Genomic DNA, 115343 nt, shown 5'->3' with positions numbered 1-115343 from the left:
CTTTTGAAAAGCGTACTGAACATCCTTCACTAATCTCGGGAAATTCAACAAAACTACTGGCACATGATATTTGGAGCAAGTTAAAAGAAGTTGGTAAATATTATCACTTAGGTGCGCTTCCAAATTTCCCTTTTTACCAGAAACTCCCGCCCATATAGCCCCAGGGAAAGTAAAAGGCTTCAGCTTATAATGGATTCGTTGCCTCAAAGACATTTTGGAGAGATTTGCGGATTGAACCAAACGCCTACTATCAGCAGCGGCTTCAAGATTTCTCAGAGAAACAAAAACATAGTCCAGAACAAGTTTTTCTGATTGCAAAACCTTTTCAGCATACTCGAAAAAACTTGGATCTTTTATGATGTAAGGACTATTGGCGTCAATAAAAATGTGTTCCAATCCAGCACGGGCAATCTGATCTTTCTCTGTTCTAAGGCTTTCTAAAGAATAGCCTGTATCCAAACCGCAGTGCGTTAAAAGTTCCACCAAAAAAGTGGTCCCCGATCTTCCTGTCCCTGTGATTACCGAATGATTCTTCAATGTTCCTTTTTATACTTTTGAATAACCTGAATTAAGGAAGGGTACAATCTATCAAAAATCAATTTATTGCCTTCAATATTGGGATGCCCTCCATAGTCTAAAAGGTAAGGATTCATATCTAAATCATAAGGCTTGGCAATGTCAATAATTTCGATTCCCTCGGCTTCGGCCCAATAAACACTCTTGTCTATTTCGGAATCAAAGTCTGCCAAAAACCTTGGCATATTCACTAAAACAAGCTTTATATCTTCTGTCTGGCACAAATCCAATACATACTTGTAGAGCTGTTTCATTACGGCTTCTTCATGTGGGTTCAGCCATTCATTCCTTTCATTGGGAGTTGCATTTAATAGATCATATTTCTGGTAAAGCTGACCAATGGTTCCATCAAAATTCTCGGAGAAGTTGTATTGGCTCAGGCGGTTCTTGATGTGCATCCATTCCAAATCTGGATGATGAAACATGATCAAAATATCGGGTTGAGATGGAAAAACCTCTTGCTCTATTGCCGAAGCAGTATTGAGAAATACACGTCCTGGTACCGAAAAATTCAATACTTCAATGTTGTATTCGTTTACTGCAACATCAGTCATGAATTTTTCTTCTAACAGAGATTCGAATGTAAGTTCTTTATGTATCAGCCAACCCGTTTCAATTGAAGCTCCCGCCATAGCGATGCGTAAACGGTTATGTTCTGCTCTATCGCTCACCTCTTCATCCCTCATTCCTAAGGAATTCACTTTAAATTGAACCTCTTCTATCATTGCTTCAGTTGATGGTTTCAATTTCTTATATCGCGCATCATTGGTTTCGATCAAAATCCCCTTGCTATGGATCTGCTGCCTGAACAATTCAGACTTCACTCTATCATCTGCCCCATGAGCCACTGAGCTGAGAAGATCATTGTTATCGAGCATGTTATCATAATAACCAGCTAGTTCATGCTCTCTTTCGTCAGTATTTATATTGAAATAAAAAATGGACTTAAGGCTATTGCCCGACAATCTTCCTTCCCAAAACTTCTGGATCGTAAATCCATTGAAAGAAAAAGCAAGGAGTACCAAAACAACAAGAGGGCTGAATTTGACCAGTTCAATTTTATTTTCCCGAACGTTGGCTTTCATCCATTTTATTCCCCAGCCCAAACCACTGACCAACACAATAGAGAGCAGGATCAATGCACCAACTGAAACAAAATCTTGAAAAGAAGCAGCTTCGAAAGCTTTGAAAAGGGCAAACCAATCTTCTACACTACTACTCGACCAAATTGACCATAAAAAGGACATGGTCAAAAAAGTAGTAACTACCAGAGCTCCATACTTTAAGGCATTGAAAATGTTTTCGTTAGCAGCTGGTTTATGCTTTTGTGATTTTAAGGTTTCCAGCGAAACAACAATACCGAAGAACCCCCAGAAAATCACATCCATGATACTGATTTCAAATACACCTGTCAGCCAAAAAAACTGATACTCATGCAGAATAAGTGTAACCAAAAATGCCAACATGGTAGACCAAAAAAGTGCTCGTTTTCTTCCAAACCTTTTCAGTTTAAAATAGAAATGATTGAAATACACTTTAATGACAAAGTCCTTCCAATAAATATTGATACGTCTCCAAAGATCTCCAAAGCCAGTAGCCGCAAAGTGATTTCTGAACACATCAGGCAAGTCGTAACCAAACAGGCATAACACCCCGACTGAAAAATGAAAAATACCCGCCAAACGAATGCTTAACAAATAGGTGAAAACTATGTATTCGAAAAAGTCTTGAACTGAATTGAGATCGAACTGAGAGGGTAACAGAAAAGAATAAATGATTCTATAAGCAAAAAGATAAAGAGTCGCCTTCGCAATTAAGAATACCCCTCTTTGGTAAATTCTCTGGGCGTCAATATTATAGTAATTGCTTTGAAATAGTTTGTAATCCACTACGGGGAACAAGGGGAAGATAATGTTTGGTAGCAGCAAAAAATAGCTGAGTTGGTCGAGAAATGAAGCTCGTTGATCCTCATACTTCATTTCATACAGGAACAATATCATTCTGAACATGAACATACTCGCCAGAATAGTAAGTACCGGGGTGGTTATCCAAGAAACAGGAATGTAGTGGGTTTTAATCAGGGCAAAGATTGTTACCACCAATACCAGAATGCACTTTTTAATCAGAACAGATGTGGGCAAATTGCAAATCCCAACCAAAGCCATCGCGATAAAAAGTAAAACGACCGCTTCAAAAATGGGCATAATCAGAGTTAACCCAACAATAGTCGCCAGAACCCCAATCAATTTTCTAAATCGAATAGGCACTAAAGCACTTACAAAGGCAGCAATCACTACAAAAGGAAAAACCTGAGGTAGATTAAAGCTCTCTTCAATATTAAAATGAAAGATAAATCCAGCAATAGTAATCAGCTGTAGAATCCAGATGAAAAAGAAGCTTTTTGCGCCAACTGACTTTTTAATTTTAGCTATCATTTCTTCCCTTTTGAACTAGTAAGAAAACCAACTACGGTAGCGATTTGAGAAATGACTAAAAGCCTTGAAATAAACAGTTTGTTGAATATTCCACCTTTCCCATTTCTGAAGGAAAAAAAAATCAAGTCGAAGTAAAAACTAAGCTTAAATGGCGGAGAAGACAATCCTAAAGAAGCGATTGCATCACGATATTGGGGTGAAGCCTTACCGTATTTTAAATGTTGCTTCCAATAAGTTTTTATGGTTAGATCATGAGCATGATTAACAATGGCCGAAGGCTCATATTTCATTCTGAAACCTTTAGCTAACCACTTGGCACAGAACTCCCGATCCTCTCCTGCCGATGTTGGAAAATCCTGATTAAAGCCACTTATTGACTCAAAACTTTCCTTATCGACCAAGAAATTATTCGATGTAAAAAACCACCATGGTGAACCTTGAAAGTACTCATAAAGAAAAGATACAAGTTGTTGACTGGCTTCAGAATAAAGGTTTTTGGAAAGCTTGTTTTCGGTTCTCCCTCCTATCATTTCTCCCATTGTAACTCCTTCAGAAAGATGCTTTAACCAGTCTCGATCAGGTTCACAATCGTCATCCAAAAAAGCGATATATCGGCCTGAAGCATGAGCCACTCCGTTGTTTCTGGCAGCAGCAGGGCCGGCATTATTTTGTCTAATCAGTTGAACAGAAATTCTATTACTCACTAAAACCACAACTTTGGATAAGTCCTGAATTCCTCCATCATCAACTACAATTACTTCCCATTGCTTATCAGTGGTTTGATTTACCAAGGAAAGCAAGCAACATTGAAGACATTCAGGTCGGTTGTAAGTGGGTATGACTACGGAAATATCCATTTCTATTACTCCAGAATCAATTCGTATACATAAAGGCCGTTAACAAACAGAGAATCAGTCATTTTTAACGACAAATCTTCATTAGGCATGCTAGACACCAACACTAGCCGATCTTGTTGAAAATCCGTGATATTTTTACTCTCAAAACGGTTTTTTGCTTCCACAAAAGCTTCCTTCATAGTTTTATGCTCTCTTAAGAAATCTGTATTGAAAACATAAGTATCTGTTTGCTCTTTAATGGAAAAAACCACTGGATAATCCCAGCCAATCAATTTTCTAAAATTGAAGAACAGAATGGTTTTCTTCTTATCCTGGCTTGTATTATCCAAGAAAGTAACTACATCATCTGTAGCTTTTAAATACTCACTTCCTCCTCTGGAAAAAACAGGAATAGCTGAATGCAGCACTAAAGCGAATACTATAGAAAACACACCATATTCAATAGCAGTCCGCTTTTCTCTTTTATATAAGGCAGAAAGGAGCCAAACTAATCCTAAAGCCGTAATAGATGAGACCATACCTACCCCGTGAATATGAGAATAAAACCAAATTGGCATAATGCACACAAAAAGCAAATAACCAGTGGCCAGCATCAGAAGGGTTTGGAGTATATGATCATTCTTGAATTCTACCTTTAAAAGAGACTTCCTATTCCTACTCCCAAACAGGATTCCTGCTAAAATTATTAAGGGTGCATTTTCATAACCTATGGAAAGCCAACGTTTCAACAATGGCAAAATAGAATTAACATTTAAGTTAAAAACTGACCATTGCTTTAAATTCTTGATTATAAATTCATCTCCATACAGTGCAAAAAGAATGAATTGAACCAAATAGGCAGCCAGCAATATAAAAAGACCCAATAAAGCGAATTGTTTCCACGATACATTCCAGCGTTTAATTAAGAACAAGAGGATGGGTACAGGCAACAAAAAGAATATATACCACCAGAAGCCAAACGCTCCAACTAAAATGATAAGAGCAAAGAGCCAATAATTCTTGAATGATTTTAAATCCAGAACCAGACAAGCCAGGAGCCAGAAGGTAGAAAACCAGATATCGGAAAAAATCAACCTCCCATATTCCAGGTGGAAGGGCAATAGAATGAATAATAAAGCCCCAATAAATGAGATTATATAAGAGACCTTAAACTTTCTTACCAAGGCAAAAAACAACAGAGCATTTAATCCATAAACGAAGGCCGAAAACAATCTCGCAGAAAAAATACTATCGGATTTCAAAAACTTAAACCAATAAGCTTGTACCCAAAAAGCAGGCGTTGGCCAATTGGTATATTCAGCGTAATCTCCATTTAGGATATATCCGGGCTTGATTTTAAAACCTCCATTTTCGAGAATACCAAAATGATATAAACTACGCGACATAGCCAACCCCACCGAGCTAATTCCGGCATCTGGATTACCTTCAAAAGTGCTTTCGGGCAAAGTAGCCATTATCACTACTACACCAATGAAGAATATAAATAGGCCTAAAAAGGCGCCTTTTATTTTAGAGTTGATCGACATTGGATTATCAATTCTGAAAGACATGCGTACTTTAATCTAATATCAATCAACAGTGGTTTCAAATGGATTGGGGAGGCTTCTCACAGCATGCTTTTCATCAACATGCATTTCTGCCATCAATTCAGGGAAATCTTTGCCTCTATTCATCAGTTTTAAATGTGTCCAGATGAGTTGAGTTTCTTCAACACTCTGATTTCTGATGATTTGCTTGCAACTTTCAATTAGCTGAGGAGCTACTTTTTCTTTGGGGTATGACAAAAGTTGAAACACTTTAAATCGATTTTGAAGATTGTTCTTATAAATGTTTTTGTAGAACCCTGATCTATTATTGCTTTTCAATATACTTTCAATTGACCAAGCCGCTAAATAACCGCTGTACATTCCCATACTAATCCCTTCTGAGTTGATTGGATCGGCAAAACCAGCTGCATCACCTATAATAAAACAGTTTTCAACTACCAGTGCGGTTTGTAAATAAGCGTAATCTTTAATACTTCGTACTTCAGAAATCAAGTTGGACTCCGTCAACATATCACCAATCAGAGGCGTATCGGAAACCCATTTTAAAAAACTGCCTTCCAGATTTGCTGCACTAGACTTGAAATTCTTAAGCTGACTTTTCGAAACCATAGTCCCAATGCTAAGCTTGTCTTTCATCATCAGGTGCCAAGTCCATCCCCAATCCTTAGTTCCTGAAATCAATGAATAAGGATTATCCTGAAACCGATTCTCATAATTGGTCACCTTACCTTCTTTATTTAGGTAAGATCCCTTATCGAAATATGCCCAAAAAGCTTGAAAACGAAATTCAGGATCGAATTCCCTTAAGCCTAACTGCTTAGATACCAAGGCACTTTGACCACTTGCATCAATAAGAAAACGGCTTTTTATACACTCTTTACCACCTTCTCTGGTATAATGAACCTCATTTATATCTTCGCAAATTGAAATTGAGGAAACGAAAGAATTCTCCCTTACATCTCCTCCCAATTTCTTCACTCTATTCAGCAAAATTTGATCGAAGACATCCCTTTCAACATGAAGTCCGGGTCTTGTGTAACCGTAAGAAGAGAAACTCATGGCATTTAGTTTGCCATCCCAAAGAGCGCTGCCGCCCGCTTTTCTGATAAAACCAGCCTTTTCAATATCTTCGGAAGCACCTATGAGATCAGCAAACTTCCAAAAATGAGGAATTAAACTTTCCCCTACTTGATAACGAGGAAACACTTCTTTTTCTAGAAGAACAATATCGAATCCTGATTTTGCTAAAAGTGCTGCAGCCATAGCGCCAGCAGGGCCTCCACCTATAATGCAACAATCAAATACTTTCTCCATCGTTCAACCTCATCTAAGAATTCACCACAAGCGAAAAATTTCACTTATTTATTACTCCTTCTTTTCAATATAAAACCCTCAATAATCTCTATGGTATCAAGGTTTTCTCTTGTCACTTCGTGAGGCAGGAATTCAACACCATATTCGGTTTCAATGAAATTCACCAACTCCCATATTGAAATTGAATTGATCAATCCGCTAGAAATAAGTTCAGTAGAGTATGTTACTTCCGAAGCCTCGTTTTCATTCAAAAGGCTTTCTGATAGGTAATTCTTTAGGTTCTCTTTAATCTCCATTCCATTCCACTTTTTTCATCCAATTTATGTCTGGGATGAAACCCCAATACTTTCCATTTCAATGATAAGATTTATTATCAAACAATAAACATTCAATGTTCTAAAGCTTCGCCTAAATGTTACAAACAGTAATTACTCCAGCCGAATCTTTCTCAGCAGATCATCCCTATAATTCTTACCAATAGGAATTTGATCATTGTTCATCAACACATAGGCTGAATTGATGGCATCCATATGATCTACATTGATGGTGAAGCTGCGGTGGGTACGATAGAAGTTTTTAGGAAGTCTTTCGGAAAGATCTGTTAGACTACCACGGATCAAATGCTTTTGGTTTTTCACAGTATGAACCTCTACATAAACATGATCGCTTTTGAGATAGCGGATATCTTCCAACTTAATTTTATGGAATAGATTTCTCTCTTTGATAAAAATAGCGTCTTTGATCAGAAGTTCTTCATCTACTTTCGCTTCTGTTTTTTGTTCAGCATAAGCGTGAAGGGCAAGCTCGATTGAGGTATAAAGATCGTCTTTTTTGAAAGGCTTAACGAGGTAAGCAGGAGGAGCAACCTTTTTTACTCGTTCAATCGTTCCTGCATCAGCATTTGAAGTGAGAAAAATGAAAGGAAAATCGAACTGCTCTCTGATTGTCCAAGCTAAATCTACACCATCCCTTTTTCCGGCTAATTGAATATCGAGAATGGCGATGTCGGGTTTCTCTGCTTCGATAGTCTCAATCGCTTCTTCATAGTTAATTGCAGGCTCTAAAACTTCGTAGCCCAAATCTTCTAGAATCAGGCATATGTTATCTGCAATTACAATTTCATCTTCGACCACCAAAATCTTCACCTGACTCATCTAAACTGCCTTTCGCTCTAAAGTATCCGTGAAAGTAACGATAAATTTACTGCCCTGCTCGTAATAATATTCGGCCGAACCATAGAGTTGTTTAGACAGTCTTCGTACCAGTCGAAGGCCTAAACTTTTGGCTTTGTTGAAATCAAAATCCTGAGGTAATCCAACACCAGAATCACTAACCGTTAGCTGATGTTTCCCATTGCCCAAAGCTTCTATTGAAATGCTCAAAGCTCCTTCTCCTTCTTTAAAAGCATACTTATAGGCATTAGAAATCAGTTCGTTTAGAATTAAACCTAAAGGAATGGCTGTATCGATGTCAAAGTTAGTTTTCCCCTGGGCGTGAACTTCTGTTTTTACTTCGCTGGAAGAAGTATAAATAGAGGCCAGTTCTGTCATCAATTGCTTGGCATATTCTGCAAAATCTATGGTAGCCAAATCTTCATTTTGATAAAGCTTCTGGTGAATCAGCGCCATAGCTTTCACTCTATTCTGCCCTTCCATAAAAGTAGACAGTGCCTTTTCATCTTCAATTCCTCTTGACTGTAAATCGAGCAAACTGGAAACTACTTGCAGATTATTCTTTACTCGGTGATGGATTTCTTTCAAAAGAAGCTCTTTCTCCTCAAGTGACTTTTCGATCTTAGAATTAGCCTTTTTAAGCTTCAATCTACTTCGCTGAACAATGAATGCTATGACAATAATCAGCACAAGAACAGCACTCGAAGCTGCAATCAGATAACCTTGCTGTTTTATTTGAGCTGTTTGGCGTTTCTGCTTTTCCAGAAGTAAAGCATTCTCTCCTTCAACACGATCTGTCTCATATTCAAAGGTAACCTGCGCAATTGCCTGAGATTGTTCTCTATCATTAATCTCATTGGTCAGTTTTATAGCTATTTGAGCATATTTAAATGCATTCTCTAACTGATTGGTATTATTGTAGGCATCAGCAAGTAAAAGTGCAGAAGAAAGCTTATTTGATAAAAGTTGAGATCTGTCCGCCCTTTTGAACGCCTCTTCCCCAAGAAGAATTGCTTCATTTATAAGCTTCATTTTTTCCTTTGGTCTATCTAAATAATCATGTTGAGCTAGTGTCAACTTAGCATTTCCAAGTCGAGTCATTATGCTAGAACCGTATCGATCATTCACATTTCCGTATAATACTTCTATTGCCTTTTCATAATAGTCATGGGCTTCTATGAATTGCTCATTTTTATCAGCAATCATACCCATGGCTCTATAGAAGTTAGATACTCCAAATTGATTTCCCTTTTTTTCATATACAGGTAATAGCTCTTCCATAATTCTTTTGGCAGCTATTAAACTGTCTTGCTCAATAAGAAGAAATGCGATGTTCTGTTTCCCAGTCATCGCTCTTGATGTATCGTTGACCTCTTCGTGACCCGAAACCGACAAGCTGTAGTATCTTTTGGCTCTTTCATATAGTTTCATGGCCTCAAATGTGGTTCCTAAGTTCATATAGGTATGCAGTATCTCGCTGGTTTCACCAGTCTCTTCCTTAAGCCTTATTGCCTTAGTCAGGTATTCTGCAGATCTTCCAAATTGTCCTAGGTAGAAGTAAAGTAAACCCGCATTATTATAACTCTCGTGTAGTCTATCGTTTGATGTTGTACTGTCATTTCTAGCAATGACTCGATTGTAGTGATAAACAGCGCTGTTATAGTCAGAATCGCCTGAATAAAAAAAGCCGATATTAAACTCTGTTTTGTTAGCCTCAGAAAGCAAGCCTTTTTCCAAATGGCTTTCAAGAGCCTTTTTTAAATATGAAATACCCTCGTTTGTTTCTCCCTTACCATAGATGTACGCAAAGCCAATGTTCTCTAAAACCAAACCTTTGAATTTTGGAAAGGCTTCCATCGTAGGTGATTCCGCCAAATTCATAGCTTGCCGATAATAGGCCATAGCAGAATCAAGGTCACTGTTTTCGTAAGCTCTTCCTAAAAGGATATTCGCGCGAACTTTTACAGAATCGTGAACAGAAGATGAATGAGTGATTTGTAAAAGAGAATCTAGATTATTCTGGACCTGAACTGCAAAAGTATTCAGGCAAATGAAACCGAAAAAAATACCGCAAATCAAAATGCGCCTGCAGCCAAGCATAATTCTTAAAAATAGGTTGAATCAAAACGAAAAATAAGATTCCTTTTTCTTAATCCATCGGACTTACCAAAGTTAAATGATTTAATAGATCAACATCTTGATATACAACAACAAATACTTGCTTTCATCAAATAAAAAAGCCCAACCAAAGGCAGGGCTTAAATCTAATTTTATGCTAAAGAACTTAATGTACGTTCTGCATCCATTTCTTCATAATAGGCGAAAGAATGAAAACAATAGCCGCTGCTCCAAGGGCATATTTTGCAATCAGTTCAAATCCACCAGTGTAAATACCCAGTGAATCGAAACCGCCAACATTAGCATCGCTGCTTTCTACTGCCAATTGTTTACCAATAAAACCTACAATCTGGAAAGCGTAAGCCGAAGAAAGGAACCAAACTCCCATCATAAAAGCTACTATACGCTGTGGAGATAAGTCTGTAATTTTTGAAAGCCCTACTGGCGACATGAACAGCTCTCCTACAGAAATCAAGAAGTACATGAAAATCAAATAGAAAAACGGCACCATTCCTTCAGAATCCGCAGCGCCTCCACTTAATGAAAGCACATAGAAACTAATACCCGCAAACGCCAAACCCATACCGAATTTGTAAGGTGTTCTTGGGTTTTTCTTCTTCTTAGTTAAATAAGCCCATAAAAGTGAAACTGGAATAGATAGAATGATGATCCACATAGAATTCAATGCATTGGTCTGAGCCGCATCGATAAAAGTCAGATTCACATTTCTTTCAGCAAAAAGTGTGATTACACTCCCTGAAAGCTCATGGAATCCCCAGAAAATCATCATGAAAAAAGTAATCAGCAAAGCCACAGCGAGTTTTTTTCTTTCAGAAGCCGTTGCCTGAAACATAATCACCCCCATATAAACGAGTAGCGCTATTCCAATGATTTTAAAGAATACATTCACAAAGTTTTGGTCGCCCAAAAAGGTTTCTCCTCCACCAATGGCTTCGTAAGAAGAAAGCATAAGTGCAATTACCGGAACCGACAGAATCGCTAATGCAGGCACCAAGAATTTTCTCTTTATACCCATAACCGAACTGTTCAGCTTTTCTACACTTGGTGGCAAACCTTTGTCTAAAAAGACACCATTTTTAATTCCACTCCAGAAAACAATCAGTCCAGTCAACATCCCAATTCCGGCCAAGCCGAAACCATAATGCCAGCCATATTCTCTACCTAACCAGCCACAAAGCAAAGGCGCCACAAAACCACCAATGTTGATTCCCATATAGAAAATGGTGAATCCTGAATCTTTACGGGTGTCGCCTTCTTTATAAAGCGAACCCACGAAAGTGGAGATGTTAGGTTTGAAAAAACCGTTTCCTACTACAATCAAGGCCAAGGCTAAATAAAAAGTAATGTCGTGTTCAATGGCCAAAACGAAGTGACCTAAGGACATTAAGATTCCACCTAAAATAATCGACCTTCTAAAACCTAAAAGTGTATCTGAAATTCTTCCTCCAACTACGGTAGACGCATAAACCAGGGTTCCATAAGATGCATAAACTGCGGCAGCAGCCACATCTCTGGTTGAAAGTGCCTCAAAAATTTTGTTAACCATGTATAAGGTCAACAAGGCACGCATTCCATAAAAACTGAACCTTTCCCACAATTCAGCGAAGAAAAGGTAGAACAAACCCTTGGGGTGGCCCAGTAGTTCAGGCTCTTTAATAGTACTTACATCTGACATAGAATGGTTTTTTTATGAATTCAATAGCGCTAAAACTAACACCACTGCCCATCATTTACAAATGCAATATGACCAACGACAGGCATTTGTATAAAAACAAAGACTTAACACACTTTTATTCAACTGATTTATGTCATAACTTAAGTACTTTTTATTTTCGATTTTTGTCACGGATAGCGTAATTGCAATCGTTTTCATAAAATGAGAAAATAACCCAAATAACATGTTAGAAATTGGAATAAAATCCACGAAGACCGGCCTTTCTGCGGCTGGCATTACGAAGGTAAAAGAAGCTCACTGGAACCTTAATCCAACCGAACTTATTGAAGAGGCTATTCAGAACCGCGAAGGACACTTAACCGACACGGGAGCCTTAATGTGTGACACTGGCACCTTTACGGGACGTTCTCCAAAAGACAGATTTCTGGTAAAAGATAGCCTAACCGAAGATAAAGTATGGTGGGGAGACATCAATATTCCATTTTCTCCTGAAAAATTCGATCAGCTACATGCTAAAATGGTGGCTTTTCTTGAAGACAAGAAAGTATATGTTCGCGATGCTTACGCTGGCGCAGACAAAACGCACAGACTTAAGTTAAGAGTTGTGAACACCTTAGCATGGCATAATCTGTTTTGCTACAACATGTTCATCAAACCAGAAGAATATAAGCTTCCAGATTTCGATCCGAACTTCACTATTATTTGTTGCCCAGAATTCGAAGCTGACCCTGAAGTAGACGGAACTCGTCAATCGAATTTCGCCATTGTTAATTTCACCAAAAGAATGATTTTGATTGGAGGAACCCAATATTCGGGCGAAATGAAAAAGGGGATTTTCTCTGTTCTTAACTTCTTGTTACCTACAGAAGATGGCGTTTTACCAATGCACTGTTCAGCCAATATGGGTATCGAAGAAAGAGATACCGCTATTTTCTTCGGCCTTTCAGGAACTGGAAAAACCACCCTTTCTGCCGATCCCGATCGCCTTTTGATTGGTGATGACGAACATGGTTGGACTTCCAAAAATGTATTCAACTTTGAAGGCGGTTGCTACGCCAAGGCTATTGACCTTACAGAAGAAAAAGAGCCAGACATTTTCAGAGCAGTGAAATATGGCGCTATTGTAGAAAACACCAGATTTATTCCTGGTACCAGAACAGTAGACTACACCAATACTGAGGTTACAGAAAACACAAGGGTTTCTTATCCAATCAACCACATTAACAACATTGCTGAGCCATCGATTGGTGGAATTCCAAAAAACATCTTCTTCCTTACTTGCGATGCATTCGGGGTAATGCCTCCAATCTTGAGGTTGAACAAAGGCCAAGCGATGTATCATTTCATTTCTGGCTACACTTCAAAAGTTGCTGGAACTGAAGCTGGCGTAACAGAGCCAACTCCGGTTTTCTCGGCATGCTTTGGAGCGCCATTTATGCCTCTTCACCCAACTGCCTATGCCGAAATGTTGGGTAAGAAAATGGAAGAGTATGACGTGAAAGTTTGGTTGATCAATACAGGTTGGACTGGTGGTCCTTACGGTGTTGGTTCTCGAATCAAGTTGAAATACACCAGAGCCATGATTTCTGCAGCACTTTCTGGTGTTTTGGATAACGTGGGCTACAGAAAACACTCAATCTTTGGTGCTGAAATCCCAATGACCTGCCCTAACGTTCCTAGTGAACTTTTGAGTGCTAGAGAAACATGGAAAGACGACCAGAAATTTTACGCTAAAGCGAATGATTTGGCGAGAAGATTCCAAAAGAACTTCGAGAAATTTCAAGAGTATGCCAACGAAGAAATCATGGCAGGAGCTCCAAAAGAAAGAGAAGATTACAAGTAATTGATAAGCTTCATACAAAAAAATGCGGTCCTAAATGAGGCCGCATTTTTTTTTGAGAGCTTTCTTAATTTAAAATTTCTTTCCGATGGTTCTTTTAAGACTTAATCAGTCAATTGTTTCAAGTCTATTAAGTGCGGTTTGAAGTTCCCGTTTCAGCTTTATTTGGTTTTCTTTTGCTTGGTAACGGTAAGCTTTAAATTCATCGGTTACTTTAGAATAACCAGCCTTTACTCTCTTTACTACGCTACAAACTCTTTTTACTCGGGTGTACATCACAAACACCACAACGGCCAAAAGGGCAATCAGCGACCATAAAATAATGCTATAAGTACCCTTCTTCATGGCAATTCCCAAAAATGAAATGGAAGCAATCTTAGTCTGACTCTCTTCCAATTCTGCATTCACACGACTTAAATCAGCTTTTAAATAATCAAGTTCGCTCTGGATTTTCTCCTTTTCAAACTCAAGCGAAGCTATGCTATTGGTATAGCTGCTCAAACTATCGCCCATAGCCGAACGAAAATCCTGTAGTTTGTTGATCTTAATAATCTTGTAGTCATTGTAAGTTTCAGCAGACTTAATCATTTCGGCCCAATCGTTCCTTAAGGTAATCGCAGATTCCTCTTCTTGGCCAAAACTCTGAAAATTGATGGTTATCATCAGTGCAACCACCAGCACTAACGGGGTTAAAATTCTGTTACTCATTCCTATGGGTTTTAGGTGAAAACTCTCAGGAAATTAACGCAACAATTTCGATAATCGCATGTTATGGGGCACATTCCATTTTCATTGATTTTAAGAGCAAATTAAGAAGGGAAAACGGAGCCCATTTTCTTAGTATTCTACAACTGATCTTAGAATACCACAGCAAAACGAGTTTTTGTTTCTTAAAAAAAACAGGTTGAAAAATCAGCCAATAACCTTCGCTCAAATTTAATTTTCAGAACACCCCTTCTAGCCGTTTTTCTTTATTCTATTCAAAATCTGCTGAGATTGATTGGCAACAGCACTGGTATCTGTTCCACATACAATTAAGGTATACCCTTTTTCAATCATAGGCTGAACGGCTTCAGTAGAAAGGCCAAAGTAACCTAATTTAATTCCTTGTTGATTCGCGGCTAATTCTACTTTTTGCATAGCACTCAAAACCTCCGGATGTGCCACCTGCCCCATAAGTCCCATACTTGCAGAAAGATCATAAGGCCCTATAAAAATCGCGTCTATCCCTTCCACGCGAGAGATTGCCTCTATATTATTCACGCCTTTAATATCTTCGATCTGAATAATCACAGAAGTTTTCTCATTTGCATTTTGTACATAATCTGAGAACGAAAGGCCATAACCATGAGCACGAGAATAACCCACTCCCCTTTCACCCTGCGGTGCATATTTAGCAAACTTAACCACACTGGATGCTTCTTCTGCCGTATTCACCCGAGGCACAATAATGCCATTGGCCCCGATATCTAACGCTTGTTTGATTTCTCTTTCGCTGTTTTCTGCCAACCGTAGAACACTTGCACTTCGGCCTGCCATAGCTTGAATCAGCGCTTGACAGCTTCTTACGTCCAAAAGGCCATGCTCCAAATCGAGGAAAAGCCAATCAAAACCAACCATAGACATCAATTCCGCTATTTCTGGCGAAGGCAAAGTCAGCATGCTGCCAATCAAAAGTTCGCCTTTCAATAATCGTTTCCTAAAATCAAGTGAATCACTCATAAGATGAATATGGCAACAAGAGCCACTTTTTGCAAACCGCCCATCCTCTAAATCGTGATTGACAGCCTAGTTTACTGAATTGGAACACTTTATGTATTTTGAATGCATACAACCATGAAAAAACCATCTCAATTTTGGCTCACAGTTTTTAAAAGAATAGGCCTTGTACTAGTCTCAATCGTTATTTTGCTCACAATTTTCGTCACCTTCTTCTTAAAAGGCATTGTAAATAATCGTTTGAAGAAGGAAGTAGAACAGACATTTGGGGATTTTTATACCCTTTCATTCGACAAAAGCTCCACATCTTTATCACATTCCGGCTTCAACATTGCCTTTCATGAAGTAGCCTTTGAGTTGGATACTTCTAACCGATACATGTTGAGCAAATATCCCGCACTATTCTTCAAAACGAGTTCACTCAAAATAATCGACATCAATATTTTCGATCTATTTCTGAATTCTGCCATTAACGTGAACAATGTTTCCATTGAAGAACCAGAATTGCTTTTTTTCATTCCGAAGAATCAGAAAGAAGAAAATAAAGACAGCACACAAAGCTCAAAAAAAGACAGTCAACAAAATATGATTCAGAATATTCTGATCAAGAAATTCGAATTGACAGAGGGAAAAGCTTCTTTCGTTTTCCATAAAAACATCACTGATACGCTCTATGCTGGCACTCACGTAAATGTAACAATGGAAAATCTAGGGATGGATTTAACAACTTCGCAAAGCATTTATAAAACGGCTAGTTTAGATCAGCTTCAATTCTCCCTTCAAGAATTATTACTGAATCCTAAAGGTTCGGATTACCGATACAAAATAGGCGGAATCAATTTCGATTTTCAGGGCGAAAAACTGCTCTGCTATGGACTGGAAGTAATTCCGAAAGGCGATCCATATAAAATGGCTACGAACGTAAAGTATCGAACCACAATCTTCGATGTAAAAATGGATACTTTGGAATACTGGTCCGATCAATTTGAGTCGCTTAAAAACCTAAATAAAATTGAAGGCAAAAAGCTGAAGTTGGTCAACTTAAACATGAAGTTAGACCGAAATAAAGAAATTCCATTAGACGAAAGTCGCTATAAAAAACTGTTCCATCAGTCTTTAATGGAGGATGTTCCGTTACCCGTTGCCCTTGACGAGATAGAAATCAAAAACGCTACTATTGATTATAAAATCCACCAATCCAACGAACCCAAACCAGGCAATTTATTACTGACTTAATTGGACGGAACTCTAAAAAACGTTTATTCCGAACCTGAAAAGGGAGACACACTTTTGGTTCGTTTCAATGGGCAATTTATGAAAGCAGCGCCTTTTAGTTTCAACGCTAACCTGCCTTTAAAAGACCCAACGAATCACAGCTACTATGGCCATATAGAAAGCATGAAATTCACGGATTTAAATCCTCTGATTGAGAATTTATCACGCGTAAAACTCGACCAAGGCACAATTCAACGAATCGAATTTTCTGGTCATGCCAATAAACTTACCAATTGGGGGAAAATGAAAGTAGAATATAACGGCCTTAAACTGAAAGTAACCGACAAACAAAACAAAAGCCGCTGGCTGCAATCTGGCGTTGGCAATTTATTGGTAAGAAATAACAACAAAACTTCCGAAGCCAACGAAGTAAAAACCATAGATTACACCTTTGAAAGGCCACCTTATAAAGATCATCTGACGCTTTATGCTGGTGGTTTGATTGAAGGTTTCGGCAAAGGGCTTCTACCCAAAGTGATCTACAATTTGATTATGCCCAATTAATTCATTCGTCATTCAGAAAAGGACTTTAGAGCATTTCCATTAATTTTACTATCATCGGTAAACCTTAACCTTCGCAATGGACGTTTTTAGCATCATTACAACACTGATCGTTCTATCGGCAGCATTTGCCTTCATCAATACAAAATTTCTAAAACTCCCATTTACCATTGGTTTAATGATCATTGCGATTTGCTTTACCCTGGTAGTAATCGGAATCGGTTATTTCGATCAAGAAATTTTAAAAGAAGCCAAATTGCTCATTACCTCTATCGATTTTGAGACAGCCCTGTTGGATATCATGCTAAGCTTTCTACTTTTTGCCGGAGCTTTACACACAAAAATAGATGCCTTAAAACAGCAACGGGTTCCTATTGCATTATTCGCCACCATGGGGGTTATCATTTCCACTTTTGTGGTGGGCACTTTGATGTATTTCATCTTTATGGGGCTCGGTCACGAAATTGAATATGTTTATTGTTTGTTATTTGGAGCTTTGATTTCGCCTACCGATCCCATTGCTGTATTGGGGATTTTGAAAGAAGCCAATGCCCCTAAAAAGCTCGAAATCAAAATTGTTGGCGAATCCTTATTCAATGACGGAGTTGGTGTGGTGGTTTTTCTGGTGGTTTTCAAAATTGCTCAGCAGGGTTTTGGAGCTATAGAACCTAGCGAAGTCGGCCTTTTATTTATTGAAGAAGTTGTAGGCGGTATTGCTATGGGGTTAATCATGGGTTACCTCATGTTCTTAATCATGAAAGTAATCGACCATTACGAAACTGAAGTGATGCTTACCTTAGCTTTGGTTATGGGTATTTCCGCTTTGGCGCATAAACTCCACGTTTCTGGTCCTTTGGCGGTAGTAGTCGCGGGTATTTTCATAGGGAATAAATCTCCTAAAATTGCTTGGAGCAACACAACTCATAATTATGTAGACAAATTTTGGGAGCTGATTGATGTTCTTCTAAATGCCATTTTGTTTGTGCTTATTGGTTTCGAATTGCTGGTAATTACCGTTACAGGAGAATATATCATTTTCGGTTTATTGGCTATTCCTGTAGGTTTAGTCGCAAGATATTTAGCTTTGGCAGGCCCAATTGCCATTTTCAACAAGAAGCTTGATTTTATCCCTAAAACAAATATGATAATGACTTGGGGAGGAATTCGCGGAGGCATATCCATTGCTTTGGCACTTTCGCTGGAACCCGAAATGGAACGTGAACTTTTCCTAACAGTCACCTATGTTATTGTGGTTTTCTCCATCATTGGGCAAGGCTTAACCATCGGCCCATTGGTTCGAAGAGTATTGAAAAAAGAATCTATTTCTTAAATCCGCATTTGGAAAAACTTAGCTCATGAACGACTTCTTCGTAAACCTCATCACCATATTCATGGCGTTTTTCGCCATCATGAATCCCTTCGCGAATCTGCCTGTATTCATTAGCGTTACGGAAAGCGCTTCAAAATTAGAACGAAACAAAATTGCTTATAAAGCCTGTTTCAATGCCTTTGTGATTGTAGCCGCTTTTATGCTGGGTGGCAATTACATTTTCAATCTTTTTGGGCTAACCATTGAAGCTCTCAGAATTACTGGCGGAATTATCATTTTCTATGTGGGTTTTGAAATGCTGTTGTCACAAAGCTCAAAAATGCATTCTAATAAAACAGATGAAGTGGACGAAGGTGTAGCTATTTCTCCTCTCGCTATCCCCATTTTAGCTGGCCCGGGCACTATTGTTACCGCCATAAACCTAACTGCCGACAAACCAATGAAAGAAGTTGGCAGTGTAATTTTAGTATTTGCCATCATCTGTTTGCTCACGTACTTGGTGTTTCGATCAGGTTCCTACATTTATCAAAAATTGGGAAAGAATATCGTTCAGGTGATTTCAAAATTAATGGGACTTATTCTCGCCATCATTGGCACGGCCATGCTTATTGAAGGAATTAAACAGGCTTTTGGTATTCAATAGCATTTTGCTTTAGCAATAGCAAAAGCGTCAAGGTTGCTTCACCCCCATCTTTTCGATATATTCCGAAGGATTTAACAAATCCAGATTCAACCTTAAACTAAAACATGCATTTTTTCAGACGCATTCGGGCGGTTGGCTTGTGTTTTCTTCTGTTTTGGACACATTTGAGTTTTTCTCAATCCACAGCACTCAAGACCTACAGCCACTCCGAATTCTTTCAAATGCTCAAATCTTCTCCGGAAAACACCTTTCGGCTGGAAAATGCCATTATCAAATTCAATCCCGAAACCGACCATCGCTTTGCCTATTCAGTAGAAATGGGTTCGTTTACCCGAAAGTTTGAGCAAACCGATACGCTTGTTATTGATAAGGCTATTGCCCTGACAAATGTGCATTTTGATCATTCCGACAGAAGGCAACCGCGGGCTCTGCATCATATTAAATTCACGCAAGATGTAGTGCTAAGAAATAGTTCTTCCGTGGTTTTTCTCCAGTGCAGTTTTCAAGGAAGACTAAGTATAATGTCGGGAGAAAGCATGAGCAATGCGATTTCTCAGTTGGATAGAAATAGTCGAGTGGTTAGTCTTTCTGCAAGTGTTATTGAAAGTAAACTTCGGCAAGGCATCAGCTTAGACATGGGCACTACAGAAGAACAAACACGTTCTCAAATTCGGCTTGAACGTAGTGAGATTTGGCCAGGATCAAACTCGCGCGGCTCTAGAATTGGTGGAATCGCTATTGCCTCTCTACAAGTACTCAATAACGCTTTTCATGGCGAAGGCAGAATCAGTATTACCACGGAAAAAATCAATTCGGTAAATATCTCTGGTAATAATTTCGGGAATAAGCTGGCCGAAATTCGGATTTTAGGGACTGATGATTTGAGCACTTCGGTATTAGAAGACAATATTTTCAAAAGCCATGTGCAGCTAGATTTTGACCAATTGACGACCAGCAGCACTTACCAATGGAGCCAATGGAATGACAAATTGGTTTCGGCCCAAGGCTTTAGCGAATACTTAAATCGCCTTCCTGATTCCACGCGAAGCTTCATTTTCTTCGATGCCGAAGCCACAACAAAAGCTCTTAACGATTATAAAAATGGCGCTTTGGTAGAAAATGAAAAAACTTACAAACAGGAAGTGAAATTGCGCGGAAAGCTACTCGACCTGTACAAAGGTCAACACGATTTAGAAGATGTAAACACCGTTTACATTGGCATTAAAAACCTAGAAACTAACCGATTAGCTTATCAATATTCTCAAAAGCCTTCTTTCACCACTTTTTTCAAATGGAAAGTCAATCAATTCCTAAAAGTATTTTCTGATTACGGAACCGAGCCATCCAAAGCAATTGTGTTCTCAGTGAACGTAGTACTTCTTTTTGCCTTTGTATATCTGTTTTTCCCCAATAGTTGGGATGATCAAGGCCGGCACCGCATTTTACAAAGGTTTGATTTTTACCAAAAGTACTTGCGAAGCCCAGCAGGTGCTCACGAATTTTATTTAGAAGAAAGAAAAAGGGAGCTAGCAGATTACGAAACTTTCAAAAAGCGGATTGAAGATGGGCGTTTAGAATTGCCGAAGTTTTTTGTAACATGGTCCAAGCCCGTTTATAATTTGGCCTTATTCGGGACTTTAGTTTCTACCCGAGTTTTAAAAACCACGGATATTCTAAGCGGAAAATGGAAAGACCTCAGCCCTAAACAGAAAAGATGGAAGAATTTTCAAATCGGCTCTTTTCTTATCGTGGGCATCTTATACGATATTTCCATTCGAATTCTCAATGCCCTTATGTTGAGCATTAATGCTTTTACCACCTTGGGTTTTGGCGAAATCCCGATGAAAGGATTGCCTCGCTATTTAGCCGTAATAGAAGGTTTTATTGGCTGGTTTATGCTTACGATTTTCTCAGTAGCGCTGATCTCCCAATTGTTGAATTAAGGATATGGAAAATATCCTCTGGAAGGATCACATTTCCATCTCAAATATTTAGCTGAAGATGAATTTACTATTTCATCCATAAGTTGAAATCTCCGTCATAGAGAATGTACTTTTTGAGCGCAAGATTTCCAAACTAGTTCGAACTTGTAGTGCGGACTGACCCTATTCCTCACTCTAATTAGTGCAAAATGTCCTAAAGAATAGGTACTCGCCAAAGGCAAGCACCAGTTGCGCGCCAGTAGAAAAACCAACTCCATTACTGAAGTTGGCTTTATACTATTGTTTGGTCTCAGCGAGACGCTAAGATCAGTGGGGGCTTTTCTACCTGGTTGTCGTTGTAGAGGTCTAGGTTGTGGCGGATGGCCTTCGGCATCAAGGACTTCGATCTTGAGGGTGGTTCTCAGCCTGATGCCTCCCAATACCGAAAAGGCCAGAGGGGGGGCTGGTGTAGGTCAGGTTTGGTGGAGCTTAACCTATACATACTAAATACAATTACCTATATACAGAATAAAGGTACAATCGTACCTATTATTGGTAGTATATTCAAGTAACTACACAGAATTTTCCTACAGAATTGTATAATTCATACATTAGTATCCTGAATTCAGGTATTTCATGACTAAGCTGGGAGATTACTTCAAAACTAAATCGGTGAATAAGGCAGAGATTTCACGCAAAACTGGTATCAGCAAGAATAGGCTTAGTGAACTTTCCACTAAAGAATCTGCAGAAATCAGGGGAGAAGAAATCTATTTAATTGGAATCGCAATTGATGTTTCCCCTTCGGAAATTCTTGAGGTAACTTGTGGAGATTTAAAGTTAAAGTTAAAGTAATAAAAAAACCCTCCGAAGAGGGCTTTTGTTTTTATAAGTGATAGTTGGTAATAATGCTGGCTTTAGATAATACCATGATTATTCTCCTAAAGCTATTGGGTGATTATAAAACTCAGTACCATCATCCAAATAATAAACCTCTTCTTCATCTCCAAAAGTAGACTTTGCTTTTTTCAAAGAGATGCTCTTTGAAAACTCACCTTTTGATTTATTAAATACTCGAATACGTCCCTCATTCAATAGTTGATAGAAAGTCAAATAAACAAGCGCATGTGAGCTATCGATAAGGTCATTGCTATCCTCTCTAGAGAGTATCATTTTAAAACGAAGCTCTCGAAAACTGGCCTCTCTTACTCTATTACGTGCATCAATGAGAGCATCCTTTGCATCTTCTCTTGGCTCTTTCTTGATTTCAATATTGATTAACTCCAAAACATCATCTTTTTGTAAGTATAAATCTGCTTTATCCATTTCAAGGATAAAATAAGGTTCATGCAAATCTGATTGTAATCGTATCACTTTTGGAGTACATCCGTTGTTACAAAAACAAAGCAACAATAGTATCATACATTGCCAATACTTCATAACTATCTTCCAGAATTAGGTCCTAAATAATTAATTATTGCGGGGAAACTCACCAAGTAGTTCACCCCTGTTTTAATGTTAATTGAAGTAGAAGGCCTAAGAAACCTCATAAAACCTTGCCCTGCAGCATCTCTAGTATAAAACTCTCTGAGTGGTAAGTTATATTGACTTCTTATTTGATTTTCAAAGTTTACCGCATTAAAATCGTCATTCGTGACCAGACTTAAATTTGGATCTGTATGGTTAGGTGCATACTGAGAAAAATCTTGTAGCCCTTGTTCTGCCATATTAGCATGACCTAACTCGTGGGCAAGACCAACAAAACTAGGCCTTACGGTATTTCCTCGTTGATTAGGCCCTGATTCAATAGCATTTGGGTTAAAGCGAATTTCACCACCAGAACCTGCAATATTCGCCATATTTGGATTCAGTAAGGCTAGACTAGCACGACCAATACCGTCCGCTTTAAATGTGTTTTTACTCCCTCTTCTAATTGAAAAAACTGATTGTGAACGTTCTAAGTTGCGAAGCACCCCTTGACCAGATGATACTGCATTAATTTTATCTAATGCCCCTTTTGTCTTATTTAAAAAGCCCTTGACTTTGCCACTATAAGCAGAGCCATCACTATTAAATAATTGCCCATTTTCATATTTCACAGTTTTTCTTCCTATTCCTAGAAAACCTCCATATTTGATCTTAACAGTATCACCTAAATAATCATTGTACAGTATCGGATTATTACCCATTCCAACATAAGGAGATTCCCTTTCTGAAACCTTTGGGTCAACTTGCATCCATCTACCAATGGTCGGGTCATATCCTCTATAGAATGCATCATAGATATTAATATCAAAATCATCATTAAACTCTATCCCATTGAACTTGTACTTATTGGGTTTAGAGAGCGGAGCGGTAGAAGAGAGTGCCGCAATTGACATCCCAAAGGGATAATAGTGATCTTCCTGAAGCACCTTACTTTTGGTATGGGTTATGGTAAAGTCATCGAAGTACACATTCAGGTTGTAGGCCGTTTCGTTGGAGACGTACACGTACAGGTAACCGTTCACCGGTATATCAACCGAGGCGGCCAGTTGCTGCCATGCCGTGCGTGCACTTACGTCCACGCTCCGGTAGCCCGTAGCTTCTTCAACCAGGTCAAAGTTCTCATCGAACAGCGCATAGGTCATGTAAGCATGGGGAACCGTGCTGCTAGCGGTGTTGCCGTCCTGTTGGGAGGCTATCATGCTTGTCTTGGCCCCGTTGAACATATCATGCAAGGCGCCCTCGCCAGTTGGCCCGCCCACAGCATTGCTGAAGGCCGTGGTCAGGGCGTTCACTAGGTTATTTGCTCCATTGGGGGCACTGCTCTCGGTCATATCCTCCAAATAACGAGCGAACACCTCCAGGTCAAAATGGTCACCTGCACTTACCTCGAGCATTTTACCAGGCCCAATCCGCCTGATCGGGGCACTGCCGTTCAGCTTTAATGCCTCATCACTGTTTGCTATTCCCGCAATCTCATAATGGTTCACGCCTGTAGAGTCCCGTGAATCCTCAAAGTTCAGGAAAATGCCCTCCTCGTAAGCCTTTAGATCAACACCGCTTGTAGTGGTGTCCGTTTCCATAGTGGCGCGGTAAATTACCACCTCATTATCGGTGGTAAGGGTAACCCTGGTATTGCCCAGATGATCCTTGATGAAATAATCGTACACCAATGTGCCGCTGTTGTCCTTCCTGACACGTCCCTCTTCATGGGCAAAGTACTGAAGCTCATCATTCTCATAGATAAAGCCTCCCACGTAATCAGTGGTGGTTACATTGCCCTGGTTGTTCACCGTTTTCGCCAATTTTATACCCGCGGCATCGTAGGTGTAGGCAATGGTCTTGGTACTGCTGCCACCAAAGGTGACCCTTGAGGGAAGGTTCAGATGGTTGTACTCTATATCGCCACCCTGTATGTCCTTGTTGAGATCCTGGTTCATGTTGCCGTTGGCGTCATAGGCGTAGTCGTTACTGCCGTTGGTGCCGTCACCGAAGTCTCCGACACCCCATTTGCCCCCGGTGTCCACAACCTTGGCCAGCTGGTTACTTTTGCCCGAATTCAGATAGCTGTAGGTCAGGTTGTCCAGGGTCTCGATACTGCCCAGCACCATGCCCTGCCGCTGTAGTGTAAGCATGTTACCGTTGGCATCGTAGCTATAGGCCGAGCTGAAGTCCGTGTTTGCCCTCGTCCAAGAGCTCCCTTCATATTGGGTAAAGTCGGCCTTGAGCAGCCTGTTGGAGGCATCATAGTCAAAGCCGTAGGCCCTCTGGAGGCCGTCAGAGGCACTCCTCCATTTTACACCCGCAATATTGCCGTTGAGCCGGTTCTGTGTAAACCCAAAATCGTAGCTCAAGTCCATACCAAAGTAGTTGCCTCCCGTACCGCTAGTGGCATAGTCCTTATTGATCCCCTTGAGCCAGCCCCTAATGTTGTATTCATATCCCAAGGTCTCCAGGCCGTTGCCCAGTTCCTTTTCTATAAGCTGCCCCAGAGCATCGTAGCTGTTGGTCGCCAGGGGGGTAAAAGCCGAACCGTTGACCTTCTGCTCTACGGTCAACAGCCTGCCGGCATGGTCATATCCATAGTGCTTGGCAATAAGGGTCTGGGCATCGCTGCCACCGGCCCGCGGGTTGGCATGCCTGGTATGGGTAGCCAGCACCTTGCCACTGAAATCGTACTGGGTGGTGAGCACGTCCTTGCCCCCCAGGTGGTTGTCCGACCAGGACTGTACCACCCGCCCACGGCCGTCATAGAACATCACCGTGGTGAGCCATTGGCCCTCGGTGCCCAGCACCTTCACCTTGCTGCCCGTGGCAAGGCCCGTGGCATTGGTATATTGAGCGGGTACGACAGCGTTCAGCGTGCCCCCCCCGGGGTAAAAATCCCCGGTGTAGGCACTGCCACCATCGAACTGTTCATCGGTAAAACCGTAATGGTCGTAGTAGTTGATCGTCAGCAGTTCGTAGCCCCCCTCGTAGTCCACCAGGCGGGGAAAGCTGGCATCATGGTAGCCCTGGATGGCCGTGTACTCGTAGCTCAGTGCCAGGGTCCTCTCGGTCTCGAACTCGGCCCCTGTCTCGCTCTCGAAGCCCGGCAGGAACTCTATGGCCCCTGTGCTCTTGGTACGGTAAACGTCAACTGCAGTGTTCCGGTGGCTCACAGAGAGAAGGGAACCGTTGAGCACCTCTTTTGTATTCTCGCTCACCAGTGCCTCGTCCTCCACGTACATTGGCCCAGACCAGGAATCTAGTTCGCCCTGAAGTTCGGCCCAACTCTTTTCGGTACCCAACAGGCCTGTCATCACGATCCTGTTATGGACATCGTACTTGGTAAAGAACCACTGTCCGTTATCCTGCTGTTCACTATCTTGGGTAAGCACCGGCCGGTCAAGCTTGTCATACACGATCTGGGTCCTGCCACCGCCCGGAACCAGCTTTGAGGTCATACGGTTGCGCCCGTCATACTTGTACTGGAAGGCAAGGTTATTGACGTTGGTACTGTTCCATGACCAACTGCCCTCCATGGACTCCACCAGAAGGGGCGGGAGAACATAGGCCAGGTTACCGTAGTCATCGTAAAGGTAATAGGTGTTCAGCCAGTCGCTATGGCCTCCTCCTGTCCCAGTGCCCTTCTGCACCTGCTTGAGGACAACCCTGCCCAATTTGTCGGTGAACTGCTTTACCTTGTTCCCTTCCTCATCAGTGGAAATGGTCACCATCAGCTCGCCCTCGCCATATACATCGCTGGTACTGGCAGCAGCACCCCCCAACGTCCAGATGCGAACCGCATCACTGCTGTTGTTGGTGCGCCAACGATTGGATACGCCAACCCCATTTCCCGCCCAACTATTACCAGGGGCCATCTGTTTGGTGACCCGGTTGAGAGGAGAGGCCTCATACTCCGTCTTGCCGTAGAAAATGGACTCCCCGGTGTACTGGCCGCCCATGAAGGTGCTCAGCTCAGTGCTGGGCGCCAACCTCATCCCCCCTGTGGCAGAACCAGACCTGTAGGCCATCGGCTGGTACACCTGCCTGCCGTACTCATCATAGAGCATGAACTGCACCATATCGGAGTAACCAGCCCCGTTGGGCATGGACATGCGGCTAACCGTTTGTATGGGCCTGCCCAGCCCGTCAAAGTAGTTTGTGGTCTGCATGATAGTACCGTTGTTTATGGCATCGGTGAACGGGGTGGCACCCCCAGGTACATCAACGGGCATGGCGGACATGGGCGCATAAAAATCAAAGGTACGCACATAGTTCACCAGATCGGTGGAGCCGTACGCCACAGTGGGTGGCGCAACGTACGAACCGCCCACGGGGGGCGGGCCACTGCTGCCACCGGGCTTTACGACCGTTGTCTGGGAAAGGGACAGGTGGGCAAGCGATAGGAGGAGTGCCAAGACCGGGAAAAAGGTGTTTCTTGTCTTTCTCATGGCCTAGTTGCCTGTGGCATTAGTCTCTACCCCATACTTGTACTCGTTCCTCTTCAGGATGTTCCCCTCATTGTCCCTGACATACTCCAGCCTACCGAAACCATCGTATTCATAATAGACCGTTGTACCATTGGGGGCCGTCTGGCTCGTCATACCAACACCAGGTTTATAGGTCATGGCAGTAATCTGCGCCTTACCGCTGATGTTGGGATGCGTGTACAGTTTGGCCAGAAAGTTGGCCCAGGCAGTCTTGTGAGTGCCTGTGTTCATGTCATCCACGTATTGCAAAAGCTCGTCAAGGTTATCGGCATCCATTGGCTTGCCCGTCATGTTCGTCACCGCCCAGCCTGCTGCTGTGGACAGGGCCAGATGGGTGATGTTGTGACCCTGTAGTATTGGAAGGGTGCCCCCGTAGCCCCAGAGGTAGGAAGTGTGCGTGCCGCCCTCCTTCGATAATTCCAACGGGTTGCCTTGGGCATCGTAGTCATGAAATTCTGTACTCGTAAATGCTGGATTATTTCCATATTTAATAAGAAAAGAGGATGGCTCATAGACTTCATCTTGAGTCCCCAAATTAAAAAACGAAAAATTTGTGGTCTCTGTAGTTAATAGACTGGTATTCCTAAAAGTCCTTTTTTGTAATGGAGAACCAATTCTATTCATTTCAATTAGATTGGTTTCATTAAGATCAAAGGGATAGTAATACTCGATTCTTTGTTCATCCTGCTCTGATTCAGATAAGCTTATTTTTTGTGATGCTAGTAAATTCTTCGAATTATAAGCCATTTTCTGCCTCTTCAAAAGCTCAGAGTCCGAAGTATTGTCATAATGATATTCCCTAATTTCTTTAGGCAGAAAATAATCTCCCTTTAGAGTGTAGTAGTCCCAATGAATTATTCCATGATTTGAAGGCGTATAATACTTTTGATAAAGAATATTTAAAATCTGCGAAGAAGCTTGATCTAATTCATAATAATCATATTCAACCAGTTTCACTATATCTCCATTTTCATCAAAAGTCACCTCTTCTAAAGGATGTCCATTCTTATAATTAAATGATTTTGGAGGAACATTCAATACATATGTATTTCCATAAGCCTTATCTAAATAATAATAAAAGTTTCCGGATTTTGCAAGACTATTTGAAATTAACGCTCCTTCTCCCACCCAATTTGTAGAATAAATATTTGAAGCATTGTTATATTTTGTTCTGACATATCCCAAATATTCATTTTCTGAAGCAGCAGAGTAAACCTCATCCACAAAATCATAACCAACATGTGCGCCTTGAGCTGAAAGGCTTGTTGAAAGCGTTTGCCCCGAACCTATATCTATCTTTTCAGAATAAACGACCGGAGTATAGTCAAAGAGTCCTCCACGAGAATGAAACACAAGTTGATCCATCAATTTACCTGATGAGCTACCTGCCCCCATTTGTTGGTTTGTATAAAAATATTTCTTTTTAGAAACAGGATTATCCTGAGCATCAAAACTACTAATACTGGAAACTCTAAGCCCCCCCACTTCAAACTCTTCAAATTGAGGGTCTGGATAATCCACTGTATAACTAAATTCAAGATAAGCAGTAGTTGCTCCATTTCCGGAAGGGAGTAACCTTAATTCATAGTTTCCAGGAGGCACATTTTCCATGCTAGTCTCTACCGTATAGCTGCTCTTGGTATAGGGAGGCTCAGAATATGGTACAGTAGGTATCATATTATAATTAAAATACTTTTTATAAACCTCGTCTGTTTCTGTATTAATTAGTTCAAACACCTCTGAATTTATGGATGCATAACAATCATAATCACATTTCAGAACTGCCTTTATTTTCAAATTATGATCCGAAAAAGTGGGATTAACTTCATATTCCACTGAAAAAGGTTCATCTAGCTGTATTTGAACAGATTCGAACGTAGGCTTTATGTATTCTTCGTTTATGTATTCTTCTGACTCTTGAACAGAAGGTAAATCTGCCAAATATGAATAATTATATTTCAGACTATTAAAGTGTATAGGCAATTCCACCATTGCCCTATTCCCCTCAAAGGAAAATAATGTATAGCCTCCTGTGGGATAAATCAATTTCTCAAGTGTCCCCATCTTTCCAAAGTTATAATCACTGTGTCTATCTGCACCAACATACCTAATTATATTATCAGATGAATTCACATAATCATAAACGACTCTACTATATGAAGGAATCCTTGTAGTATTACCCTTCCCATTATAAAAGCCCCAAAAATCCACATCTTTTGTGTTCTTTCTTGGGAGAATATTAGGATATATGTATTCAAATTTAAATACCTCATCACCTATCATAACACTATCCAGCTTTAAACGTAAGTAGCTCTGCTTAAACGTATCGGTAAGTTTATTATCATTAAAATACGAGTAGGCAAAATCAACTGCTTTAATAATGTCCCCATTAATATTCTTGAAGTTAATTTTTAGAAGTTTTTGAGCAGGGCTGTTAGGAGCGATAAAACCAAGAGGGAAGCCAGGGTTAACGTTGTCCGGTGGGCAACCAAAACCCGAAAGAGCAGATACTATATCCTCTCTTTGAGAATCCAATACAAAATCCACATCTATCCCGTTCCCAGAAATATTGGTTAAATAGCTAACCTCATAACCCGCCATGGAAGCGGAATAGCCATCCTCTGCTTTATTCACAGTTGTAACATTATTAGTCCAAGGGCCTAAAACACCTATAGAAACAGAAGAAGCATAATCAGGTTGACTAAAGAAGAAACCGTTGGTATATGAAAAAATTAAACTCTTATTTCTTGGGGATTGAATGCTTGTCAATTTCCATGCTGATATCTTTTGAAGAGTTCGCCCATTATCGACAGTTTGAAGAGCTAAATTCCTACATGCACTGCCTTCGTTACTTCCCGATCCTCTATATGTTGTGGTTCTTTCTGAAGTGGAAAAATTATAAATATACCCATTACCATCTATAAGTGTAAAGGAATTGGAACCCAGATCATACGTCCCTTTTAGAGTTTTTGAATTTAATGGAATAATATCAACAATTTGATTTGTGCTTTTTTTGGCCATTTTAAATTTGATGCTTTCACCAAAAAGGCTAACATTAAATAGATCAGGTTCTACATCAATGGGCAAGCCAAAACCATGGTTAAAAGCTAGTCCAAGTTCTTCTTTATAAGGTTCATATGATAAAGAGTTGTACGGAAAGCTATATACATAACCATCTGCTCCATCTCCTCCATTAACAATACTAAAATCATCATATCCTCTAATCTCTCTACTTATTACCGCATTCACATTCAATGACCACCCAAGGCCTACCCAACCAGATTCTTCATTAACACGAATTCCCCCAGCATAGTAGGACAGAGATAGGGGAATTTCTAGGCCTTCAAAATTAATAGTGTGAAGTGGAACACTTATTTGAGGGATACCGGTATACTTGCTCACCGGTACCAATCCATACTTTGCAATTGCAGCTACATCCGGACTGGCAGGCATTAACTGAGGTGCTGAAGAGGTAGTCGTTTGAGAATGAGCCACTATGGTTATCAACAGACCTATTAACACTAGAAAATATTTATTTCTCATCCTTCCTGTCTTTTTCTATGGCCTCAATTCTCGCTAGTAAATCAGCAAGCATCTCCTTCAATACCTTATTTTCCTCTTTGAGGATTTTCATTCCCGCCAGTTCCTTCTCCTGCTCGATCGTATAGAGTGTCAACTCCTCGATTTTCTCTAAAAGTTTGAGCTGTATCAAGCCAAGGTCTTGATTGTTTTCACTTATTTCTTGGGCGGAAGGAATATTCGGTAGATGTTGGTTTTCTTTTATAAAGGCCTCTAAGTCAGAAATGGCCATTAACTTGTGTTCTTTGGCGAAAACATAATCTGGCCAACTTTCTTCCTGTTGAACCTTTACCTTTTCCATTATGGCATCACCACCTACCGATAATTTATACCCAGAAGGAAGGTTGTCAGTTCCTACTCTCAAATCTTCAAGGCCATTTGGTATGATTCCTAAAAGCTCAGCAATTGTAGGTTCATTGCCGTTAATTTCATCAATTCGTGGTGCATAAAAATACTGGCGGTCAGCAGTTTCGGTATCATAGAACAAGTAAGCCCTATAGTTGAGGCTTGTTGTTGTTGTCTGAAATTTAAAATCATTTAAAGTACGGACCTTTTGTCCTGTATTCCCATCATAGATCCCTCCATAATTTACCGTAGAGTTGTCCCCGCTTCCATGTATATGTGCTACCAAGAGATACCATGTATCCAAGCTAGTTAGATCTGAGGAAAAAAAATAAGGATTTGGATGAGGTGTTCCATTAAGTGTCAAAACAGGGTCTGGGCTTCCGTGTGTGCCAAAATAGGTCGTTCCGTTGTTTGAGTTTGTTTTCTTAATCCAAATAGAAAGCCTGTACATTTTTGAATGGTCTATGGGCAGATAATCCGTATTGAACCCACCATCACCATCATTGTTGGCATCGGGTATGGCCTTCCAAAGTATAACTGGATTGCCATGAGGTCCTATCCCCCACTCCCGTACATTTTCCGAAGTTGATCCGTTTTGAGAAAACCCTGTGATAGAGCCACTCCCTACTTTCCAGTCAGAAAGATCCAGTAGATTTTGCCCATGAGATAATTTAAAAAAAGCAAGGGTTAATAATATCAAAAAAAACCTTTTCATAAATAATCAAAAATAAAATTAAATCAATAAAAATTTAATTCAAGTTATACATATATCTAAATAAAATAAATATTTAATTACATTTATTTTTCAAGAACCCCATCTGATTCACCGCACCTAAAAGCTGAAATGACTTTTTTATAACACCAGAGCTCTTAAAAAGCCATCAACCACATATTCATTCGAATTCTCAATGCCCTCATGTTGAGCATTAATGCTTTTACCACCTTGGGTTTTGGCGAAATTCCAATGAAAGGATTACCTCGTTATTTGGCCGTAATAGAAGGTTTTATTGGCTGGTTTATGTTTACGATTTTCTCAGTAGCGCTGATCTCCCAATTGTTGAATTAAGCGTATGGAAAATATCCTCTGGAAGCACTACATTTCCAGTTCAAATATTTTGCAGAAACTGAATTTATCATTCAGTAATAGATTGAAATCCTCTTTATAGAGAATGTATTTTTCGGCATAAGATTTCCAAACTAGTTAGCACTTGCAGTGCGGACTGATCTTATTCCTCACTCCAATTAGCTTAAAATGTACTGAAGAATATAGGTACTCGTCACAGCAAGCACCAGTTGCCACAGTGGACAAGTGAGCGCCAGTGCGCGTATTCAGGTATTAGTCTTTCCTGCTTTTTCTTAATCATTCAGTGTGCTTCATCAAAAACATACTACTTATAGCATTTCATATCCTTTGTAATTACATAAAAACATTTTATAACATATTTCTCTTCATTGAGTTCATACTGAATTCTCCTGACTTTTACTTTTAGTTTCTCAAGCATAAGTCGTCTCAAATCAGACAGTGGCTTCGTGTCTTGATCGAACACCTCCATAAATTCAATGTGTACAATTGATTGTTGTCTAGTATTGATCAGTGCACATATTGAAATACCCCTTTGCGATTTAATTTCTCTACATCCGCTATAATCAAAATAATGCTTTGTTTCCTTTTTCACCGTTTTTTCCAGATCCGGATAGAAATGGACAAGATAGATTGAACTAGAATCTTGATTCATTCTAGACACCTTTTCGTACAACAGACTGTTTTGTGAAACAGCAATTAGGTTAATGTAAATGTTGAAAAACAGTAATAGAAATATTTTGACCATTATTGTTTTATTAATGATTTTAAAAATCTAGCATCCTTATTTGATACAGCTCCTGGAGTATATAAAAATTTTTCTACGTAACTCTTTCTTGAATCAATAAAATTTAACCATGACTTAAATTTATCAGAATAATTCATTAACCCCTTTCTATCAAAAATATTACCACCATTATAGACATAGACATAAGGTATAACATTCTCTGGGCTACGTTTAAACATACCCAAATTAGTTCGCATTGCAGTACGGACTGACCTTATTCCTAACTCTAATTAGCTTAAAATGTACCGAAGAATCTAGGTACTCGCCACAGGCAAGCACCAGTTGCTACAGTGGACAAGTGAGCGCCAGTTGGGCTAGTTATAGTTTTACTCTACTTAATATTGAAATGGAAGTCTTTCCTTTTTACCATTGGAAGAGTAAATAATTATATCTCCAGAAAAGGAATGCTTCTGATTGGAGGTTATCTTTTTAACAGTAAAGTGTCCAAACCCATCATCATCCACATAAACCGGAATTGTGTCAGTTTTAGAAAAAACTTCTATTTGTGGATTGAATAAATCATCATAAGCTGAAAGTCCTATATAATATTCTACTTCTTCGTCAGTCTCATTTTGAATAAAAACAGAAGCCTTTAAAGAACCAAACGTACTCGAAACCTGAGATTGAAAAATCAATTCATCCAAAACCAATAATTCATTTAAAAGCAAAATCAATTCAAGATCATCATCTTTTATTATTTTGATTGGTTCTATTTTTAGAGAAGACGAAATTTCAGAAATTTCATAATTAACCTGATCCAAACTTAAATTTTGATCAGTATTAAGTAATGTAAATACACTATCAACTTTATTATATGAAATTGTTCCTTTTGTGTAGACTTCAAGCTTATGTCTAAAGTTAGAACTCAAAAGATTTAAGCGGATTTTTATTTTATCCCTTAGGTCATCTCTGATTCCCCTATTATTTAATGAAGAATCACAACCTAAAATCAATAGTGCATATGCCATGATGAGAATGGCATAATGATGTTTCCTAGTTTTCATTTTCAAGTCTTTTATTTCATTTTTATAAATTTTTCTGCCTTTGTTACTGAAATTATGGACTTTCTTTATAAGTGAATCAGTCATTCTCATTTTACCAAACTAGTTCGCACTTGTAGTGCGGACTGATATTATTCCTAATTCTAATTATTAGCACAACATGTCCTGAAGAATATAGGTACTCTCCACAGGCAAGCACAAGTTGCCACAGTGGACAAGTGAGCGCCAGTAGGGATTGGCTTTAATATCATCCTTGTTTGGTCTCAACGTGACGCTAAGACCAGAGGGGGATAATTGATTGAAGCAACTTATTTCTTTTTACCATCAGGTCTAGCATAATATTCTTCTCTTGTTGCTAAAGAATCAATTAATAGATGGTAACCAAAAAAACTCAGGTCTGGATTTTTTGTATGAACAATCCCCCTGACAGGCTTATACAGACTAAGGTATATCGTATCCCCAAGCAATTGCACATTCGAGATTACATCTTTTGCCTCGAATAAAACTTTAACTACATCACCTTTCTTTACTTCCACAAAGTCAGGACTAACATCAGAAATATAGCTATGATAATACCAACTAATCTCTATGACACCATCATCAAGCGTCTTTCTTATAAACCTGTCATTCCCTTGAGAAAAATCACACGAGAAAAAAACTAATAAAACTAAGACTATTAATCTTTTCATTTTTTTGGACTTTTACCGAAATAACCTTTGAAAATCCCAGTTCCTGAATATGTATGCTCTCCAAAGAAGGGTGCTCCTGAATTATAGCCATTCCCACCATTTTGTTTTTGGTTATATGCACCAACAACAGGCATAGTTCTAAGATAAAAAGTCTCTTTAGATACCATTGTTTGATCCAGAGAATATCTGTTGATTGACCTCAAATTTTTCCCAAATATAATGTTACCTAAAGTTATAGCCGTTGTTATTTTACCGTTATAAGATACTGCCGTACTAGTGCCTCCAGTCTCCCAAACCAGTTCGCACTTGCAGTTCGGACTGATCTTATCCTCTGTCAGGTAGGTATTTGATCAATTTTCTATAAAGCTCTTCGGGGTCGAAGGGTTTCATGATAAAGTCGTTCATGCCTGCTTCCATAATGTTCTTGCGAACTTCCAGTAATGCAGAGGCTGTAAAAGCCAGAATAGGTTTGCTTACACCCATTTTTCGCATTTGCTTACTGGTAGAATAGCCGTCTTTACCAGGCATTTGCAAATCCATTAACACAATATCGTGATCAAAAAATTTGTCGATTGCTTCTTCGCCACTCATAGCCACATCGACTTCTATTTTCCATTTCTCAAGAAATTTGCGCGCCACCAATACGTTCACCGGGTTGTCTTCAACCAAAAGTAATTTTACACCTTCTAAAATATTCCAATCCGACATATCTACATGTGGCTCCATTGAGTTCTTGGAGCTGGTTTCGTTTTTCGCAACAGTAAATTCTTGCTCAAAATAGAATGTAGAACCCACATTCTCTTTACTCCTTAACTTAAGCTCTACTTTTTGTAATGCCAAGAGTTTTTTGGTAATTGATAGTCCCAAGCCGGTTCCTCCATAATTTCGGGTGGTAGAACTTGCCGCCTGAGTGAAGGTTTCATAAATCATTTTCTGCTTGTCTGCCGGAATACCAATCCCAGTATCTTCCACCTCAAAACGAATTCTTGATTTAGCATCTGTAGCCTCCACCAAAGTAACCCTAATGATAACATGACCATGGTGAGTAAACTTTAAACTATTGCTCATCAGGTTCGACAACACCTGATTTAGTCGAGTAGGATCGCAAACAATATGTTTAGGCACTTTATCGCCAATCTGAAGTTTTAGATCCAGCTTTTTATCAATCGCCTTGGCATTATAAATCAGCCGGAGTTTCTCTAGAAGTTCGTGAAGGTTGGTTTCAACTTCTTCAAAATCAACTTTGCCCGACTCGATTTTAGAGTAATCCAAAATATCGTTTACCAACAAGAGTAAATTTTGAGCGGCATATTTTAATGTGTTCACGTTTTCGGCTTGTTCACCCTTGGCTTCCAATAAATGTGACATACCAACCACAGCATTCAAGGGTGTCCTGATTTCATGCAACATTACTGAAAGGAACTCAGATTTTGCATCGCTGGCCTTTTCTGCCTGATCGATTGCCCTTCTGTAGGTCATGGCAAAACGATAAGAAAGGATCAAAGATTGAAAAAAGAAGAAGGCACAATAACCCACAAAAATCACCAGATTTTGGCGTTCTACTACTTCGAAATAACCTAGAATATCGAAGGTAAACGACAAACAAAGCGCCACCAGACTGATAAGCGCGAAGGTTGCCCCATAGTTTTTATTTCGAATGGCCTTAATGTAAATCCATAAACTATATGGAATAAAGGCCATGATAAAGAAGAAATAATAAGCGGGGAAAAGCGTGAAAATATCAATAGGCAAAATCAAAGTTACCCCGATCAGCGCCAGTGAAATCCATGCGTAAATATTGACAAAAGGCCTATTTACAATATTTGGATAAAGATGGAAGGTATACCTTAAAAACAGAAAGCCAGAAAGGTACATAGTAATGTATTCGGCATATAATGTTAGCCCCCACGGAATACCTGAAAACAGATGGTGCAAACCATAATCATTACTGCCAATAATGCGGTAACTGTAAGCAATACAGAAAAGGGAGAAAAAGAGCATAGATTGCTCGTTTCGGCCGAAAATATAGAGGCCAAAGAAAAACAAGCCTCCCATTAATAAACAACCTGTGAGAATGTAGTCATAAGCCAAATCGCGAGAAAAAGCCTGCGAGACTACTTCTACATCACCCAAATAAATTTCTTCTTTGGTTCCTCCCTTGCTATGATCAAAATTAGCGATCTGCAGTACCATATGAACGGTATCAGATTCAACTTCGAACATGGCAACCTGAGGTTTCCAAAAGGGTTGGTAAGTATCTTTACTGGTTCCGACTTTTCCGTTCGAAGCGATTTCCCGTCCATCAATCAAAAGCCGATACGATGTGTACATATCTTGAATTGCCATGCCCATGTGGTTTCCTACGTACTTTTTAGGAACCAGAATTTCCAACATATAGGTTGCATAGCCTTTGGCCGAAAGCCTTTCACCTCCAACAACTTGTTTATTCCAGAGGCTAGGAAAATCAATATAAATATGTTCTCCCGGATGTTTTTGAGATTGTTCGGGAGATTGAATTAGCTCTTGCCAGTAAAAATCATATTCACCATAAAGAGGAACTGAATATTCTGAAAAATCAGTATTTCTTAAATCGAGAATTCCCTTTTGAGCGATAACTTCCTCTTGGCCAAAAGCATAAAGGCTAGGGCAAAAAAATAGAAGAATATAGAAAATCGACCTTATGTGCATCTTGCAATTCAGCCTATAAAAATGGCTATTCTTAAAATATAACAACTTTCGGTGATGAACCGAAATGCTTTAGTGTTCTGAATGCAAAAATAATCTTTTCTCGCAGGTTCGCCTTCAATTAAATTTTAAAGGCAAATAGTTTTTACGCATTAAACAAAAAACAGTGTGCCCATTGCTGAACACACCGCTTAAAACGAAAGCTAAAAAGCCTTAATCTCTTTTAATATCTAAAGACATTCCGTTTTTCAAAACCAAATGCTGGATGAAAAACTCCATCATTCTATCTCTGTCCATTGCGGTATGACCTCTATCTGGTCCTACTTGAACCTCGAAGCTTTTGCCTGCTTTTTGCAAAGCCTGAATAAACTGAAGTGAGTTAGAAGGGTGAACGTTGTTATCGCTTGTTCCGAAATACACCATCAATTCACCTTGAAGATTCTTCGCCATGTTCATTAAACTTGAAGCCTCATAACCCTTTTTGTTATTCTCCAAAAGGTTCATGTAACGCTCAGTATAGATATTATCGTAGTTTCTCCAATCAGTTACGGCAGAGTTTGCAGTAGCAGCATGGAATACATCTGGGTATCTCAAAAGCAAAGTAGCAGAAGTAGTTCCTCCGTAAGAAGTCCCATAAACCCCTACTCTATCTTTATCAAAATAAGGTCTGTTCCAAAGCGACTTCACGCCAGCTGCAAAATCGTCCATTTCTACGATTCCTAAGTTGCCGTAAAGCTGATCGAGCAATTTCTTGCCTCTTCCACCTACGTTTCTACCATCAATATTCAGCACTAAAAATCCATATTCAGTAAGTGCATCAGGCGTAGTGAAACTCTCTCTGAAAGCGTTGGTAGCTGGCCCACCGTAATTGCTCAAAATAGCTGGGTATTTCTTTTTAGGGTCGAAGTTAGAAGGGAAATGAATCATTCCGTGTAACTCAGTAACACCATCGGCCGAAGTAAATGTAAATACCTCTACTTTCTTTAAGCCCAGCTCTTCAAATTTGCTCATATCACTTTTAGCCAATTCAGAAACCACTTTTCCTTTGGCATCAACCAAATTGGTAAAAGGAGCCACATCATGAGTTTGCGCGATATCAATGAAGAATTTTCCGTCAGGAGAAATATCAACAGAGTGGTTGTAAGCAGGGTCGGTTAAGCGAGTATCTTTTGTTCCATCTAACTTTACTCTGTGCAATTGAAGCAACATGTGGTTGGCGCCACTACGAGCCATATAGTAAACGTACCCTTGTTTCTCATCAATTTTAACGATTCTAGAAACCTCAAAATCGTGAGAAGTAATTGGGTTAATCAGCTTTCCGCTGAAATCATACAAATAATAATTGTTGAAGCCAGATCTCTCAGATGCCCAGATAAAACGTTTACCATCTTCCAAAACATGGATTTCAGGGGTGTTTTTCACAAAACTTGGTAACCACTCTTCGTGAACTACAGTTCTGCTTTTTCCAGTTTGTGGATCAGCCGCTCTGTATTCCATGATATTTTGCTGTCTGTTGGTGCTGTGGAAAAGCAATTCTTTTCCATCAGGAGTCCAATCCATGCCATAAATGTAAGTACCTAATGCACCATCACTATAAGGCTTTCCATCTCTGATATCGAACTCAGTCAGTTTCTTGGTTTCCAAATCGTAAACCATCAAATCTACAGGTAGATTATCGGCTCCTACTTTTGGATAAGACATGATTTCCAAAGAATCATAAAGATTCAACTGATCTAAAAGCACATAATACTTCTTAGCTTCCTTTTCTTTGAATCTGTAGAAAGCGATTTTCTTGCTGTCTGGTGACCACCACATCGCAGTTCTTTGTCCCAACTCTTCACCATAAACCCAAGTAGCAATACCATATTTGATTTCGCTTTCGGTATTTCCATCGGTAGTAATTGCCTTAACATTACTTCCATCAGCATTGCTGATGTACATGTTTCTGTCTTTCGTGTAGGCCTTCAACTTTCCATCAGGAGAATCGGCAGAAGCAAACTGACGACCACGAGCTGGGCCTCCACCAAATCTTCTTCCTCCTCTATCAGGTGCTGGCGGATCACCCAATTCGGTTACTTTTTTATTTTTTAAGTTGAATTGCTGAAGCTTGCCGTCTTTTACAAACTCAAAAGACTTTCCATCTTCGCTCCACTTTACCGACACGTATCCAGGAACATAAGAACCGCGAATTTGCGGAGCCATTTCCCTATATTGATCGTATCCAGGCATGTTTTTAAGCTTATCCTGAGCTTGAGCTAGAAAAGTGGTAGCCGAAAGTAAGGCTCCAGCCATCAGCAAAGGCAGCTTCCTTCTGATAGAATTGTTCATAGGTATTATTTATTCTTGTCGTTATTCAAACCTTTAATACTAACACATTCAAGTTGAATAAAATAGAGAGAAGATGAATTAAGGCAAGGATGTATCACAAAGTAAGAGCTTTGATACACCAACGGTTTTTATTGCAAACGCAATTAGAAGGGTGATGAGATTGGCAATATCATGCTTCTTCTATAATATTGCCCAACATTAGCCAACGGAGCCCATGAACCATCTGAAGTTTTTAAGAATACTGGCCATAGCCGAAGGGATTAGCTACTTACTTCTTTTAGGAATTTGCATGCCCTTAAAATATGCTTTCGGTATTGCAGAACCTACTTACCCCGTAGGACTAGCCCATGGTGTTTTGTTTGTTGCCTATTGCGTTTGGGTAATTATTGTAGGCGGCAAAAAGCATTTTAGCATTGGTACCACTTTCCTTTGCTTAATAGCTTCTTTACTTCCTTTCGGTACCTTTGTGGCCGATAAAAAGATTTTCAAACCAGAACTGTAATCAGAAGCCCGCTCTTCTGACTTTAAAATAAAACTTATGAATACCCCAAATTGGACAACCGTAAAGGAATACGAAGATATAACCTATAAAAAATCGGGTGATGGCGTAGCCAGAATTGCTTTCAATCGCCCAGAAGTTAGAAATGCTTTTAGACCTAAAACTGTAGCCGAACTTTTCGAGGCATTTTTAGACGCGAGAGAAGATACTTCCATTGGCGTTGTTTTACTTTCTGGAGAAGGACCTTCTGCTAAAGATGGTGGATGGGCCTTTTGCAGCGGTGGCGATCAAAACGCTCGCGGACATCAAGGTTATGTTGATGATGACGGCATGCCTAGACTGAACATTTTAGAGGTTCAACGTTTGATTCGTTTTATGCCGAAAGTGGTAATTGCCGTGGTTCCAGGATGGGCAGTTGGCGGTGGGCACAGTTTGCACACAGTTTGCGACCTTACCTTAGCTAGTAAAGAACATGCCATTTTCAAACAAACTGACGCAGATGTAACCAGTTTTGATGGCGGTTATGGATCGGCATATTTGGCCAAAATGGTAGGTCAAAAAAGGGCTCGTGAAATTTTCTTCTTAGGAAGAAATTATTCGGCTCAAGAAGCTTTTGACATGGGTATGGTGAACGATGTTATTCCTCATAACGAACTAGAAGACACTGCTTATCAGTGGGCACAAGAGATTTTAGAAAAATCCCCAACTTCTATCAAAATGCTGAAATTCGCCTTTAACTTAACTGATGACGGCATGGTGGGCCAGCAGGTTTTTGCAGGAGAAGCTACTCGCTTAGCCTACATGACAGAGGAAGCTAAAGAAGGTAGAAATGCATTTCTTGAGAAAAGAAAGCCGAACTTTAAAGACATAAAGTGGATCCCTTGATCCTCTTTTTTTTTAATGTTTGTTGCTTGAGAATAGGGATATTCGATTCGGTCCCTCGCTTAAATTCAAAAAAAAAAACTTTCTCTTTTCTGAAGTTTGCTTCACCTTAGATAATCCCTCTTTCCATAGAGAAAGAAATAAGCTCAGCCGTGTTTTTCACTCCCAGTTTGTGCATGATATTTCTGCGATGGGTTTTAACGGTATGCTCGCTGATAAACAATGTTTCGGCCATTGCTTTGCTATTCATTCCTTTACCAATACAAGCAATAATTTCCTTTTCACGATCAGAAAGCTGCCCAATTAAATCGCTTTCGCTTGAACCTTTATCCCCTCTTAAATAATTGAAAATCTGATTGTTGATTTTAGGGTGGAAATAATTCTGTCGCTTGCTAACCAATTGAATGGCCTCCATCAATTCTTGCTTTGATGCATCTTTCAGAATATAGCCTTGTGCTCCTTGTTCCAAAGTGCGCCTGATGGATTTCATATCCTGATGCATGGTCAACATCAAAACGGGAACCTCAAAACCTTTTTCTTTTAGCATTTGCATTGCGGCTACGCCATCCATATTCGGCATACTGATATCCATCAAAATCACATGAATATCTCGCTCTTCTAGAATAGAAGGAATTTGATGAGCATTCGTGGTAATGCCAGTAATTTCAATACCATCCGATGGTTTGAACATGCTGCGTACGCCTTCACCAAAAAGCTGGTGATCGTCTACAAGCAAAACATTTATCATACGGTTTCTAGGTTTTGTTCTAAAGAAGTGGGTAAATCAATGATTACAGTGGTTCCTTTTCCTATTTGGCTATCGACTTCGAAATCTCCATGAAGTGCTGCAATACGCTCACGCATAGATTTAAGGCCAATTCCTCCCGATTTTCCTCCCGATTTATTTGAGTTGAAACCCACCCCATTATCTTCGACAATCAAGTTTATTAAATCACCCAAACAGGTCAATTGCACGGTGATTTTAGTGGCTTGTGAATGTTTTAGCGCATTACTGACCAATTCTTGCACCAAACGATAGGCTGTAACTTCAATGGTTGAATCCAATTTTTCATCACATTGAGAGGATAAAAACTGAACTTTTACCCGCTCCGACTGTGAAATGGAATCCGCTAAATCTTGTAAAGCCGGCACTAAACCAAAGCCTTCTGATATTCCAACATTCAACTGATGAGACAAACTTCTCACGTCTTCGCATGCCTTATCCACAAGCACAGAAAGGTTCTTCATTTGTTGGTTGTTTTCAGCCGTAATAAAATGGTCATCGGCCACTGAAGTTAAATTCACTTTTACGGCTGCCATTAAACTACCAAAATGATCGTGAAGCTCTTTGGCAATTCGCTTTCTCTCTTTTTCTTGAGCCTCTACCATTGCCTCAAGCGTTTTAGTCTGCTGCTGAGCCATCAAGGTATTTATCGCCTTATCATGAAGTTCCTTTTCTTCCTTCACCTTAAGCCTAGTAACTAACAACCTTTGGCGATAGTACAAGTAAAGGATTAGCGCCATAATGAGAATGGCAAAAGCAACTACAATTACGATGAGTTTTTCTGTTTTCTGTTGGCCTGCCAAAGCAGCATTAGCTTCACTTTTAGCAGTAACAACCTCATTCTCAAGCTCTAGTTGAGAAATCTGCTTATCCTTTTGTTCAAACTCATAAATCTCTTTCAGTTCAGCTAACTGACGCGATTTATCCACATTATCGATGCTATCTTTAATCAACTCATATTGCAAACGGAAATCATAAGCTTTATTGAGATTGCCTAAAGCTTCATTGGTTTCGGCCAGGCCAATAAGCGTGGAGCGCTTGAGGACAGGTAGCTTATATTGATTCGCCAAAGCCAAACCTTCTTGATAATTGGCCATTGATTTTTTGTACTCCTTAAGCTCATAATTCATTACAGCCAAACTGGAGTACACTTCACCTAAGTATTGGTGATCTTTGATTTGCTCATTCAGCTTAATACTCTCATGATAATAAGACCTCGCTCTTTCATACTCACCCAATAAGGTATAGACACGGCCAAATCCATGATTCAAAACAGCCAAGTTTTGGATATTTATGTCTGCTCCAAAAAGTTGTTTACTCAAAGAAAAATAATGCAGAGCGGTTTCAGGCTCCTTCTTCAGCAATGCAACCTCACCCATTCCCAAGTAAACACTTGCCTGATTATGCTCTAGTTTCTCTTGCTTATAGATGTTTAAGCTCTTGTTAAAATTGGCCAAAGCTTCATCATAATTTCCCAGCTGTTTAAAAAGGTTAGCGACATTGCTTAGTGAACTGGCCTCTTCATCCTGCATACCCAAATCTTGATAGGTATTTAAGGCTTTGATGTAGTTGGTTAACGCAAGCTGATAATATCCCATTCTAGTATATGCGGCACCAATGTTGTTTTGAAGCCTACCTATACCTTCTTCATAACCATTATCATGATATATTTTTGATGCTTTGGCATATAGATCAATGGCTCTTTGATACTCTCCTATTTCAAAGTAATAGCTCCCCAAATTAGCAATGGTTTTGGACAAAGAAACCGTATCACGAAGAGCTTCCTTTATATCAATACTCCGTTGAAAATAATTGAAGGCACTATCTGCAAGGCCCATTTCTCGATAAAGATTACCCAAATTCTGAAGGGTTTTCGAAATCCCTAGGGAATCCGACAAATATTGCCTGTTCTCCATACTCAATTTATATTGAGTAATAGCCATTTGATAGTCGCCATCCCTCCTCTCTATTATCCCCAACAGATTATAGGTTTTGGCTAGAACATCGTAGTTCGAACACTTTTTGGCCAACTGGATTGCTCTTCTACCCTGCTCCCGAGAAGAGGCATATTCTTTAAGAGCGTAATAAGTCTTTGACTTCACCCAAGCACTTTCTGACATTACCCAAGTAAGTTGCTTTTCTGAGGCCAATGCTTCAGCCTTATCCAGTAGTAGCAATACAGAATCCAAATTGGCCTTTCCAATGGATTCTGCTTTTGCCTGAATATCTATTATTTCTTGGGGAATGGATTGATTTTGAGCACGTATATTGGAGGAACATACAAAAAAACAAAAGAGCCAGAGGTATTTAAAAAAAGAATAGCTGGCTGAAAAATCCCTAATGGCTCTTTTCACGGTCTTCTATTTAATCAACTTCGTCTTCGTCTTGTACAGTAGTTTTTGAAACCTCTCCCTCTTCTGGATCACCATGAACAGGAATTACAAAAATCTGCTTTCTTCTTAACCTAATTGAAAACTCGCTAGTAAATGTTGCTTTAAAAGTGATCAATTGATCGACTGGTCCTGGCTCATTTTCAGTCTGAAAATTAACAAAAAGGAAGAACTCCGATCCCATGAAATCTCCTACAAACGGTTTTTTAGCGTCTAATGAACAACCATTTGGAATAAAAATCACACCATGCAACTCAACACAGTCAATCGCATTATTCTTTACTATATTCAAATAAGGAGCATAAGGCTTTGGCCCTGTTGTACTACCATCAAACTTTAAATCGCTGGATTGTAAAACTTCTACTTTCCCATAGCTTCCATCGCCTATGAGATACTCATTTGGATTACTCATAAAAATTAAGGTTTTAGTTAAAGCGGGATTAATCCCAAAAATAAAAACAGGGACACACACCCTGATACCAACAAAGTGGTATTGTGAAATTACCACTAAGACAGCATTAAACCTTAAATAGAATCAAAGAAATTTGAGATAACGAAAACGAAATACAAACTATCAGTTTTCCTAACCAAAAAACTTTCTCATAGTTGAGAATAAAAGCAACCCTTTCCTCCTGACAATTAAAGGGTTCGTCCGTGGGGATGATTTACACACTTACACTTCAGAGCCATGTAAATTACATGGCTCTGCTTTTTTAAGCATTATTCTTCCCGAAGGGCTTCAACCGGATTTCTTACAGCTGCCCTATATGTTCTATAACCAACCGTAAGGCCAGCAACTAAAATCATGACAATTAGGGTAACTAGAAATGTAAAAGCATTGATTGAAATGTGAAATGCAAAGCCTTCCAGCCAGCCTTGCATAACATAATAAGCTAAAGGTGAGGCAATCAGAAATGAAACCAATAGAAGTAATGCAAACTCTTAAGTCAGCAGCATCAAGATTCGCGAAACCGAAGCTCCCAAAACCTTTCTTACCCCCACTTCCTTAATTCTCAACTGAACTTTGTGAGCCGCCAATCCATACAAACCCAAACAGGCAATTACAATGGCCAAAACCGTAAACCATTTGGCTAATTGGGCCGTCTTGGTGTCATTTTCATAAGCTCTTTCAAAAATATCGTTGAAGTAATTGTAATCGAAGGGATATTCAGGAGTGTAACTATTAAAGGCTTCTTCCACCGAAGCTAGAGTTTGTTTGAAGTCCTCGCCAGAAAGTTTAACCGAAAGCGTTCGTTGATTTTGTTTCCACCATATCTGCAATGGTTCAATACCTAAATGAAGCGAATGTTGATTGAAGTTTTTCACCACGCCAATCACTCTGCCGGTATCGCCCGTTTGGTTAATATACTGTTTTCCGATAGGTTCATCCCAACCGAATGCCTTCACCGCGGCTTCGTTCAAAATTGTTGCCTTCTTATCAGATTCCACATCTCTTCTAAAGGGTCCTCCCTCTACAAATTCAAGTTCAAATAGATTAAAGAAATCGTAATCGGCACTGGCTGTATAAATTGGGATACGTACTTCTTCGGCCTTACCTGGCCATCGTGCACTTGTACTTGAGCTGATATTATTGGGCAAAGAAGAAGATCCTGAAACACTCACAACGCCAGATATCTTACGTAGATCATTGTTGAAAGCTTCCATTCCATCAATAATCTTTTGGTCACGAATATTAAGAACCAGAATTTTATCCCGTGTGAATCCTGTATCTGCGTTTTGAATAAAGCTCAATTGTTCGGAAAGTACTGCGGCACAAATGATCAGCCCACTTGATATGGTGAATTGAAAAACGACCAATGCATTTCTGAAAAAAGCTCCCTTTTGCCTGATTTGCCCTTTCCCTTTTAATGCATTAACCGCCTTGAAAGAGGTTAACAACCAAGCGGGATATAGCCCAGCAAAAACACCTAAGCCCAACACCAAAGTGAGAAGCAATGCCCAAAGTTGGTAAGAACCAAAATTCAATACCAAAGGCCTATCTACAAACTGGGAGAAGAAAGGCAAAACTGAAAATAAAACGAGTACTGCCAAGCCCACCGAAAGCGAAACCGATAAAAAGGATTCCAGTAAAAACTGAAGCATGAGATTTTTACTTTGAGCTCCAATCACTTTGCGAATTCCAATTTCTTTAGTCCGATTCATCGACCTAGCCGTAGCCAAATTCACATAATTGATTCCTGCAATGATGAGCACCATAAAAGCAATCCCCAAGTAGATATAGAGCTTTTGGGCATCACTGACCGGAGCTATGTCAAAGTTTACGTTTCTTGTAAAATGAACATCCTTTAAGGCTTGAATAGTATAAAGTGTTTCTTGACCATCTTCATCGATAGGATCATCGGCATATTTTGCCCTGAGCTGTGGCATTTTACCCTGTAGCGCCTGTGCGCTTGCTCCTTCTTTCAGCAGAAAGAATGTGTGATAAGAATTATTCCCCCAGCGATCGTAAGAGTTGTTCGAAACCTTCATCACGCTTTCGAACTGAAACACAACGTCCATTACAAAGTGTGAATTTTTAGGCATGTCCTCGAAAACCCCAACCACTTTAAAAGGATTTTCATTTCTGAAATAAATGATTTCGCCCACCACATCCGTTTTACCAAAAAACTTTATGGCTGCAGATTCTGAAAGAACTGCTGTATTTTGCTCTTCTAGAAAATCATCGATTTTACCCGCTATTGCTTGAAATGAAAAAATCTGGAAAGTCGAAGGATCTGCGAAAAATACACGTGGCTCCAAATGCACCACTTCATTCGCCTTCACCAAAATATTACCCCATGAAGTGATTTTTGTAGCTTCTTCAACTTCAGGAAATTCGTCTAACAAAGCTTGAGCCAGCGGCCCAGGAGTCACTGCAAACTTATTTGTGCCCATATAGAAGTTATCGACATCTTCCTTATAAATGCGATAAATCCGATCTCCATTTTCGTGATAGTTGTCGTAACTAAATTCATAACTAGTGTAAAGTGTGATCAGAATAAAAACAATCAGACCAGAAGTGAGGCCAATGATATTTAAAAAAGTGTAGGTGCTATTTTTACGCAAACTGCGAATGGCGGTTTTGATATGGGTGGTGAGCATGTTGGATTTGAGCTTTGGGTTAAAAACTTACTAAAGACCGTTTTTAACATAGACGGTTGCACGAATTGGGCATTACAGGCGTTCACCTAAAAATATTTCTTCACTTTGAGTTAAAATCAGAACCTTTCAATTTAGCTCTTCAATAGCGACATTTGCTTTATGCGAAAACTATTCACCTTATCCTTTTTTGCCTTGCTGACCCTCACAGCTTTTGGGCAAACGCCTGTTAAATTAATGACTTACAACATCCGTTATGATAACCCTGGAGACGGAGAAAACCATTGGGAACTTAGAAAACGCTGGATGGCTAATCAAATTAACTTTGTTGAGCCAGATGTTATGGGAATTCAGGAAGGCCTTAATCATCAGGTTATGTTTTTAGACGATGCCTTACCAGCTTACAGCTATGTGGGCGTGGGCCGCGATGACGGAAAAACCAAAGGGGAATATTCCGCCATTTTCTACAAAACCGAAAAGCTCTCTGTAATTACACAATCTACTTTTTGGCTTTCGGAAACACCCGGAAATCCTAGTGTGGGCTGGGACGCTGCCTTAGAAAGAATTTGCACTTACGCCCTTTTTCAAGACAAGAAAACAGAGCAGAGATTTTGGGTATTCAACACGCATTTCGACCATGTTGGAGATACGGCTCGCATGAAGAGCGTAGATTTAATTCTATCGCAAATTGAGAACATCAACACTGAAAAACTGCCTGTTTTCCTCATGGGAGATTTCAATTTAGAGCCAGATTCTGCTCCAATTCAAAAGCTAAGCGAGCAAATGAACGATACCCGTCATTATAGCACTCAAGTGGTTTTTGGGCCAAAAGGAACTTATAATGGCTTTAAGCATAATCAAACTGTAGAAAGAAGAATTGATTATATTTTTGCTGGAAGAAGAGGCATTGTGACCAAAAAATATGCGGTACTCAGCGATTCGAAAGACCTGAAATACCCGTCCGACCATTTACCTGTGGTTATAGAAGCTGTGCTTTATAACTAGATAGTGAAATTGATACAAAAAAGCCCTTCGGAATAACGATGATTCCGAAGGGCTTTTATTTTTAATTAGGATACAATATTTCTTAATTCCAGAATTTGAGGATATCACTCAGGCAATTTGGATAATCAGCTACTTCACAATTGCTTACTCTTCTTCTGCCTGAACTAAGTATTCTCTAGTGGTTGAAATTTTATTGGCTGGTTTAAAAATGCTTTCTCTCTGCAAAGCATCGTGACCATAAATATCTGGTCTGAAATTCAATTGGCCGTTTTCATCAACAAAAGCAGTAAAGTAGGTAAGCTGCACATGGTAATCCTTCTTCAGATCAACCCTCACTGGAGACTGTTTTGCTCTGTAAGCATGAATATTTTCTTGATTCCATTTCTCCTGATCGCGAAGTAAATAAGAGGCCAAAACATCAGGTTTTTCTACTCTTACGCAACCATGACTTATTGCTCTTTTATCTTTCGCGAAGAGATAACTAGCATTAGTATCATGTAAGTATATACTCATATTATTAGGCATTATAAATTTCACAGTTCCCAAAGAGTTACTTCTTCCTGGTTGCTGCACCACATTGAATGGAAAGTTATCAGCTGAATATTGTGTCCAGTCAACGGTTCGTGGATCAACTTCCATATCGGAACTCCAACCGCTGTAAAACTTAAAGTTACGGTCAGTATAATAAGCTGAATCTCTTCTCAATCGAGGTAAAACTTCATTGATTTTGATGCTTCTAGGAACCGTCCAAGTTGGGCTAAATACTACATACTTGAGCGTATCAGAGAAAATTGGAGTATTTGTTTTTTCAGCACCAACAATCACCTTCATTTTCAACTTCATGTCGTTGCCTTCATAAGCTCTTAGGGCATATTCAGGAATATTCACGATCAAATAATCCTGACCCAATTCGCGTGGCATCCAGCGCATACGCTCAAGGTTCAATTTTATGGTTTCCAATCTTTCTTCAGCAGTAATATTTAAAGTCTCTAAGGTTTCCTCTCCAATTCTACCGTCAACCTGCAAACCATGCGATAATTGAAAACGCTGAACTGCAGCTACCAACTCAGCATCGTACAATAGCGAGTCGTTTTCAAGGCGTTCTAAGGTGAAGTTTGGGTTAGAAAAAGCTCCAAAAGTCGATGTTGGCGTACTCAACATGGAATCAGTCACTTGAAGTCTCTTTCTGATTTGGGGAATAATATGGGTTCGAGAACCTGGTTCAATTACATCTTCCAACTTAACATTTATTTTCTCCCAACCGCCTTGTTCAACTATTTCAGAATACCTCGCCAAATAATCTCTCAATTGATTATAGCTCTCATATTTCGGCAAAAGCTTTTTATAATGCTCTGATAAAGTTTCGTCAGTATTTGCACTTAATATTTCATTGGTGAAATCCCATTCCAAAGGATCGCTGTGCCAGTAGCCGCTCAAGCTATCCGCACTAATTCTTCCCTTTCCTAAATGATAATTGTAAAGCAAATAATTGGCAGTGATGGCCAAATCCAAAGAAGCCAAAGAATCAGGTTGATCTTTTAAATGATCAAGATTTTCGAGAGCACGTTTAATATCATAAACTGAATAATCAGCAGCCTCCAAACCATGGAATTGACTTTCTTCCAACTCTTTTACCGCTTCAAGGCAAGTTGTGTAAGGACCGTTCTGATCGACCCAAAGTGGCCTTCCTTCGTGAGCCGCATAAACCGAGTTTAAATCCTTTTCGATTTCAGAAGCATAAAATGAATTTTTGATTTTTTCAGCACCAATGTACACCTGTTCGTTATTCGCCATGGGCATTACTTTGAAAGATGGCATTGATGAGTTGTTCACCATGTTATTGTCAACTGGCCGGGTTTCAATGATTGAAAACATGGTCCATGGTGCTATGGATGAGATAAGTGCACCGATGATAAATATAAATATTGTTAAGCCTAATACGTCCCTTTTCATGTTGCTCTAGTTTGGTTTGAGGATTCCTAGAAAATGCTTCCCAGAAGAGAAGTCATGAGAGAATAAAGGAAAACCATACCAAAGCCCAGAAATGGCCTAATTGCTCAAAATCCGAAGTTTATCGTAAAAATGATGTTGATGAAATTCAACCAAATTGAGGAATATTCTACCCAATTGAGAAATTGCTTCAAAAAGAAAGCCTTCGATTCTCAATAGATTCGAAGGCCATTTATCTCTTTTCTAAAAGAAAAAATCTTATCCCAATAAATACCCCAAAGATGCGGGTTGATAAAGCAACCAACCCGTAAGGCTATACCGGCTCACTTGCGTTTTCAAAACTTCGTGCGGAACGGTATCACTGCGAAACATAACACAGCGCCCCGCCAATGGCTCAACCAGAAGATCATCACCATCAGGCCTAAAGATTTTGAGTTCGCCACCATCGCCAGGTTGCCAACCCACGTTCAAATAAATGATTACTGAAATCAAGCGGTTGCTTCGGCCCTTAAACTGATCGATATGACGTTTATAAAAAGTACCCTCTGGATAATGCGCCAAATGGAATTCTGAACCTGAAAGGCTCAAAAAACAAAGCTCATTCAATTTACCAATCACCTCGTCTGAAAGATTGAAAAAGCCTACCATTTCCAAATCTTCAGTTCTGTTCAGCCAATAAATTTTGTCTCCTCGAATAGATTTCTCCAAGGTCTTAGCATTTAAAGCACCAATGGCTGCATCAGAAAAACCGTCACTTTCCAACCTCGCCAAGAAGTAAGAGCGCACTTGATCGAACAATTCTGGGGAAAGAAAATTGTCGATTACCACATAATCGTCTTCTGAGAGTTGGTCAACCCAGTTCACCCACTGCTCATCACTAAAGGCAGTCATCTTTATTCAAAAAAAGCCCGCGAAAATAAAGAATTTTCAAAAACAGAAAAGCCTGGAACCAAGAGTTTTACTGTTAATTTACTCAACCAGCTAAAACATTGATTATAAAGTCACTCCTCTCCTTCCCTTTCCCATCTTATAGCCTTACCTTTGCCGCCTCAAATTCACAGGTTTTATGATTTCAGTACAAAATGTTTCGCTGGCTTACGGCAAAAGGGTTCTATTCGATGAAGTAAACATCAAATTCTCAGGCAACAACTGCTATGGAGTAATTGGTGCTAACGGTGCCGGAAAATCTACCTTCCTAAAAATATTGGCGGGTGATGTTGATCCAAATACCGGACAGGTGGTGATGGAGCCAGGTAAGCGCATGGCTGTATTAAAGCAGAATCACTTCGAATTTGACGAAAATACGGTTTTGGACACTGTAATGATGGGTCATACTGTGCTTTGGGACTTAATGAAAGAAAAAGAGGCCATTTATATGAAGCCTGATTTTTCTGAAGAAGATGGCATTAAAGCTTCTGAACTAGAAGCCCAATTCGCAGAAATGGATGGTTGGAATGCAGAATCTGATGCTGCCGCCCTTTTAAGTGGCTTGGATATTAGCGAAGACCTTCACTACAGCCTAATGAAAGACCTAAATGGTAGCCAGAAAGTAAGAGTACTTTTGGCGCAGGCACTTTTCGGAAACCCAGACCTTCTTATTCTGGATGAGCCTACCAACGACTTGGATCTTCACACCATTACTTGGCTAGAAGACTTCCTTTTGGATTTCAAAAACACAGTGATTGTGGTTTCTCACGACCGTCACTTCTTGGATACGGTTTGTACAAACGTTGTAGATATTGACTTTGCTCAGGTAAAACTTTACACGGGTAACTATACTTTCTGGTACCAGTCAAGTCAGCTGGCCTTGCAACAGCGATCTGCGGCCAATAAAAAAGCTGAAGAAAAGAAAAAAGAACTTCAGGAATTTATCGCCCGATTCTCTGCCAATGCTTCTAAATCGAAGCAAGCAACCAGTAGAAGAAAGCTTTTGGATAAAATCAATGTTGAAGACATTCAACCTTCTACCAGGCGTTATCCAGCCATTATTTTCACCCAAGGAAGAGAAGCTGGCGACCAAATTTTGGAGATTAAAGGTTTAAGCAAATCAACTGAAGAAAAAACGCTATTCACGGGGCTTGATCTATTCGTAAATAAAGGAGATAAAGTAGCATTCTTGAGCAAAGACAGTTCAGCAACTACTTCCCTTTTCCAAATCCTAATGGGTGAGCAAAAAGCCAATAGCGGAGAATTTAAGTTTGGCCAAACTATCACTACTTCATATTTACCGAACGACAACTCTGAATACTTCGATACTACCGAAAACTTGATCGATTGGCTTCGCGAATACTCTGATGGCGAAAAAGATGAAGTTTATATTCGTGGTTTCCTTGGCAAAATGCTTTTCTCTGGAGAAGAGGTTTTCAAGAAGGCGAATGTGCTTTCTGGAGGTGAAAAAGTGCGCTGTATGCTTAGCCGAATGATGCTAAAACAGGGCAATCTTTTAATCATAGATGAACCTACCAACCACTTAGACCTTGAATCAATTCAAGCCTTTAACAATGCGTTGAAAGACTTCCCAGGTACGGTGTTGTTTACTTCTCATGACCACGAGTTCACTCAAACCGTAGCCAACAGAATTGTTGAACTTGGGCCAAAAGGCTGCTTAGACAAGCTCAGCACTTACGATGAGTACATTGAAAATGAAAAATGGGCAGAACAAAGAGCTGCCATTTATAAATAAGGTTTTTAAATCACCACAACCAAAAGGCTGCTCGGATTATTTCTGAGCAGCTTTTTTTATGCCTCAAAACTATTCATAACACAAAAAAAGACTCCTAAAAACTCAAGAACAACCCTAACAAACAAAAAAAGCCCAGCAAATGCTGAGCTTTTTAGTAGTCCGTAGGGGAATCGAACCCCTGTTACCAGGATGAAAACCTGGCGTCCTAACCCCTAGACGAACGGACCGTTTATTTTTTGGTGGTGCAAATATAGAAGTCAGTTTTTAAAACCAAAAACTTTCCGACTAATTTTATTTCAAACGATTCCACAGGAACTTAGAACAGCTTTGTCCTATTATATTTGATATGGTGGAGGGCTTTGTTAGCTTTACGCCACTTTTGAATCACAACAAATAATATTCAAGCTATGTCTAAAACCAAAGTAGCCATCAACGGATTTGGAAGAATCGGAAGATTGACTTTCAAAGTATTGTTGAGCAAAGAAAACATTGAAGTTGTAGCGATCAACGATTTGACCGACACTGCAACTTTAGCCCACCTTTTAAAATACGATTCAGTACACGGTAAATTTGACGGTACTGTATCAGCTACTGAAGATGGAATTGTAGTTAACGGCAAAGAAATCAAAATCTATGCTGAAAAAGAGCCAGCCAACCTTCCATGGGGAGAAATTGGCGTGGATGTAGTTTTAGAATCTACAGGTCGTTTTGTAGATGAAGCTGGCGCTGGCGGACACCTTAAAGCTGGAGCTAAAAAAGTAGTTATTTCTGCACCTGCTAAAGGCGATATCAAAACTGTTGTATTGGGCGTTAATGACGACACCCTTACTGGCGAAGAAACCATTCTTTCTAACGCTTCTTGTACCACTAACTGCCTTGCTCCAATGGCTAAAGTATTGGACGATGCTTTCGGTATTGAAAAAGGATATATCTCAACTGTTCACGCTTATACTGCTGACCAAAGAATTCAGGATGCTCCTCACAGCGACTTAAGAAGAGCTAGAGCTGGTGCTGTTTCTATTATCCCTACTTCTACTGGTGCTGCTAAAGCTGTAGGTTTGGTATTGCCTCACCTAAAAGGTAAACTCGATGGTATTGCCCTTAGAGTTCCCGTGCCGGATGGTTCTTTGACTGACTTGACAGTTATTGTTAACAAAGAAGTGACTGCTGAAGAAGTAAACGCTGCGATGAAAGCTGCTGCTGAAGGCCCAATGAAAGGAATTTTAGAGTACACTGAAGATCCAATCGTTTCTGTAGATATTATTGGTAACCCTCACTCTAACATATTCGATTCAAAACTTACTTCTGTTCAAGGAACCTTGGTTAAAGTTGTAGGTTGGTACGACAACGAGGCTGGCTATTCTAACAGAGCCGCTGACTTGATCGAAAGAATCTCTAAATAAGTTATTCAAGAGGTTGTTCTGAAAGCTGTACCTTCTCTATGAAGATGTTGGCGATTTACAGAACAACCTCTTTTTAATTTCTTCGGAACTTTTTAAAAGCGGTTTACGTAAGAAAAATCAAATGACAACCCCAAGTCGCTATAAAATGGGATGACTATTTCACGTGATAGACAATCCGAAGTCGATAAAAAAGGAAAATGAAACCGCTCTTCACCAGAGGGGTTATTTTTTGTCTTTGCAGTAAACATCTCCGTGTTTCACAAACGATTGCTATAGTTATTACTTACCATCCGTAGGCTATCCTTTCTTTTTTTATTTACTTTCTGACTGATGAATTGTACCTTAAGCAAACGTTTTCCACACAAACAAAACAAATCGCTATTCACGCAAAACTTTTCATGAAATCAGGACAAAAACGCACAGTCATTGAAAATGTAAAACCCGAGATCAATGCTGGTGCACATGCCGCAAAAAGAGTTATTGGACAATCGTTTCAGGTTACAGCCGATATTATGGCCGATGGACATGATGTTTTAAATGCTCATATTAAATACAAACCTGCTAATGCCAAAAAATGGGGGTACGTTCTCATGAAGGAGCTAGACAACAATGATTGGACAGGTGAATTTACCGTTTCAAAACAAGGCTTATACTTATATACTATAGAAGCATGGGTAGATTACCCACTCACTTGGCAGCATAACATAGAAAGAAAAATCGATGACGACCAACATGTTAATATTGAACTCTTAGATGGTATTCAATACTTAAAAGCAGCCATAAAAAAAGCTCCTGAAGAAAAAGAGTACCTAGAAAAACTAATCTCGGCCTTCCAAAATCCAGATGAATATTCGTTTGCGATTTCAGAGGCAGGATCGAAAAGATTACATCAAATTTTTCTGGAAAACCCTACCAAAGAGTTTGCCACCACTTACGAAAGAGAATTACCGCTTTACGTAGATCGCAAAAAAGCACTCTTCAGTAGCTGGTATGAGTTTTTCCCTAGGTCTACCGCAAAAAAGGAAGGCGAACATGGCACTTTTAAAGATTGCCTGGACATTATTCCATATGTTTCAGAAATGGGCTTTGATGTCATTTACTTCCCTCCTGTTCATCCTATTGGCACTGATCACAGAAAGGGCAAGAACAATACAACAACTGCTTTAGATGGAGATGTTGGGGTGCCTTGGGCTATTGGCAACAAAACAGGTGGGCATAAAGACATTCTCCCCGAACTAGGTTCGTTAGAAGATTTCAAAGAGGTGATTAAAGTAGCCAAAGCTAACGGCATCGAAATCGCTATGGATTTCGCGTTACAATGCTCCCCAGATCACCCTTATGTGAAGGAAAACCCAAGTTGGTTCAAATGGAGGCCAGATAATACGGTTCAGTATGCCGAAAATCCTCCGAAGAAATATCAAGACATTTACCCAATCTATTTTGAGTCTTCAGATTGGGAAAACATGTGGAATGAATTTGTCAGCATTGTCCTTCATTGGAATGCTCTGGGCATTAAGATTTTCCGTGTAGATAACCCGCATACTAAGCCTTTTGGCTTTTGGGAATATTTAATTGCTGAAGTCAAAAAAGTAGACCAAGACGTTCTATTCTTGGCCGAAGCCTTCACAAGACCGAAAGTTATGCAGCGTTTGGCCAAAGTAGGTTTTAGCCAGTCGTATACCTATTACACTTGGAGAAACAACAAACATGAACTGATGGAGTACATGAACGAACTTACAAAATCGAACATGAAAGATTACTTCAGGCCTAATTTCTGGCCAAACACGCCTGATATTAATCCATGGATGTTACAAGGAGGTAATGAAAACCTCTATATCATTCGCCACATGATGGCCGCTACTTTGAGTTCGAACTACGGAATTTACGGCCCCGTTTATGAGCAGATTGTAAACGATGCGTATATAGGAAAAGAAGAATACAATGACTCGGAAAAATACGAAGTGAGGCTGTGGGACTGGAAAAAGACTAACAAGCTCAAGCAATTAATTACTCGCATCAATCGCATTAGAAAAGAGAATCCTGCACTTCAATTCACCAATAATATTGAGTTCTGCCAAATTGAAAACCAGCAAATTTTGGCATACTTCAAGCAAAGTGAAGACAAAAGCAACAATATGCTTTGCGTGGTAAACCTTGACCCTTACAACCGCCAAAATGGTTGGGTTCAAGTGCCTCTTCATAAAATGGGCGTGGCAGCTGGCACACCAATTCGCATGCACGACTTGATTACGGGCAATAGTTACATCTGGAATCAAGAATGGAACTTTGTAGAACTAGATCCTTACCAAGTTCCTTATCATATTTTTCTTATTGATTTTTAGCCAAAAACGCGCAACATGGCCAAAACTGAAATTACCAAAACAGCATCTGCCTGGCAAAACCATTTTTCTAACGAAGCTTTCAGAAAACAGCTTTGCGAATCCATTTTGCCTAAATATATGATGACTACCCGCTGGTATGCGGCAAAAACCCAAAAGGCAAAATCCTTTAAAATCAATCAGGAAATGCCTTTTGATTTGCATAATGGCAGTACAGCTTTTTTTATCATTATTGAGGTCAACTTTCAGGCAGGCTTTACGGAATACTATTTCATTCCTTTGGCTTTTGTGCCGCTAAAAACAGATATAGCTAACGCTGGCATTATATCGGAAACCGAAATTGAAGGTGCTAAAGGTCAGATTATCGATGCACTTTATTGGGAGCCTTTCAGGAAAGCACTTTATGAGCAAATCATTTCTCAGAAGGGGCTTCACAGTGATACCACGAGAATGCGTTTTGAACGCGGAAAAGTTCTGCGATCGGCACCAGTTTATGAAAACTCAAAAATTCTAGCCTTCGACCAAAGTAACACCAGCATTGAGTACAATGGCAAATACTTCTTTAAAGCTTACAGAAGACTTTTCAGAGATATTAATCCCGATTTAGAGCTGACCAAATTCCTTTCAGACACTTCGGACTATAAGAATTCGCCTAAATATGCCGGAAGTGTCAGTTGGGTAATCAATCAATATTCAACCATTTCCATGGGCATTATGCAGGAGAAAATCCTGAATATTGGCGAAGCTTGGAATCATACTTTGGACATGATCAAAGGATATTTTGATCGCATTCAGGCTACTCAAATCAAACCAAAGGATATCCAGGACATTCCCAATCTGGAGTGGATTGATGCGAAAAGCTTAAAGTCCGATTTTAAATTATTGATTGGAGACGAAACGCTTCAGAAGATTGAGAGAATGGCACTGAGAGTAGCAGAAATGCACATTGCACTCTTTAGCAACAAAGTCGATCTTCAATTTAATCCAATCGCCTTCAATGGAGATTATACTGTTTGGCTCAAAAATCGAATTTTCTACCAAGTAAATGCTCGTTTTATTCTGGTTGAAGAAAACATTAAAAAGCTGGATGGTTTGGCCAGAGAATTTGCAGAAAAGTTTCTGGAAAGCAGAGAGGAAATCACCACACGTTTTTTGGCCTTCAATGAAATAAACCTGAACAGCAGTAGAATTCGAATTCATGGTGATCTTCACCTAGGTCAAATTCTGGTAACTGACGATGATGACTTCTACATTATTGATTATGAGGGAGAACCAGAAAGCACTATTCGTGATAGAAAAGTAAAACAAACACCATTAAAAGATGTGGCCGGCATGCTAAGGTCGTTTCATTATGCCGTTTATGCTACCATTTTTAATGAGAAGAATAATTTCACCCTCTCCCGCTCAGAGCTTTTTGAAGCAGGAGAAAAATACTACAAAGCCATCTCGGCAGTCTTTTTAAATAAATATGTAGAAACCGCCATGGACAACCGACTTGACATTGGATACAAGTCTGAAATCCGGAATCTGCTGGAATATCATTTACTGGAAAAAGCAGTATATGAAATTGGCTACGAATTAAAAGCCCGTCCCGATTGGGTTATTATTCCACTTACGGGCATCAACCAAATTCTTGAGAATTAACTATGGAAAAACATCAATACATTACAGGATATAGTCTTTTTACCGAATTCGATGCCGACCTGTTTAAGTCAGGAAAGCACTTCAGGCTCTTTGAAAAACTAGGTTCCAAACTAGTTGAAGCCGATGGCGTAAAAGGTGTGTATTTTGCAGTTTGGGCTCCAAATGCCAACAATGTTCAAGTTATAGGCGACTTTAATTACTGGGATGGAGAAGGTTATGAACTTTATCCGCGTTGGGATGGCACAGGAATTTGGGAAGGCTTCATTCCCGAGCTAAAACAAGGCACGGTATACAAATACAAAATTCATTCAAACAGTCATGGTCAAATTTTAGAGAAAGGAGATCCCTTCGCTCTGTATTGGGAAGTTCCACCTAAAACAGCCTCAATTGTTTGGGAAGTCAGCTATAAATGGAAAGACAGCAAATGGCTAAAAAAACGAAATGAGACCAATCAATTAAACCAGCCTTGCTCGGTTTATGAGGTTCATTTAGGCTCTTGGAAGCGTAAACCTTCCGGAGAATCTCTTTCTTATAAAGAACTTTCTAAAGAACTTGTGAAATACGTTAAGGAAATGGAATATACCCACGTAGAATTCCTTCCTGTCATGGAACATCCGTTTTTTGGATCATGGGGATATCAGTGCACAGGCTTCTTTGCGCCTTCCAGCCGATATGGAACTCCTGAAGACTTTATGGCCATGATCGATGCTTTCCATAAAGCAGAAATCGGGGTAATTCTGGATTGGGTTCCCTCCCATTTCCCTAGCGATGCGCATGGCCCATTTAATTTTGATGGCACGCATTTATATGAACATGCCGACCCTAGACAGGGCTATCACCCAGACTGGAATAGCTACATTTTCAACTATGGAAGAAGCGAAGTAAGAGCCTTTTTGATTAGCAGCGCCATGTACTGGATGGACATTTGCCATGCCGATGGTTTGCGGGTAGATGCTGTGGCTTCTATGCTCTATTTAGATTATTCCAGAAAAGAAGGCGAATGGATTCCGAATCAATATGGAGGAAGGGAAAACCTTGAAGCCATTAGTTTTCTGAAAGAACTAAACGAAGCCTTGTATGGCGCGGTAGAAGGAATTCAAACCATTGCCGAAGAATCTACCGCATGGCCGGCAGTATCGCGCCCAACTTTCTTAGGCGGACTTGGCTTTGGCATGAAATGGATGATGGGCTGGATGCACGACACCTTGGAGTACTTCAAAAAAGACCCTTTCTATCGCCAATACCACCAAAACAACATCACTTTCAGTTTAAATTACGCCTTTACTGAAAACTTCATGTTGCCCCTTTCTCACGATGAAGTGGTTCACGGAAAAGGCCCATTGATTGACAGAATGCCGGGCGATGAATGGCAACGTTTTGCCAATTTAAGATTGCTTTACGGCTACATGTACACTCACCCAGGCACCAAACTCGTGTTTATGGGTGGAGAAATTGGGCAAACTACAGAGTGGAAACACGACTACTCCCTTGATTGGCATCTGCTTGATTTTGAGCCTCACCAAGGCATGCAAAAATTAACCAAAGCGCTTAATCATATTTATAAAACGGAGCCAGCGCTTTATGAAAATAGCTTTACCGTGGATGGCTTTGAATGGATAGAGTTAAATGACCACAAAAACTCGGTAATTAGCTATATAAGAAAGGGCAAGAATGCGAAAGACAATTTGATTGTAGTGTGTAACTTCACACCAATGGTTCGCGAAAAGTACCAGATAGGAAGTTACGGAGGAAGTTGGAAAGAAATCTTCAACTCAGATGATAAAGAATTCTGGGGAAGTGGGGTTGGAAACAAAGGAGAAATTAAATCGAAGAAAGAAGGTTTACACGGAAAACCTCATTCATTAAAACTCACTTTGCCCCCATTATCAGTCGTCATTTTAAAGCAAGTTTAAATTAGATAAAGAGCCGAGCTCAGAAATTGCTTTTCTCAGTTCGGCCCTTCATTATTTTCAAGAATACTTATGAATCGTTATTTGTGTATACATGGGCACTTTTACCAGCCCCCGAGAGAAAATGCGTGGTTAGAGAAAATAGAGATTCAACCCAGTGCTCACCCTTTTCACGATTGGAACGAGCGCATCACCAAAGAATGCTATTACCCGAATGCCTTTTCTAGAGTGCTTAATGACTCTGGAAAAATCATCGATATTGTAAATAACTACTCCAAAATCAGCTTCAATTTCGGCCCAACACTTTTATCTTGGATGGAAGCCCATGCCCCTCAAACCTATCAGGCAATTCTTGATTCTGATAGAGAGAGCATGGAAAACTTTGGAGGCCACGGTTCTGCTGTTGCTCAGGTTTACAATCATTTGATCATGCCTTTGGCCAATAAAAAGGACAAAGAAACACAAATCATATGGGGGCTTGAAGATTTTAAATTTCGCTTCAATAGGCCCCCTGAAGGCATGTGGCTGGGCGAAACCGCTGTGGATACTGAAACCTTAGAATTGCTCTACCAACACGGAATTAAATACACCATTTTAGCTCCTCGCCAAGCCAAAAGGTTTAGAAAAACAGGAACTGACCAATGGCAAAATGGAATCAATTCTAATTTTCATTATTGGTACAAACTTCCTTCGGGCAACAAAATCGCCTTGTTCTTTTACGATGGAGAAAGGTCACAAAATGTAGCCTTCAAGGGTGTTTTAGATGATGGAAGAAAGTTTGCCTACGACTTGTTGGAAGGCTATCAATCCGATGGCAACAACGAACTGGTGCACATAGCGACCGATGGCGAAAGTTATGGGCACCACCATAAAAATGGTGATATGGCCTTGGCCTACTGCCTAAGGTATATTGAAGAACATAACCTGACCCAGCTCACCAATTATGGTCAATATCTTTCTCTTTTTGAACCTGAATTCGAAGTAGAAATTCACGAAAACAGCTCTTGGAGTTGTGTTCACGGAGTTGAAAGATGGAGAAGCAATTGCGGCTGCCATACTGGTGGAGAACCCTTTTGGAACCAAGAATGGAGAGCTCCGCTGCGAACTGCTTTGGACAATGCCCGAGATAGCATGATTGATATCTACGAAAAGGAAATTAAGCCTTTTTGTAATGATCCATGGGCCATGCGAGATGATTACATTCATGTGGTTCTCAATCGATCTAAAATCAACATTCGGAAATTTTTGAGCAGGCATATTTCAGTTGAACTGAACGATGAAGACAAAAAGAAAGTAATGCGATTGCTCGAAATGCAACGCAATGCCATGCTCATGTATACCAGTTGCGGGTGGTTTTTCAACGATATTTCCGGAATCGAAACCTTGCAAATTCTGCAATATGCTTGCCGCGCTATTCAGCTGGGTGAAAGCGAGTCAGAATATAGGTTTGAAGATAAATTCATTGAAGATCTTTCCTTAGCGCAAAGCAATGTTAAGGAACAAGGCAGTGGAAAAGACATCTACTTAAACAGCATTCGTCCTTACCAACTTTCTTTAACGCAAGTGGGAATGCACTATGCCGTAGCTTCTCTTTTTGCCGATGATCCACAAACGCTTACCGTTTTTAACTACGACTGCAAAAGTTTATGGTACGAACGCAGAAGTGCTGGAATGCAAAAGTTGGCTATCGGAACAACCGAGGTAAACTCCAAAGTAACCCTATCTAAGAAGATTTTCAGCTTTGTAGTTCTCTATATTGGCCAACATCATTTAGTTGGTGGCACCTGCGATAGGTTGAGCAAAAAAGACTTTGAACCGATTGAAAATAAACTAACCAAAGCTTTTGAAAAAAGTAACATCACTCAGGTAATGTTGCTCATTCAGGAACATTTTAGAGCCCATAACTTCTCTTTCTTTGGCATGTTCAAAGACGAGCAAATGAAATTGCTCAACCAATACCTAGAGCAAAGTGAAGAATTGGCTTACGATTCGTATCGAAAAATCTACGACCGTAATTACAACATCTTAAATGTAATGAAGGTCGAGAATTTGAAACTACCTGAGGTTTTAAAGCAAAACATCGATGTTGTAATCAACATAGAACTTAAAGAGCTTTTCAGTAACGGCCATTTCACTATTGAAAAATATGGCGAGTTGGTTGATGAAGTCGTTAAATGGGATGTTGCACTGGACAAAGGCGTTTTGGAGACGAAGGCAAACTCGCGATTCGAGTCCATTTTTGTGGAATTCATGGAAGACACTTCAAAAGTCCATTTGTTAGATATGTTGAAGTCGGCAATTTGTTATTCAAAACAGCTTGGGCTTAATCCGCAATCAGTAAATCTTCAAAACAAGGTTTTCCATTTCACTAAAGATTTACTTGAAGAAGGCAAACAGCCTGAAGATGGACAAAACAGAACAATGAATTTGCTTGATAGTATCTGTTCGGAAATCAACATAGACCTTTCGGTTCTCAAAAAAGAGTTAGAAAGCCTGTAATACAGGCTTTTTCTTTTTCCTATAAACTGAAAAAGGCCCCTTATGGGCCCTTCTCTGAGTTTCTAAAAATTAACAATTAAATCAGCAACCGCAGTCTCGCAACTGCGGTCGCAAACCCCTATTCGGGGTACACCTATGGAATTCTAATTTTAAAGGACGACTACAGAATTGTCGTCAAAAGTAAAGTTGTTGGGTATGTAGGCATCAGCCGACCAATCATTCTCCCAAACTTTTCCATCAATCAGATATCTGAATTGATACTCTTTACCAGTTTCTAATTTCAAAGTGGTTTTAAACACACCTGATTTTAATTTTTTTAATTCGGTAGCAGTTTCACTCCATTCATTGAAGTCTCCAACCAATGCTACTTTTTCAGCACCTGCAGCAGCCTCTTTCGGAAGCTCAAACGTTACGTTTGCTTCAGGCTTAGATTTCAAATATTGTTTTTTCAAACTCATGACCTTTTTACAGTTTACACTACAAATAATTATTTAAAGCGCATGCTCTACAAGTAGTTAGAGAAAAATTGCAGTGAAACGATTGCATATTGAACCACCAAGGAAGGCTCGATTTTCAGCCGTTCAAAAAATTTAAACAAAAAGCTTCAACAATTTTCCGCGATAATTGTCTTAACTTTCACACGGTTGCTTTTCTAAAACCATCCTGTTCTGAACAGAACAGCAGAAAAGCGAGTTTTTGAAGGACTAGTGTGTAGAATTTAACACTACTTTTTTGATATGGCTTTTGCACGGTGCAAAAGCTTGTCAATTCTCGCTTTATATGAACAAAAACACATACAAAATCGGGTTACTGCTCTCCATCATCACTTTGTTGGGGGTGGCATACTATTCCTACAAAACCTTTAAAGAATTTGACAAAGACACCACATGGGTCTCTCATTCTGAAAGAGTTAAAACCAGCATAGAAACGCTGAGTGGTTTACCCCAAGAAATCTCGAACGAAATTCGGCAATCGGCCATTACCGGAGCCACGTTAGACAGAAGGTTACTTAATGTACTCGAAACCTCAATGGAGGCTGAGTATGAGCATTTGGACAGCCTTACTTTGGACAATACAGAGCAAGCTGTAAACTTGGAAAACCTCATTGCTCTTATCCGCCAATATTCTCTCCATGGCGACAGCATTGTCTCTTATATGAGCAACGATTACAAACTCACGGATTCATTAAGAGTTCTGATTGCTGAAGAAGAAACCATGCTTAGCGAAATTCTGGAGCAAGCCGATGAGATGAAAGATCTTGAGAACGCACTGCTTGAGGCAAGAACTGATCAAAGTGAAGAATCGGGAACCCTTGCTCCTATCACGCTTCTCATTTTAACCTTCATCGCTATTGGATTGATTACTTGGCTATTTATTATCGCGTTTAACCTTGCCGATAGAAATGCACGAGGAAAAAAAGCACTGGAAGTTAAAATTGAAGAGCTCGATCAGCAGATTATAGAACGATCGCAATTGGAGCAATTGCTCAGAAAAGTATTAGATAGTTCTTCCAATGGAATTATGTCCTTCACATCGGTTAGAAATGAACAAGGACATATTGTAGACTTTGAATTCTCTTTGATCAATGAAAAGGCATCTGAAATTGTAGATGCCCGAGAAGACCAGATTTTAGGCGCCAAATTGCTCGAGAAATTCACAGATGAGCAAGACGAACACTTATTCGAGTCCTATAAAAAAGTAGTAGAAACGGGTTCCCCTTTCCATATGGTGAAACAATATGTGGAAGGTTCTACCTCTTATTGGTACGACATTGTAGCGCTCAAAAGTGCAGACGGACTAGTCGTAACCTTCTCTGATATTACCGAGCAAAAGAACTACGAAGAAGAGCTTCTACTGAAACAAAGAGAGCTTGAAGCTACCAACTACGAATTAGAACAGTTCGCTTATATCGCTTCGCACGATCTGCAAGAACCACTTCGTAAAGTAAGAACCTTTGGCGATCGGCTACGCGCTACTTTGGGTGAAAACTTAAACGAAAAAGGTTCGGATTACCTTACACGCATGCAGAATGCGGCCGAAAGAATGCAAACGCTTATTGATGATTTGCTGAAATTCTCTCGCCTTTCAAGAGCTGACAGGGTTTTCAAAAAAGTAGACTTAAACGAAACATTGGCCATTGTAACGGACAATCTGGATATGGAAATCGCCAACAAAAAAGCGATTATCAAATCGGATGACCTGCCAACCGTTGAAGGTGATTATGTTCAATTCCAGCAATTATTCCAAAACATGATCACCAACGCCTTGAAATACAGCAAGGCAGATGTTCCGCCAGAAATCACCGTTAAGGCTGAATCCATTAAGGAAACTATGCCAGGTTTGAAGACCAAATCTCGCTGTTGGAAAATTTCCTTTACAGACAATGGTATTGGCTTTGACCCTCAATATAAAGAACAGATATTTGTCATTTTTAAACGCCTCCACGGGAGAACCGAATACAGCGGTTCGGGCATTGGTTTAGCGATTTGCGATAAAATCATAAAAAACCATGGAGGAGTTATTAGGGCCGATTCCGAACTCGGAAAAGGCTCCACATTTTCAATCGTATTACCTAAATCTTAGAATGAAATGAACAACGACCCAAGACTTAAGCCTATCACCATTCTGATGGCTGATGACGATCCAGATGATCAATTAATGGCTAAAGAAGCCTTTGAAGAAAACAGAATGGCTAACCATTTAAATTTCGTTCAAGATGGTGAAGAACTAATGGATTACCTGAACTGGAGAGGAAAATACAATGCAGAGAATGCCCCTCGTCCAGGATTGATCCTGCTGGATTTGAACATGCCAAAGAAAGACGGACGTGCCGCTCTTCAAGAAATCAAATCCGACCCAAAACTTAAAAGAATTCCTGTGGTTGTACTAACTACAAGCAAGTCTGATGAAGACGTGGTAAAAACCTACGATTTGGGAGTGTCATCTTTTATTACAAAGCCTGTAACGTTTGAAGAATTGGTTCAAGTAACCAGAGATATCGGCAAATACTGGTTTGGCATTGTTGTATTGCCAAAAGATGAGGAATAATAAAAAACACTTATGCTAACAAAGCCCATTAACATTCTTCTGATTGATGATGACGAGGATGATTTCATTCTCACCAAAGACATCCTAGACGAAATTCAAAGCTTCAAATTCACTTTGGACTGGGAGGTTAATTATCAAGAAGCCAAAAGAAAAATAAAGGACGACAAATACGATATCTGCCTCATTGATTATAGGCTAGGAGAAAATGATGGTATCAGCTTAATAAGCGAAGCTAACAAATACGGGGGCACCTGCCCCTGTATACTTTTAACAGGTAAGGGAGATCAAGACATTGACCTTCGGGCCATGCAAGAAGGTGCTGCTGACTATTTGGTAAAAGACGAAATAACCACTCAGGTTATGGAGCGCAGCATTCGTTATGCATTGAGCCATGCCAAAAATCTAATGTTGGTAAAAGAAGGAGAACTCAAATTCAGGCAACTGTTTGAGAGATCTATAGATGCGATTTACATCTGCGATACGGAAAACAATCTATTAGATGTAAATCCTGCTCTTTGCCACATGTTTGGCTATGAAATTAACGAAGTCATTGGCACCAAAATGAGTCGTTTTTTTGTAATCGAAGAAGAATTTGAAGGCCTATGTAATAAAGCCAAAATCCAAGGTGAGGTCAGAAATTTCGAGGCAGTTCTTGTCACAAAACTGGGGGAATACATTACTTGTCAACTCAATTCAATTGCCCGAACTGACGGAGCCGGAAACAACATTGGTTTCCAAGGAATTATAAGGGACATTACCACACTTAAAAAAGCTGAAGAAGAACTGCTTATTGCTGAGAAACTTTCTCTTACGGGGAAAATCGCCAGAAGCGTAGCCCATGAAGTTCGAAATCCGTTAACCAATGTAAGCTTGGCTTCTACTCAAATCAGAGAAGAACTTGAGGAAGAAGGCAACGAAGAGATTGAATATCTTCTAAAAATCGTAGACAGAAATATTGAGCGTATCGGCACGCTCATTACTGATTTACTAAATTCTTCCAAACCCAAAAACCTGGTTAAAGAAGAATGCTCTGTCAATACACTTGTTGAAGATGCGCTCCAGCTTGTAAAAGATAGATTCACGCTAAAAGGCATGAAGCTGATCCGAAAAATGGATCCTGACGCCAGTTCAATCTTACTAGATAAGGAACAGCTCACTGTTGCGCTCGTCAACATTATGATTAACGCGCTAGAAGCCATGAAAATGGATGAAGGTGAATTAACAGCTATGACCAAAGACAGAGGCAATACGGTTACTATCACCATTCAAGACAACGGCTCTGGGATTTCGAAAGAAGACCTCAAAAAACTCTTCGATCCGTTTTATACCAAAAAGAAAGGTGGAATGGGCCTCGGACTTACAGCAACCTTGAACGTAATTCAAAACCATGGTGGCACTATAGAAGTACACAGCGAGCTAGGTTCAGGAACCAGCTTTATCATTACACTTCCAAAATCGGCCTAAGGCAAAAAACTAAGGAAGAAGCCTATGATTCAGCTTCTTCCTCTTTCAGTTTTCTTCTTAAAATTTTGCCCACATTAGATTTAGGCAACTCTTTTCTAAACTCGTAGTACTTTGGACGTTTATAACCCGTAAGATTTTCCTTACAGAAAACTTTCAACTCCTCTTCCGTTAGCGATTCATCCGCTTTCACGATAAAGGCCTTCACTACTTCTGTAGAATGTTCATCTGGCACACCAATCACGGCCACCTCATGTACTTTCGGATGATCCACAATTACATTTTCAACCTCATTTGGATATACATTAAAACCAGAAACGTTGATCATGTCCTTCTTCCTATCCACGATTTTGAAGAATCCATCATCGTCCATTACTCCTATGTCGCCCGTTCTAAAATATTCCCCAGGAAAGAAAACACCTTCATTATCTTTTCCCCAATAGCCACTCATTACTTGCGGCCCTTTAGCGCAGATCTCCCCTACTTCCCCTTGCGGAAGACGATTTCCATCGTCATCGAAAATTGCCAGTTCAGTGGATGGAGCAGGCAAACCGATGGTTCCAATTTTATGGCTCCCATCTAAAGGGTTACAGGCCACCACAGGAGAAGTTTCACTTAAACCATAGCCTTGCACAAGAGGAATTCCAGTCACTTCTTCCCACCTTTTCGCCACAAAATCTTGAACGGCCATACCTCCACCAATCGCTCCTTTGAAAGAGGAGAAGTCTACATTCTTAAATTCAGGGTTGTTCATCAAGCCATTGAATAAAGTATTCACCCCAGTGAACAGTGTGAACTTATGTTTCTTCAATTCCTTAACAAAGCCAGGCATGTCACGTGGATTGGTGATCAGAATATTCTTTGCCCCAATGTACATCATGAAAGTACCATTCACATTTAGCGCGAAAATGTGATACATAGGAATAGCCGTAATCATCAGTTCTGTTTGGCCTTCGCGAAGCAATGGTTGAAAAACGCCATTGATGATGAGCGTGTGAGCCACAACATTATCGTGCGAAAGAATTGCTCCTTTTGAAACGCCAGTAGTTCCACCTGTATATTGAAGAAACACGGTGTCCGAGCCTTTCAATTCTGGACGAGTATATTTCATCCGAGCCCCCTTTGCCATGGCATCTTTGAATTTAATAGCGCCAGGCAAATGATAACTCGGCACCATTTTCTTAATGTATTTCACTACCAGATTTACGATAGTGCCTTTAAGGCCACCCAGCAAATCACCCAGTTCAGTGACTATTACATTTTCTATTTGGGTGTGTTTTATACATTCTTCTAGACTTTTGGCGAAGTTCGCAATGATGACAATCGTTTTCACACCAGCATCATTAAATTGATGCTCCATTTCCCTAGGGGTATAAAGAGGATTTGTGTTCACCACAATTAACCCTGCCTTTACCGCTCCGATTAAAACCACAGGATATTGTAAGCAATTAGGCATTTGAATGGCTATTCGATCCCCTTTTTTGAGTTTCAGCTCATTTTGAAGATAAGCAGCAAAATTCGATGAAAGTTGGTCTATTTCATGATAAGTAAGAGCCTTTCCCATATTTTCAAAAGCCTCTTTGCTTCCATACTTTTTGAAGGAAGTTTCAAAGATTTCTAAAAGGCTTTCGGGTCTATCGTCAGAAATAGTTTCAGGCACCCCTTTTGGGTAATGTGCAATCCAAGGAAATGAGCTCATGGGTTAAATTTTGGCTATAAATCAAAGATAGAAATCAATAGCCAAAAAAAAAGAGACTTTTAAAAAGCCTCCTTTTATCTAATCTCATTAATGATAAAACCTATGAGAAGGAAAAGCTGTAGGAGAAGGATTCGAACCTCCACGGAGCGGTTAGACCGATTGGCTTTATCCCAGATTCTCCACCCTCGAGAAAGGAGGGCACGGCTGCCTGTTTCGTCACCCTACAGTGTAAAGATGCCTGTCTGCTACCTGCAGAAATTCTAGACCTAAGGCCTTCAATCAAGCATCTGTTTCTTCAACCCTAAATGTCTATTATTTAATTTCTGACTTTTAGAGTTTAAATGCTGTAGGAGAAGGATTCGAACCTCCACGGAGCGGTTAGCTCACCAATAGGTGAATTTATCCCAAACTCTCCACCCTCGAGAAAGGAGGGCACGGCTGCCTGTTTCGTCACCCTACAGTGTGTTTATTCAGTACGTTTTCTAAATATTCCGTTTGAATATGATTCAAAGGTAATAGAAACATTCATTCTATTAAAATATCAACAACAAACTGATTAAAAGTTTACAGATAAAATATTAAAAAGCTATTTTTGATAACGATTCAATAATTCAACAGTTAAAAAATGGCCGATAATTACGAAATTGACAATACGGATTTACAAATCCTGTCTATCCTTCAGCATAATGCTAAAAAGCCTTACACAGAAGTTGCCAAACTAGCCTACGTTTCTAGCGGCACGGTACATGTAAGAATGAGTAAGCTAGAAAAAATGGGCGTAGTGAAAGGAGCTTCCCTTGATTTGAACCTAGCAAAGCTTGGCTATAATGTATCAGCTTTTCTGGGAGTCTTTCTTTCTAAAAGTTCGCTCTACGAAAAAGTGGCGTCTCAATTGAAAAAAATCCATGAGATCACGAGTGTTCACTATACAACGGGTAATTATTCCATGTTTGTAAGAATTCACGCCAAAGGAACCGATCATTTGAAGGACATTCTTCATGATAAAATTCAAAAAGTAGATGGAATTGAGCGCACAGAGACCTTTATTATATTAGAGGAAACTTTGAACCGAAGTATTCAGTTGGGTGAGTAACAAGGAGAAACAACCTTTGCTATTGGTTTTATTTATCGAGTATTGAAAAAAGGATTTCAAGAACCCAATCCTTTAGCATATATGTTGTAACTTTGTATTTAAAACGATTCTAAATAACTAGGAATGAGCAAGGACGATCAGATACTGGAAGAGTTCACCTCCAAAGAATATGAGTTCGGCTGGACGGTAGATTTTGAAGCTGACGAGGCTCCCAAAGGCCTTAATGATGACATCATCCGCTTTATATCTGCCAAGAAGGAAGAGCCGGAATGGCTCTTAGAATGGAGGTTGAAAGCTTTTCATGCCTGGCAAAAAATGGAAGAACCAAAGTGGGCCAATGTTAAATACCCCCCTGTCAACTTCCAAGATTTAATATACTATTCAGCACCTAAGCAAAAGAAAAAGCCAAAGTCGTTGGAAGAAGTCGATCCTGAGTTGATCGCTACTTTCGAAAAGTTGGGCATTTCGCTTACTGAACAAAAAAGGTTAACTGGTGTAGCGGTAGATGCAGTAATTGATTCTGTTTCTGTAGCCACTACTTTCAAAGAAACCCTAGGAGAATTGGGCATTATTTTCTGCTCTTTTTCAGAAGCTGTTCAAGAGCACCCAGAGTTGATCAAAAAACACATGGGTTCAGTAGTGCCAATTAACGACAATTACTACGCAGCGCTTAACTCTGCCGTATTTTCTGACGGTTCATTCTGTTATATTCCAAAAGGCGTTCGTTGCCCTATGGAGCTTTCTACTTACTTCAGAATCAATGCGGCCAATACCGGTCAGTTTGAAAGAACTTTGATTGTAGCTGAAGAAGGTTCTTATGTAAGCTATTTGGAAGGCTGTACTGCCCCAATGCGTGATGAAAATCAATTACACGCTGCAGTGGTTGAAATTAAAGCAGCAAAAAATGCTGAAGTAAAATATTCAACAGTTCAAAACTGGTATCCTGGAGACAAAGAAGGCAAAGGTGGTATTTACAACTTCGTAACCAAAAGAGGAATCTGCGAAGGTGACCATTCTAAAATCTCTTGGACGCAGGTTGAAACTGGTTCTGCAGTAACCTGGAAATACCCTTCATGTATTTTGAAAGGAGATTATTCAATTGGTGAATTCTACTCTGTTGCCGTAACTAACAATTACCAACAAGCCGATACAGGAACCAAAATGATTCACATTGGTAAAAACACCAAATCAAGAATCGTTTCAAAAGGAATTTCGGCTGGCAAATCTCAAAACAGCTATAGAGGTCAAGTTCATGTGATGAAGCGTGCGGATAACGCAAGAAACTTCTCACAGTGCGACTCCCTTCTAATGGGCGATAAATGTGGAGCGCACACGTTCCCTTACATCGATATTGAGAATCAATCGGCACAAGTGGAACACGAAGCTACTACCTCTAAAATTGGAGAAGATCAAATCTTCTATTGCCAACAAAGAGGTATTGACGAAGAATCGGCTGTGGCCCTTATCGTAAATGGATATGCCAAAGAAGTTTTGAAGCAACTGCCAATGGAGTTTGCGGTTGAAGCTCAAAAATTATTGGCCTTAACCCTAGAAGGATCTGTTGGTTAATTCTTGGTTTATAATTCATGGTTCATAGACTATTGAAACTCGAGTTAATTGTCAAAATGATCAATGGGTTAATCAAATACATTAATAACTCTGACTTAAAAGGAAGCAAGTATAAAGTTGAAGAAGAGGCACCCCAATACGGTTCTTCTTGGAACTTTGAACTATAAATAATGAACTACATGCTTAGCATAAAGAATCTACAAGCAAAAATTGAGGATAAGGAAATCCTTAAAGGAATTAATCTAGAAATCAAACCGGGCGAGGTTCATGCTATCATGGGACCTAACGGTTCTGGTAAAAGTACTTTGGCATCTGTGCTTGCAGGGCGCGAAGATTACGAAGTTACAGGTGGTGAAGTGGAATTTCTAGGTAAAGATTTGCTTGAAATGGAAGCTGACGAAAGAGCCCGAGAAGGGATTTTCCTTGCTTTCCAATACCCAGTAGAAATTCCTGGTGTTAGCACGACCAACTTCATGAAATCTGCAATTAATCAAATCAGGGAGCATCATGGAGAAAAGCCTTTGGACGCTGTTTCCTTCTTAAAACTGATGAAAGAAAAAATGAAGTTGGTAGAAATTGACCAAGCTTTATTGAGCCGTTCATTAAATGAAGGTTTTTCTGGAGGAGAAAAGAAAAGAAACGAGATTTTCCAAATGGCTATGCTTGAGCCAAAATTGGCTATTCTTGATGAAACTGATTCTGGTCTTGATATTGACGCCCTTCGTATTGTAGCCAACGGTGTTAACAAGTTGAAAAACAAAGACAATGCAACCATTGTAGTAACCCACTACCAAAGGTTGTTGGATTATATAGTTCCTGATTTTGTACACGTGCTTTACAAAGGCCGAATCGTAAAATCAGGCACCAAGGAGCTTGCTCTAGAGCTTGAAGAAAAAGGCTACGATTGGATTAAAGAAGAAGTAGACGCTATCGCATAACCCCAAATTATTTATGGAGAAAATTGCAGGACAAACACTGGTTGATTCGCTTGCAACCCAATTCGAAGCGTTCGAAAAAAGCCTCAATGGTCAAAGCCAAAGTGCTGTGCATGGCGTTAGAAAAAATGCCTTTCAGCAATTGACTGAAAAAGGTTTCCCTGGCCCAAGAAATGAAGAATACAAATTCACAAATTTCACCAAGGCTATTGAAAAAAACTTCGACCTAAAAGCTTCAAAGCCTGAATTTAATTTAGAAAACGAAGCTATTGCTGCTATTCAGATTGAAGGTTTGGATGCTCACAAAATTGTATTCCTCAACGGAATTTATTCTGAAGCGCATTCTGATCAAATCGAAGTTGAAGGCCTTACCATTGAATCGCTAGAAAGCAGTTTAAAATCGAATAACGAATTGGCTCAAAGGCTTTTTGGTTCAAAAGCCGATTTTGAATCAGACGCTTTTGTCGCTTTAAACACAGCTTTCAGTCAACACGGTGTGCTCATCGATATTGCCGACAAAGCAGTGATTGAAAAGCCAATCGTTTTATATTTTGTGGGAGACAGCCAGTCTTCTGAACTGAACTACCACATCAGAAATTTAATTCGCGCAGGTAAGTTTTCAGAGGCCACCATTATCGAGAAATTCGACACCATTGGTGAGCAGAAAAGTTTGACTACCATTGTTAATGAAGTTTCTGTGGGAGAGAATGCTCATCTCAACTATTTCAAAATAGAAAATGACACCGAGCAAGCTTACCACATTAGCAATATTCATGCTTCACAAGCAACTACAAGTAATTTCAAAACCTACACTTTCGCCTTAAATGGTGCCATGGTTCGAAATAACTTGAATGTGAAACTTGAGGCTGAAGGCATTGAAACTCACATGTACGGGCTCTATCTTTTAGATGGAAAAACCCATGTGGATAATCATACTGTTGCTGATCATATGATGCCCAATTGCTATTCGAACGAGCTTTACAAAGGCATAATGGATGGCAATTCAAAAGGTGTTTTCAACGGAAAAATATACGTTCGCCCTGATGCGCAAAAAACCAATGCATTTCAGTCGAACAAGAACATCCTTTTATCCGACAAAGCTACTGTGAACACAAAACCTCAGCTCGAAATTTGGGCCGATGATGTTTCTTGTTCTCACGGCTGTACCACCGGACAATTGGATTTAGATGCACTTTTCTACCTTCAAGCCAGAGGTATTCAGAAAGAAAAAGCCAAAGCTATGTTGCTTCATGCTTTTGCCAGCGATGTACTGGAAACTGTGGCCAACGATGCCATTAAAAATTATCTGGAAGATATCATCACTAAGAGATTAGAGCGATAATGTCGCAAACCCTTCAATCCGTTTTGGATATTCAAAAAATAAGAGAGGAGTTCCCTATTCTTCACCAACAGGTGAATGGGAAACCTCTTGTTTATTTCGATAATGCAGCCACAAATCAAAAGCCTAAAAGGGTGATTGATGCGCTGGTAAAGCATTACGAAACCGACAACGCAAATATTCACCGAGGCATTCACACCTTAGCGGAACGCTCAACCACAGCTTTTGAAAATACCAGAAAAGCGGTGCAAACATTCATCAACGCCAATGAAGCCGAGGAAATCATATTTACCAAAGGCACTTCGGAAAGCATCAATTTGGTAGCTTCTTCATGGGGAAGAAAATTTCTGAATGAAGGAGACGAAGTATTGATCTCTGCCATGGAACATCATTCCAACATTGTGCCTTGGCAAATGATCTGCGAAGAAAAAGGCGCCATTCTGAAAGTGATGCCAATCAACCAAAACGGAGAAATCATTTTGGAAGAACTGGATAATCTTCTTTCAGAAAAAACCAAAATGGTTGCTTTTAATCATGCTTCAAATTCTTTAGGCACCATCAATCCTGTTAAAGTCATCATTGACAAGGCTCATGCCGTTGGAGCAAAAGTTTTGGTAGATGGGGCTCAGGCCACTTCTCACCTACCCGTTGACGTTCAAGCTTTGAACGCTGACTTTTATGCGCTTTCGGCTCATAAAATGTATGGCCCAACAGGTTTGGGAGTTTTGTATGGCAAAAGATCGTTACTAGAAAAAATGCCTCCTTATCAAGGTGGTGGAGAAATGATTAAAGAAGTGAGTTTCGGAAAGACCACTTACAATGATATTCCTTACAAATTTGAAGCGGGTACGCCTGACATCGCCAACGTAATTGCATTCAAGGAAGCTATCAACTTCATTAATGAACTTGGTAAAGAAAACATTGCCAATCATGAAATGGAGCTTGTGAATTATGCAACAGAGCAAATTTCAAAGGTTGAAGGTGTGAAATTGATAGGCACAGCCAAAGAGAAAGTAAGCGTACTTTCTTTCACCGTTGAAGGCATTCATCATTTCGATTTGGGAATGTGGATGGACGCTAAAGGTGTGGCTGTAAGAACTGGCCATCATTGCACCCAGCCATTGATGGACTTCTTCTGTATTGAAGGAACTGTTAGAGCCTCTTTTTCTGTTTACAACACCATTGAGGAAGTAGATATTTTTATTGATGCCTTAAAAAGCATTATTGAAAGATTCAAAAAATGAGCAATTCAATCAACGAGATTCAAAATGAAGTAATTGAAGAATTTTCTATGCTGGATTCAGACATGGAAATGACGATCGGTTACATCATGGAGTTGGGCGAACAATTGCCAGAAATGGATGAATCGCTCAAAACAGAAGAAAATATTGTTAAGGGTTGTCAGTCGAAAGTATGGCTGAATGCGAATTTGCAAGACAATAGAATCTTCTTTGAAGCCGATAGCAATACAGCAATAACGAAAGGTCTTGTCAGCATTTTGGTGAGAATCCTTTCAGGAAGAACTCCACAAGAAATCGTGGATGCCGACTTATATTTCATAGACAAAATTGGATTGAATCGCTTTATTGGCACCCAAAGATCGAATGGATTAGGTGCTATGATGAAGCAAATGAAAATATACGGGCTAGCGTTTTCAACTAAAACCGAAAGCTCAAACTCGAAATAACAAAAGACAAATATCAAATTTCAAAGTCATGGCTAAACATTATGATCTAGAAGATAGAACAGAATTGTTTGCCAAACAGGTTAGAAGTTTCATAAGGAGACTAAAAATGGACTTAGCAAATGTGGAAGACTTAAAGCAATTGATCAGAGCTTCAGGTTCTGTAGGTGCCAATTACATTGAAGCCAATGAAAAGCTAGGGGAAAAGGATTTTAAATTCAGAGCTAGAATTGCAAGAAAGGAAGCAAAAGAATCCAGATATTGGTTGAGATTAATTGACACATTGGGAGATCCAGAATTAGAGTCTAATAGGTTAAAACTGGTTCAAGAGGCAGACGAACTTTTAAAAATACTATCAGCAATAATTCACAAATCTTAGCCCTGTTTATCCTGCGATATTTTGAAATTTGTTTTTTGAATTTTGATATTTCATTCGTTTAAAGGTAAAAACATTGTTTATCACCATGAGTGAAGGAGTAAAAGAAAATTTAAGAGATGAGGTTGTAACTGCTATTAAGACAGTTTATGACCCTGAAATACCAGTAGACGTTTATGAACTGGGTTTGATTTACGAAATCAGCGTTTATCCCGTAAATAATGTTTACGTTCTAATGACATTAACTTCTCCTTCATGCCCTGCGGCAGAGGTTATTCCTGACGAAGTAAAACAGAAAATCAAAGCCATTGAAGGCGTTAATGAGGTGGAAATTGAATTAACTTTCGATCCTCCGTACAGCCAAGAAATGATGTCGGAAGAAGCTAAGCTTGAACTTGGATTCATGTAAAAAGAAGCGCTTTATTCAAAGTTCATTTTGAATAAAAGACTTCAAAAAAAGAAAACTTAAAACTTAAAGATATGTACCCAGAACACCTACTTGTCCCGTTTAGACAAGAATTAACTGAAGCTGGTTTTACTGAGTTAAAAACAGCTGAAGCTGTAGATGAGCACTTGAAAAACCTCAAGGGAACTTCACTTGTTGTTATCAATTCTGTTTGTGGTTGCGCTGCAGGAACTGCTCGTCCGGGCGTTAAAATGGCACTTAAACTAGCCGACAAAAAGCCAGACAATCTTACAACTGTATTTGCTGGTGGCGACATTGAAGCTACTGCCAAAGTAAGAGAGTGGCATTTGCCTTATCCTCCATCTTCTCCATCTGTTGCTTTATTCAAAGATGGCGAGTTGGTTCATTTTGTAGAAAGACATCACATTGAAGGTAGAAGTGCTGAGGTAATCGGTAATCACCTTGCAGATGTTTTCGAAGAATTTTGCTAGAAAAAAGTATATAGCGTAAAGTAAAAAGAGCCTCACTTGAGGCTCTTTTTTTATTCTAAATAAGCAGCTGGAGGTTTACCGAAACGTTCTTTGAACAGCTTAGAGAAGTAAGCAGAAGAACTAAAACCAACGGCTTCAGAAACCTCTGAAACTTTGCCTGATTCTTTTCGCTCCAGTTTATCTCTCGCAATTTGCAGCCTAATCTCTCTTAAAAATACATTTGGAGAATAGCCAGTCATTTTTTTAATCTTACGATAGAAGGTTCTTTCACTTTCATTCATCTTTTGGGCTAAAGAACCTATACTAAAATGTACAGAAGTCATTTGCTCAACCGTAAGTTCTCTTAACCTCTTCAGCCATTCTTCATCACCCGATAAATCACGGGCTTTATCTTCGCTCTTAACAGATTGCTTTTCAAGCGAAACTTTCAACAAGTTTTTAACTCTTGCTTTCAGTTCTTCTAATGAGAATGGTTTTGTCAAATAATCACTAATACCCAATTGAAAAGCTTCTAGCTTGTCTCTTTCGGCTGTTCGAGCGGTAAGAAATATAAACGGAATCTCCTTTGTGTCGGCATTTGACCTTAAAGACTGCAGAAGTTCGAGACCATCCATATTTGGCATCATCATATCTGAAATAATGAGATCGAAACTCGAGGATGAATCCTTGATCTTATCCAATGCCTTAAGGCCATCATTTACAGCAACGACATTAAACTGTGGCGCTAAATTAGACTGTATGTATTGCCTTAAATCATCGTTGTCTTCAACCAAAAGAATTGAAAATTGAGATGTAATGAAAGAAACTTTATTCTCATTTGCTTGAGAATCGGAAGTCTCTAAGTTTTCGAGTTCTTCAAAAACCAGAGGTAAACAGAGCGTGAAAACACTTCCCTCATTAAGTTTAGACTCAGCGTACAACTCCCCATCCATAACATGGGCAAGTTCATTACTCAAAGCCAGGCCTATCCCAGTTCCTCCAGAGGCCTTTCTTGAAGGATCTTTAGATTGAAAAAACCTATCGAAAACAAACGGTAAATCTTCACTACTTATGCCCTTTCCATCATCTCGAACTGCGATTTCCAAATCCTGTCCAATATTTACTTCCACAGAAACTCTGCCTCCTGAAGGCGTATGATTGAGCGCATTGGAAATCAAATTATTCAAGATTTTCTCTGTCATTAAAGCGTCCAAAATCCAATGATCATCAGGCGTTTGATTGGACATAATGCCAAATGAAATCCCCAAGCTGTTTGCCCTTGGCATGAAGTTCTCCACTATTCTTTTCGTAAATGAATTGATCTTCACCTTAGAATATCGAGGTTGAGCAATTCCATTTTCCAATCGAGCCAAATCAAGAATCTCATTCACAAGTCCTTTAACTGATTCAGCATTGCGATAAGCCAGGTTCAAGTTTTCTTCTACTTCCTTTTCTAATTTAAAGCTAGAGATAACCTGCCCTAAAGGAGCCAGCACCAAACTCAGAGGTGTTTTCAGTTCATGAGAAATATTCGCAAAGAAATTAGACTTCAATTTATCCAAGCTTCTTAGTTCTTCAGCTTGTTTTTTAATTTCCCCCGTGGCCTTCTCTATTTCATCCTCCAGTGCAAATTGTCTTTTTAAAAGAAGTCGTTCTCTAAACTTTACAAGGCAATAAATGGCAATGAATAATAGAAAAAGGCAGCTAGACACAAACCACATTTGAAGGTAAAAAGGCCGTAACACAACCAAAGTAATAGTGTCTAAGTCTTCATAAAGTCTGCCCTCTCCATCTTGTGCCTTTATATGAAGCGCGTAAGTCCCATATGGCAATCTGTTTATTCTTACCTCGGGAGATTCATTATAAACCCAATCTAAATCCAAGCCTTCGATTTTATAAGCAAAAGACTTTAGTGTAGAACTTAGGTAATCGAAACCTCCAAATTGAATCTCCAAACCGATATGTTTTGGAAGCAGTTCAATTCTGTTGATTGCATAAGTGCTTTCTGGATAATCTGTAAACTCTCCTGAATCGCCATTTTGAAACCTCAACCTTGAAATAAACAAATGATTTACTTCTTTACTTGAAGGAGGAAAATCAGCTGGATTGAAGGAAGTAACTCCATTTAGGTTACCGAAGTACAATGTTCCGTCTGCTGCTTGAGCATGGGAAATGGTATTGAATTCATTGTGTGAAATACCATCTTGCTGATCAAAGATCTGTACAGTTGAAGTTTCCACATCCAGCAAATTGATACCGGAGTTTGTTGGTATCCAAAATCTACCAAATTCGTCCTGATATACGGCATAACAGGTATTATCTGAAAGCCCATCACTTTTACTCCATCTCTGAGTGACTGAATCATTCTTGATACTGTATTTCAATATACCAGATTGAGTGGCTAAAAACAGGATGTCTTCACCAAACTGATTTATATGTTTGACAGACTGAGAGTAATCCACTCCTTGATAATGCAGGTTGGCCTTCTTTACAATTCCATTTTCTGGCCTTAAAAGATATAAGCCTATACTGCTTCCAACCCATATTGAATCCTGGCTTTCTGCATAAAAATCAAATACCTGAGCATTTTCTAAATCAGTATATCCATTATAAGCTTCGAAGGGATTATAAACCGAATCGCCCACATTGAAATATGCTATTCCCAAAGCTTGGCCAATCCAAACCCTGTTATTCACAGGCTCCAATACCCAGTTCATGTCAATATTCTCATCTACACGTGACTGAGATTCTAAAGACTTAATGACACCAAAGTCAGCAGTAGAGATATTATAAGTATAAAGCCGATCTCCCTCGGTTGAAAAGATCAAAAGGGAATCCTTAAGTTGAGCAATTGCCAATCTTCTGAACCTTCCTAAAGAAGAGTTTCCTTGTATGGCTTTGGGAAAAATGAACTCCTTCTTCTGTCCAGATTTTTTATCTAGAACATAAGTCCCACCTAATCCGCTTACGTAAACAGTTTTCTCATCGACAGGCAAAATGCCTCTTGCTCCAAAGCCATATTCGCCAAACAGAAAGAAATTTGTGAGGTAATTCGTAAAAGGGTTTCTTTTAAACTTGAATAAGTGAACTCTCTCATCGAACGGAACCCACCAATTGTTAAAACTATCGAAATAAACCTCGAAAGGGTATTTGTAAAAGTCGGGTTCAGCCTTCAAACGCGCCACCTCATTAAGCGATAGATCAAAAGCAATAAATTCGTCTCCATTACGGGCAAAAATTAAGTCTTGCTTAGGATTGATTTTAAGAATAGGGAATTCGGTCCAAGGGTACTTGCCGTCAACAGAGAAAAGCCTATCATTTTTGTAAACTCTGCTTCTTTCTTCTTCCTTTTCATCTAGAACGGCAAAGTAATAGAGGTCTCCATTTGAATCGGCTCCTATAATTCTAAACTTAGAATGATCTTCAGTTTTAATTTCCTTTAAAACATTCCCCTCCAAATCAATTAGTAAAAAACCACCTGAAAAGCCTAACCACAAACCTTTATTCGAGAGAGAAGATTGCTCTATTCTGTTCTGAGACCGGTAGACAATTTCTATTTCGCCATTATCATTGAGCTGATAAACGGTATTTCTCCCAACAATCCATTGAGAATTAAATTCCTTGCTGAACTCAATATCAAAAAGTTCATCATCATCCAGCAGATCAAGGTTAATGAAATCTCCCCACCAATTAGCTTCTTTTTTGACAGGATCAAAAATTTGAACTTTGAACTGATTTGAATGAGCCAAATCAATTTTGGTTAACCAAATTCGTCCATAGCTATCTTCAGAAATCTTATGAAAGCTATTCTCCTTTAATTGATTCGATTCTCGGTTATAGTTGATTATTCTATTGCCATCATAGCGATCTAGGCCATAGCCTCCTCCCATCCACATTATCCCATGAGAATCCATAAGAAAGCTCCTCATTTCTCTACTGCTCAAACCATCTTCCACGCCAAGAGAACGCTGCTTGACAATGTATTCTTGAGAAAGCAAAGAGAAGCTCATCAAACTTTGAAGCACTAGAAGCACTAACAGTCTTTGCATGGTAGTTTGAGTCTGGATAGTTTGAGTGTTCTTAATTGAATAGCTAAGATGCTTTTCAAAATTCACTAAAAAAACTCCTAGACACACTTTTTATCAAAACAAATGGCAGAATTCTATCTGCTTATGGCAGAATTTTGAACAAGCCATCAACACTTTCCTGCCTTCCACTTTATACATTCGCAACCGATAAAAGGCGGAAAACCTTTAATTTATGACAAATCGAAACACTATCTACATCATATTGGCTCTATTGCTTTGTTTAGCTCCTTCGGCCAATGCTTCCTTATCAACAGAACCAGATCCTGTCCAAGGAAAGTCCATTCATTTTGATGGTGTTGACGATAAAATCGTAATCTCCAACGATGGCTCTTTTGATACTGGCTCTCTTGGAATGACGGTTGATTTTTGGCTTAAAGCCGATGAATACAATTACAACGGAGCTATTTTGGCGCTAAGGGATGACAATGGTTCTCGTTTCAGTTTGCATTTGAATCCAACCACAGGCTTGATTGGCCTATGGAATAGTCAAGAGTTTACTACCATAGCAGAGACCGGAATAGATACAGAATGGCATCATTTGGCATTTGTTTTTACTGGATCGAATGCCGAACTCTATGTAGATGGAGAATTAGCATCTGGCGTTTTAAGAGGCATTAACCCTTGGGTAACCGAAGCACCTCTTGTAATTGGCGGGCCTACCCCAACAGCCAATTACGAAATGTTTAAAGGACAAATGGATAACCTTAGACTTTGGGACAGAGCCATGCCAGCCAGCTTTATCAAAGATATAGCTATGATGGGACAAGTTTCTTCGGAAACACTTGGACTTATAGCTTCCTATGATTTCAATAATGATGATGCGGTTTCTGGAAGTGATAATTCAAGCCAAACTACTTTAACCGATATTTCAGGAAATGGACATGATGGAACCTTAGCCGATTTTGCTCTTAATGGAAGCACTTCAAACTGGGTAAGCCAATCGGAAAGTATTCCTACCGAATTTCTTGACACTTCCCTTCCATATATTTTTGCTCCTAACGAGTTTTATTTTCAAGAAAATGCAGTAGGGACAATTTATGATTTCAACCCCTTTTATGATGGAAAAATAGAAGGTGTAACTCCCAATACTAGCACCCTGATTACTTATGATGTAAGAGGAGATGACGGAGGGTTTTTCAATATTGATTATCGATACGGCATTTTAACCTTTAAAAATTATCCTAATTATGAAGTGCCTGCCGATAAAAATGGAGACAATGTTTACGAAATAGAGATACGGGCTACCGGTGGAGGAAATAGAACCAAGGTATTTAATGTCTCCATTACTGTTACTGATCAGATAGATAATATCGCTCCTGAAATCACAAGCGTAGAACTTACGGGAAGCAGACAAATAGATATCAGTTTTACCGAAGGTATCTATTCGGGAAATCTTGGCACTGGCGCACTCGCCCCTGATGACTTTACCATTGAGGTTGAAAATGAAACCCCAATTGATGCCAATATTGAAAGTATCACAAAATTGGACGGAGGCGTTCTATTTGGCGATGAAACACAAATACGTTTAACCCTTTCTTTTTCGCAATTATTAGATGGATCCGAAACTATAAAGCTTACACCTGCCATCAATTCGATTTTTGATAGAGAAGGCAATGAATTGATAATTGATCAAGATCCATATGAGCTAGAACCTTTAGAGCAAATAGTACCAACCTTAATCTCTTTCGATATAGAAGGAACTCAAGAAAAGGATGCTCAAGAAGTAACCTACAGAGCTGTTTTTTCCGAACCTGTGAGGGAAATTTCTGTAGAAGACTTTCAAGTTGATTTGATATCAGGGTTTGCAGAAGCCATTATTACTCGAGTTGTTAAAGATGAAGAAAACGACAATGAATACTTGATTTCCGCTACCATATTGGGTTCTATATACAATGAAGGTGATCAGACACTAAAAATGATGCTAAGCGATGACAATAACATTGTCGACTTAGTGGGTAACCCTCTCGAAACTTTTGACAATTCAAACAATCCAAGTTTCATTACTTCATTAACCAATGAAACCACCACGGGTGAATTGAATATGGTTTTGGAGCCAGATGACATTCCTTCTTCTTTCCCTATAGCCCTAAACACAACTAGTATTGGGCTTTTTATCCCACAAATTTCTACTGAATATCCAGACGCACCGGTAAAAGTCAACCTCCATATTGATAGTTTCAATCCAAATGAAACATGGTATACTGGTAATGAGAACCTGTATAACATTTCTCCTTTTTACATTGACATCTATGTTCAACCTGAAGAAGGTGACGATTTCATTAAAGTAATTAAGATCTCAGGAGATGTAACAATTACCGGATCTGACATGTGGACTGAGAAAAATTCCGATACCCTTAGATACTCACTGTCATCTATACAATTTGATAATCTGAAAGAGTTTGATAACACACTAGGTACCGTAAATCTGTTTTTATTAAAATTTAAACTTAATCTCGCTTCGCTAGGCATAGTGGCTGGGCTTAATACCCGATGGCAGAACTTAAAATACCCAACAGTGCCCATAATGATTAACGAGATAAAATTAAAAGATGATGATAGCGGCAATGTTGAGTTCATTGAATTCTACGATGGAGGAATAGGCCATATTCACCTGAAAAAATTCGAATCATTCGATGCAAATATCGATATAGAAACGAATGATGAAGGTTTTTTTGTGATGGGCACTTCTCAAACGCCAAATGTAGACAATACATTTTTTGACACTTTCGACTTCAAATTATCAACCAAGCTAAAAAACTTTTACGGAGAAGGAAACAGACCCGACATAGGGGGAATTGGCACTACTCATGATTTCGAAACTTTTACGGTTTCTTATGCAGACTTCGTTAGCAGCGAGCTAAGTTTTCAGCGGATTCCACAAAACATAGTAACCAGAGGTGACAGCTCTCAATTCACCAATAGCTTACCTAGTCCAGGAAAAGCGAACACCATATTCGCCTCTGTTGATTCACTTTCAGTAAACGAAGGTTTTTCTGGAAACATCATTGATATATTGGCCTATAGTGGTAATCCTGATAATTATGAAGAAGGCCTAACCTATTCTTTAAATGGTGTAGATGCTGATGCTTTTAACATTGATCCTACCACAGGTGTTTTAACTTTCAAATCTGTTCCTGACTACGGTACCCCTACTGATTCTGGAGAAGACAACATCTACAAATTAGACATAACAGCTAACAGAGGTCAGCCATTTAACGACAGTCAAATTCTTCCATTTACGGTAGCTGTAAATGATATTTTACCACCATCCATCAAATCTTCCATTCCTGCAAATGGCTTAGAGAACTTTACAGGAACAGAAATTATTCTCAATTTTTCAGAGAAAATAAAAACAGGAAGAGGCAGGATAGAAATCATCAATACTGAAAATGATCAGGTTTTGGATGGCATGGGCGTAAGCAGTAATAGGGTAATCATTGAAGGCAAAAAAGTCACGCTATCTCTAAATAGAAGTCTTCCGTTAGAAGAAAAATTCTACCTGAAAATTCCACAAGGAGCCTTCAAAGATTTAAATGACAAAGAATTCGCAGGACTTTTGAACAAAGAAGACTTAAGCTTTGAAACTCCTACAATTCCGAAATTACTTAGTAGCACTCCTGAAAGTAATGGAACTGAATTCAATGCAGAAGAAATCACCCTTACTTTCGATAGAAATCTAATTGCAGATAGAGGTCGAATAAGCATATTAAGCAGTTCTACGGATCAAGAAGTTTTCGGAATGGGAGTTAATAGCACTGCAGTGACCATTTCAGGGAATACGGTAACACTGAACTTGCCTAGAAAACTACCTGAGAACGGTGAATACTACATCAATATTCCAGCAGTAGCATTTAAAGATTCCCAAGGGTTATATTTCCCAGGAATATTGGACAAAGCAGAACTCACTTTCCAAAGTGTTGTGTCACCAATTTTAGTATCGAGTATTCCAGCCAACAATGCCAACGATTTTGATGGAAAGACCATCACTCTAACTTTCAATAAAAACGTTGAAGCCTACAGGGGTAGAATTAGCATTATGGATGCCAGCACAGACACTGAGGTTACTGGAATGGGTGCCAGAAGTGGGCGAATCAGTATTGAAGACAATGTGGTAACTCTTGATATGATAAGATCTTTACCGCTTGATGGAACATACTATGTTTTGATTCCAGGAGTGACATTTAAGGGTGAAAATGGAATTTTCTTCTCTGGTATAATTGATAATTCCATTTTATCATTTAGTACACCTCTTTCACCCCAGTTGGTAGAAAGCATGCCAAGCGACAACACGATAGATTTTTCAGGATCTGAAATCAGTTTAACTTTCGATAGAGAAATGTTTGCGGGTAGAGGAAGAATTTCTATCCACAATTCATCAAACAATCAGGTGGAATTTAGCATCGGAGTGTCTAGCCCCAGACTAAATATAGAGGGAAATACAGCTTCATTTGATTTGCCATACCAACTTCCGAGTGGTAATTACTATGTAAGAATTCCCAAAAGCGCTTTCCTCAACTCCGAAGGGTTAAACTTCTTAGGGCTATTAAATTCTGATGAGTTGAATTTTACTGTTCAGTCTAATGCGATTGCATCTAATGCATTTAAAACGGATGAAAGTGAATTAGAGAAGTACAGCTCAACTTTACTCTCAGTTTACCCTAATCCATCTCATGATGCTGCTTCTATTGTAGTCAATTTGCCAAGTAAAGCTCAAGGGAAATTGACCTTGATAAACAGCAAGGGCGAAATTCTGAAATCATTATTTGATGGAGAATCAAGTACGAAGTTGGAATTAAATACCTCTGTTCTACCTGAAGGAGTTTATTTATTGAAACTTCAAAGTACGGTGGGAATTGCTTATCAGAAATTATTAATACAACACTAAATTTTATAACAAGCTATAACTAACTAAACCTATTTTTTAACTCTACTTTACTTTTTAAACTCTACACACTCAAAAAAAGAGCCTCAATTGAGGCTCTTTTGCTTTGAATAGTGCTTGTAAACTAAAGATCGAGTTTGTAGTATTTTGTATTAGAGTACTGAGTTAAGAAATCACTAGCGTTGATTAATCTACGTAACTTCTCATTTCTCAATTGATCCAACTTATGAATTGGAGCCTCTAAAAGTAGCTCGTTATTCTTGTCGTAAATTTTGATGATTTTAATCGGAGCAGGAACTATGTTTCCTTCATCATCTACAATAAAATCTAAACCTAAATCTTCAGAAATTTCTAAGTCAGCTTTTACTCCCTTGATTAGAGTAGTTGCTTCCTCTTTGCTTAATTTATCTTCTGAATTAATGGTTGAAGCCATTGAATTTGAGATAATTCCGATAAACATGATAGCGGCAATCAATAACCGCTGTCCTCCTTTTTTGATGTTGTGTTTTGTGTTCATGACGTTGTTATTTTGAGTTTCGTTCTAAAAGCTGCCGACCAAAGCAGCTGACCTCCCATCTTTTTACAACGCTGATGCCAAATAATAAAAATAACTGAAAATCAATAAGTTATAAAAATACAACCGTTTTCAAAAGCATTCAAACCGTACGGAAGCGTACAAGCTTGTGTTCTTTTTGAAACAGATAACTTTTTTAATTTACATCCGTAGTAACTACCTGTTTATCAAGCAAAAAAGGACACACTTTTCAGTATGTCCTTTTCTTTTTGACCAATTTTGATTCAGTTACTTCAAACTAAATCCATGATAGAAATACTTCCCTCCTATTTTAAATCTGAATTTATATTGTCCTGGGGCTAAACGTGATAAATCGAATTTCTTGCTCGTAATTTCCTCATCGGAGAACACTTCTTTATAATGAATCTCACCATATGCTGAAAACAATGAAATTTCAACGTCTTTGCCACTCCCACCAGTTATTACTTTGGCCAAATCTTTATGAACTTGAACCAAAGGTTTTACTGCCAAAACTTCTTTATTAACTATTCTAGCTGAAGTTTCTGTTACTTCAACCAAAAGTTGCTCTACCCTATCTCTGCTATCAATTTCTAAATACATTTGACCAGGCTCGATACGTTCCATGTTAAATACCTTCCCGAAAAATTCTTCGTGTGTTTTATCGGAAAAGAGAATATTTCCAGAAGCATCTTTTAATTGAATGCTTGTGTTTCCGTGTAGATTATTCATGAAAAGCACTACCGCTTTTTTGTTCTCTACGGAAATGTTAACATCGATTTCAGACTCTTTTGCGCTTAGATTTACACCTATCGCCAACATAAGGGCGATTAGTGCCGTTTTGATTTGAGTTTTCATAATTGTGTTGTTTTTGAGTTTTTGAACCGCTGTTAACCTTCCAGCGATTTCTTACTCAAACTAACGGCAGATTCAATCCGGCTTTGTCACAAGCCCGTAAACGAATGTCATAAGTTGTCATGATTTGGTAGCAAGTTGTTTGCGAATAGCTCGAACTCACAATTTCCAATCGGCAGACATTTTTTCTACGGCAAGAATGCCTGATAAAGTAACTCCAGGAATCCCCTGACCAGGATAAACTGAATCTCCCACTTGATACGCCTTGTAGCCATCCAAACGGGCATCTAACATTTGCCAAGGTTTAGTTTTGAAAAATTGAGGATATCCTCCAACAAAACCCCATTTTCTACCCGTCCATTTAGCCCACGATTTTTGTGTGGACGAATGACAATAAACGATATCATTTCTATCTAGAAAGCCTTTTTGCTCTAAGAGTTCAATAAGGCTTTTCTCCAGAATCTCACTTTCGATTCTTACTTTTTCAGGGTTAGTAATGTGAGTGCTCACCGACATCACCCTATATCCTTTTTCATCGCATCGTGAGTTATCATCAGGATGATTGAGGCTGATGAAAATAGAATCTGCATTAATAAATGGCAATGGATTTTGAAGATGGACTTGATGGTGTAATGACTCAAAATGCCTTTCACTTCGAAATCCAATTCCCATCTGAAAAGCAGAATTCAATTGACCTGACCCCAATAATTTAGTGTTGAATTTCTTTGTATTGCATGCATTATAAATCTCCAATGTATTATTAATAGGCAAGCCTGAAACCACAAAAGCAGCTTCATATTGATCTTTATTCGTAGAAATAAGGTATTGATTTTTTTGCCTTTCAATCTCGGTTACTCGTTCGCGAAGTAAAAGCCGACCTCCATTATTCTCAACAAATTCTACCATAGGCTTAACCAAATTGATCAAACCGCCATCGATATAATAGTTATTGTAGTTTGTGTAACACAGAGCTGTAGCTCCAAACAAAAAATTGACTTCATCCATTGTATTCTGAGCGGTAATCATCAATTGTTCATCTACAAAACTTCTGAACAGATCGTTGTCAAAAAGTCCATGTTTTTTTAACATGGCTGAAGTGCTTACAAAGGCCGATGGAAGGTTTTTCAACTGACTCCAATCCACGTTTTGGATCGCATTTAAATAGTCGTTAAAACATCTTGGTGGAAATAGTTTTTGCTTCAGGGATGTCTTCCATACAAATTGACTTACCTCAAATGCTTCTTCCCAAAAAGCTCTTTGCCCTTTAACGCCAAACACTCTTTCGGCTTCGGAAATCCATAATTCTAAATTTTGATACCTTTTTAAAACTTCACCATTAGATAAATAAACCATCATTGGTAAATCCAAAAGTCTGGTTTCCAATTCAATTCCTGTTTGATCGAGCAAATACTTAAGAGCCATGTGATCATCCAGCCCTACCAGTGTGGTTGCACCCGTTTCAAAAACAAACCCCTTACGCCAATAACTGCTTGTGCAGCCTCCAGGAAGGTAATTTTGTTCTAGTATCGTCACTTTCAAGCCTTTCGCTGCCAATAAAACTGCAGCGGAAAGACTGCCCATTCCACTCCCCACCACAACGACATCTGCTTTTTTCACAAGTTTTTTCTTTTTATAAAGACTTTGTTGAATTAATTTTCCGCAATCTTGAACAAAACTCAACAACCAAATGTTGGGCAATCGTGAAAAGAAAAAGTAGTAAGCATACTTCTTACTCAATTTGAATAATCATTCATGAAAATTGCGGTTTATCGTAAAGAGCACTTTAATGCTGCTCACAGACTTCATAACCCCTTGTGGGATGAAGACAGGAACAAAGAGGTTTTTGGCAAATGCAACAACCCTTCTTTCCATGGGCACAATTATGAGCTCATTGTAAAAGTTGTGGGAGAAAGGGATCCAGAAACAGGTTATGTGTGTGATATGAAGGTTTTGAAAGACCTTATTAAGGAACATGTCGTTTCAAAATTTGATCACCGAAACCTTAATCTTGACGTTCCTGAATTTAAAAACTTAAATCCTACGGCTGAAAATATTGCTGTAGTGATTTACAATCTGTTGCGTCCAGAAATTGACGCCCATTTAGAATTAAAAATTAGACTCTATGAAACAGAACGAAACTTTGTTGAGTACCCAGCTTAAAGGATTAGGTGTAGAGGAAATCGGGGATGAACACGTAGGAACTTCGTTTGAAACGCCTATGGTTCCCGAAGCATTTGAGATGGATGATGAACTTAAGATGGAACTCATCGAGAAGAAGTTCAAAGAAATCATGGAGATCATGGGGCTAGACCTCACTGACGACAGCCTTTCGGGCACCCCAAAAAGGGTGGCAAAAATGTATATCAAAGAGATATTCAGTGGATTGAACCCTGCCAACAAGCCCAAAGCAACGCTTTTCGATAACAAGTATAAGTACAAAGAAATGCTTGTTGAAAAGAATATTACATTCTATTCAAATTGCGAACATCACTTTGTTCCAATCATTGGAAAGGCGCATGTTGCTTATATTTCTACTGGCAAAGTGATTGGTCTTTCCAAAATCAATCGATTGGTTGAGTATTTCGCCAAAAGACCGCAAGTTCAAGAGCGATTGACTGTTCAAATTGCAAATGAATTAAAAACCATGCTCGAAACCGAAGATGTTGCTGTGGTTATTGATGCCGATCACCTTTGTGTACAATCACGAGGTGTAAAGGATGTAAACAGTAGCACAGTTACTTCGCAGTTCTACGGCAAATTTCAGGAAGAAGCTACCCGCAACGAATTCCTAAGCTACATCAGTCAAAAATTATAAAGCTCAGATTTATAGTATCAGATAATCGCTGAATTCTGAGATTAATGTCAGACAGTAGATTTTTTGATCTGAAATTTCTTAACCACTCAAAAAGGCCCGTTTATCGGGCTTTTTATGCAATCGAAAGCATAAGCACCTCTAGTTTTCTTAGGCTGTTTTTAATCAATTATCAGTCAATTGCTTATACAATTTCAGATATATTTCTTTTTGTAAAGGCAACTGCTATATTTGGTCACTTTTAAACAACTAAAAACTTACCATGTCGAATCTGATTTACTTAGTCCCAATCCTTGGGCTAATCGGCTTGCTTGTTATGATCGTTAAAGCGAAGTGGGTAAACAAGCAAGATGCTGGAGATGAAAAAATGCAAAACCTAGCCAAGTACATCCGTGAAGGGGCACTGGCATTTTTAAGTGCTGAGTACCGCGTACTGGCCATTTTTGTGGTTGTTGCTGGGGTGTTATTAGGCATCATTTCTACCTTAGTAGAAACCACCCACTATTTCATCATCTTTTCATTTATTATTGGTGCTTTCTTTTCTGGTTTAGCAGGAAACATCGGAATGAGGATTGCCACTGCAGCGAATGTTAGAACTACGCAAGCTGCAAGAACTAGCCTTCCTCAAGCTTTGAAAGTTTCGTTCACTGGCGGAACTGTAATGGGTCTTGGTGTGGCAGGTTTAGCCGTTTTCGGCTTGAGCGTTCTGTTCATTCTTCTTTTTGCCTTCTTTATGGATAGCGATATGGCAAATGGAGGAACCAGTCAAATGACTATTGTTTTGGAAGCCCTTGCTGGTTTCTCTTTAGGAGCTGAATCAATTGCCCTTTTTGCTCGCGTAGGTGGTGGAATTTACACCAAAGCTGCCGATGTAGGTGCTGACCTTGTAGGTAAGGTAGAAGCTGGTATTCCAGAAGATGATCCAAGAAACCCTGCTACAATTGCTGATAACGTAGGTGATAATGTAGGTGACGTTGCTGGTATGGGAGCCGACCTTTTTGGCTCTTATGTAGCCACCGTTTTGGCTTCTATGGTTTTAGGAAATTATGTAATCAGAGATATGGGTGGGCTAACAGACAATTTCAATGGAATTGGCCCAATTTTATTACCTCTAGTTATAGCTGGTCTTGGAATTATCTTTTCATTAATTGGTACGCTTTTTATCAAAATTTCAGATAGTAGTTCCAAGGAAGCAGGTGTTCAGTCAGCTTTGAACCGTGGTAACTGGATTTCGATAATACTTACTGCTGCTGGCTGTTATGGACTAATCACCCTCCTTTTACCAGAAACTATGAAAATGAGTTTCTTTGGTGAAGGTATTGTTGAAATTACCTCTATTAGAGTTTTTGGTGCTGTACTGGTTGGTTTGGTTGTTGGAGGCTTAATCTCCTACCTAACTGAGTTCTACACCGCTATTGGTAAAAAGCCCGTAATGAACATTATCCAGAATTCTTCTACTGGTGCTGCTACTAATATTATTGCAGGTTTGGCAGTCGGTATGAAATCCACTTTCGGACCAATTCTCCTATTCGCAGGAGCCATTTGGGGCGCTTACGAATTAGCAGGTTTTTATGGAGTAGGTATTGCTGCTTCGGCTATGATGGCCACCACAGCCATGCAATTGGCCATCGATGCTTTCGGACCAATTGCTGATAATGCTGGCGGTATTGCTGAAATGAGTGAGCTACCTAAAGAAGTTCGTGAAAGAACGGACATTCTTGATTCGGTTGGAAACACAACTGCAGCCATCGGTAAAGGATTTGCAATTGCTTCTGCAGCCCTTACTGCCCTTGCTCTTTTCGCAGCTTACGTAACTTTTACCGGTATAGATGGAATCAACATTTTCAAAGCCGATGTACTAGCTGCCCTATTTATTGGCGGAATGGTTCCGGTTATTTTCTCAGCACTTGCCATGCAATCTGTAGGTAAAGCCGCCATGGAAATGGTGAAAGAAGTAAGACGTCAGTTTAAAGAGATTCCAGGCATAATGGAAGGTACCGCAACTCCAGAATACGGAAAATGTGTAGCTATTTCTACGAAAGCAGCAATCAAAGAAATGATGCTTCCTGGAGCTATCACCATTGTTTTCCCGATTTTGGTAGGCTTTATTATGGGGCCAGAAGCGCTAGGTTCTTATATGGCTGGTGTAGCGGTTTCTGGTGTACTTTGGGCTATTTTCCAAAACAACGCTGGTGGCGCATGGGACAATGCTAAAAAGTCGTTCGAGGCTGGTGTTATGATTGATGGCCAAATGACTTACAAAGGTTCTGATGCGCACAAAGCTGCTGTAACAGGAGACACCGTAGGTGATCCATTTAAAGATACTTCAGGGCCTTCTATGAACATCTTGATTAAACTTACCTGTTTGGTAGGCCTTGTGATTGCCCCTATTTTAGGAGGCGAACATTCAGGAGAAGAGTCAAGAGTAGAAAATGTTAAAGAAAATGTGATTGAAGTTCCAGCTGATCAAGCTGTAGATGCTATCACAACTGTAGCAGACGCTGAATAACAACAACCAAAACATACAGTTTAGAAAAGCCATCGGAAACGGTGGCTTTTCTTTTGTTAATAGATTTCGAAATAACCAAAAACTGCTAAGTTTGGTCGTGGCATCTTTTAGTTACTCAAAACCTCACAGCACCTTTTTATTCAAAATGAAAAAAAAACTTCTCAGCTTATCCTTACTTATAATTTCTTTCCTTTCTAGCTATGCCCAACAAGATTGCGAATTCGATATTCTGGCATTCTATACAGCAAAAAACGACTTGGCTCATATCAGCTTTGTAAACGAAGCTAATGAGAGATTTAAAGCTATGGACAACTCATCAAGCTTTTGTTATTCGGCCACAAACAATTGGGATGACCTGAATGAAAAAACTCTCAACAATTATCGTATCGTCATGTTTTTGGACACTCGGCCCGAAAAACCAGAACAGAGAAAAGCCTTTGAAAACTACATGCAAAACGGAGGCGCTTGGATGGGGTTTCACTTCTCAGCATTTGCTCTGAATCAGTCGGCCTATTCAAATGATTGGGAATGGTATCACGATGAATTCTTGGGCAGCGGAGAATATGGTAGCAATACTTGGAGACCAACTTCGGCCATTCTAAAAGTAGAAAAGAAAAAACATCCTGTAGTGAAAGGTTTGGGAAAAACATTTAAGTCTCAACCTAACGAATGGTATCGCTGGGAGCATGACTTACGAGAAAACAAGAATATTGAAATCCTTCTGTCTATTGATCCTTCAAGTTTTCCGTTAGGAACAGGGCCAAAAGCTCATGAAATCTGGCACAGTGGCTATTACCCGGTAGTTTGGACGAACAAGAAATACAATATGGTGTATTTCAACATGGGCCATAACGACATGGATTATGAAGGCGGCACGAATGCCACGCTTTCACATTCCTTTGACAATAAAGATCAAAACCAGCTTTTGTTAAATAGCATCGATTGGTTGGCTAAGAAATCGAAAAAGTAAAACAAGTTAGAAAGACTGAATTGACTCCTTTCAAAGGAATCAATTCAGTCTCATTCTATTTAGCCATAAACTTCTTTTAAAAAGCCTTCCATAGTTTGAGGCTTTCTGCCCAAAAGCACTTCTAAATCATTGCCATTTGAATTGAATTCTTCATTAGCAATGCCCAGGCTGAACATGCTCAGCAAATCGATGATTTCATTTGGCAAACCATAAGAAGCCATGGTTTTCTCGAATTCTTCTTTTGAAGGGGAAACATAACTTATCTCTACATTTGTAATTTTTGAAATCAGCTGCGAAACATCTGAAAACGAAATAGGTTCTCCCCCATTCAACTCGTAAATCTTATTTTCATGTTGAGCAAATTGGCTCAACACCTTTGCTGCTGCTTCGGCCAAATCTTGGCGGGCGACAAATGCTGCTTTTCCTTCCTTCGCAGGCAAAAAAATGGTTTTACTTTCCAACAACTTAGTTTTGTCGCCAATGAACATTGGAATCACTTCACCATATAAATTATGCCTTAAAATGGTAAAGCTTATTCCAGAAGACTTAATCCATTCTTCAGTTTGAACATGAGAACCCACCACCGGGAATAACGGAGCATTGTCAGTGGCATCTTTATGAACCGAGCTAGTATAAACGATATGCTTAACCCCAGCCTTCTTTGCCGCGTTCACTACATTTTCATGCTGACTGTATCGCTCTCCTAAATCATTGCTCGAAACAAAATATAGCACTTCTACATTCTGGAAAGTTGCCTCTAATAAGTCACTATCATTGTAATCTCCAACACGGAGTTCAAAACCAGCTTCTTTGAAACTTTGAGCCTTTTCGCTTGCTTCATTCCTAACCAAAACTCCAATTTCATTATTTGGAATATACTAAGTCAATTCAGCAATTACAGAACTCCCTAATCCTCCTGTAGCACCTGTTATTAATATTTTTGCCATAGCTTTATTTTGATAACTTTTTGTTAATTACTTACTTTTGGTAAGTCAAAACTAAAAAGGGAGTTACTGAAATTCAAGAACTTACAACCCAGTAAGACACTTACTTAGAAGTTACTATTGTTGAAAATCAAAAGGTTATGATCACAAAAGAATTAAAAAAATATTCAGATGCTGAAAAATGCCCTATTCGAAATGTATTGGACAGGTTCGGAGACAAATGGTCGATTTTAGTATTGCTCGTTTTAAGCGAAGCAGAAACCCTGAGATTCAATGAAATACACAAGTGTATTGAAACGGTTTCTCAGAAAATGCTCACTGTTACGTTGAAAACCTTGGAAGCGGATGGCTTAATCAGTCGAAGAGTATATCCTCAAATCCCCCCAAAAGTGGAGTATAAACTCACTGAACGAGGAAAAAGTCTCATGCCCATTATTGAAGACCTTGCAGATTGGGCACGAAACAATTTCGACAATATTCTTTCTGAAAGAATGAAGAAAGCTGAACAATTACAGCATTGAAAATTTAGGACTCTAGGTTCAACTCGGTTTCAAAAACCATAACCGCATGCCCTTTTAACAAAACACGATCTCCTTTCAACTCCGTTTCCATTTCACCACTTCTTTCCGAAGCTTGAAATGCTTTGAAGGAACTTCTTTCCATTTTTTTAGCCCAATAAGGTGTTAGAATGGTATGCATAAAACCCGTGACAGGATCTTCTTTAATGCCCAAATTCGGAGCAAAATATCTACTAATAAAATCAAAATCACCTTGCTCTGATTTTGCAGAAACAATCACTCCATTCTTGGCTTGTTTTGCAATAATACCTGAATCGGGATTGGCATTAAGTACCGCATCTTCATCTTGAAAAATGAGAATCAGTTCATCAGGATAATTCAGAACTTCAGCAATAGCATAACCAAAAGTAGATTCTAATTCAGTTTTGTCAAATTGCTCAGCCACAGAAGCATGATTCGCAGGGAAATCCATCACCATTTTACCATCACTTTCTAGCTTTACAAAAAGAGATCCGCTTAAGGTTCTGAATTCAATTTGCTCAGTTTTGGGCCAGTAACCCCTCTGCCACAAAGCAAAAGCTGAGGCCAAAGTAGCATGACCACACAAAGGCACTTCCCTAGCTGGCGTAAACCACCTCAGATTACAATAGCCTTCCTTAATCTCCACAAAAGCAGTTTCAGAAAGATTCATTTCCAGAGCAATCTGCTGTTTTGTGTCATCAGAAATAGGTTGTTCTAAAATGGCCACTGCTGCGGGATTTCCTGCAAACATTTTCTTTGTAAAAGAATCTACCTGATAGATTTTCATACCTGTTGTTTAGTTGATTTATTCTTATAAAATACGTTCAATACTACCCCAATCATTACCAGGGTCATCCCTAAATAGGTGAGTAAATTAAAGGTTTCGTCAAAAAGTACGTAGCCAAAACCAAGGGCGTAAATAATTCCTATAAAATTTAGATTTGCCACTTTAGAGAGTTCCTCTTGTTGGTATGATTTAGTCATAAAATATTGAGCAATTTGCGTTAAAACGCCAATGGCAAGCAGTAAAAGCCACTCTAAACCTACAGGCTGAACCCAATGGAGTGCGCTATAAACACCAACAATGGGCAGGGTAACCAAAGGGAAATAAAAGATGATAACCAATGGGTGTTCTGTGGTTTTCAGTTTTCTAATCATGTTATAAGCAATGCCCGAAAAGAAAGCAGCACCTACTCCCAAAAGCACCATGAAAGGAGAAACTCTGGGATCAAATCCTTTGATCATTACAATACCCACAAAACTCATGATAAAGAAAACCCATTGTAGCCAAGCTACCTTTTCCTTCACTATCCACATTCCCAAAATTGCAGTGAAAATGGGACTCAAAAACATTAAGGTAACCGCGCTAGCTAAGGGGATTTCTTGAAGAGTAGTAAAAAACATCATCAGCGCTATTGCTCCAGCTAATCCCCTTGCAATCAACACCTTCTTATTGTTTCCAAACAAATAAACTCTCTGCGCTTTTAAAGCAACAACCGACATTATCAGGGAAACGATGGATCTAAAAAGGATAATTTCTATGGCGGGAATATGGGTAACGTATTTGATCAAAACGTTCATTATGGCGAAAATGAACGTTGACAAAAGCATGTAAATTACTCCTTTGGAAAGCATGGGCGAAATTGCAACGAATAAGTTTGAAACAGAAATAACTCATTCATAAAACATAAGAATTTGGTTTGGTTCAACTCTTCGCCTTATACACATAAGAATGCTTTTGGGTAAGAACAATTCTGTGGCCTGCTACAGCGTTAAAATCAATATTCAGCAATAATTTTAAGGCTCAGGCAGCATATGAGACGAATTTGGTCAATTCATGCCCGTTTTTTGCATTTGAATTATATCTTTATGCTCTTGAACCTAGCCAAAACTTTAATTAATGACTAGAACCCGTCTTTTCGTTCTACTTTTTGTTATGCTTTCAAAGAGTATTCAAGCTCAGCAATACGTTACATCAGGTGATTTTGATCGCATTTCTAAAGCTTCAATTGGTTTTGGAATGAACACCTATTTTGGAGAACTGACCGATTTGGGCTCGGATACAAAGATTTTAATGGGGTTAAGTACTTCGCTAGCCTACGAACACCTTTTTACCGATCAAATTGCGCTTCGTGGAAGCCTTTCTGTGTATAATATTAAAGCGGCCGATTCATTGGCTGTTATCAATACAAGGGTAAAAAGAAACCTTTCTTTCAAGGCCACCAATATTGAATTTGTAGGCCAGGCATTGTATTACTTGTATGGTCACCCCGCTTCTGGCTTTAAAGACAGAGCTTTTGTTAACCCATATGTTCATTTAGGAATTGGCGTAACTACTAACAAACCTAAAGCTACATATCAAGGAGAAGACTATCCGTTAAGACCCATGCGATTGGAAGGCGTTGAATATGGCACTATTGCTATGGTAGTTCCTGTTGGAGTTGGCATGAACTTTTTCATAAACCGATACGTAGATTTACAATTCGAAGTGCAGTATACGCTAGCCCTTACCAAATATTTAGATGACGTAAGCGCCAACTACCGTGACCCTGCATCCTTTGCTGATCCAATAGCCGCAGCACTTTCCGATAGAAGAGTTGAACTTGGCTATGATCCTGCTCCTGCAGGCGACCCAAGGGGAGCTGGTACAAATGACGCTTATTTGCGTTTTGGATTTAGACTGGGCTATTACTTGCCAAAATCACTTTACGGAAAGTCTTCTATTCGTTGTAAAGTCACCAAGAAGACCAGATAAGGCTTAAATAATTACCCCATCCCGTATTTCAATTTTTCGGTCTGTCATGGAAGCGAGAGATTGATTGTGCGTTACAATCACAAAGGTTTGGTTAAATTCATCACGCAAATCAAAAAAGAGCTGATGTAGGCTTTCGGCTGTTTTTGAATCCAAATTCCCACTCGGTTCATCGGCAAAAACCAAAACCGGATCGTTGATCAATGAACGAGCTACAGCAACCCTTTGCTGCTCTCCGCCCGATAGTTCAGATGGTTTGTGGTCCTTCCTAAAGGTTAATCCAAGCTTATCAAGCAATTGAGCGCCCTTTTGAAAAACTTCCTTTTCATTAGGATTGGAAATAAGCCCTGGCAAACAAACATTTTCTAAAGCCGTGAATTCTGGCAACAAATTATGAAACTGAAAAACAAAACCAATCTGTTTATTTCTAAAAGTCGAAAGTTGTTTTGACGACATGGAATTGATCAATTGACCGTTGATGGAAATACTACCTGTATCGGCCAAATCCAAAGTACCAAGAATATGCAATAGCGTACTTTTCCCAGCTCCAGATTCACCCACAACGGAGAGAACTTCTCCTCTATTCACCTTAAGGTCAACGCCTTTCAATACTTCCAGTTCACCGTAAGATTTCCTTACGCTCTGTGCTTTTAATACTTCCATATTTTAGAATGAAATCAAACTTAACCAAAACGATTTAAAACACCACCGACAGCCGTTAACAACGCTCCTGTTTTTGTTTGTTATATTAAGGTCAATGGTGTAGTTTCGTGCAAAATTTGATCTCATGAATATCCACGAATATCAAGCAAAGGAACTACTCAAAAAACATGGTGTAAGAATTCAGGAAGGTATTGTGGCAGAAACGCCAGAACAAGCTACTGAAGCAGCCAAAAAGCTGAACGCAGAAACCGGAACAAGTTGGTACGTAGTAAAAGCGCAAATTCACGCTGGTGGACGTGGTAAAGGTAAGGTTACTGAAACTGGTTCTAACGGTGTTGTTTTAGCAAAAAGTTTAGAAGAAGTACCAACCAAAGCTGAAGCTATTTTGGGAGGAACTTTGGTAACTCACCAAACTGGACCTGCTGGTAAAAAAGTAAGCAGAGTTTTAATTGCTCAAGATGTTTACTACCCAGGAGAATCAGAACCGAAAGAATATTACATGAGTATTCTTTTAGACAGAGCCAAAGGATGTAACGTCATTATGGCATCAACCGAAGGTGGAATGGACATTGAAGAAGTTGCAGAAAATTCACCTGAGAAAATCGTAAAAGAATGGATCGACCCTAAAGTTGGTCTTCAAGGTTTTCAGGCTAGAAAAGTAGCTTTCAAATTAGGTTTGGAAGGCAATGCATTCAAAGAAATGGTGAAATTCATCTTCTCTCTTTATGCTGCTTACGAAAGTTCAGATTCATCAATGTTTGAGATCAACCCTGTTCTTAAAACATCTGACAATAAAATATTAGCTGTTGACGCCAAAGTAAATCTTGACGACAACGCTTTAATGAGACACCCTGATCTTCAAGCTTTAAGAGATATTACAGAAGAAGCTCCTGAAGAAGTTGAAGCAGGCAAACATGGCCTTAGCTATGTTAAACTAGACGGTAACGTTGGCTGTATGGTAAACGGAGCTGGACTAGCTATGGCAACAATGGATATCATCAAACTTTCAGGTGGTGAGCCTGCAAACTTCCTTGATGTAGGAGGAGGAGCAAATGCTCAGACTGTAGAAGCTGGTTTCCGCATCATTCTTCAAGACCCTAATGTTAAAGCTATTTTGATCAACATTTTCGGTGGAATTGTAAGATGTGATAGAGTAGCAAACGGAGTTGTTGAGGCATACAAAAAAATTGGAGATATCAACATTCCAATTATCGTTAGACTTCAAGGAACCAATGCTGAAGAAGGAGCCAAAATCATTGACGAAAGTGGTTTAGCAGTGCATTCAGCAATCCTTTTGAAAGATGCAGCAACTAAAGTTCAGGAAGTTTTAGCATAAGATTTTAAAGGCATCCGTAGCTCAACTGGATAGAGCACCAGATTTCGGCTCTGGGGGTTGAGGGTTCGACTCCTTCCGGGTGCACTTCTTATACACTAAAATCCTTTGGCTTATTAGTCAAAGGATTTTATGTTTTAACAAAAAAGTAATACTTTTATCACGCCTCACTGAACCACACTTTTGTGTAATCACCAACTTATTGCTAATTTTGCTTCTAAATTCAAGCATACACGTGTATCCATAATGAAAAAAGCTATACTCATTACACTTCTTCTACTTACAGTTGTAGATCTAGCAAATGCTCAGAGTTTCTACTCACGTAGAAGAAATAGGTCTTGGATGTTTTCATTTGGCCTTGGTTCTTCAACCTACCATGGGGATTTACACGATGTATTGTACGATGGGATTGGTGCAAGCTTAAGACCTTCCGCAGGTATAGGAGTTAGTAAAAAATTCGGTTCACAGTTTAGAGTTAGGTTAGACTTAAATTATTATCAACTCGGTGGTGCCGATTCTCTTAATGGATTCCTTAAGGGGAAGGATCCTAGCGAAAGAGGTGGCTCCAGAGAAGGACATACAGACACTCGATACACACGAAACTTATCTTTTAGAAGCAACAATATAGAAGCATCTATTTTGATGCAACTGAATTTACTTCCAGTTAAAGGCAGCTATACAAGAAGACCTTTGATCAACCCTTATCTATACTTTGGTTTAGGCCTTTCAACAAATAACCCGAAAGCTTTTATTGATGATAAATGGGTAGCTCTTAGGCCACTTAATACTGAGTTGAGACCTGAGCCTTATTCAGGAATAGTAACCGTAATTCCTGTAGGTATTGGAATTCGATTAAAAGCAAACCAATTAGTGGATGTTATTATTGAAGGCGGTAGAAGGTTTACTAGAACAGATTATTTGGATGATGTAAGTACTGTTTATCCTGATAAAGAAGCTTTACGCCAATATCACTTAGATTTGGGAGATGGATTAGAAGACATAGCCGTTCGCCTTTCGGATAGGTCTGTAGAAGGAGGATATAAAGAAAGACAAATCGGCCAAACAAGAGGCAACTCTGATAAAAACGATGCGTACTATATCTTTCAAGTGAGATTAGAGATGTATTTACCTGATCAGTTTTTATCTCAACTCTTCTCCCCTTCGAGAAGAAAACCTAAATTCAGATAATCTCCTGTAGAAAAGATATTAAAAAAGGGGCTTCAAGTTAATTTGAAGCCCCTTTTTGTTTCAGGAGAGATTGAAACGAACAACTAGTTTGAGACATACTGCATCAGTGTAGCACATAAGATGGCACCGTAGGTTCCAAGGGCGTAACCCAGTACGGCAAGAAGAACCCCTACAGGAGCCAAGGCTGGGCTAAAAGCTGCTGCCACAACCGGAGCCGATGCTGCACCACCAACATTCGCTTGGCTTCCCACTGCCACAAAAAAGAAAGGAGCCCTAATTAGTTTAGCCACCACAATCAGAATGATAACATGAACCAGCATCCAAGTTATACCTATGCTAAACAATCCTAGATTATCAAAAACCTCTCGAATGTTCATCTTCATCCCTATCGTAGCTACCAAAACAAAAATGAATACTGAACCCAATCTGCTCGCGCCAGAACCTTCTAGCTTTCTAAACTTTGTGAATGAAAGTCCTACACCAATGGTGGTAGAGAAAACAACCAACCAGAAGAAGTCTGAAGCCAATGACGACAATCCATAAGTATCAAGAAATTCGATATTCTGTTCCATAACTGGGGTAATTACATCTGCACCCCATCTCGCCAACGCAGTACCTCCAAATGCTATGGCCATAATCTTCATGACTTCAGGAAGAGTGGGTATTTTGGCGATGCTAGCTTGGTAATTCTCTACTTTCGTTCTTAAACTATCAATAGCCGTTGTATCCGATTTAAGCCATGAATCGACTTTCTTTGAAATATTAGCTCCGTAAAGAAGAAAGCCCGTCCAGATATTCGCACAGATCACGTCAATAACTATCATGGAAGCGAACAGACTATCACTTACATTGTAAATTTCTTTCATTGAAGCCTGATTGGCGCCTCCACCAATCCAGCTACCCGCAACGGTTGTAAGTCCTCTCCAAACTTCTTCCCCGCCTCCAATATCTAGTGACGAAGGTGAAATAGTCGAAATCAGAAGAATCGCCAAAGGCCCTCCTATTACGATGCCTAAAGTCGCAGCCAGAAACATAATAAGCGCCTTCGGACCTAAATTCAGAATACCCTTCAGATCAATACTCAGACAAAGAAGAATCAAACTCGCTGGCAGAAGGTACCGAGAAGCCACAAAGTAGAGACTTGACTTTTCTCCGGAAATAAGACCTAGTGGCCAGTTCAATAGGGCTGGCAAAAAATAGCAGAGTAATATGCTAGGAACTATCGTATAAAACTTTTTCCAAAAAGGCTTTGGGCTACTCGAGGTATGAAAAACCCAAGCAATTACTATCAGCAAAAGGCCTAGTACAATGGCATCATTTTCAAAATAAGGCTCCATAGGTATGTGATTCGGTAAAATAAAATGGCGTTGATTAAAACCTCCAAAATACGGTGAGCAATTGTCAATCAATAAGAATTCAAACAATTTCTTATGAATGGACGTGGCTGCAAAGGCAGAATCTCATATCTTCGGGATTTAAACAAACAAATAAACATGGCCGCAAGAGGAGGTTTTTCAAGTCGATTAGGTTTTATCATGGCAGCTGCTGGCTCAGCTGTTGGATTAGGCAACATATGGGGCTTTCCCTACGAAGTAGGGCAAGGCGGAGGAGCTGCCTTTGTAGTAATGTATTTGATTTTTTGCTTTGTGTTGTGCTACCCAGTAATGGTTACGGAAATCGCAATTGGTAGAAAAACGGAGAAAAACCCTGTTGGTGCCTTTAATGCACTCGGATTCAAAAAATGGAATTTGGTTGGTAAACTGGGCATTTTCAGCGGCTTCCTTATCCTTTCCTTTTACAATGTAATTGCGGGTTGGGCATTCGGTTATGTTTTCGAAATGGCCATTGGTAATTTCGATATTGCCAATCACTTCAGCGAATTCATTAAAGATGTAATTAAAGTGGGTGCTTATGGTGCTCTTTTTATGGCTACTACAGCATATGTAGTTTCTAAAGGTATTTCTGGAGGAATTGAAAAAGCTGCCAAATTCTTAATGCCGGCATTATTAATAATGATTTTATTAATTGTAGGCTATGCACTCACCTTGCCAAATGCTATTGAAGGTATAAAATTCTACTTGATTCCTGATTTTTCTGAAATCACATTAGAAGTAATAATTAACGCTCTAGGTCAGGCATTCTTCTCTCTATCTCTTGGAATGGGCGCTTTGATTACCTACGGTAGTTATGTCGACAAAAAAGAAAACATCATTTCAGCAGCCGCATTTATTACCCTTGCCGATGTTGGAATCGCAGTTTTAGCTGGTATGATGATCTTCCCACTAATTGGCTTTATGAGTGGCGGAACCATGGAAGGTGTTGGCAACGGCCCTGCTTTAATTTTCGTGACCTTGCCAAAAATCTTCGGAACCATTGGAGGTACTTTTGGCGCGATTGCCGGAACGGTATTCTTCCTTTTACTTTGTTTCGCTGCACTTACATCAACCGTTTCTCTTTTGGAAGTTCCTGTGGCCTATGTGGTAGATGAGAAAAAAGTGAGAAGAAACAGAGCGGTTTGGTTAGTTGCTGGAGCTATTTTCTTAATCGGTATTCCTTCCCTACTTGGAAATGGCTACTCTGATTTCTTCACCAACTTTATTACTTACCCTGGATCAGATAAGCCAACTGACTTTTTAAGCTTCTTGAACAGTTTAGCAAACAACTCCTTCTTGCCTTTAGGCGGATGTTTGATTGTGTTCTTTGCAGCCCATGTTTGGAAGAAACACAATTTGGATGAAGAGCTTTCTCACGGAGCACCGAACTATAAAGGTTCATTCTTACAGAAATATTTAAACTTTGGTATTTCTTACTTAGCACCTGTTTTGTTAGGTTTTATCTTCATCATCACCGTACTAAAAACCTATTTTGGCATAAACATCTTTTAATAAACCGCCATATTTAAGATATTGATCCTCTCTCAAAATTTGAGAGAGGATTTTTTTTACCCATGAAGCCGCTATTCACTCTCACTTTTATTTTCATTTCAGTAAGCGCTATTGCGCAGTTTCCCTTTATAGAAGGAAGAAATTACACGAGTTTTAAAACTTCGGAATCTCTAACTATTGATGGAGAAGCGAATGAAGCCGCTTGGAAACTAGCCGCTTGGTCAGATGATTTCATTGATATTGAAGGAAACAAAAAGCCACGCCCCTATTCCAGAACTAGGGTGAAAATGCTTTGGGACGACACTTATTTTTATGTCTATGCTGAAATGGAAGAACCTCATATTTGGGCTAATCTGACACAACGCGATGCTGTCATTTTTCATGACAACGATTTTGAAATCTTCATAGATCCAGATGGCGACACCCAAAATTATTATGAATTCGAAGTCAACGCACTTAACACTGTTTGGGACTTACTATTAACTCGCCCCTATCGAGACCACGGAAAAGCCATTGATCATTGGGATATTCACGGGTTGAAATCAGCCGTCCATTTGAATGGCACTATCAACAATCCTAATGATATAGATCAAGGTTGGTCAGTTGAAGTAGCTATTCCTTGGGAAGTTCTGAGTGAAGTATCCAATGTCCCCTCTCCTCCAAAACCAGGAGATCAATGGAGACTTAATTTTTCTAGAGTACAATGGGAAACGGAGGTAATAGCAGGCAAATATGTAAAGAAGAAAAATGAACAAGGCAAAAACTTACCCGAAAACAACTGGGTTTGGAGCCCACAAAGAGTCATTGCCATGCATGAACCTGAATTCTGGGGAACAGTTGTTTTTTCGGATATAGAAACTGAAAACCTGAGAAGTTCCATCTCCCCCATAAATTTGAATTCTGAAAAAATACGCCAAGCCTTGTACTACATCCACCGGGCGCAATTAGATTATAGACGCCAGAACGGAACTTTCAACAAAGATAAGCTTAGCTTATTTCCTTTTGAAGATTTAAAAATGGAATGGACCATTGCGGCTGGCAAAAGCTTCTACATGGTTAGAGCTAAAGAGACTGCAAATTCAAGCATCGAATGGTGCATTGATCACACCGGTAGAATTTGGAAAGAAACAACAAAGACAAATGAATAAAAGACGATTTTTCAAGAATATGGGCCTTGGATCGGCCGCAATAATGGTTGCTCCAACCGTTTTCACTTCTTGCGGTTCCAAACCACAAGAGGCATCGGAAGATGACTTTAAATACTGGGTTTGGGTAGATGGAAATAATGAAAAAACCACCGAAGATTGGACCCAAGAACTTACTGAACTTAGAGAAGCTGGCATAACCGGTTTAATTGTTGGCGGAGGAAGACCAATGCTTGAAAAATTGATTCCGATTGCTAAAACACTGGGCCAAACCGTTCACGCCTGGCTTTGGACGATGAATCGCCCAGGCGATACGGAAGCTCAAAAACACCCAGAATGGTATACAGTGAGCAGAAATGGAGATTCTAGTTTAGATGTAAATCCTTATGTTGGCTATTATCAGTGGCTTTGCCCTTCTAAGCCTCAAGTACAGGAATATGTAAAAGACTACATGGTTTCACATTGCGATATTGAAGGCCTAGAGGCGATTCATTTGGACTATGTAAGATACTGTGATGTAATTCTTCCGAGAGGCCTTTGGGACAAATATGGCTTGGTTCAAGATCATGAAATGCCCGAGTATGACTTCTGCTATTGCGAAACTTGCCAAGGTAACTTTGAGGCAGAAAACGGCTATCGCCCAGACAGTCTTGAAGACCCAAGCCAAGATGAGAAATGGCGCAAATACCGTTGGGATAGTATTACAAACTTGGTAAACAAAGTAGCCGATGGCGTTCACTCCAAAGGCAAAAAAATATCAGCTGCAGTTTTCCCTTATCCTGAACTTGCCCGTAAACTAGTTCGCCAGTCTTGGAATGAATGGAATTTGGATATGGTATTCCCTATGATCTACAACAACTTTTACAACGAAGATGTAGATTGGGTCGGCTTTGCTACAGAACAAGGGGTTAAAACTTTAAATGGTAAGTTTCCATTGAATACGGGCATCTACTTGCCTGAAACAAAGAAAGAAGACATTGCTAAAGCGATTGAAAACGCAAAAAATGCAGGTGCGGCAGGCGTGTCATTCTTCTCTAATGGATCGTTGAAAGGCGAAAAACTTCAAGCTTTTGCTCAAGCTCACAATAAGGTAAAAGGATAATTTTGGAGCATCAGGTTCGTTTCTTCAGAACCTGATCCTCTATTTAATCTTTTCAAATGCCATTAAGAACCTGCTCCAACGGACATCAATATTTTAAGAGTAGCGATTGCCCAACCTGCCCCATTTGTGAAAATAACCGAAAGCCCAAAACAGGTTTTTTATCCGTTATAAGTGCTCCGGCCAGAAGAGCTTTAGAAAAAGAAGGAATAACTTCATTGGAAAAATTAGCCAATTATTCCGAAGCGGAACTACTTCAATTGCATGGATTAGGTCCAAGCTCTATTCCAAAATTAAAAGCAGAGCTTAAACAGCACGACAAGTCATTTAAAGAGATGTAATCTCTAGTTTACAAATTATAAAAACATGGTCGATTCTCTTCTTATCGTTTTAATTGCATTGGTGCTGATCAATATTGTGCTAAGCATTTTCAATAAGCCAAAAACCAAAACTCCCTTCGAAATTCAGCAAATAGCGAATTCACTTCTTCGCTTCGAGTTGACTTTGGAAAAACTAGAAAAGTCCATCCGAGATGATTTCCAGAGAAATCGCTCAGAAAGTAATCAAGTAGCAAAGGATAATAGACTTGAAATTGGCAATCACTTAAAGTCCTTCGAAACCAAGTTTTCGGAAAACATCAGAGAATTAAACAGTTTGCTTCGGCAGAAATTCGGGGATTTCTCTCTCCAAATGAATGAAACAAACAAGCAGACACAAGAGAATGTAAAAGAACTCAGGGAAGCCGTTGAAAAGCAGCTGAAATCCATTCGTGAAGACAACGCTAAGCAACTGGATCAAATGAGAAACACAGTGGATGAAAAGCTTCAGAAAACCTTAAATGAAAGGCTTACTCAATCCTTTGAAAGCGTTGGCAAACAACTTTTAGCCGTTCAGGAAGGCCTTGGCGAAATGAAGAACCTTGCAACCGATGTAGGTGGATTAAAGAAGGTTTTGAGCAACGTGAAAATGCGAGGAGGCATTGGAGAAATTCAGTTGGCAATGTTACTTGAGCAAATTCTTGCTCCCGATCAATACGAAGCCAATGTAAGAACCAAGAAAAGTAGTTCGGAACTCGTTGAATTTGCCATTAAGCTGCCTGGTAGAGATGATGCCGGAACCACGGTTTGGCTGCCCATAGATGCCAAATTCCCCAAAGATATTTATGAGCAATTACAAGAAGCTTACGATGAAGGAGAGCCAAACAGGATAATGCTAGCTCAAAAGAATTTAGATCTTACCATTAAGAGGATGGCTAAAGATATAGGCGAAAAATATCTGGACCCGCCAAACACCACTGATTTCGGTATTATGTTCTTGCCCTTTGAAGGCATTTATGCCGAAGTGGTTCGCAAAGCCTCACTTTTAGAAGATTTACAAAAGAACTATAAGATTATAGTTACCGGCCCTACAACTTTAGCCGCCATCCTCAACAGTTTGCAAATGGGCTTCAAAACTTTGGCAATCCAAAAAAGAAGTGGAGAAGTTTGGCAGGTTCTCGCGGCCGTGAAAAAGGAATTCGAAAACTTTGGTGGCTTAATGGAAAAAGCTCAGAAAAACATTCAAACCGGCTTAAACCAATTGGATGATGTTATGGGTAAACGAACTCGGGCTATTCAACGGAAATTAAAAAGTGTTGAAGCGCTGAATGACAATGATACTCAACATATTCTACCAGAGCTTAGCGACAGTTCTGATTTTCTGGAAGATGACGAAACTTCGAATTAATCGTAGAAAGCCCAGCGAACTCCCAAATCAAGCGTTCTCTTCACACCAGAATAATAAGGCGTTAAGAAATACCCATCAGCGGTCAGACCTTGGTTGAAATGTGCAGATTTAACAAAGAAGTTGAAATGTTGAACTTTAAAGTTCAAGAACAAATCCACTCGTAAAACCTCATCCACTTTAAAATCATCCTGAACATAAAACTGTTGAATGGTTGGGTCATAGGCATTAGCAAAATATGCCGAACGATAATGCGCGTCAATTCCGGTATGGATAATCATTTTACCGTCAAAAAGAACGTTTTTATAAGCCAATTGAGCATTGGCTAGCATGTCAGGAAGTCTGTAACTATCCGCTGCTCCTCCAGAAACTTTGTTGTAGTGAAAACTACTACTCCACTTCCATCGCTTAGAAAGGTTAAAATCCAAATTAAAACCAGGATCTAGAATCACTAAATCGCTACCTGCCTGTTGTGGCCTTCTGTCTTGCCCATAGTAAATGTAGTTTGTAATTCTATTGAAGCGAAGCAATGGTCTAAAACTGAACCCTGAAGTTTCGAGCTTGATTTCTCCATACAAATTTTCTGATTGAACATTATCAAAATTGTTGATCCAATAGCTTTGTTGCCCTGCATACAATTCGCTGAGATAAGTTGGCGCACTAGAAACACGCGAAACTTTTGCATCAAAAAAGCTGCTGCTAAAGTCACCTTGAATAAAATAGCCCCCTCCAATTAAGTATTCACCCGAAGCTTTCAAGAAAATTTTAGGTGTGATCTGCTGGCGTAATGTTCCTCCCAAATAGTTTTCTAAATCGGCTCCTTCTCCCCCAAGCAATCTATTATCGTATTTCAAGTAGCGATTTCGATAGAAAACTGTGTACGAGAACTTCTTTGTATAGCCCTTAAAACCAAATTCGTTAGATAAGTCTTTAAAACTGGTTCTGTCCTTAATAGAATCCGATTCTAGCATTCTGCCCACAGGATGATAGAATAGAGAATCACTGCCAGTTAAAGTATAATAGTCCGTAAAACGAACGGTTTGATCCGTATAGGTTCCTGAATGATATACCTGAAAAACAGAATCTAAATCGTATTGCTGATAGATGTGAATACCACCTCGCTTGTCATAACTCTTAGCGTCATTCAAAATGACGTTGGATTCTCTATATTTAAAATAACTATCATTGGTTGGGTCGAGACTTGGATCAATTATACCTCCTTGTTCATCAATCTGATGGCTCATTTGAGTGATATTGAACAAAGCCAAGTAGCGAGGTAATTTCTTAGGCCGAAGAAAACCGAAGAAGTTATAATTGATATCCTTGGTTTGAAAATCCCCAGAACTGAGATAAGCCAACTGCTTCTCGGCCCTCACACTTTTATACTGAAAGCCCAAATTGAGATTGATACTGTCGTTCAAGGTAAAAATCACATCTGTCATACTTCTTCTTCCTCCACCATAAATCGCGGTAATTTGGGTGAATGGAGATTTGGTGTCGAAATACTTGATTTTATCTGGCCCTATGTAGTAATGGTCGTAGGCGTCATAACCAGACTGTCGGCCAACAATAGCCGCTGGTTCAAAATATAAGTTTCTATAAGCAGTACCTAAATTCCCTAGATTTTGCCCTAAGTTCTGATCCTTTTCAATATCCGTATACCTATGGAGGTTATCTGGAATAGTATCTGGGTTTTGAAAAACAAGATTGTTGAATTTGAAGTTTTTCTCGTAGGTGTAACGTGTAGTTTGGGGGCCATAAACCGAAACCAGAGTATCTTTCAGAAGTCTGTTTTCCCGAGCATTTTTCAACGAATCTCTGTTTACAGCAAACGTATTGCTTTGAGCAAACAAACCCGAAGCACTCCCTAAAATCAATAAAATGAATATAACCCTTCTCAGCACGCCCAAAATTAACAATTCAATTGAGGTTTTTCTTTTGTTCCACGACTTTCAATAGTTGATTTTTAAAGTCTTCCTCTTCTTCCAACACAAACTTAATGGGCACAAAATAAATCCCGAAAGACTGAAAAAGTGGATGATCCCTGAAAGGCAAAAGTCGTACCATATCCTTTTCTGTAGTTATTACTTTTAACTCAGAATTAGCTTCCTCTACCATCCAATCATGGATTGCATCTAAATCCTTTGTATTAAACCTATGGTGATCTTCAAACACAAACTCATTTTGAATATCATATTTCTTTGCCAGTTCAGCCTTAAAAACACTAGTATCTGCTATACCTGTCAGTAAAACAATCTCGTCCCCATCCAATATTTCAGTTTCGTAAGTACTGATCATTTGAGGTAAATCGTAAGCAATGGAACTAAAAAAAACAGGTTTTGAACCACTATACTTTCTCACCCTTTCAGTGATAATGGCCTTTTCAGAAGTTGCTAAATGAGAAGGACATTTTGTGATAATTATACAATCCGCTCGTTCAGCACCTTTTCTCCCCTCTCTTAATTCCCCTGTGGGAAGAATGTAATCTTCATAAAATGGCTTATCGAACTGACTTAAAAGAATATTAAAATCCCGCGCTACTTTCCGGTGTTGATAAGCATCATCCAAAAGAAAAACCTCTATGCTTTCATCTTCCATAATGGCTGAAGGAATAGCCAAAATTCTTTCTTCACCAACCACAACTTTTATGTCTTCACCAAACTTTCTGAAATATTGAAAAGGCTCATCACCTAGAGTTTCTGCCGTATCTTCATTACTTCCCATTCTATAACCTCGAGTTTTACGACCATAGCCTCGGCTCAAAGTAGCAATCTGGTAATCGTTCTTTAAAAGCCTAATCAAGTACTCAATCATGGGAGTCTTCCCTGTTCCTCCCATTGAAAGATTTCCAACGGAAATTATAACCCTATCGAACTCTGTTTGAGGCTTCTTCCCTATTTCGTATAAATGATTTCTGAACCGCATGATAGCTCCATACAGAACAGAAAAGGGAAATAATAGCCATTGCAAGAGCTTCATTGTAATCAGGTTTCTATCTTAGCCTTTTAAAAGCTGCAAATATGGTAAAAATCAAGGATATGATCGGGGCTTTGGAAAACCTTGCTCCAGCGGTATATCAAGAATCTTATGACAATGCGGGTTTGATCACAGGAGACTCCAAATGGGAAGTTTCTGGCGTGCTTTGTACCTTGGATTGTACCGAAGCCATTATAGATGAAGCCATTGCAAAAGGCTGTAACCTTATTGTAGCGCACCATCCCATTGTTTTCAAAGGGCTCAAAAAATTGAATGGCAGAAATTACGTTGAAAGAACGGTGATCAAAGCCATCAAAAACGACATTGCCATATTTGCCATACACACCAATTTAGACAATGTGCTAAACGGTGTAAACAGAAAAATTGCCGAAACTATCGGGTTAAACAACCTCCGCATATTGGTGCCTAAAAAACAACTTTTAGAGAAAATGGTGGTTTTTGTTCCTGTTGAAAAAACTGACGAAGTTTTGGATGCTCTTCATAAGGCTGGTGCTGGTGAAATTGGTAACTACTCGCATTGTAGTTTTAAGGTAAATGGAACTGGAACTTTCCTGCCCAATGAAAACGCCAATCCAACGATTGGTACTCAAAATCAATTGGAACGCGTAAATGAAAACAGGGTGGAAATTATGTACCCATCTCATTTGTCGGGAAAAATTGTGGCAGCTCTTAAGAAAAGTCATCCTTACGAAGAAGTAGCCTATTACCTAACCTCCTTGGAAAACTACAATCAGGAAGTAGGTTCAGGAATGATAGGTGAGCTGGAAAAAGAAATGTCAACCGAAGAATTTCTTACCCATCTGAAAGAAACCATGGCGTTAGAAACAATTCGATATACGGCTAAAAACGATGACAAAATTAAGCGAGTAGCGGTTTGCGGAGGCGCTGGAAGTTTTCTTTTACAAAGCGCAAAAGGCCAAGGTGCCGATGCCTTTGTAACTGCGGATTTCAAATACCACGAGTTCTTTGATGGTGAAGGACATACGCTAATTGCAGACATTGGTCATTATGAAAGCGAAAAGTTCACAAAAGAGCTCTTGCATTCATATTTGACAGAAAATTTTGCTAATATTGCAACCTATTTGTCAGAGGTGAATACGAATCCCGTAAAGTACTTCTAAAAAAACGTGAATGGAAAAGACTGTAGCACAAAAACTTGACGCCCTTACTCACCTGCAATCCATTGATTCCGAGCTGGATGAAATCAAGAAAGTAAGAGGAGCGCTTCCTGATGAAGTAGCCGACCTTGAAGACGAGATTGCTGGGTACCAAACCAGAATAGATAAATTTAAATCTGAGGTTAGCGAGTTAGAAGCTAATATTAGCGACTACAAAACCCAGATCAAGAACTCTGAAGCACTTATTAAGAAGTACGAAGAGCAGCAGATGAACGTACGTAACAACCGTGAGTACGATGCCATCACTAAGGAAATTGAGCTTCAGAACCTTGAAATTCAAATCTCTGAAAAGAGAATCAAAGAAGCATACGCTAAAATCGAGGCTAAAAATGGAGAAATCGCTAAAACTGACGAAGAATTAGGCGAAAGATCTAAAGACCTTGACAACAAAAAGAACGAGCTTGAAACTTTGACTAAAGAAAGTGAAGATGACGAGCAAAAACTTTTGAGCGACAGAGAAAAGGCTGCTAAGGAAATTGAGGAGAGACTTTTGAACTCTTACAACAAACTTAGAGACAACGCTAGAAATGGTTTGGCTGTAGTTCCAGTAAGCCGTGGTGCTTGTGGTGGATGTTTCAACATCGTTCCTCCACAAAGACAAGCAGACATTCGTGAGCGTAAGAAAATCATCGTTTGTGAACACTGTGGAAGAATCCTTTCTGATGTTACTGACGAGATTGTTAAAGAAGAAGAAAAGCCAAAAAGAAGCAGAAGAACTGTTAAAGCTAAATAAGCTTTTGGCAATGTTACGATATTCAAGAAAATGGATAGGCCTTTCGGTTTATCCATTTTTTGTTTTTACACTTTTCTGCAATACGGTTTTTGGGCAGTCAAAAACTGATAATCAAGCCTATCAAGCAGCCTTAAACCTCGAATTTGAAAAGGCCAGAGAACTTTCTTCCTCCGCAACAGACATTCCTTACTTCAACCTTTACATTCAAAACCTGAACGATGTTCTAGAACTCATTTTCAATGGAAATAAAGAACGCTATGAGCAGCTTTCTTCAAATGAAGATGAGCGTTTGAGTTTTCTAGAAGATCAACCAGAATCTGCCTATAGAAATTTCTTTCTCGCTGAAATTAAACTTCAGTGGGCCTTTGTTAGGCTCAAGTTTGGTTATACATGGAATGGTGTCTGGAACTTGAGAAAAGCCTATAAACTCACAGAAGACAACATTGAAGCCTATCCTGATTTTATTCCCAATTACAAAACCATGGGCTTACTACATGTGGTTTTTGGAGCGGTGCCCGATGGACAAAAATGGGTACTGAATATATTGGGGCTCGAAGGCAATGTCAGTCAAGGCTTAAAAGAATTAGAAAAACTTTCGGAATCCAATAGTGATTTCACAACAGAAACTCGATTGATTTCTGCGCTTACCTTTTGTTACTTACTAGAAAACAATGAAAAAGCTCTAGCTCAATTCCAGAACTTCAGTAAGCCTCTAAAAACCAAGGTCGAAGTTTATGCTGAAGCATTGGTTTTGATGAAAGCGCATAAAGCTCAGGAAGCTGCTCAACTTTTAGAGTATACGCTAGAAAATGAAAATGAGAAAAATGCAGGTCAAAACGCACTCTTCTATTATGTTTTGGGAGAAAGCCTTTTTCAAGGAGGAGAGTATTCAGAAGCGCTTTCTTCCTATCAAGCTTTCTTGAACGCGTTCAAAGGCCTGAATTACAGAAAGGACGCATTGCTGAAAATAACTCTTTGCCATTATCATTTAGGTGATCCCGAAGCTTTTCAAAAAACTTGGCAACAGGCAAAAAATTACGACACTGGCGACACAGAAGCTGACCGAAACGCGGAGAAGATTCTTAATGCCGAGAAAACCAACTTTGAGCTGCTGAGCATTCGCTATGCTATTGATGGCGGCTATTTCACAAAAGCTGCAGAAATCATTAAGAGTTCTCAACACGTCAGCATTAACCCAAAAAGAAAAGCTAGAAGTTGAATACCGAAAAGCCAGAATGGCGCAACTTCAAAAGAAAAATATCCAAGCTTTACGGTTCTTCAAAAAGGTGATTGACGAGAAAGAACATCTTCAAGGGTCTTATTTCGTTCCTAATGCCTACCTGCAAATGGGTTATATCTATGTAGAATTACAAAAATACGAAGAGGCCACCAGCATGTTTAACGAAGTGCTGGCATTCAAAAAACACCCATACAAAAACAGCTTGGATAGCAAGGCCAAAATTGCCCTAAAAACTATAGATGACTTAAATGACTAGTGTCATTATAATTATCTAAAACGAACATGCTGCCTGTGTAGGTGAGTTCATAAAGACCCAAATTATGATGCTCGAAGTAGTCCATTCCGCTCAAAGGATAATTAAGCATTATGGCCAACATTAACCTCATGGCTCTTCCGTGCATGCAGATAAGAATTGTATCCTCATCTTCCTTCGCCATAATGTAATCGAGGCCCTTTCTTAAACGTTCAGCCAATTGATCTGGACTTTCGCCTCCCTCAATGGCCAAATGCGTTTCGCCTTTTTGCCAACTGCTAATCATATTGAAATAGTAAGCGTTCTGCTCAATGCTTACCACTTCACCCTCATGTACTCCCCAACTGATTTCATCGATTTCAGGAAGGCTCTCATAATTCAAACCAGCTTCAATAAAACCTTCCATTGACTGGTAGGTTCTTTTTAATGAAGAAATATACAGCTTATCGAAAGGCACATCTTTAAACCGAGCATAAAATGCTTTGGCTTGCGCTCTTCCGGTATCATTCAAGTCAGAGTTTACACCTCTACCTTGTACAATGCCTCGAAGGTTAAAATCTGTTTGCCCGTGACGTGTAAGGTATATTTTTTTGGTCTTCAATTTTGTTCTATTTTTGCCCGATTCAGGCGCAAATCTAGAAACTAATTCATAACCATCATGTTTCAACCCGGAGTTAATATGGAATCTGCAAACCAAATGGGCCAAAATACAATGGTCGATCATTTGGGGATTGAAATCACCGAAATCGGTAGCGATTTTATGAAAGCAAAAATGCCGGTAGATCATCGCACTAAACAGCCGTTGGGTTTGTTGCATGGAGGAGCTTCAATGGCCTTAGCCGAAACGCTAGGCAGTTTTGCAGCGCATTGTACTGTTGATTGGGAGAAACAATATTGTGTTGGGCTCGAAATCAATGGCAATCATATAAAATCAGTACGCGAAGGCTGGGTATATGCCATAGCAAAACCTCACCATATTGGGCGGAAAACCCAAATTTGGGAGATTAAGATTACAAATGAAGAAGGTGCCTTGGTATGCATTAGCAGAATTACCATGGCCGTGATGGACAAGAAGTAGTATGAAGCAAAATCAAACGGAAACTATAAATGTTGATTTATCTGCTTTTGAAAAAAACCAGATAATGGCCTCTGCACTCAATACAGCCTATGCACGAAATCTACCAATGGCTGTTTGGAGGTTACCCAACCAGAATGAGATCAACTTGATGGTTTCATTTGAAAACGTCCGTCAAATTGAAAGAATTGATTTACAAGAATTACCCAAAGGTTTTCTCTTCTCCCCTTTCGATCATTCTGAAAGAAAAAGCCTTTTTATAAAAAGTGATATTCACCTGTCTTTCGATTTTGAAGAAGTCGTAATTCACCCAACAGAAGAGGGTGCTTTTGAAGCTCAGCAGACATCCTTTTTACAAGATGTTTCTGAAGGAATTTCTTCA

Annotated in this window: 91 protein-coding genes and 2 tRNA genes (2 of these 93 running past the window's edge); 50 read left to right on the top strand and 43 right to left on the bottom strand. The window is 39.4% G+C overall.

Features of this window, described 5'->3' with window-relative positions:
- From ACXACJ_RS04675 to ACXACJ_RS04635, 9 genes are all read right to left on the bottom strand, one after another.
- Positions 1 to 537, bottom strand: the 5' portion of a protein-coding gene (locus tag ACXACJ_RS04675; RefSeq protein WP_475133111.1) for a hypothetical protein. Its footprint begins 105 nt before the window's first position; 537 of the gene's 642 nt are visible here — the first part of the coding sequence; it begins with the start codon at positions 535 to 537; its stop codon lies off the left edge, out of view.
- Complete coding sequence (locus ACXACJ_RS04670; protein WP_475133110.1) at positions 534 to 3011, bottom strand: hypothetical protein; 2478 nt, start codon at positions 3009 to 3011, stop codon at positions 534 to 536. The genes ACXACJ_RS04675 and ACXACJ_RS04670 overlap by 4 nt, the downstream gene beginning before the upstream one ends.
- On the bottom strand, positions 3008 to 3868 hold the full coding sequence (locus ACXACJ_RS04665) for a glycosyltransferase family 2 protein (protein WP_475133109.1): 861 nt from the start codon (positions 3866 to 3868) through the stop codon (positions 3008 to 3010). The genes ACXACJ_RS04670 and ACXACJ_RS04665 overlap by 4 nt, the downstream gene beginning before the upstream one ends.
- 5 nt (positions 3869 to 3873) lie before the next feature.
- Positions 3874 to 5418: an ArnT family glycosyltransferase gene (locus ACXACJ_RS04660; protein ID WP_475133108.1), complete on the bottom strand. Its 1545-nt coding sequence runs from the start codon at positions 5416 to 5418 to the stop codon at positions 3874 to 3876.
- Positions 5419 to 5436: 18 nt separating this feature from the next.
- Positions 5437 to 6729: an NAD(P)/FAD-dependent oxidoreductase gene (locus ACXACJ_RS04655; RefSeq protein ID WP_475133107.1), complete on the bottom strand. Its 1293-nt coding sequence runs from the start codon at positions 6727 to 6729 to the stop codon at positions 5437 to 5439.
- Positions 6730 to 6773: 44 nt separating this feature from the next.
- The gene (locus tag ACXACJ_RS04650; RefSeq protein ID WP_475133106.1) at positions 6774 to 7025 is read right to left on the bottom strand and encodes an acyl carrier protein; all 252 of its coding nucleotides are present in this window, start codon (positions 7023 to 7025) and stop codon (positions 6774 to 6776) included.
- 132 nt (positions 7026 to 7157) lie between these two features.
- The gene (locus ACXACJ_RS04645; protein WP_475133105.1) at positions 7158 to 7883 is read right to left on the bottom strand and encodes a LytR/AlgR family response regulator transcription factor; all 726 of its coding nucleotides are present in this window, start codon (positions 7881 to 7883) and stop codon (positions 7158 to 7160) included.
- Positions 7884 to 10001 (bottom strand): tetratricopeptide repeat-containing sensor histidine kinase, encoded by a 2118-nt coding sequence (locus ACXACJ_RS04640; protein WP_475133104.1) that lies wholly within the window; start codon positions 9999 to 10001, stop codon positions 7884 to 7886.
- A 184-nt stretch (positions 10002 to 10185) separates the two neighbouring features.
- Positions 10186 to 11715, bottom strand: a complete 1530-nt coding sequence (locus ACXACJ_RS04635) for a peptide MFS transporter (protein ID WP_475133103.1) — start codon at positions 11713 to 11715, stop codon at positions 10186 to 10188.
- Between the two features lie 223 nt (positions 11716 to 11938).
- Here ACXACJ_RS04635 and pckA point away from each other — a divergent pair, with 223 nt between their 5' ends.
- On the top strand, positions 11939 to 13558 hold the full coding sequence (gene pckA, locus ACXACJ_RS04630) for a phosphoenolpyruvate carboxykinase (ATP) (protein ID WP_475133102.1): 1620 nt from the start codon (positions 11939 to 11941) through the stop codon (positions 13556 to 13558).
- Positions 13559 to 13663: 105 nt separating this feature from the next.
- Here pckA and ACXACJ_RS04625 read toward each other — a convergent pair whose 3' ends face one another.
- Entirely contained in the window at positions 13664 to 14263 is a 600-nt protein-coding gene (locus ACXACJ_RS04625) for a hypothetical protein (RefSeq protein ID WP_475133101.1), read from the bottom strand.
- A gap of 249 nt (positions 14264 to 14512) precedes the next feature.
- Positions 14513 to 15277 carry an HpcH/HpaI aldolase family protein gene (locus ACXACJ_RS04620; RefSeq protein ID WP_475133100.1) on the bottom strand — a complete coding sequence of 255 codons (765 nt, stop codon included), beginning with the start codon at positions 15275 to 15277 and terminating at the stop codon, positions 14513 to 14515.
- A 114-nt stretch (positions 15278 to 15391) separates the two neighbouring features.
- Here ACXACJ_RS04620 and ACXACJ_RS04615 point away from each other — a divergent pair, with 114 nt between their 5' ends.
- The 6 genes from ACXACJ_RS04615 to ACXACJ_RS04590 all read left to right on the top strand — a co-directional run bounded on the left by ACXACJ_RS04615 (position 15392) and on the right by ACXACJ_RS04590 (position 21800).
- Positions 15392 to 16510 (top strand): hypothetical protein, encoded by a 1119-nt coding sequence (locus tag ACXACJ_RS04615; protein WP_475133099.1) that lies wholly within the window; start codon positions 15392 to 15394, stop codon positions 16508 to 16510.
- Positions 16511 to 17053, top strand: coding sequence for a hypothetical protein (locus ACXACJ_RS04610; protein WP_475133098.1), 543 nt, complete (start codon positions 16511 to 16513; stop codon positions 17051 to 17053).
- 76 nt (positions 17054 to 17129) lie between these two features.
- Positions 17130 to 18380 carry a cation:proton antiporter gene (locus ACXACJ_RS04605; RefSeq protein ID WP_475133097.1) on the top strand — a complete coding sequence of 417 codons (1251 nt, stop codon included), beginning with the start codon at positions 17130 to 17132 and terminating at the stop codon, positions 18378 to 18380.
- A 25-nt stretch (positions 18381 to 18405) separates the two neighbouring features.
- On the top strand, positions 18406 to 19023 hold the full coding sequence (locus ACXACJ_RS04600) for a MarC family protein (protein WP_475133096.1): 618 nt from the start codon (positions 18406 to 18408) through the stop codon (positions 19021 to 19023).
- Positions 19024 to 19127: 104 nt separating this feature from the next.
- Complete coding sequence (locus ACXACJ_RS04595; protein ID WP_475133095.1) at positions 19128 to 20966, top strand: hypothetical protein; 1839 nt, start codon at positions 19128 to 19130, stop codon at positions 20964 to 20966.
- A gap of 615 nt (positions 20967 to 21581) precedes the next feature.
- The gene (locus tag ACXACJ_RS04590) at positions 21582 to 21800 is read left to right on the top strand and encodes a helix-turn-helix domain-containing protein (protein ID WP_475133094.1); all 219 of its coding nucleotides are present in this window, start codon (positions 21582 to 21584) and stop codon (positions 21798 to 21800) included.
- 78 nt (positions 21801 to 21878) lie between these two features.
- On the opposite strand, the gene ACXACJ_RS04585 is transcribed toward ACXACJ_RS04590, so the two are convergent.
- The 4 genes from ACXACJ_RS04585 to ACXACJ_RS04570 all read right to left on the bottom strand — a co-directional run bounded on the left by ACXACJ_RS04585 (position 21879) and on the right by ACXACJ_RS04570 (position 31529).
- Positions 21879 to 22271 (bottom strand): hypothetical protein, encoded by a 393-nt coding sequence (locus tag ACXACJ_RS04585; RefSeq protein ID WP_475133093.1) that lies wholly within the window; start codon positions 22269 to 22271, stop codon positions 21879 to 21881.
- A gap of 116 nt (positions 22272 to 22387) precedes the next feature.
- Entirely contained in the window at positions 22388 to 26866 is a 4479-nt protein-coding gene (locus ACXACJ_RS04580; RefSeq protein ID WP_475133092.1) for a DUF6443 domain-containing protein, read from the bottom strand.
- A gap of 3 nt (positions 26867 to 26869) precedes the next feature.
- A complete protein-coding gene (locus tag ACXACJ_RS04575; protein ID WP_475133091.1) occupies positions 26870 to 30358 on the bottom strand; it encodes an RHS repeat domain-containing protein in 3489 nt (1162 codons plus the stop codon).
- 79 nt (positions 30359 to 30437) lie between these two features.
- Entirely contained in the window at positions 30438 to 31529 is a 1092-nt protein-coding gene (locus ACXACJ_RS04570; protein WP_475133090.1) for a hypothetical protein, read from the bottom strand.
- 180 nt (positions 31530 to 31709) lie between these two features.
- Between ACXACJ_RS04570 and ACXACJ_RS04565 the strand changes: the two genes are divergently transcribed.
- Positions 31710 to 31895 carry an ion channel gene (locus tag ACXACJ_RS04565; RefSeq protein ID WP_475135072.1) on the top strand — a complete coding sequence of 62 codons (186 nt, stop codon included), beginning with the start codon at positions 31710 to 31712 and terminating at the stop codon, positions 31893 to 31895.
- Positions 31896 to 32217: 322 nt separating this feature from the next.
- On the opposite strand, the gene ACXACJ_RS04560 is transcribed toward ACXACJ_RS04565, so the two are convergent.
- From ACXACJ_RS04560 to ACXACJ_RS04535, 6 genes are all read right to left on the bottom strand, one after another.
- The gene (locus tag ACXACJ_RS04560; protein WP_475133089.1) at positions 32218 to 32658 is read right to left on the bottom strand and encodes a hypothetical protein; all 441 of its coding nucleotides are present in this window, start codon (positions 32656 to 32658) and stop codon (positions 32218 to 32220) included.
- A gap of 374 nt (positions 32659 to 33032) precedes the next feature.
- The gene (locus ACXACJ_RS04555) at positions 33033 to 33785 is read right to left on the bottom strand and encodes a hypothetical protein (RefSeq protein WP_475133088.1); all 753 of its coding nucleotides are present in this window, start codon (positions 33783 to 33785) and stop codon (positions 33033 to 33035) included.
- A 221-nt stretch (positions 33786 to 34006) separates the two neighbouring features.
- On the bottom strand, positions 34007 to 34387 hold the full coding sequence (locus tag ACXACJ_RS04550) for a hypothetical protein (protein WP_475133087.1): 381 nt from the start codon (positions 34385 to 34387) through the stop codon (positions 34007 to 34009).
- The gene (locus ACXACJ_RS04545) at positions 34384 to 34554 is read right to left on the bottom strand and encodes a hypothetical protein (RefSeq protein ID WP_475133086.1); all 171 of its coding nucleotides are present in this window, start codon (positions 34552 to 34554) and stop codon (positions 34384 to 34386) included. Before ACXACJ_RS04545 ends, ACXACJ_RS04550 begins: the two co-directional genes overlap by 4 nt.
- Before the next feature lie 157 nt (positions 34555 to 34711).
- Positions 34712 to 37075, bottom strand: a complete 2364-nt coding sequence (locus ACXACJ_RS04540; protein ID WP_475133085.1) for an ATP-binding protein — start codon at positions 37073 to 37075, stop codon at positions 34712 to 34714.
- A 210-nt stretch (positions 37076 to 37285) separates the two neighbouring features.
- A complete protein-coding gene (locus ACXACJ_RS04535; RefSeq protein WP_475133084.1) occupies positions 37286 to 39400 on the bottom strand; it encodes a S9 family peptidase in 2115 nt (704 codons plus the stop codon).
- A gap of 214 nt (positions 39401 to 39614) precedes the next feature.
- On the opposite strand from ACXACJ_RS04535, the gene ACXACJ_RS04530 reads away from it, so the two are divergent.
- Both ACXACJ_RS04530 and ACXACJ_RS04525 read left to right on the top strand, forming a co-directional pair.
- A complete protein-coding gene (locus tag ACXACJ_RS04530; protein WP_475133083.1) occupies positions 39615 to 39902 on the top strand; it encodes a DUF3817 domain-containing protein in 288 nt (95 codons plus the stop codon).
- A gap of 36 nt (positions 39903 to 39938) precedes the next feature.
- Positions 39939 to 40784, top strand: coding sequence for a 1,4-dihydroxy-2-naphthoyl-CoA synthase (locus tag ACXACJ_RS04525; RefSeq protein ID WP_475133082.1), 846 nt, complete (start codon positions 39939 to 39941; stop codon positions 40782 to 40784).
- Positions 40785 to 40890: 106 nt separating this feature from the next.
- Here ACXACJ_RS04525 and ACXACJ_RS04520 read toward each other — a convergent pair whose 3' ends face one another.
- The 5 genes from ACXACJ_RS04520 to ACXACJ_RS04500 all read right to left on the bottom strand — a co-directional run bounded on the left by ACXACJ_RS04520 (position 40891) and on the right by ACXACJ_RS04500 (position 47057).
- Positions 40891 to 41529 (bottom strand): response regulator, encoded by a 639-nt coding sequence (locus ACXACJ_RS04520; protein ID WP_475133081.1) that lies wholly within the window; start codon positions 41527 to 41529, stop codon positions 40891 to 40893.
- On the bottom strand, positions 41526 to 43919 hold the full coding sequence (locus ACXACJ_RS04515; RefSeq protein ID WP_475133080.1) for a tetratricopeptide repeat-containing sensor histidine kinase: 2394 nt from the start codon (positions 43917 to 43919) through the stop codon (positions 41526 to 41528). Before ACXACJ_RS04515 ends, ACXACJ_RS04520 begins: the two co-directional genes overlap by 4 nt.
- Positions 43920 to 43929: 10 nt before the next feature.
- Positions 43930 to 44367, bottom strand: a complete 438-nt coding sequence (locus ACXACJ_RS04510; protein ID WP_475133079.1) for a hypothetical protein — start codon at positions 44365 to 44367, stop codon at positions 43930 to 43932.
- Between the two features lie 308 nt (positions 44368 to 44675).
- A complete protein-coding gene (locus ACXACJ_RS04505; RefSeq protein WP_475133078.1) occupies positions 44676 to 44837 on the bottom strand; it encodes a hypothetical protein in 162 nt (53 codons plus the stop codon).
- A 60-nt stretch (positions 44838 to 44897) separates the two neighbouring features.
- The gene (locus ACXACJ_RS04500; RefSeq protein ID WP_475133077.1) at positions 44898 to 47057 is read right to left on the bottom strand and encodes an ABC transporter permease; all 2160 of its coding nucleotides are present in this window, start codon (positions 47055 to 47057) and stop codon (positions 44898 to 44900) included.
- 159 nt (positions 47058 to 47216) lie between these two features.
- Between ACXACJ_RS04500 and ACXACJ_RS04495 the strand changes: the two genes are divergently transcribed.
- Entirely contained in the window at positions 47217 to 48059 is an 843-nt protein-coding gene (locus ACXACJ_RS04495; RefSeq protein WP_475133076.1) for an endonuclease/exonuclease/phosphatase family protein, read from the top strand.
- A gap of 144 nt (positions 48060 to 48203) precedes the next feature.
- Here ACXACJ_RS04495 and ACXACJ_RS04490 read toward each other — a convergent pair whose 3' ends face one another.
- Both ACXACJ_RS04490 and ACXACJ_RS04485 read right to left on the bottom strand, forming a co-directional pair.
- The gene (locus ACXACJ_RS04490; RefSeq protein WP_475133075.1) at positions 48204 to 50012 is read right to left on the bottom strand and encodes a L,D-transpeptidase family protein; all 1809 of its coding nucleotides are present in this window, start codon (positions 50010 to 50012) and stop codon (positions 48204 to 48206) included.
- Positions 50013 to 50267: 255 nt separating this feature from the next.
- Positions 50268 to 50900: a 2OG-Fe(II) oxygenase gene (locus ACXACJ_RS04485; RefSeq protein WP_475133074.1), complete on the bottom strand. Its 633-nt coding sequence runs from the start codon at positions 50898 to 50900 to the stop codon at positions 50268 to 50270.
- 175 nt (positions 50901 to 51075) lie between these two features.
- Between ACXACJ_RS04485 and ACXACJ_RS04480 the strand changes: the two genes are divergently transcribed.
- Complete coding sequence (locus tag ACXACJ_RS04480; protein WP_475133073.1) at positions 51076 to 52692, top strand: ABC-F family ATP-binding cassette domain-containing protein; 1617 nt, start codon at positions 51076 to 51078, stop codon at positions 52690 to 52692.
- 155 nt (positions 52693 to 52847) lie between these two features.
- Here the strand turns inward: ACXACJ_RS04480 and ACXACJ_RS04475 are convergent.
- Positions 52848 to 52919, bottom strand: a tRNA-Glu gene (locus ACXACJ_RS04475).
- Positions 52920 to 53099: 180 nt separating this feature from the next.
- Between ACXACJ_RS04475 and gap the strand changes: the two genes are divergently transcribed.
- The 5 genes from gap to ACXACJ_RS04450 all read left to right on the top strand — a co-directional run bounded on the left by gap (position 53100) and on the right by ACXACJ_RS04450 (position 62487).
- Positions 53100 to 54095, top strand: a complete 996-nt coding sequence (gene gap / locus ACXACJ_RS04470) for a type I glyceraldehyde-3-phosphate dehydrogenase (protein ID WP_475133072.1) — start codon at positions 53100 to 53102, stop codon at positions 54093 to 54095.
- Between the two features lie 398 nt (positions 54096 to 54493).
- Positions 54494 to 56437, top strand: coding sequence for an alpha-1,4-glucan--maltose-1-phosphate maltosyltransferase (locus ACXACJ_RS04465; protein ID WP_475133071.1), 1944 nt, complete (start codon positions 54494 to 54496; stop codon positions 56435 to 56437).
- 15 nt (positions 56438 to 56452) lie between these two features.
- On the top strand, positions 56453 to 58078 hold the full coding sequence (locus ACXACJ_RS04460) for a maltokinase N-terminal cap-like domain-containing protein (RefSeq protein WP_475133070.1): 1626 nt from the start codon (positions 56453 to 56455) through the stop codon (positions 58076 to 58078).
- A gap of 2 nt (positions 58079 to 58080) precedes the next feature.
- Positions 58081 to 59991 (top strand): 1,4-alpha-glucan branching protein GlgB, encoded by a 1911-nt coding sequence (gene glgB, locus ACXACJ_RS04455; RefSeq protein WP_475133069.1) that lies wholly within the window; start codon positions 58081 to 58083, stop codon positions 59989 to 59991.
- A 69-nt stretch (positions 59992 to 60060) separates the two neighbouring features.
- The gene (locus tag ACXACJ_RS04450) at positions 60061 to 62487 is read left to right on the top strand and encodes a DUF3536 domain-containing protein (RefSeq protein WP_475133068.1); all 2427 of its coding nucleotides are present in this window, start codon (positions 60061 to 60063) and stop codon (positions 62485 to 62487) included.
- Between the two features lie 149 nt (positions 62488 to 62636).
- Here ACXACJ_RS04450 and ACXACJ_RS04445 read toward each other — a convergent pair whose 3' ends face one another.
- Positions 62637 to 62945, bottom strand: a complete 309-nt coding sequence (locus ACXACJ_RS04445; RefSeq protein ID WP_475133067.1) for an isoamylase early set domain-containing protein — start codon at positions 62943 to 62945, stop codon at positions 62637 to 62639.
- A 322-nt stretch (positions 62946 to 63267) separates the two neighbouring features.
- Here ACXACJ_RS04445 and ACXACJ_RS04440 point away from each other — a divergent pair, with 322 nt between their 5' ends.
- The 3 genes from ACXACJ_RS04440 to ACXACJ_RS04430 are packed head-to-tail and all read left to right on the top strand — an operon-like array spanning position 63268 to position 66999.
- Positions 63268 to 65070: a sensor histidine kinase gene (locus ACXACJ_RS04440; RefSeq protein ID WP_475133066.1), complete on the top strand. Its 1803-nt coding sequence runs from the start codon at positions 63268 to 63270 to the stop codon at positions 65068 to 65070.
- 6 nt (positions 65071 to 65076) lie between these two features.
- On the top strand, positions 65077 to 65535 hold the full coding sequence (locus ACXACJ_RS04435; RefSeq protein ID WP_475133065.1) for a response regulator: 459 nt from the start codon (positions 65077 to 65079) through the stop codon (positions 65533 to 65535).
- A 12-nt stretch (positions 65536 to 65547) separates the two neighbouring features.
- Positions 65548 to 66999, top strand: coding sequence for a two-component system sensor histidine kinase NtrB (locus ACXACJ_RS04430; protein ID WP_475133064.1), 1452 nt, complete (start codon positions 65548 to 65550; stop codon positions 66997 to 66999).
- A 22-nt stretch (positions 67000 to 67021) separates the two neighbouring features.
- Here the strand turns inward: ACXACJ_RS04430 and ACXACJ_RS04425 are convergent, their stop codons facing one another.
- Complete coding sequence (locus ACXACJ_RS04425; protein WP_475133063.1) at positions 67022 to 68695, bottom strand: AMP-binding protein; 1674 nt, start codon at positions 68693 to 68695, stop codon at positions 67022 to 67024.
- A 625-nt stretch (positions 68696 to 69320) separates the two neighbouring features.
- Here ACXACJ_RS04425 and ACXACJ_RS04420 point away from each other — a divergent pair.
- The 9 genes from ACXACJ_RS04420 to ACXACJ_RS04380 all read left to right on the top strand — a co-directional run bounded on the left by ACXACJ_RS04420 (position 69321) and on the right by ACXACJ_RS04380 (position 76588).
- Positions 69321 to 69788 carry an Lrp/AsnC ligand binding domain-containing protein gene (locus ACXACJ_RS04420; protein ID WP_475133062.1) on the top strand — a complete coding sequence of 156 codons (468 nt, stop codon included), beginning with the start codon at positions 69321 to 69323 and terminating at the stop codon, positions 69786 to 69788.
- A gap of 123 nt (positions 69789 to 69911) precedes the next feature.
- On the top strand, positions 69912 to 71357 hold the full coding sequence (sufB, locus tag ACXACJ_RS04415) for a Fe-S cluster assembly protein SufB (RefSeq protein ID WP_475133061.1): 1446 nt from the start codon (positions 69912 to 69914) through the stop codon (positions 71355 to 71357).
- A 179-nt stretch (positions 71358 to 71536) separates the two neighbouring features.
- A complete protein-coding gene (gene sufC, locus ACXACJ_RS04410; protein ID WP_475135071.1) occupies positions 71537 to 72295 on the top strand; it encodes a Fe-S cluster assembly ATPase SufC in 759 nt (252 codons plus the stop codon).
- A 13-nt stretch (positions 72296 to 72308) separates the two neighbouring features.
- Positions 72309 to 73634, top strand: coding sequence for a Fe-S cluster assembly protein SufD (gene sufD, locus ACXACJ_RS04405; protein ID WP_475133060.1), 1326 nt, complete (start codon positions 72309 to 72311; stop codon positions 73632 to 73634).
- Entirely contained in the window at positions 73634 to 74875 is a 1242-nt protein-coding gene (locus ACXACJ_RS04400; protein WP_475133059.1) for an aminotransferase class V-fold PLP-dependent enzyme, read from the top strand. Before sufD ends, ACXACJ_RS04400 begins: the two co-directional genes overlap by 1 nt.
- Positions 74872 to 75318: a SufE family protein gene (locus tag ACXACJ_RS04395; RefSeq protein WP_475133058.1), complete on the top strand. Its 447-nt coding sequence runs from the start codon at positions 74872 to 74874 to the stop codon at positions 75316 to 75318. Before ACXACJ_RS04400 ends, ACXACJ_RS04395 begins: the two co-directional genes overlap by 4 nt.
- Positions 75319 to 75346: 28 nt before the next feature.
- Positions 75347 to 75694, top strand: coding sequence for a four helix bundle protein (locus ACXACJ_RS04390; RefSeq protein WP_475133057.1), 348 nt, complete (start codon positions 75347 to 75349; stop codon positions 75692 to 75694).
- A gap of 85 nt (positions 75695 to 75779) precedes the next feature.
- Complete coding sequence (locus ACXACJ_RS04385) at positions 75780 to 76100, top strand: SUF system Fe-S cluster assembly protein (protein ID WP_475133056.1); 321 nt, start codon at positions 75780 to 75782, stop codon at positions 76098 to 76100.
- Between the two features lie 71 nt (positions 76101 to 76171).
- Positions 76172 to 76588 carry a BrxA/BrxB family bacilliredoxin gene (locus ACXACJ_RS04380; protein WP_475133055.1) on the top strand — a complete coding sequence of 139 codons (417 nt, stop codon included), beginning with the start codon at positions 76172 to 76174 and terminating at the stop codon, positions 76586 to 76588.
- Positions 76589 to 76638: 50 nt separating this feature from the next.
- On the opposite strand, the gene ACXACJ_RS04375 is transcribed toward ACXACJ_RS04380, so the two are convergent.
- Entirely contained in the window at positions 76639 to 80616 is a 3978-nt protein-coding gene (locus tag ACXACJ_RS04375) for a hybrid sensor histidine kinase/response regulator transcription factor (protein ID WP_475133054.1), read from the bottom strand.
- A 211-nt stretch (positions 80617 to 80827) separates the two neighbouring features.
- Between ACXACJ_RS04375 and ACXACJ_RS04370 the strand changes: the two genes are divergently transcribed.
- Positions 80828 to 85540, top strand: a complete 4713-nt coding sequence (locus ACXACJ_RS04370; RefSeq protein ID WP_475133053.1) for an Ig-like domain-containing protein — start codon at positions 80828 to 80830, stop codon at positions 85538 to 85540.
- 121 nt (positions 85541 to 85661) lie between these two features.
- On the opposite strand, the gene ACXACJ_RS04365 is transcribed toward ACXACJ_RS04370, so the two are convergent.
- The 3 genes from ACXACJ_RS04365 to ACXACJ_RS04355 form a co-directional block, all read right to left on the bottom strand.
- Entirely contained in the window at positions 85662 to 86054 is a 393-nt protein-coding gene (locus ACXACJ_RS04365; RefSeq protein WP_475133052.1) for a hypothetical protein, read from the bottom strand.
- A gap of 285 nt (positions 86055 to 86339) precedes the next feature.
- The gene (locus ACXACJ_RS04360) at positions 86340 to 86927 is read right to left on the bottom strand and encodes a hypothetical protein (protein WP_475133051.1); all 588 of its coding nucleotides are present in this window, start codon (positions 86925 to 86927) and stop codon (positions 86340 to 86342) included.
- A gap of 156 nt (positions 86928 to 87083) precedes the next feature.
- A complete protein-coding gene (locus tag ACXACJ_RS04355; RefSeq protein ID WP_475133050.1) occupies positions 87084 to 88541 on the bottom strand; it encodes a phytoene desaturase family protein in 1458 nt (485 codons plus the stop codon).
- Positions 88542 to 88676: 135 nt separating this feature from the next.
- On the opposite strand from ACXACJ_RS04355, the gene ACXACJ_RS04350 reads away from it, so the two are divergent.
- The 4 genes from ACXACJ_RS04350 to ACXACJ_RS04335 all read left to right on the top strand — a co-directional run bounded on the left by ACXACJ_RS04350 (position 88677) and on the right by ACXACJ_RS04335 (position 93215).
- Positions 88677 to 89084 carry a 6-pyruvoyl trahydropterin synthase family protein gene (locus ACXACJ_RS04350; protein ID WP_475133049.1) on the top strand — a complete coding sequence of 136 codons (408 nt, stop codon included), beginning with the start codon at positions 88677 to 88679 and terminating at the stop codon, positions 89082 to 89084.
- Positions 89047 to 89739 (top strand): GTP cyclohydrolase I FolE, encoded by a 693-nt coding sequence (folE, locus tag ACXACJ_RS04345; RefSeq protein WP_475133048.1) that lies wholly within the window; start codon positions 89047 to 89049, stop codon positions 89737 to 89739. Before ACXACJ_RS04350 ends, folE begins: the two co-directional genes overlap by 38 nt.
- A 259-nt stretch (positions 89740 to 89998) precedes the next feature.
- Complete coding sequence (locus ACXACJ_RS04340) at positions 89999 to 92245, top strand: sodium-translocating pyrophosphatase (protein ID WP_475133047.1); 2247 nt, start codon at positions 89999 to 90001, stop codon at positions 92243 to 92245.
- Positions 92246 to 92390: 145 nt separating this feature from the next.
- Positions 92391 to 93215 (top strand): ThuA domain-containing protein, encoded by an 825-nt coding sequence (locus ACXACJ_RS04335; RefSeq protein ID WP_475133046.1) that lies wholly within the window; start codon positions 92391 to 92393, stop codon positions 93213 to 93215.
- Between the two features lie 59 nt (positions 93216 to 93274).
- On the opposite strand, the gene ACXACJ_RS04330 is transcribed toward ACXACJ_RS04335, so the two are convergent.
- Positions 93275 to 94075 carry an SDR family oxidoreductase gene (locus ACXACJ_RS04330; protein WP_475135070.1) on the bottom strand — a complete coding sequence of 267 codons (801 nt, stop codon included), beginning with the start codon at positions 94073 to 94075 and terminating at the stop codon, positions 93275 to 93277.
- 224 nt (positions 94076 to 94299) lie between these two features.
- On the opposite strand from ACXACJ_RS04330, the gene ACXACJ_RS04325 reads away from it, so the two are divergent.
- Positions 94300 to 94680, top strand: coding sequence for a winged helix-turn-helix transcriptional regulator (locus tag ACXACJ_RS04325; protein ID WP_475133045.1), 381 nt, complete (start codon positions 94300 to 94302; stop codon positions 94678 to 94680).
- Positions 94681 to 94684: 4 nt separating this feature from the next.
- On the opposite strand, the gene ACXACJ_RS04320 is transcribed toward ACXACJ_RS04325, so the two are convergent.
- Positions 94685 to 95485, bottom strand: a complete 801-nt coding sequence (locus ACXACJ_RS04320) for a PhzF family phenazine biosynthesis protein (protein WP_475133044.1) — start codon at positions 95483 to 95485, stop codon at positions 94685 to 94687.
- Complete coding sequence (locus ACXACJ_RS04315; RefSeq protein ID WP_475133043.1) at positions 95482 to 96333, bottom strand: DMT family transporter; 852 nt, start codon at positions 96331 to 96333, stop codon at positions 95482 to 95484. Before ACXACJ_RS04315 ends, ACXACJ_RS04320 begins: the two co-directional genes overlap by 4 nt.
- Positions 96334 to 96598: 265 nt before the next feature.
- Between ACXACJ_RS04315 and ACXACJ_RS04310 the strand changes: the two genes are divergently transcribed.
- Positions 96599 to 97453, top strand: a complete 855-nt coding sequence (locus tag ACXACJ_RS04310; RefSeq protein ID WP_475133042.1) for a DUF6089 family protein — start codon at positions 96599 to 96601, stop codon at positions 97451 to 97453.
- Positions 97454 to 97456: 3 nt separating this feature from the next.
- Here ACXACJ_RS04310 and ACXACJ_RS04305 read toward each other — a convergent pair whose 3' ends face one another.
- Positions 97457 to 98113: an ABC transporter ATP-binding protein gene (locus ACXACJ_RS04305; protein ID WP_475133041.1), complete on the bottom strand. Its 657-nt coding sequence runs from the start codon at positions 98111 to 98113 to the stop codon at positions 97457 to 97459.
- A gap of 124 nt (positions 98114 to 98237) precedes the next feature.
- On the opposite strand from ACXACJ_RS04305, the gene sucC reads away from it, so the two are divergent.
- From sucC to ACXACJ_RS04290, 3 genes are all read left to right on the top strand, one after another.
- Positions 98238 to 99449: an ADP-forming succinate--CoA ligase subunit beta gene (gene sucC / locus ACXACJ_RS04300; protein ID WP_475133040.1), complete on the top strand. Its 1212-nt coding sequence runs from the start codon at positions 98238 to 98240 to the stop codon at positions 99447 to 99449.
- 10 nt (positions 99450 to 99459) lie between these two features.
- Positions 99460 to 99533: transfer RNA gene (locus ACXACJ_RS04295), tRNA-Arg, on the top strand.
- 159 nt (positions 99534 to 99692) lie between these two features.
- Positions 99693 to 100634, top strand: a complete 942-nt coding sequence (locus ACXACJ_RS04290) for a hypothetical protein (protein WP_475133039.1) — start codon at positions 99693 to 99695, stop codon at positions 100632 to 100634.
- Between the two features lie 83 nt (positions 100635 to 100717).
- On the opposite strand, the gene ACXACJ_RS04285 is transcribed toward ACXACJ_RS04290, so the two are convergent.
- Positions 100718 to 101971, bottom strand: a complete 1254-nt coding sequence (locus ACXACJ_RS04285; RefSeq protein WP_475133038.1) for a DUF819 family protein — start codon at positions 101969 to 101971, stop codon at positions 100718 to 100720.
- A gap of 156 nt (positions 101972 to 102127) precedes the next feature.
- Here ACXACJ_RS04285 and ACXACJ_RS04280 point away from each other — a divergent pair, with 156 nt between their 5' ends.
- From ACXACJ_RS04280 to ACXACJ_RS04260, 5 genes are all read left to right on the top strand, one after another.
- On the top strand, positions 102128 to 103519 hold the full coding sequence (locus ACXACJ_RS04280; protein WP_475133037.1) for a sodium-dependent transporter: 1392 nt from the start codon (positions 102128 to 102130) through the stop codon (positions 103517 to 103519).
- A 62-nt stretch (positions 103520 to 103581) separates the two neighbouring features.
- Positions 103582 to 104667 (top strand): carbohydrate-binding family 9-like protein, encoded by a 1086-nt coding sequence (locus tag ACXACJ_RS04275; protein WP_475133036.1) that lies wholly within the window; start codon positions 103582 to 103584, stop codon positions 104665 to 104667.
- The gene (locus ACXACJ_RS04270; RefSeq protein WP_475133035.1) at positions 104660 to 105766 is read left to right on the top strand and encodes a glycoside hydrolase family protein; all 1107 of its coding nucleotides are present in this window, start codon (positions 104660 to 104662) and stop codon (positions 105764 to 105766) included. The genes ACXACJ_RS04275 and ACXACJ_RS04270 overlap by 8 nt, the downstream gene beginning before the upstream one ends.
- Positions 105767 to 105822: 56 nt before the next feature.
- The gene (locus ACXACJ_RS04265; protein WP_475133034.1) at positions 105823 to 106104 is read left to right on the top strand and encodes an RNA polymerase alpha subunit C-terminal domain-containing protein; all 282 of its coding nucleotides are present in this window, start codon (positions 105823 to 105825) and stop codon (positions 106102 to 106104) included.
- Positions 106105 to 106129: 25 nt separating this feature from the next.
- A complete protein-coding gene (locus tag ACXACJ_RS04260; protein ID WP_475133033.1) occupies positions 106130 to 107488 on the top strand; it encodes a DNA recombination protein RmuC in 1359 nt (452 codons plus the stop codon).
- Here ACXACJ_RS04260 and ACXACJ_RS04255 read toward each other — a convergent pair.
- Together ACXACJ_RS04255 and lpxK are read right to left on the bottom strand one after the other, a co-directional pair.
- Positions 107485 to 109389, bottom strand: coding sequence for a putative porin (locus ACXACJ_RS04255; RefSeq protein WP_475133032.1), 1905 nt, complete (start codon positions 109387 to 109389; stop codon positions 107485 to 107487). The genes ACXACJ_RS04260 and ACXACJ_RS04255 overlap by 4 nt on opposite strands.
- A gap of 16 nt (positions 109390 to 109405) precedes the next feature.
- Positions 109406 to 110464, bottom strand: coding sequence for a tetraacyldisaccharide 4'-kinase (gene lpxK, locus ACXACJ_RS04250; protein ID WP_475133031.1), 1059 nt, complete (start codon positions 110462 to 110464; stop codon positions 109406 to 109408).
- A gap of 41 nt (positions 110465 to 110505) precedes the next feature.
- Between lpxK and ACXACJ_RS04245 the strand changes: the two genes are divergently transcribed.
- Genes ACXACJ_RS04245 through ACXACJ_RS04230 form a run of 4 tightly spaced genes read left to right on the top strand, consistent with a single transcriptional unit; the run spans position 110506 to position 113889 of the window.
- Positions 110506 to 111603 (top strand): Nif3-like dinuclear metal center hexameric protein, encoded by a 1098-nt coding sequence (locus ACXACJ_RS04245; RefSeq protein ID WP_475133030.1) that lies wholly within the window; start codon positions 110506 to 110508, stop codon positions 111601 to 111603.
- Between the two features lie 10 nt (positions 111604 to 111613).
- Positions 111614 to 112393, top strand: coding sequence for a zinc ribbon domain-containing protein (locus tag ACXACJ_RS04240; RefSeq protein WP_475133029.1), 780 nt, complete (start codon positions 111614 to 111616; stop codon positions 112391 to 112393).
- 10 nt (positions 112394 to 112403) lie between these two features.
- Positions 112404 to 113612: a tetratricopeptide repeat protein gene (locus ACXACJ_RS04235; protein WP_475133028.1), complete on the top strand. Its 1209-nt coding sequence runs from the start codon at positions 112404 to 112406 to the stop codon at positions 113610 to 113612.
- 16 nt (positions 113613 to 113628) lie between these two features.
- Entirely contained in the window at positions 113629 to 113889 is a 261-nt protein-coding gene (locus ACXACJ_RS04230; RefSeq protein WP_475133027.1) for a tetratricopeptide repeat protein, read from the top strand.
- Here the strand turns inward: ACXACJ_RS04230 and ACXACJ_RS04225 are convergent.
- Positions 113867 to 114487 carry a histidine phosphatase family protein gene (locus ACXACJ_RS04225; protein ID WP_475133026.1) on the bottom strand — a complete coding sequence of 207 codons (621 nt, stop codon included), beginning with the start codon at positions 114485 to 114487 and terminating at the stop codon, positions 113867 to 113869. The genes ACXACJ_RS04230 and ACXACJ_RS04225 overlap by 23 nt on opposite strands.
- A gap of 78 nt (positions 114488 to 114565) precedes the next feature.
- On the opposite strand from ACXACJ_RS04225, the gene ACXACJ_RS04220 reads away from it, so the two are divergent.
- Both ACXACJ_RS04220 and ACXACJ_RS04215 read left to right on the top strand, forming a co-directional pair.
- Entirely contained in the window at positions 114566 to 114964 is a 399-nt protein-coding gene (locus tag ACXACJ_RS04220) for a hotdog fold thioesterase (RefSeq protein ID WP_475133025.1), read from the top strand.
- Between the two features lies 1 nt (position 114965).
- Positions 114966 to 115343, top strand: partial view of a chorismate-binding protein gene (locus tag ACXACJ_RS04215; protein ID WP_475133024.1) — the start only. 843 nt of this gene lie beyond the right edge of the window; the window shows 378 of its 1221 coding nt (coding positions 1-378); its start codon is at positions 114966 to 114968; its stop codon lies off the right edge, out of view.

The organism is Roseivirga sp. AWQ4_251, assembly GCF_056158225.1.
This window is presented reverse-complemented; position numbering and strand designations above follow the sequence as displayed.

Coding starts and splice junctions, on each gene's coding strand:
- ACXACJ_RS04510 (WP_475133079.1), bottom strand. CDS start 44,367: ATGAGTAATCCAAATGAGTATCTCATAGGCGATGGAAGCTATGGGAAA.
- ACXACJ_RS04575 (WP_475133091.1), bottom strand. CDS start 30,358: ATGCCTGCCAGTCCGGATGTAGCTGCAATTGCAAAGTATGGATTGGTA.
- ACXACJ_RS04580 (WP_475133092.1), bottom strand. CDS start 26,866: ATGAGAAAGACAAGAAACACCTTTTTCCCGGTCTTGGCACTCCTCCTA.
- ACXACJ_RS04310 (WP_475133042.1), top strand. CDS start 96,599: ATGACTAGAACCCGTCTTTTCGTTCTACTTTTTGTTATGCTTTCAAAG.
- pckA (WP_475133102.1), top strand. CDS start 11,939: ATGTTAGAAATTGGAATAAAATCCACGAAGACCGGCCTTTCTGCGGCT.
- ACXACJ_RS04290 (WP_475133039.1), top strand. CDS start 99,693: ATGAAAAAAGCTATACTCATTACACTTCTTCTACTTACAGTTGTAGAT.
- ACXACJ_RS04390 (WP_475133057.1), top strand. CDS start 75,347: ATGGCTAAACATTATGATCTAGAAGATAGAACAGAATTGTTTGCCAAA.
- ACXACJ_RS04350 (WP_475133049.1), top strand. CDS start 88,677: ATGAAAATTGCGGTTTATCGTAAAGAGCACTTTAATGCTGCTCACAGA.
- ACXACJ_RS04520 (WP_475133081.1), bottom strand. CDS start 41,529: ATGATAAATGTTTTGCTTGTAGACGATCACCAGCTTTTTGGTGAAGGC.
- ACXACJ_RS04670 (WP_475133110.1), bottom strand. CDS start 3,011: ATGATAGCTAAAATTAAAAAGTCAGTTGGCGCAAAAAGCTTCTTTTTC.
- ACXACJ_RS04640 (WP_475133104.1), bottom strand. CDS start 10,001: ATGCTTGGCTGCAGGCGCATTTTGATTTGCGGTATTTTTTTCGGTTTC.
- ACXACJ_RS04605 (WP_475133097.1), top strand. CDS start 17,130: ATGGACGTTTTTAGCATCATTACAACACTGATCGTTCTATCGGCAGCA.
- lpxK (WP_475133031.1), bottom strand. CDS start 110,464: ATGAAGCTCTTGCAATGGCTATTATTTCCCTTTTCTGTTCTGTATGGA.
- gap (WP_475133072.1), top strand. CDS start 53,100: ATGTCTAAAACCAAAGTAGCCATCAACGGATTTGGAAGAATCGGAAGA.
- ACXACJ_RS04220 (WP_475133025.1), top strand. CDS start 114,566: ATGGAATCTGCAAACCAAATGGGCCAAAATACAATGGTCGATCATTTG.
- ACXACJ_RS04285 (WP_475133038.1), bottom strand. CDS start 101,971: ATGGAGCCTTATTTTGAAAATGATGCCATTGTACTAGGCCTTTTGCTG.
- ACXACJ_RS04425 (WP_475133063.1), bottom strand. CDS start 68,695: ATGAGCTCATTTCCTTGGATTGCACATTACCCAAAAGGGGTGCCTGAA.
- ACXACJ_RS04460 (WP_475133070.1), top strand. CDS start 56,453: ATGGCCAAAACTGAAATTACCAAAACAGCATCTGCCTGGCAAAACCAT.
- ACXACJ_RS04380 (WP_475133055.1), top strand. CDS start 76,172: ATGTACCCAGAACACCTACTTGTCCCGTTTAGACAAGAATTAACTGAA.
- ACXACJ_RS04650 (WP_475133106.1), bottom strand. CDS start 7,025: ATGGAGATTAAAGAGAACCTAAAGAATTACCTATCAGAAAGCCTTTTG.
- ACXACJ_RS04400 (WP_475133059.1), top strand. CDS start 73,634: ATGTCGCAAACCCTTCAATCCGTTTTGGATATTCAAAAAATAAGAGAG.
- ACXACJ_RS04645 (WP_475133105.1), bottom strand. CDS start 7,883: ATGAGTCAGGTGAAGATTTTGGTGGTCGAAGATGAAATTGTAATTGCA.
- ACXACJ_RS04540 (WP_475133085.1), bottom strand. CDS start 37,075: ATGCACATAAGGTCGATTTTCTATATTCTTCTATTTTTTTGCCCTAGC.
- ACXACJ_RS04275 (WP_475133036.1), top strand. CDS start 103,582: ATGAAGCCGCTATTCACTCTCACTTTTATTTTCATTTCAGTAAGCGCT.
- ACXACJ_RS04635 (WP_475133103.1), bottom strand. CDS start 11,715: ATGTCAGATGTAAGTACTATTAAAGAGCCTGAACTACTGGGCCACCCC.
- ACXACJ_RS04590 (WP_475133094.1), top strand. CDS start 21,582: ATGACTAAGCTGGGAGATTACTTCAAAACTAAATCGGTGAATAAGGCA.
- ACXACJ_RS04305 (WP_475133041.1), bottom strand. CDS start 98,113: ATGGAAGTATTAAAAGCACAGAGCGTAAGGAAATCTTACGGTGAACTG.
- ACXACJ_RS04430 (WP_475133064.1), top strand. CDS start 65,548: ATGCTAACAAAGCCCATTAACATTCTTCTGATTGATGATGACGAGGAT.
- ACXACJ_RS04230 (WP_475133027.1), top strand. CDS start 113,629: ATGGCGCAACTTCAAAAGAAAAATATCCAAGCTTTACGGTTCTTCAAA.
- sufB (WP_475133061.1), top strand. CDS start 69,912: ATGAGCAAGGACGATCAGATACTGGAAGAGTTCACCTCCAAAGAATAT.
- ACXACJ_RS04465 (WP_475133071.1), top strand. CDS start 54,494: ATGAAATCAGGACAAAAACGCACAGTCATTGAAAATGTAAAACCCGAG.
- ACXACJ_RS04525 (WP_475133082.1), top strand. CDS start 39,939: ATGAATACCCCAAATTGGACAACCGTAAAGGAATACGAAGATATAACC.
- ACXACJ_RS04545 (WP_475133086.1), bottom strand. CDS start 34,554: ATGGTATCTAAAGAGACTTTTTATCTTAGAACTATGCCTGTTGTTGGT.
- ACXACJ_RS04335 (WP_475133046.1), top strand. CDS start 92,391: ATGAAAAAAAAACTTCTCAGCTTATCCTTACTTATAATTTCTTTCCTT.
- ACXACJ_RS04665 (WP_475133109.1), bottom strand. CDS start 3,868: ATGGATATTTCCGTAGTCATACCCACTTACAACCGACCTGAATGTCTT.
- folE (WP_475133048.1), top strand. CDS start 89,047: ATGAAACAGAACGAAACTTTGTTGAGTACCCAGCTTAAAGGATTAGGT.
- ACXACJ_RS04315 (WP_475133043.1), bottom strand. CDS start 96,333: ATGCTTTCCAAAGGAGTAATTTACATGCTTTTGTCAACGTTCATTTTC.
- ACXACJ_RS04265 (WP_475133034.1), top strand. CDS start 105,823: ATGCCATTAAGAACCTGCTCCAACGGACATCAATATTTTAAGAGTAGC.
- ACXACJ_RS04655 (WP_475133107.1), bottom strand. CDS start 6,729: ATGGAGAAAGTATTTGATTGTTGCATTATAGGTGGAGGCCCTGCTGGC.
- ACXACJ_RS04280 (WP_475133037.1), top strand. CDS start 102,128: ATGGCCGCAAGAGGAGGTTTTTCAAGTCGATTAGGTTTTATCATGGCA.
- ACXACJ_RS04385 (WP_475133056.1), top strand. CDS start 75,780: ATGAGTGAAGGAGTAAAAGAAAATTTAAGAGATGAGGTTGTAACTGCT.
- ACXACJ_RS04490 (WP_475133075.1), bottom strand. CDS start 50,012: ATGAAAAGGGACGTATTAGGCTTAACAATATTTATATTTATCATCGGT.
- ACXACJ_RS04435 (WP_475133065.1), top strand. CDS start 65,077: ATGAACAACGACCCAAGACTTAAGCCTATCACCATTCTGATGGCTGAT.
- ACXACJ_RS04420 (WP_475133062.1), top strand. CDS start 69,321: ATGGCCGATAATTACGAAATTGACAATACGGATTTACAAATCCTGTCT.
- ACXACJ_RS04660 (WP_475133108.1), bottom strand. CDS start 5,418: ATGTCTTTCAGAATTGATAATCCAATGTCGATCAACTCTAAAATAAAA.
- ACXACJ_RS04340 (WP_475133047.1), top strand. CDS start 89,999: ATGTCGAATCTGATTTACTTAGTCCCAATCCTTGGGCTAATCGGCTTG.
- sufD (WP_475133060.1), top strand. CDS start 72,309: ATGGAGAAAATTGCAGGACAAACACTGGTTGATTCGCTTGCAACCCAA.
- ACXACJ_RS04620 (WP_475133100.1), bottom strand. CDS start 15,277: ATGAGTGATTCACTTGATTTTAGGAAACGATTATTGAAAGGCGAACTT.
- ACXACJ_RS04360 (WP_475133051.1), bottom strand. CDS start 86,927: ATGAAAACTCAAATCAAAACGGCACTAATCGCCCTTATGTTGGCGATA.
- ACXACJ_RS04325 (WP_475133045.1), top strand. CDS start 94,300: ATGATCACAAAAGAATTAAAAAAATATTCAGATGCTGAAAAATGCCCT.
- ACXACJ_RS04320 (WP_475133044.1), bottom strand. CDS start 95,485: ATGAAAATCTATCAGGTAGATTCTTTTACAAAGAAAATGTTTGCAGGA.
- ACXACJ_RS04370 (WP_475133053.1), top strand. CDS start 80,828: ATGACAAATCGAAACACTATCTACATCATATTGGCTCTATTGCTTTGT.
- ACXACJ_RS04240 (WP_475133029.1), top strand. CDS start 111,614: ATGGAAAAGACTGTAGCACAAAAACTTGACGCCCTTACTCACCTGCAA.
- ACXACJ_RS04270 (WP_475133035.1), top strand. CDS start 104,660: ATGAATAAAAGACGATTTTTCAAGAATATGGGCCTTGGATCGGCCGCA.
- ACXACJ_RS04600 (WP_475133096.1), top strand. CDS start 18,406: ATGAACGACTTCTTCGTAAACCTCATCACCATATTCATGGCGTTTTTC.
- ACXACJ_RS04365 (WP_475133052.1), bottom strand. CDS start 86,054: ATGAACACAAAACACAACATCAAAAAAGGAGGACAGCGGTTATTGATT.
- ACXACJ_RS04615 (WP_475133099.1), top strand. CDS start 15,392: ATGAAAAAACCATCTCAATTTTGGCTCACAGTTTTTAAAAGAATAGGC.
- ACXACJ_RS04245 (WP_475133030.1), top strand. CDS start 110,506: ATGGTAAAAATCAAGGATATGATCGGGGCTTTGGAAAACCTTGCTCCA.
- ACXACJ_RS04495 (WP_475133076.1), top strand. CDS start 47,217: ATGCGAAAACTATTCACCTTATCCTTTTTTGCCTTGCTGACCCTCACA.
- ACXACJ_RS04555 (WP_475133088.1), bottom strand. CDS start 33,785: ATGACTGATTCACTTATAAAGAAAGTCCATAATTTCAGTAACAAAGGC.
- ACXACJ_RS04235 (WP_475133028.1), top strand. CDS start 112,404: ATGTTACGATATTCAAGAAAATGGATAGGCCTTTCGGTTTATCCATTT.
- ACXACJ_RS04595 (WP_475133095.1), top strand. CDS start 19,128: ATGCATTTTTTCAGACGCATTCGGGCGGTTGGCTTGTGTTTTCTTCTG.
- ACXACJ_RS04625 (WP_475133101.1), bottom strand. CDS start 14,263: ATGAGTAACAGAATTTTAACCCCGTTAGTGCTGGTGGTTGCACTGATG.
- ACXACJ_RS04440 (WP_475133066.1), top strand. CDS start 63,268: ATGAACAAAAACACATACAAAATCGGGTTACTGCTCTCCATCATCACT.
- ACXACJ_RS04395 (WP_475133058.1), top strand. CDS start 74,872: ATGAGCAATTCAATCAACGAGATTCAAAATGAAGTAATTGAAGAATTT.
- ACXACJ_RS04585 (WP_475133093.1), bottom strand. CDS start 22,271: ATGGATAAAGCAGATTTATACTTACAAAAAGATGATGTTTTGGAGTTA.
- glgB (WP_475133069.1), top strand. CDS start 58,081: ATGGAAAAACATCAATACATTACAGGATATAGTCTTTTTACCGAATTC.
- ACXACJ_RS04505 (WP_475133078.1), bottom strand. CDS start 44,837: ATGCAAGGCTGGCTGGAAGGCTTTGCATTTCACATTTCAATCAATGCT.
- ACXACJ_RS04485 (WP_475133074.1), bottom strand. CDS start 50,900: ATGACTGCCTTTAGTGATGAGCAGTGGGTGAACTGGGTTGACCAACTC.
- ACXACJ_RS04260 (WP_475133033.1), top strand. CDS start 106,130: ATGGTCGATTCTCTTCTTATCGTTTTAATTGCATTGGTGCTGATCAAT.
- ACXACJ_RS04550 (WP_475133087.1), bottom strand. CDS start 34,387: ATGAAAAGATTAATAGTCTTAGTTTTATTAGTTTTTTTCTCGTGTGAT.
- ACXACJ_RS04445 (WP_475133067.1), bottom strand. CDS start 62,945: ATGAGTTTGAAAAAACAATATTTGAAATCTAAGCCTGAAGCAAACGTA.
- ACXACJ_RS04500 (WP_475133077.1), bottom strand. CDS start 47,057: ATGCTCACCACCCATATCAAAACCGCCATTCGCAGTTTGCGTAAAAAT.
- ACXACJ_RS04480 (WP_475133073.1), top strand. CDS start 51,076: ATGATTTCAGTACAAAATGTTTCGCTGGCTTACGGCAAAAGGGTTCTA.
- ACXACJ_RS04375 (WP_475133054.1), bottom strand. CDS start 80,616: ATGCAAAGACTGTTAGTGCTTCTAGTGCTTCAAAGTTTGATGAGCTTC.
- ACXACJ_RS04450 (WP_475133068.1), top strand. CDS start 60,061: ATGAATCGTTATTTGTGTATACATGGGCACTTTTACCAGCCCCCGAGA.
- sufC (WP_475135071.1), top strand. CDS start 71,537: ATGCTTAGCATAAAGAATCTACAAGCAAAAATTGAGGATAAGGAAATC.
- sucC (WP_475133040.1), top strand. CDS start 98,238: ATGAATATCCACGAATATCAAGCAAAGGAACTACTCAAAAAACATGGT.
- ACXACJ_RS04535 (WP_475133084.1), bottom strand. CDS start 39,400: ATGAACAATTCTATCAGAAGGAAGCTGCCTTTGCTGATGGCTGGAGCC.
- ACXACJ_RS04560 (WP_475133089.1), bottom strand. CDS start 32,658: ATGGTCAAAATATTTCTATTACTGTTTTTCAACATTTACATTAACCTA.
- ACXACJ_RS04530 (WP_475133083.1), top strand. CDS start 39,615: ATGAACCATCTGAAGTTTTTAAGAATACTGGCCATAGCCGAAGGGATT.